Origin of the sequence: Legionella santicrucis (assembly GCF_001468135.1) — a bacterium.
Classification (GTDB): domain Bacteria; phylum Pseudomonadota; class Gammaproteobacteria; order Legionellales; family Legionellaceae; genus Legionella; species Legionella santicrucis.
In genome coordinates, this window is record NZ_LNYU01000009.1 from 123920 (window position 1) to 224214 (window position 100295).

Sequence of the window (100295 nt, forward strand, 5' to 3'; positions counted from 1 at the left end):
TGCGCCAGACAGTAGTCAAGTAGAGTCGGCCCAACATGCAGGTGCACCAGCAGGTGCCAGTGGCTCACCTCCACCGATTACAAAATAATACTAATAGTATATATGAGGAATGTTGAACATTATGCCCGAATTAACTGCTCCAAATAGCACAATCGTTAGTCATTCTGATGTTGTTAATGATAAGCTGAAAGATCAGCAAAATACAAAAGCTGATAGCGAACGGTTTATGCTCGAATTGTTTGCATTTTTACAAAAGAATAGTAATTTAGTTTTAAATCAACAATTCGATCAATTGCAAGCGCCATTACAAGCTGTTGCTCAAGATTGTGGTTATCAAGATCTTCCCGTGGCATTGAATTTTGCAAAAAATGCTCGTGGACAAACTGCGCTCGTGAAAGCATTACAAGAGCAAGAATTTGGTTTGGCAAGTACTTTGCTCAAGTTTGGTGCACAATATGATGAACAAGCTGAAGCTGAATTTGATATCGCGATAGATAGCGAGCGTGGACAACAAGCATTAGCGGATCGTACTATTGGTTTCCCACCTTCTTATGTGCCCTCGGATGCGCAAAAACTGCACGTAGTTAAAGAATATGGTTTAGTCTTAGGTGTAGAAATGACCAGTAAGGATGGTACTCCATCTCAACGGGCACACATAGGTCCTGCCTATAGTTTGATGAAAGAATCGGTTGCTGATTACAGTAAATCTTGTACCAATCAACCGGCCAAAGATGACTTTAAACAAATTGCGAATGCATTTAACTTTACAAATAATGTATCTAAATTTTACGGCAGTAATCCTACTGGAATGCCTGAGGCAAGCAATGCACTTGCTAAGCGAATCCAAGCAGGAGAGGTCACAACAGTTCCTGTCAGTTGTAAAGGTCATGCTATGGGGTTGTCTTTTGCACCAGTGGAAGGTGATCCCAATAAAACTTATTTAGTATTTACCAATCGTGGTGAAGGCGCTGAAAAATCAGGCAAATTTGGAACACAAATCTACGAAGTAGATAAGCGTGATATCACTCCTGAGTTTATCAATAAAATGGCGAGTGGTCATTTCAAAGGACGCTCGCATGATGAAATAATGAGTAGCATTAAGCAGATCACTAAAGGAAAAGAACCCGTTTGCGAAATTCAACAACAGCCACAAAAATACGACAATTGTTCCGTTGCCAACTCTCGTTCTAATATCCATGGGTTACTTCTTTGTCAGGAGGCAAATCGCAAAGGTGGGTTTGATAAAGTGAACCAAGATGTGGTCAAGGAGCGTTATAAAGATTTTACTGATGATATGAAAAGTAAAAAGGTTCAAGAATTGGCTAAAGCTATTACAAAAGATCCTGATAATCCGGATTTAAAAGCTTTAGCACAAGGCTACGTAGATAAACCAGGTAGTAAATTTAAACATCATTTAGAGGAGGTAATGTCTGAGAAGCCATCCATCAGCATGAAATCTCCATAATTGGGTTGAATTACGGAAACGTGGTAAAAGCGAATTGAAGGCGTAATGGAGTTAAGTTTAAGCTAATAATACCAAGTGCCCATTGAAGATGTTGAAGAAGACAGGCCTTACTCGCTTTAAATCATCAGCCAGCGCCTGGGGAAAACCAGAAATCTCTTCGTTGTGGCAAGCGGACGATACACTTATTCATCTCCTCAACAGTAAATCAACTCCAAGAAGCCAAAGAAATTTGGCCATCGGCTGCAACACAGCTTCTTTGCGTCTCAAATTCGCCACATAACTCGTTTTTGCGTAACGAGTAGTGTTGAAGATACCTATTTTTATCATTATGGTTTATAATTGAACATGTTAGGGTATGTAATTTAAACAAATTAGAGATTCTATTATGAATGGTAATTTGAATGAAATTTTGGAAGAGATGAGGAAAAACCAGGAGCTGCATCCTGAGCCTCCAAACAAGTTAAAAGTTCTGTTTAAACTTTTACCTTTTTCTAATTCATTTTTGAATGTTATAGATAAAACAGCTCTTGCAACTTCAAATCTCGTCGCAGTGAGTGCAAACTCTATGCAGGTGGCAATGAACAGTTTGAAGTCAGCAAAAGTACTTCAGGGGCTTTCTATTGGATTTGCCGCTTTGGATGTTATATTCGTTCCTATCACTGCTCTTTTATATTTTGATAAGCATGATCCGGTTTACTTTACATTGTCAAACGCAACAAAATTTGCTTACAGTGCCGCAATTCTTTCATTACTTACGTTAAGTGTTTTTTTCCCTCCTGTAGCATTTGTTACTGCTGGCCTCGGTTTGGCAGGTGCAGGTGTATCATTAGTTAATCACTTTTACAAGGCGAAAAGAGTTCCTAAACAATTACAAGCTGCTACTGAAGAAATTGAGAAATTGGATAAAGAGTTAGCAAAAATAGCTGAACAAGCTGAAGAGCTAGCCAAAGCTCCTGAGCCAAATCAACAAAAAGTAGAAGCGTTGCACAAACAGTTTAAGGCGAAACAGCATGACAAGCAGGAAATGTTAAATTATAAACAATCCTTAACCATTCAAAATGAAAAGTTAAATCAAAAGCGCGGAAGATTTGATAAGCTATTCGGGCTCGCTGTTTCAGCGATTGCATTGGCGGGAATATTAACTTCTATAGCATTCCCTGCAGTTGGATTGTTAGTCCTTGCTGGCGCTGGCGCATCTGCTGCAACTTACATGGCTGGAAGATTTATTTACGAAGTGACACATAGAAAGAGCTCTAAAACTAGCAAACTTGAGCAAGAATCTCACTCACCGGGCTCTGTAGTACAGATTAACCAAATAATGAAACCGGAGAATACTCTAGATGCACTTAAGCATCAACAACAAGAGGACAAGGAGCTTAACAAGAAGCAAGAGAAGGCTATAGAAATTATAAATAAAATAAAAAAATCAGAAAGTAAAGATTCTATGCAGGCTGCTTCGATTGATTTAATGTGTGCAATAGGCAAAAACATTAAGGAAGGAAAATATGAAAAAAAAGACATTAAGGCTTTTTTAGAAGAAATCCCTGGGTTTAAAGAGATACAGCCTAGTTTAAAAGAGGTAATTGACGATATTGCGAAGGGTAATATAAAGATCTCTGATGCTCAACTGGCAGATATTAAAGAGATTACTAAAGTCTCTGAATTTTTAGAAAAATACAGTCAAAAATCAGAACAAATGGAAAAACAAACAATATTATCGGCAGTTAAGTATATTGTCGATCCCACCACACCAGAGGTAAAACCACAACCTAAGCTCCCATCCTGAAAGCCTAATTGTTCTAAATAAAGTCATTAAAAAATATCTATGTCAGGGGTATTCTTTATAATATCAAATTTATTTCTTATCATTTTTTCTTTCTCGGCCAAATGAGCATTTATTTTATGAGGCAAACCGTTTGATGCTAGCGAATTTCTGAAAAATTCTTTAACGGCATCAAAATCGTCATTATTACTAAAATAAAAATCGTGTACTTTTTTATTAGAGTCAATATATAAGTATAGCCAAGTGCTTTTTATGCTCGTTTTAATTTTTTCAATAGTCAAACTAGATGTTAGATCTTGATTATTTAAAAAACTTTGCCCGTTTTTTTTATTAAAATGATGTTTAAGCTGGTGAAAATCATTTTCACTAATAATTAAATTACGTTCCTTTGCCAGTTCCTGTAAGTTGGAAAAAGTTAAAAAATAATTCTTATCCCAAAATAGCAATAAAGGGGACAAATACCGTGCCCATTGTTTGTTTTTGTGATACCAAAATAAACTATATATATCTTCCAATAGATCAAGAAACGTATAACCAAACATTAATTTTCCTTATTATTTTTTGGTTAATCAAAGTGATAAGTATTTATTATAATTGGGTCGATAGGGGATAATTCTTCAATATGAGGAACCGCCACTCTCTAATCAGCCTATCAACTAATAAGGATTGGAGATCCCACGTAAAAACTCACTCATTTCAATAGGCTCTTGACCAATCTTTAATGAATGACGAACGTAATTTGCTGCTTTTAATATATTTTCTAAATTGTATTTTTTGAGTTGAATTGAATGTAAATAGGCAACAAAAAACTCTGTTTTTAAATTTCCTATTCCCCTTCCCATTCCTGCAAGCGTGACATCAATAAAACGCACCCCAGCACTTATAGCTGCTAATGCATTGGCTTGGGCTAAACCAAGATTATCATGAGCATGAAATCCAAAAGAGATTGTGGGGTAGGAGTTCATATATCTATCATAAAGTGATTTAACTTGTAGGGGCAATAAACTGCCATTAGAGTCAGCAAAGTAAATAATATCTGGCTTGTATTCATTGATTTGTTTCATTACTTCATCAAGCTCATTCTCTTTATAGCAAGAAGTATGAGTCAAATTAATTGCAACATTCATATTTGCATTTCTAGCCATTTTTATTTTAGACAGGGCTGATTCAAGTTCACCTTTTGGAATACAGATTCTTAATAAATCAATGCCATATTGTTTTAATTCTATTAAATCGTTTTGAGTTACATTATTGGGATAAATCATTACGGCTATTTTTGCTTGTTTAATTAATGACCTACAAAGAAATAAATATTCTTTAGCACACCATCCCGCTCTTCCTATCTCTATGGGTACTAAAGAGCCATTGCGATAGCCAATTTCTATGTATTCGATACCAGAGTCATCAAGAGGTTGAAGAATTTCTTTTAATTCAGTGTCTGTAAAATTAAAATTTGTTCTATGCCCCCCGTCCCTTAATGAGGTATCTAAAAGTATTATAGGCTCACTCATAAATAATTCCACGTGCAAAGTATTGCTCTTTAATAATTATAGTCAAAATAGCAACACTTTAATAAAAATAGGGGTGGTGTTGGTGAAGCAACGAAAAATTCGGTGAATAGATATAGCTGATGTTCGGTAATGGAGTCAACTTAAGTATGTGCCGCCTGGATTAAACACAGTCGTAATACAGGAGTTATTGTTGGTATTCTTTTGCGCCCGCAATAATTAATTTATACACCCGTTCACTAATAATACCTTGCTCAAATTTTGCTTTAGCATCCCAAGTCATGAGCTGACCTTTTTGACGAACTAGTTTACGCGTGGCGGATGTGACCTCGTTAGGATCGCCTTCAAGTAAAACATCACGAACTTCTTCGTCAAATACTAAATATTCTCTTAAGGCAACCCTCTTGTCATCTACAGTGGGCACTAATTTTTGCCATATACATAATCTTATCGTTTCTAAGATATCTATTGTTCTACCAAGACGTTCTTCACCAGAGAATGAAGTAACGAGTCGACGCATGGTTTCTGCAACTCCAGAAGTATGCAAGGTTGTATATACGGGATGTCCTGTGAGCGCTGCTTCTAGGGCAGCGCTGATCGTTTCCGCATCTCGACACTCACCAACCATGATTAAACGAGGCTTTCTACGTAATGCATTTCTTACGCCATCTGCAAAGCTTGGTAAGTGTCTTGGTATTTCGGACTGACTCACTACTGCAGATATGGTCTCGATTTCATCATAGACGAACTCAATTGGTGATTCATAGGTTAATACTTTGCGATGGGAATCTTCAGACTCAATTAACTGTCGAATAATCGATGCTAATAATGTTGATTTACCTGAACCTGTCGCGCCAGTAATAAATACAATTCCTTCTTGAGGTGCAATTGCTTGAAGAACATTATCTGGTAGATGCATCGTTTCTAATCTTGGCGGCGTTGTGGGAATAGTTCTCAACGTGATTTGAATTGCATCATGTCCCTCCACCAGACAGGCTGTTCCATTCACCCGATAACGGTATCTAACGCCACGATTAGGACGAAATTCATAGTGTGTATCTATATCTTTACCAGAAAGGAGCTGTGTTGTTGCATTAGGTCCATAAATGGCATTAATTAAATCACCAAGCTCCGTATTTGATAAACGCCGATTAGTAATACGGAATAGTTTACCATAAACCTCCGCATAAATAGGTTCACCCGTTTGAATAGTAATGTCTGAAGCATTTAAACGTTCAGTATGTTCCAACATTCGATCCATGAATAATGGAGTAAAACGAGTAGGCTCATCAGGCATTAAATGAATATTGTTACTCATATGTTTTCATTAATGAATGTTATTGTTGTCATTTACCGGGGCAATCATAGGTTGCCACGATTTATCTGTTATTATAATTTTAGACCGACTTGCCAATTTTTCCATATTTTTGAAATGTTCTAGAGCATTTTCGTCTTTAGAAACAGCTGCTCGCCATTGCTCACTATTTACATTAAGAGCCGGTAATGCCGTTATTCTTAATACTCTATCATCAATATGGATTTCTGATGCATCGCCTGTTACTCCTAAGTCAGTATGAGAAACATATGGGGGAGAGACCATATTCATTGCTAATAATTTCCTATATAAGATCATGCCACCAAAATCTTCTTTAATTCTTGCTATGTTTTCCTCAAGGATAGTATTAGCCTGATCAACTCCTTGCCTCCAGCCCTTAGCAGCATAAATACACCATATTTTCTTTTCGACTTTTGTTTTAGGAAGTAGGGTATAGTTAGGATATTCTGGTTTTACATAGTCCAGCCATAAATACTGGCGCCAAGTAGGGGGAGTGGTTACAAAATGTGCCTGTTTTGCAACTTTATAAGTACGATCAGAAATACGAATCGTTTGGGTATCTGCAAGATTCAGTGTATTTCTTCCTTCCAATAAAACTGGAGGTAAAATGTTATGCTCTAATGTTAGGGAATTAAAATCATAAATAGCGTCAAGTCTTCGAGATTGTCTAATAAGGTGTTCATCAATAACTTTCGCTCTCCACGCTAAGCCTCCTTGCGCTCCAAGACTTAATGCAGTTTCTTTGATAGCCATTTGGCGAAATTTACCTTTGAGCTTCTTGTTTCTCTGGTTTTTATTGACATTAGCCATGGCTTGTATACCAGCCAATGAGCCAGTATCACCCATGTATTTTGAAGAGGTGCACGCCAGCAACAGGGCAGATAATACAACTGTTATACTACGAATAAATTTTGCCATAGCGTAATTCAACTACTTGACTGTTAGGGTAAACGTGAATATCTGCTTTTTTACCAGCTTGGTAATCAATATCACGCAAAATTTCAGCTAAACTCTGATCTTTTATATTTATACTAATTAAAACAGGAATCGATGGTGCCTTTCCTAATACGCGAAATCTGTAATGAGCCGATTTGGAAATACGAGCAGTAAGTTCTTCTATTGGGCCTGACCAGTCTACGCTCGCTCTAGCTTGTAGATTATAGGCATTGGGAATGGTCAAAGTATTGTCTTTATGAGGCGGCATGATCACCTTTTCGACACGTGCCATTTCGTGCATGGAATCACTTACAGATACCGCAGCTTCTGCTAACTTAATTGTGGCATCATCACTAGGATTATTGACAGGTGGCTTTTTAAAAAGCATACCTGTTGTCTTGCATCCTACAAGCAGGACAGAGGCAATAAACAGCATGAGAAGCTTATTGTTCATTCAATTCTTTAAATGTTTGGAAATCTTCGTTTGATTGAAACAGGAGCCAGCCTCCTTGTCAAGCCTATCGAGGGTGAATTATATGAATTTAAATAGAAACTATTTTAAAACTCATTATAGGAACAGTTTCATAACACGAAATGAGGTTTAGAATTATTTGTAGGGAAACAATACAAAATTTATAATTTTTCAAATAATCCGTAAGCTACTTGTCCTGCTTGCTTCATTTTAACTGGTCGCCAGTAATGTTCATCTAGATGAATTGCAACGGCTGATTCCAAATAAACAAGACCCCCGGTTTTTATAATCTGGCTATGAGTGATGTCTGCAATACACTGAGGTAGATAATTTTTCGCAAAAGGTGGGTCAAGAAAAATAAGATCAAATTCTTCTTGGCTCTGATTCAGATAAGATAATGCGTCCGCTTTTAAAAGCTTGAGCTTAGGGCTGTTGAATGTACTAATAATTTTTTGCAGATTTGTAAATGCCTTGAGTGATTGCTCTAGAAAAACAACACGTCCCGCTCCTCTTGAAAATGCTTCTAGACCTAAAGCCCCGCTGCCTGCAAAAGCATCCAGGCAGCGCGCTTCTTGAATATCGTGCATTAACCAGTTAAATAAAGTTTCGCGCACTCTATCTGGCGTAGGACGCAATCCTTCTTCATCAGGGAAGTACAGCTTTTTACCCCTATAAAGCCCACCAATAATGCGTACACTCTGTTTCATGATTGTCCTACAGTGATGAGTAAAAATTTATCAGGATTAACTTGTTTTTCAAATGCATCTTTTACTTGCTCACTAGTGACTGAATTAATATGAGCTGTGTAATTATCCAGAAAATCGTCTGGCAGGTGGTAAAAAGCCATACGTAATAAGATGTTGGCAATACTGCGATTTCCGGATAAAGAAAGTGGAAAACTGCCAATGAGGTACTGTTTAGCAGCCTCCATTTCTTCACGACTAGGGCCATCATTGATGTAGGCATCTAAAGTTTTTTGAATAATATCCAATGAATTTTTAGTTTGTTGATTTTTGGTAGAGTAACTGATGAGAAACGGTCCTATTCCTGGCATAGGTATAAATTGACTGTCAATACCATAGGTTAAACCGCGCTTTTCTCTGATTTCAATAGCGAGTCGAGAAACCAAAAGCCCCCCTCCTAAAATATAATTTCCTACTATGAGAGGAAAATAATTCGGATTGTGGTAATCAATGCCGATTTGACCAAGTCTGATGATTGTTTGTGATGATGGAAATGGGATATTGATTGCTTGAGCCTGAGTCAATTGTTGTGCTTTAGGGATTGCTGGAGCTGGTTGACCTTTGGGAAGTTCTTGAGTCAATTGATCTGCGAGTTGATGAGCAGTTTGACTTGTAATGGCGCCTACCATGACTAAAACAGCATTATTTCCTACATAATAACGTTTATAAAAATCAATAACTTGGTTTTTATTGATTGCTTTAACCGTTTCAGCTGTACCATTGACAGAGTGTGCATAGGGGTGTTGTTGATATAGTGCTTTGAAAAAATTAAGATTTGCTACCTCTTCTGGTGATTCTTGGCGTTGTTCAATGGCGAGCAATTGTTGTTTTTTTTCTCTGATGAAGGCTTCATCAGGAAAGTCTGGATGATTGATAATCTGAGTAAAGGTTTTACTGGCTTGTATTAGCTGATCTTTGCTGACCAGGGTTTTAAGATGTAAAACAACCATATCTCTATTAATTTCAACATGGTATTGAGCGCCGGTATCTGCCAAGGTTTCAGCAAGGGCAGTTGCTTCTTGGCCTGAGTTTCCTTGATTTATCATCTGGCTCGTCAATGCAGCTATACCATATTGAGGGCCATCATTTGCAGATCCTGCAGCAAAAGCTAAGCTGATATCCAACATAGGTACTTCCATGGCCTGGTAAAAAACCACTTGAACTCCATTTTGAGTTTTCCACTTTTCTGTTTTAAATGTATTCGCTGTCACTGTATGCGACAAACCAATCATTAATGCCATAAGGCATGTGCTAAAAATTCTCATTGTGTGACCTTGTGTTTTTGAGGTTCTAATATTGCAATTGTTTTATTTTTTTCTTGGAAATAATGTTGTGCGGTTTGCTGGATTTGTTCTGGAGTAACCGCTTCAATTGCTTTGGTATATTCTCCTGCTTTTTGCCAACCTAGACCAATTGTTTCTAAAAGACCTATTTCTGAGGCTTGCCCGAAAATTGAATCTTTTTCAAACGTTTTTTGCGCGATAATTTGATTTTTAATTCTTTGTAATTCTTCCTGATTCACTGGCTTTTTCTTCAAATCATCCAACTCACTAAGAAATGCTTTTTGTAAGTCGCTTACTTTGTAGTTTTGACTTGGAGTACCATAAATAATGAATTGAGTTTGATATCTTGTATAAGGGTTATAATAGGTATCTGCTCCTGCAGCAATATGATTGCCACGAATTAAGTTTTTAGCAAAGCGAGAACTTTCGCCCGCATCCAATATTCCAGCAATTATTTCTAATGCATAAGGTTCATATGTGTTATGGGTTGTGCTTACACTTGGAACAGAATAGCCGAGCATTAGCAAAGGTAATTGTGCTGATGCTTGAACATGAACACTTTTTTTACCCAACATAGGGGGTTCTTTTTGTACTTTTCGTTCAGGAATAGCTTTTCGAGGCAATGCACCAAAATAATTTTCAGCTAAAATACGAACTTGTTCTGGATTGACATCACCCACCACAACTAAAGTAGCGTTATTAGGAGCATAGTATTTTTTGTACCATTCTCTTAGATCTTCAATGTTCATTTGTTTCAGATCACTCATCCAACCTATAACAGGGTGATGATATGGAGCACTGAAATGAGCAGTTGCAAGAAAACGCTCGAAGGCTAAGGCTTGAGGATTATCATCAGTACGCATGCGTCGTTCTTCTTGGATTACTTTAATTTCTTTAGCAAATTCATTTGTATCAAGAGATAAATGATTCATACGATCCGCTTCTAACTCAAAGCTAGTAGCTAGTTTCGATGCGTCTATTTTTTCAAAAAAAGCAGTATAATCATTGTTGGTAAAGGCATTGGCTTGCCCCCCAATTGATGCAATTGTTTTGGAGAAGATACCTAAAGGGAATTTTTCTGTTCCTTTGAACATCATATGTTCTATAGCATGAGAAACACCTGTAATTCCACCGGGCTCATCAGCAGAACCTACTTTGTACCAAATCATTGACACAGCAATAGGGGCCCTGTGATCTTCTTTGACCAATATTTTTAATCCATTATTCAAGATAAACTCTTGAACTTGGCTAAAGGTCTGGCAAGATAGTACCATGAGTAGCGTAAAGAGTAATTTGCGCACAACTTAACCTCAAAGTAAAAAAGATGATAGAATTTCACATTTTTTAGGATTTGTACACTATATGATTAAATGGTTCAAACGCAGTCACACTCCTACTTCTTCAGAAGCTGATGAGTCCCAGCATAAAGAAGAGTTACTATCGCAAGCCCCTATGAAGGAGGTAAAACAAGAGCAAGAGCCTGTAAAAGAAGGATTTTTTGCTCGTTTTAGGAAAAGTTTAAGTAAAACGCGTCATCAGCTAGGTGATGGTATTGGTCGGTTATTGTTAGGAAAAAAAGAAATCAGCCAGGATTTGCTGGATGAGCTAGAAACTCTTTTAATCAGTGCTGATTTGGGTATAGAAACAACACAAGCGGTATTAAAGCAATTGACAGAAGGTTTGGCACGTAAGCAATTATCTGATGGTGATACGGTTTATGAGGCACTTAAATCTCATTTACAAGCGATTTTAAATCAAAAAAAACAATCGCTGACTTTAGAAACTCAAGATCATTCTCCTTTTGTTATTTTAATGGTTGGCGTGAATGGAGCCGGTAAAACAACTACAATAGGAAAATTAGCAAAGCAATTTCAACAGCAGGGCAAAAAAGTGATGTTAGCTGCTGGCGATACTTTTAGAGCTGCAGCAGTAGAACAATTACTCGTTTGGGGTGAGCGAAATGATATTCCTGTTATTGCCCAACATACAGGGGCTGATAGTGCTTCAGTTATTTTTGATGCCCTGCAAGCAGCTAAAGCACGAAAAATGGATGTATTAATTGCGGATACGGCGGGACGATTACATACCCAAAGCAATTTAATGGAAGAATTGAAAAAAGTAAAAAGGGTATTACAAAAACTTTGTCCTGATGCGCCTCATGAAACAATGTTGATATTGGATGCAACTATAGGGCAAAATGCATTAGTCCAAGCAAAGCAATTTAATGAAGCGATTGGATTAACGGGTGTTACCATGACCAAATTGGATGGAACAGCTAAAGGTGGAATTTTGTTTGCTATTGCTAATGAACTAGGGATTCCCTTTCGTTATATAGGGATTGGTGAAGGAATAGAAGATCTTCAACCCTTCGATGCTGCGCAATTTGTTGGTGCATTATTTAATGATCACATTTGACCAAGTCAGTAAACGTTACCCAGGCGGTTTTGAAGCTTTAAGCCACGTTAATTTTACCTTACAAAAAGGAGAGATGATTTTTCTCACTGGGCATTCAGGAGCAGGAAAAAGTACTTTACTTAAATTGATCGCTCTATTGGAAAGGCCAACTTCTGGCCAATTAACAATGAATGGCATACGATTGAATCATTTAAAAAAGCGCGATGTGGCTGCTCATCGCAGTCAATTAGGAATTACTTTTCAATCACCTTATTTACTGAATGATCGGACCGTTTTTGATAATGTAGCTTTGCCTTTGCAAATTCAAGGCATGACTTCTCCTATGATAGTCAAAAGAGTACACGCAGCACTAGATATGGTGGACCTACTTAGTAAGGAAAAAATGCTGCCTGTTCACTTGTCTGGTGGAGAGCAACAACGTGTGGGTATTGCCCGCGCTGTAGTTCATAAGCCTGCATTATTATTAGCTGATGAACCTACTGGAAATCTTGATCCCAAACTTTCAGCAGAAATTATGCTGATTTTTGAACAATTTAACCAAGTAGGAGTGAGTATTTTAATTGCTACCCATGATTTGGCATTAATCGCAGGAATGAAACATCGAATTGTGATGCTTAAAGGAGGCCGGATGTGTTAAAGCGAATGCGAACAATCCTTGCCTATCATTTGCAAGCAGCAATACAAAGTTTAAATTTATTATGTCGTAAACCGATAGCGACACTGATGACTTCCATTGTGATTGCTATTACCCTAGCTTTACCCGCTCTTTTTTGGATTATTTCTGATAACTTAGCCAATCTCACAGCAAATTGGCAACGTGGTGGCCATATTTCTCTTTATTTAAAACCAGGCTTATCTGAATCAGAACAACAAAATATAGTGCAGGAAGTACGTAAAACTGATGGAGTGGCTCAAGTTATTTTAAAATCTTCTGCAGAAGGACTGTCGGAGTTGACACGACAAGAAGGAATGCAGGATATTATGCGCTATCTCCCTCAAAACCCCCTGCCTGCAGTGATTGATGTGATACCTGATTTGGGAGCTAACTCACCTGCTAAATTGGACTTATTAGCACGACAGTTGCAAACAATAACCCAGGTCGATTATGCAAAAGTTGATATGGAGTGGATAAGCCGCTTGCATGCTCTTTTGAGTTTTGCTGCTACGTTTGCTAATTCATTACTCGCCTTATTGGCAATGGCTGTGGTTGTGATCGTTGGTACTACCCTACGTTTAGCGATTCATAGTCGACAAGAAGAAATTCAGGTTTTAAAGCTAATCGGGGCGCAAGATCCTTTTATCCTCAGGCCTTTTTTATATTCTGGAATCTGGTATGGGGCAATCGGAGCTACTTTTGCAATCTTTTTGGTTAATATTTTTATATTCAGTTTAGGTGCCGCTCTTAATCAATTGGCAGTCGTTTATCAAATGCACTATCCGCTAGCAGGGTTATCAATGCGTCAGATCTTGCTACTTGTTTTGTTTGCAATTATACTAGGGTGGATGGGGGCAAGATTATCTGTGAAGCGACAGTTAGCCTCCATAGAGCCTCAAATATGAGCTCTTTTATAACCTTGTTTTACAGCGAAATTTTAGAGGAAGAAGCATGAGCCAATATTTGCAACTTGCCGGAATAAATTTACCTGTGGGCAGTATTGATGCGTATATTCACAGGGTAAATCAAATTCCTATGTTATCTTTAGAGGAAGAGATTGCTTGTGCCGAGCGTTTTCATTCTGAAGGTGATTTAGAGGCCGCGAGACGCTTAGTGCTTGCTCATTTGCGTTATGTTGTTCGTGTCGCTCGTGGTTATTTAGGATATGGTCTCCCTTTGAATGATCTAATTCAAGAAGGTAATGTCGGTCTGATGAAGGCGGTAAAACGTTTTGACCCGAAGATGGGCGTGCGCCTTGTTTCTTTTGCAGTGCACTGGATTAAAGCAGAAATCCATGAGTTTGTTTTACGCAATTGGCGTATTGTTAAAATCGCTACAACTAAAGCACAGCGTAAGCTATTTTTTAATCTTCGCCAAATGAAAAATCGTCTAGGCTGGATGAGTCATGAAGAGGTGACTGCTGTAGCGAATGATCTAGGCGTAAGCCGTGAAGATGTACTGGTTATGGAACAACGCTTGAATGCGATGGATACACCTTATGATGCTCCAGATGCAGATGATCATGATGATTTTTATACAGCTCCTGAACGTTATTTATTTAATACAAATGACGATCCTTCTGTCTTGTTGGAAAAGGATAGTACAAGTGATCAAGGTCGTGAGCAGTTGATGTTTGCTTTAGAGCAATTAGATGAACGTAGTCAGGATATTTTACAGCAACGTTGGTTGTCAGAGGAAAAGTTGACCTTACATGATTTAGCTAAAAAATATGGTGTATCTGCTGAGCGCGTTCGACAATTAGAAAAGAATGCTATGAAAAAGCTTAAACAGTATATGGAAAATTAGATTTTTCAGTAATCCTTCCTTGCCTGGGTATAATAAAAAAACTGGGCAAGGGCTTTAATTTCTATTCTCTAAAAAATCACAAACGAGTCGTTCCACTCGGGTATCCACTAATACACTGATATGATTGGCCTCTGGAAGTAGGCATAATTTTGCATCAGGATACTTCTTACAGAACTCGATGGACTCTTTAGTACTAATCGTTTTATCAAGTTCTCCATGAATACATAAAAAAGGAATATGAGGTGTTTGGGAAATAAAATGGTTTAATCGTATCAGTTTCAGATCAAATTGTGCTTGTTGACGCATAACTTGTCTTAATTGAAGATATCCATGTCCACTAAGCTTAAATTTTTTTGCGATACGGTTTACAGGACTTCGCATTTGAGTTGGTGATGCAATTAGAATGGCACATTCTGGTTTATATTTTAATTGCCAATCAGAAAGTTGTCCTGACACATTTAATGTGTTAAGTAACATGGAGCCACCAAACGAATGTCCGATAACAGCATAAAACGGCCCATATTGATTGATCGTATCTCTCAAAATTGCCACTGCATCTGTCCAAGGTAACTGTAACCCTTTAGCTTCTCCATGAGCTGGAAAATCGAGGGCGTATACTTCATACCCTTGTTGATATAAGGAATCGATTAAACGAGCCATATAAGCTGCACGTGATATCCATCCATGAGCAATCAATACTTTTCTATTGTTTGTATCATTTTGAGGTGCAAAGCGATGCAATACATGATGACGAGGTAACTCTTGATGAATAACTTCAGTGCGTTTTCCCTCAATAAACTCACAAGCGCGTTTGGCAAAGTCTCTGTATGGCTTTTCCAAAGGAAAAAAGATAGGCGTAATAAAAGCCTGATAACATAATTGAGCATGTAATAAATCTCGCACATGGGTTAATGATGAAGTTATCATGATTAATTCCCCCGTTAGATTTTATTTTAAGTGTAGCCGAAAAAAAGGGGGGCTACTTATAATTTTTTCTAAACAAATATTCATTACTTTATCTTTGAACTTCAATTAATATAAACTACATTCTTTTTAAACTAAAAATACAGTTGAATTCATTCTGAGTAGCTAGTTATCGAACTTTTAAAATAATAGCCATTCTTATTATGAGCCCTATGATCCAATTATTTAGGTTTATTTACTTTGTCTTACTTCAGGGAGCTTGATATGCATACTTCAAATCATATTTATCGTGATGGGGACCAGGAACTTCTGGGTTTTTTAGCATATGATCGATCTATTGTTGGAACCCGACCTGCAGTATTAGTTGTCCACGATTGGTCTGGTCGTAACGAATTCGCCTGCGATAAGGCAAAAATGCTTGCGGAGATGGGCTATATTGGTTTTGCCGTAGATATGTATGGTCAAGGGAAACTCGGTACTACTGTAGAGGAAAAGCAAGCCTTAATGAATCCCTTAATGTCTCAACAATCTTTATTACGTCAGCGGATAAGGGCCGGATTAGCTGCTGTTCACTGTATCCCTAAAGTAGATAGTAAACAAGTTGCAATTATAGGTTTTTGTTTTGGTGGTTTATGTGCTCTTGAATTGGCACGTTCTGGGGCGGATCTTAAGGGCGTGGTGAGTTTTCATGGGCTATTACATCAACCAGGAACCCTTAAATCAGAGCCTATTAAAGCAAAAATTTTAGCCTTACATGGTTATGATGATCCTATGGTCCAGCCTGAACAGGTACACATATTTTGTAAAGAGATGACCGATGCCGATGTGGATTGGCAAATGCATATGTACGGACATGTTCAGCATGCATTTACTAATCCAAATGCGCATGATATTCAACTAGGCACTATTTATAATGAAGTTGCCGCACAACGTTCTTGGCAAGCCATGAGCAATTTTTTGCAAGAAATTTTTGCTAAATAATGTGAGTTCGATAGCAAAAGCATTTTATATCTTTTGCTGTCGCTCGACACGGGCCGCAGTGAATATTATTAAAAAATTATTATAATAGGGTCGATTGTCATGTAACAAAGAATTATAATCCGCAAAACAATTTTGCTTCTGTGTATTTCTGTAAGTCTTAATACTATTGATATGAATTATAGATATTGGAATATGTTGTGCTTCGTTTTATTCAAATAAACATTAAAAACCAATGAATTATAGACAATGACGCAATAAATAGGGGCAACCAATTTAAGTTTTTCATCCGGTTATAACACTATGCAATTGCATCATTTTTTTGAACGTTCCGTTGATCATTATGCGAGTAACATCGCTTTAATTTGTGATAATGCATTTATTTCCTATCAAGAATTAGAATGTCGTGCGAATCAATTGGCTCATTTCCTTTATGAGAAAAAAATAACCAAAGGGAGTATTGTAGGGATCCTATTAGAGCGATCCGTTGAATGCTATATTGCCATCTTAGCTATTTTAAAAACAGGGGCAGTGTATGTTCCTATTGAAACTGATTATCCAGATGAACGAATTAACTATATTTTCTCTGATCTTGCGTTTGATGCTGTTTTAACCACATCGCTGCAATTGACAAATAAAAATTTGGTTTGGCCTGTTTTTTATACGTTTGATACGCTTAGTGAGGAAATCTCGAAACAACCTACAACACGCTTAAGGCCTCATTGTGAACGAAGTGCTGATGATTTGTGCTATATCATTTATACCTCAGGCTCTACTGGAAAACCAAAAGGGGTAGAAATTACTCAACGCAGTATTTGTCATTACGTCCAGGTTGCTAGTGAACTCTATAATATGGACAGTAATGACCGTGTATATCAAGGTTTTTCTTTGGCTTTTGATGCTTCTTTAGAAGAGTTTTGGATGGCTTTTGCCAATGGGGCTACACTAATTGCATGTACTGCAAAGGAAGTACGCTCTGGATTGGGTTTAATTTCTTTTTTAGAACAACATAAGGTCAGTGTTTTTTCAACGGTACCTACTTTATTAGCTACATTAGAAGAACAAATACCAAGTTTACGGTTGTTAATTTTGGGTGGAGAAACTTGTTCCACAAGTTTAGTCAAACGATGGGGTAGAGAAGGATTACGGATTGTCAATACCTATGGCCCTACCGAAGCTACAATTATTGCTACTTATGCTGAATGTCATCCTGAAAAAGAAATTACCATAGGCAGGCCTTTACCAGGTTATGAAGTACTTATTGTCGATGAGCAATTACAAGAAGTAGAAGCAGGCGTAGAAGGGGAGCTATGTATTGCTGGAGTTGCTTTGGCGCGTGGTTATGTAAATCGGCCCGAGAATACAGCAGAAAAATTTGTGTTGAATCCCAAAAATAAAAATCAACGTTTGTACCGAACAGGTGATCTGGTTTCAAGAACAATTCATGGTGAGTTACGTTTTGCAGGGCGCGTAGATGATCAAGTTAAGTTGCGTGGATTTCGTATCGAATTAAACGAAATTGAAGCAGTCATTATGAGCTATGCTGGAATTAAACAAGCAGTGGTTTCTTTGCAAGTATTGGAGCAGCCCACTTTAGTTGCTTATTTAATTCTTGATAAAAGCTCTATATTTGACGCCAATAAACTTAAGGCTTTTTTACGATCTTGTCTGCCTGATTATATGATTCCATCAATAATCGAAATTTTAGAAACTTTTCCTGTTTTGGCAAGCGGCAAAATAAATAGAAAAGAGTTGCCCAAACCTGTACAACAGAAAACTGAAAAATTAAAAAATATACCTACTTCTACACTCGCCAAAGAAATCGCACGAGTCTGGGAAGAAGCATTAAACTGTTCAAACATTTCAATGGATGATGATTTTTTCTATGATTTAGGTGGCCATTCGCTCTATGCAGCTAAAGCCATTTCTAATTTGCGCAAAATATCTGCTTTACAAAATATATCAATTCTGGATTTATATAAGAATCCTACAATTAGACAGTTAGAACAAAAGTTTAATGATATGAAGATTCATTCGGACTCTCATAAGGAACAGATAGTTAAGGAAAAGTACAATGCTCCAACATGGAAATATTATTTGTGTGGTTTGGGACAGGTATTTGGTTGTTTCTTGCAATACGGTTTAGGAACTTTGCAATTATTAGCAGTGATCATGTGTTATAGCTGGGTAAGTTCTAAATATTCAATTATCTCAAAAGAGTCAGAGCTTATATTTTTCGCTTTATTTTTATCGATGCCATTTATTTCTTTATTTATAACAATAGGATTGAAATGGCTATTGTTAGGGCAAGTAAAACCGGGAAAATATCCCTTATGGGGGTGGTTCTATTTCCGTTGGTGGTTGATTCGACGACTGCAACATAATTTGTTCCTACCTAAATTTTTGGTCGGCTCTTCTTTGATTAATATCTATTATCGATTATTAGGCGCTAAAATAGGAAAAAATTGTTATATAGGGTCCATGTATGTGGGGACTCCTGATTTGTTCCACGTAGGAGAGAATACTTCTATAGGCACTGACAGTAAATTAAATGGTTATATTGTCGAAGATGGTTGGTTAAAAATAGGAACCATAACCATAGGTGATCATTGCTACGTAGGTCCGCGTTCGGTAATTGGGATCAATACAACAATAGAAAGTGATGCCATTCTGGATGAAATGTCGATGCTGCCTGATCAGAGCACACTCTCGAAAAAGACTTATTTTTCAGGTTCTCCTGCAATATCTAGCGCTCTTCCTGCTGATCATATTACCCAACGAAAAGTGAAGATTACAGAGTCAACTATGATGAAAAATATCCTTTTTGGCCTTCTTCATTATCTAGGCATAGTCTTTGCCATCTTGGTGTATTATTTGTGCCTCATCCCGTCAATTTCATTAATTAGCTATTATTATGATCAAGGGCATTATTTTACCACTATATTTTTTGCCATCCCTTTAGGGAGTATATTATTTTTAAGCTCTTATTATCTTTGTACCCTAATTTGTAAGAAGATTATTTTGCATAAAGTAAAACCTGGCCATTATCCCTTAAAAAGTTTGTATTATCTCCGCTATTGGACATTTATGAAAATTTTTGATGTCAATGAAATACACATTCTGGCGGACTCTTTGTATCTTCCTATTCTTTTGCGGTTGCTTGGAGCAAAATTAGGTAAAAAGGTGGAAATGGGCGAAGCGCCTCATCTTATACCGGATCTTCTTACCATTAAAGATGGGGGTTTTACCGCCAGTTCGGTTGCCCTGGCTTGGCCTAATGTCTACAATGATTTTATTTCTTTTGCTCCAGTGTCTATTGGACATGAAGCATTTGTGGGTAATGTAAGCTTATTACCTGCTGGCCAATCAATTGGTGATGGTGCACTGTTAGGATGTCTTTCTGTGACCCCTCCTGGTGAGCAAGCAAAAGAACCCTATTCTTCCTGGTTAGGCTCCCCTGCTGTTTTTTTGCCCCGGCGGGAAACAGCGGTTGGATTTTCTGATGAAGAGAGATTTAATCCTCCTCTCAAGCTTTATTGCCTACGTTTATTTGTTGAGTTTATAAGAATTATTTTACCAACAACATTTTCACTAATCATTTTGTTTAATTTATTGTATGTTATAGATTATATGCTTATTGCTCACTCCTGGTTTGTTACAGCGCTTGTATTACCTCCTGCCGAGTTATTTTTTACGGCCAGCCTGATCAGTCTATTAATTGCTTTGAAGTGGATAATGCTGGGTAAATTGAAGCCTCTAACGAAACCTTTGTGGGATCCTTTTATTTGGAAAAATGATGTGATTGAATATTCGTATAGCTACTTTATTAACCCACATTTTACTGAAAAAGTGCTAGGGACTCCTTTTGCGCTTTGTGTAGAACGTTGTTTTGGAACTAAAGTAGGCAAGCGAATTTATATTGGTACGGAAGGATTTGCAGAGTTTGATTTAATTACTATTGGTGATGATGTATGTATTAATGACGGGGCAAGAATACAGACCCATCTTTATGAAGATCGAGTATTTAAAGTCTCTCATTTAACAATTAACTCTGGATGTAATGTAGGGGCTGACTCCATCATTCTTTATAATACACTGATGGAAGAAAATTCTACATTAGGAAGTCTTTCTTTATTAATGAAAGGAGAGCGTTTACCTCAAAATACCCATTGGGCTGGAATTCCTGCGCAATCAGCTGTACATAGTTTCCCATATCAGCAAGTTAAGGTACATCCTGTTGTAAAAGAGATAGAAGAAACAACCCCAGAATTAGTGTAGATACTTAATTCAGCTATCTATTAAGTTCTAGACAAGGTGCAAGAAAAGAGAAGTTTAGTTTTAGTACATGACGGACCGAGCTTGCAACGATGTATCGAATTTAGTGGGTGGCGCTATAGAATGTAGCTTTTGAAGAAGAGTCCTTTAGTAATTAAGTCAATGTTCTGGGAGCTGGGGCGTTAACACTGTTCTTTTAATGAATTTTTATGATTCAATAGACTTTTTTCTCATAATGAAGCACCATAAAGATATCAATTGAGTTTACGGGAGTAAAATCTGGCATTAAGGACAATGAACTTTATTATATTACTAAAACAAAAATTTTCTCATTTAATCAATTGCTTCCGATTTGAAGTTTTGTTGATTTTTTTTATTTATTCAGGCACTAGCTTAGCTGAGTTTTCTTCTCACTATAACTTGGCTTTCTATTATGGTTCTCATCCGCCTTTGGCAAAATTAAGGCTCTTTAAAAATGTTGTGATTGAGCCAAGTAGTGGTTTAGATCCCCATCTCCTTGAAATGGGGGGTAGAAACGTTTATGCCTACGCCTCACTCGGTGAAGCGATAAGTTTGAATCAGTATGAAAAGCCTATTGATAAAAGTTGGGTCATTGCAAAAAACAAAAATTGGCAGTCTTTGGTTCTAGATCAGTCAAATCCTGCCTGGCAGGCGTTTTTTATTAATCAAATAATTACCCCTCTTTGGGAAAAGGGATATCGAGGATTTTTTCTAGATACGCTTGATTCTTATCGAATAGCATCAGAAGAGCCCCAAAAAATGAAAAAGCAACAAGAAGGAATTATCACTACCATTCGAGCAATAAAATCCAAGTATCCCAACGTTAGGCTTATAGTAAATCGTGGTTTTGAAGTGTTACCGGAAATTAAATCGCTAGTAGATGAGGTTGTTGCGGAATCTTTATTTAATGGCTGGGATAACTTAACAAAAAAATATTTTCAGGTTCCTGAAAAGAGCAGAGAAAATCTATTAAAAGAGCTTGAAGTAGTTAAGAAAATGGGTATCCCGGTTACCGTTGTCGATTATCTGCCTCCTAAAGAAGCTGATAAAGCAAAGGATGCTGCAAAGAGAATTGCTGATTTGGGATTTAATCCTTGGATTACTGACGGTGCTCTTAACCAGATTTATTTATTTGATTTTGAGCCACTACCTCGCAAGATATTATTATTTTACCAAGGAGCACCTGGAAATATTGATGAAAAGATCGGTTCTGATCTCTCTTTTGCCGTAAGTATGCCTCTTAATTATATGGGGTATGTAACTGAGCTACATAATATTGCTGATCCCTTACCTAATAATCTTTCAGCAAAAGATTATGCCGGCATTGTAGTTGCTCCCGGAGGGATTTTAACTGGCAGACAGATGGAGCTGACTAATTGGTATAAGAATTTGATGATGAAAAAAATACCCATAGTGATTTTGAATAGTTTCGGTTTTCAAACCAAAGATCAAAATATAAAAATGTTCGGTTTATCTGTAATGGAAACCTACAATCCTATGCCAGCTAGTGGGATAAAAATTATTTATAAGGCTCCTATGATGGGTTATGAAATTGAACCTTTAGTTACTGGAGACGATTTTGTATCGCTGCGTGTTTTAAAAGGGAATAGTCTTCTCAGGGCCGAAGACGATATGGGCAACATTTTTGATGTAGCTGCTATTACTCCGTGGGGTGGTTATTATTTAACCAATAACATGTTGCTACAAAATATTGGCGATTATTTTCTTTGGACTATTGATCCATTGAAATTCTTTAGCCAAGCATTGAAGCTTCCCACACGACCAATCCCGGATCTTACTTCTGAAAATGGCAATCGATTAATGATGATACATATTGACGGTGATGGCTTTGCTAACCGGGGTGAATGGTATAATGCTCCTTATACAGGGGAAATATTGAGTAAAGAATTTTTAAAACATTACGTCATACCCACAACTGTCTCCATTATTCAAGGAGAGATCGCACCCAATGGGCTTCATCCTCAATTATCAGCAGAGTTAGAAAAAATTGCGCGAAAAATTTTTGCTCTTCCTAATGTTGAAATAGCAAGCCACACATACAGTCACCCATTTATTTGGTCTAAAGCGGAGCAATATACAGGAACGAAGCCTAATCCCTATACGATAAAAATTCCTAATTATAAATTTAATGTATATACAGAGGTTGTGGGCTCAGTCGAATACATCAATAAAAATTTGTCTCCACCAGGGAAAAAATGTAAAGTTTTTCTATGGTCAGGAGAGGGAGATGTACCCGAAAAAGCATTAGAATATACTTATCAATTAGGCTTAGCTAATTTAAATCCAGGAAAGTTAATTACAAAATCAAAAAACTCTCTAACACGAGTATCCGCTTTAGGTCTTTTTGAGGGACCTTATTTCCAAGTATTTGCACCTATAGGAAATGATAATGAAACAATTTCCCTGAATACAAAATTTTATTCTTTAATTAATATTATTCATGCACTGAAGCTTACTGACAGTCCACGTCGCCTAAAGCCAATTGATATTTATTTCCATTTTTATACTCTCCAAAGACCAGCAGGCATTAAAGCGTTACATGAAATTTATAATTGGGCTCTGTCTACTCCGGTTATGAATATCTATGTTTCTGATTATTTTAATAAAATACAAGATTTCCAAAGTCTAATGATTGCAAAAATGGAAGACGGTTGGTCTTTTATTACTGGTGATTCGTTAAGAGAAATACGCATCCCTAAGTCAATGGGCTATCCCGATCTTACAGGCAGTACTAATGTAATAGGGTATAGCTCTTATAATGACGATCGCTACATTCATTTAGGACCTGGTGGACAATCCTTTATCCGTTTTTCTTCTCAACCACCTACGCTCCCTTATTTGGTTGATTCTACAGCTAGGGTTACTCGCTTTGCGAGAAAGAAAAATGAAATTGATTTCACATTAGAGGGATATTTGCCACCAAAATTTACTTTTGCAAATGTGAGCAATTGCTCATTATGGGATGGAAAAAAAATCGTGTCTCCTAAATCCCAAAAAGAGGATCAAAAACGCTATGAATTTACCGAAAGGTTGAGATATGAACTCTCCGTTCGATGCCAATAAACAAAAAAAACCTTTTAGTTGGTGGCAAATGCTGCTTTTCATATTATTGTTTATTGGTTTTTTGATTTTTCTTTTTCCACAAAAATTGTTTATGAACACTCTGCTCAAAACAGATAAGCCAAGTGCTGTATCTATAAGTTATTTGCAAAATGCAGTAAAAAATAATCCGACGGATGCTGATTTAAGGGTAAGTCTTGCGCAACAACAATTCCAACTAGGGCAGGTTGAAGAGGCTAAAAAAACAATTACCCCTTATATTAATGATAGGCCTAACAGCAATTTTGAATGGCGTATCCTCTGGCTATATTATAAAATTCTCACTGTAGAAGCTTTTCAGTTAAAAGAACACAATCCCCAGCGTAAAGAAAAAGAGGCGCTTTTAAGGTCACTACAAAATGTTCTAATCCATTCTCCATTGTTGACTTCGAAAGAGTTGCTTGAGCTTGCAGACAGTGCCCTTGCTTTTGATCGACCAGATTTAGCCGATCTTATTTATCAAAAAATCAATCTACAAGGTGAAAATCAATCGGTGGCTTTCTATGCCAAGGCAGGAAAGGTGGCATTATATGTTAAAAACTACCAGGGAAGTGCTAATTATTTTCTTATGGCGATGAAAAAAAGCACATCTTTAGATAAAAAGAGACTCTATTATACAAAAGCATTAGATAGTTTAAGAGCAGGAGGAACAGAAAGTAAGGCTTTAGAATTTGCCCAAAAAAACATTGATGGATTAGAAAAAGATAAAAATACCTTAATGTACCTGGCTAAATTGGCCCTTGGGGCTGGACAGCAAAAAGTTGCAGAGCAATATATTAATCAGCTTTTGCAACTCAAGTATCGAGGTACGGCAGAATGAGTTGGAATAAATACCATACATTCATTTTGTTTCATTTTCTTTTTTCTTCAGTTGAGACTTACAGCTCTGTTTCTGCAGAAAAAGTTAGATCCATCGATTCTAAAGAGTTATTTGAATTTGTGCTTCCTCAAAAAGCGGATAGTGAGCAAAACTGTGTGCAGATGATTAAATATGAGAAAGAAATTTATGAGTTAGCCTATACTGTTTATCTACAAAGCGGAAATGTCCCAAAAGCGTATGCAGTTGCCATGTCGGCAGTAAAGCAAGTGCCTCAAAATAAATTGTGGCGAGAGCGGCTTGCACAAGTCGCGATATGGAATCAGGAGCCTAATATTGCTTTGGATCAGTATGTATACTTATGGAAAAATTTTAATGATAAAAATGCAGCACTTAAAGGAAAAGATCTGGCAAGAAAGCTTCATGCAGATAAGATATTATCGGAATTTCTTTTAGCCGATATAAAAGAAGGTAATGCATCAGAAGCCAATTGGAATGAATACATTAATGTCCTGTTTCACTTGGGGGAAGTCTCTAATCTTGTAGATATTATTGAAAAAAATAAAAACACGATACCAAAAACCATGTATTTAGATACACTTGCTACAGTCTACAGAATAACAGACGAACCCGAGCAAGACATACAAATACTAAAAAAATTGAGCGCTTTGATAGGCATGCGTCCAGAGATTGCTATGAAAATGGCACAATTTTATGTTAATCAGGGAAATATTTCTGATGCAGAGCGAGTGATGACTCAGGCACGGAAAAATCAGTTTCCTAAAAACTCAAAATTTTGGGATGCCTATAGACATATTTTTTTCCTAGGTAATAAACCTCAGGACGAATTATATGCGAGCCAACAACTCTTAAAGGATAAAAAATCAGATAGTAACACCTTATCCATCCTTATTGACATTACCAGAAAAAGTAACCCGAATTTAGCGTATCAATATGCCAAACAAGCAATTACTCGATATCCTAACAAGTATTATTTTGCTTCAGAGTTTTTTTCTTTAATGAATAAAGAGCAGAGCATCGATTTTCCAAAATATGAATCACGATTACCGCCATCTATTCTTAATTTACTACGATACGAAGGTGCTTTTTGGAATGCGAAAGTTACCTATGAAAAGCAATTTGGAAATGAAAATTCCATTTTGCAAACTTATTTAGAAGCCATGCACTATCTTCCAAGAGATCCGGATCTATTCGCTGATTTTTTATATTTCTTAATTGAAACGAATAATGTGGTGCTTCTTAAGCATGCTTTGCCTTTATGGCAACAAAAATTGCCTGAGACCCGAGAGTTATGGGGACCTTATGCACAAGCTTACGCTCGGTTTGATAACCGATTGATGACTCAAGCTATTCTAAATTTATTTTATGATGAGTTTAAACAGTATGAAAATAATCCTTATTGGCTTATTTTATTTAAAGATGTTCTAGAAAATGCTTTTTATGACACCCAATCGGCACAAGTCAGTATCTATGCATGGCCAATCTATTTGAATTTACTTAAAAATCAAAAAGAACCTCCAATTTACATTCAATTAATTGATTATACTAAATTGTCAATGTTGAATGCTTTTGGTGATCCTACTGCAGTAGCATTATCCATGCTGGAAAAATATGAAAATGAAGATGTTGAATTATTGATGCTAACCTGGGCTTTAGGACATAATAATATTGCTTTAGCAGAAGCAATTTATGAACATTATAAAGCAAAAAAAATAGAGCCTCCTTTATGGACACGCTTAACTATTGCTCTTGCTCGAAACGATCATACGGCAATGCGCAATATATTACGGGATAGAAAAGCAATTATTTCTTACAGAGATCGTACAAGAGCCGCAACTGAGATTGATGCATTACCTTATGCGCAAACATCTGCATATTCGGCATTAAAACAACACAGAAAAGATCAAGACTTATACGATAATTTTTTTACTCCTTTAATGCTTAATAACTCAGATAATTTATACATTGGCCAAGAATATTATCAGTATGGAAATGTGGTAGGACCAAGAACGAATGTTTCCTATACCTATTTTTACATGCCTAGCCTAAGTTTAACCCCATATAATTCAATATGGCTTACTCGTAATTTGCCTGGTGGAAATACCGTTTCAGTGGATCAAAATAATAATATAAGTACAACTACTAATCAGGTATTGAGAACAGTTCCTAGCAAGGATGAACGAGCTGGAGTAAAAATAAAGACGAAGCAGCGACGAGGGTATTTAGATTTAGATTTAGGTTATCGTGATAATTTGACTTCTTTTTTTACAGCTAAAATAACCAGAACCTATACCGCCCTAAGCAATTTGGAATTAACCACCACAATAGGCTATCATCAACCTGCCGATGATACTGCAGGTATGTTAGTTGGTGGAGCAAAAAACAATGTGAATCTGGATTTTTATTATCGCCTTTTCAAGCAAGATTTTATTTCAGGAAATTTAAGACAAAACTTTTTTTATACACAGGATGGACAGTACCTTGCGAAGGGAACTCAATTTACCCTACGCCATGAGCATAAATTCTGGAGTTCTTATCCCGATTGGACCATAGCTCCTTATGGAGTTGTTACTAATTATTACAATAAAACCACCCAATTACTCAGGGGGAGCATCCTTACACTGGTTCCAGAGAATGTTATACCTAATGTGAATTTTCTCATTCCAGCTAATTTTACTGAATATGGTTTGACTTTTTCATTTGGTCAAAATTATTTGGATGAGTATACTCATCGGTGGCGGCCTTTTGCTGCGGCTACTATTTCTCGAAGTTCTGTAGTTGGACTTGGAAAATTATATAATCTGGGTATAGCAGGTATGGTTTTTGGTCGCGATCATTTGGTAATTTATTATGAGTGGGGATCGAATCAAGGGCAAGGAATTCAAGTGTCGCAATTAGCAAAAATTAGTTATCAAATATATCTTTAGGCATTTTGCTTTATGAAATTCATTGAGGCTGTATTGTTTGGTTGTATGTTAAAAGTGACTTATTAGAGAAGGAGTCAGAATGAAATATGGATTGAAAATTTTAGCCCTCATGAGTTTAATCATCATGGTTGGGTGTACAAAAATTAACTCTACGCAAGTTGTGCCGGTGAATGCTAATGCTCGATGGGGGATTGCGGTATTTGCTAATAATACCGAAGTGCCACAAGCGGGTTACCGGGCGATGAATATCACTGCAGGCGTACTTCGCTCAAAGGGCGTGCGCGCTTTAGTGTTCTATCCCTCTAATGCAAATTGTAATAAATTAATTGTTTGTCCTAATGCTACTCCTTCAGTCAATGCAATTTTAAGTTGGGCAAGAGAGAGGCATTTACATTATGTAGTTATGGGGGCAGTGAATGAATGGGACTATAAAGTAGGGTTGGATGGTGAACCAATAGCGGGAGTTTCATTGCAGATATTCAGTGTTGCCACTGGAGAAATGATTTGGAGTTCCGTGGGTAGTAAAATGGGTACTAGTCGCTCAGGATTAGCTGTAATAGCACAGCGCTTAATTGATAATATGCTTTTTAGCTTAAAGATCTCTTGATGAATATAAAGCCATTATTAAAACCATTATTAAAGCAATTATGGACTTGGCGAAAGCACAGTATATGGATGTGGGGGGAGGCCATTGGTATTACCCTCCTCATTTTAGGATTGTGTTCTATAACGAATCCAAGTAACCCTTTGTTTGTTAGGGAGATTTTCCCATGGCCATGGATTGCTTCAGTAATAATTGCATTTCAATATGGCTTTGGTCCAAGTTTGTTGTCAGTTGGTGTAATCGCTATATATGCAAATAAGCAACTTATAGCAGGGGATATGTCACTTACTGATTTTCAATCTTATTTGCTCAGTGGAGTATTCTTAACTCTAATCTGCACTTTATTTAGCTCAAGTTGGGTAAGAAGAATACAAAATACGGATGTACTGCAAGCTTATAGTGATGAGCGTTTAAAGAGTTTGTCGCGTTCTTACTATATGTTGCGGCTCTCTTCAGATTACCTTGAACAAAACATTATTTCTAAGCCTATGACATTACGATTAGCATTTAGAGAATTACAAAAGTTGAATTTAAATGCAGATACACTGTTATCCCCCGACGTAGCTTATTCTTTTTTGCAGCTTATTTCGCAATTTTGCCAAGTCAATGTGGGTGGAATTTTTTTATATCAAAATGCATGGTTAAATCCTGAGCCTTTTGTAGAAATTGGTTTAGTAGGTGAATTAGTGACACATGATCCGCTTATCAAGAGATGTATTGAATCGGGAGAAATTTCTTTTGTAAGTATTAATCAAATCGAAGAGGCAAGTGACTGTATTTATTTGGTAGTAGTGCCCTTGCTTACTAGTAATAATGGACTTATAGGTATACTCGTGATTAAAGAAATTCCTTTTTGGAATTTAAACGACGAGACGCTAAGAATATTGAGTATCTTGGCTCACTATTTCAGTCATGAAGTGATTGTTTCTTCTGAGGTTACTGATTTTTTACATAATTATCCTGATTGTTCTGTCGATTTTGCAAAACAATTAATAAGATTAATCCCATTGAAAGAAAATTTAGAGATTGATAGTGCACTTGTTGCGGTGATGGTTTCGAAAAAATTAAGACCCCATAATGTTATCTATAATTTAAAAAACCAGCATCGAATTCTTGACTCATTTTGGTCTTTAGAGTTGGGCGAATATGATGTATTAATTACTCTAATGCCTTTTACTTCTCCAGCAGGAATTCATGGCTATATAACAAGAATTAAAAATTATTTGCATATGGACTTAGGTTTATCGGTTAATAATGAGGAAATAATAATACGTTCGATGCAGCTTTACGCAGAAACTCCTTTTTATGTGATGCAGTATTTCTTAAATTTTATCAATGGAGAGGATAGTGGCTAATCAGATGGATTCATTACCTGGATTGTTCGCTGCTCTTTTTCGGCAAAGTCCAACTACAGATTTGATTCTGAATGTATTTTTTCTGAATTTAGGAATAAGTCTATTAATTACCTTTTTATTAGTAAATCTGATTCAGTTAGATCTCGTCAAAAGAAAAAAAGAATTTTCATTTTTATTAATATGTATTGGAACTTTTATTCCATTTCTAGGAAATATTGTAGTTATTATTGCTATTTTTCTGCTTAAAAAATTTGGTGAAGATTTTCAACCTCACATAATTAATTTATATCCTCAAGTTGAATATGCGCGAAAAAATCCTGTTGAAGTAGTGGCACATGGAACAAGTTGGGCTGATGTCAGGTTGCATTCTTCAAATTACTCGACCGAAGAGCGCAATAAAGCGCTTTACAGTGTCAGTAAAGGATTACCGAGAGATACGAATCGTATTTATAGCTCTTTAGTATCTGATGATTTAGAAGAATTGCGTATTTGCGCTTTTTCCATGTTAGAGAACCAACAAAATTATTTGCAAAAAAAAATTAATCAATTTGTAAAAAAATCTGAAGAAACTGCGAATTCTCAAAGAGTAGCCTTTTTAGCCAAGCAGCTCGCTTTATTATATTGGGAATTGGTGTATCGTAACTTGGCTGATCAGGAATTTCGCGCCATCTTATTGGAACAAAGTAATTTTTACGCCAATACTGCATTAAAATCACTACCGGAAGATACGACTTTGTTAATCTTATTAGCAAGGATCAATATGGAAAATAGGCAATTGAAAGAAGGGCTTCACTATTTGTCGAGGGCTTCAGAATTGAATGCTCCAAAAAGTAAAATTTATCCTTATTTAGCAGAGCTAGCATACAAAAAAAAGGAATATAATACAGTGAAAGAATCTTTATGTACGGATATTTCGTTTCGGTATATTTTAAAAATTAATAAAGTCGTTGAATTTTGGTGCAAAAAATGAGCACTTATTTAGCAAAACAGGCTAATGAAGTTGATATCGCGTTACTCCTTGAGAGTTCTTATCCATTTATTTTGGGAGGAGTTTCCACATGGGTACATCAGATTATAGAAAACTTTCCTCAATATACATTTGCTCTGATATTTTTAGGAGGTTCTCCTGAGAATTATCAAGAGGGAATTCGTTATGACATTCCCAAAAATGTCACTCATTTTCAAGTCCATTATCTTTTTGATGAGGATGAGCCGCCTTCGCCCAAAAAAAGGTTAGTTGGAAATGAAAAAGGATTTGTATTGCTGAGACAAATGCATGAGCTATTTAAATGCCCAACAGCTGAAAACTTAAATCAGATTGCTGATATCAGTGATATTCTGAATGATCCTTCTGGGGTTGATTATAAGCAATTTTTATACAGTAAACTAAGTTGGAATTTTATTGAAGAGGAATATACGGAGCGGTGTGAAGATTCTTCGTTTATTGATTATTTTTGGACAGTAAAAAATATTCATAAACCTTTATGGAAGTTAATCCATGTGCTTACCAATTTTCCTAAAGTTAAAGCAGTGCATTCTATCTCGACAGGATATGCTGGGTTACTTGGTTTTTTTATTCATCGACATTTCAACTATCCTCTTATTTTAACGGAGCATGGTATTTATACTAAAGAGCGTAAAATTGATATTTTTTTAAGCCAAATTTTTCATGACGATCCTGATCGGGCGTTAACTGAAACAAGTTATTTGCGAAATTTATGGGATCGTTATTTTAAGACATTGGCACAGCTAACTTATCATGTGGCTGATCCTATACTTAGTTTATTTAGTCATGCACGGCAAATACAGATAGATGATGGTGCTGATCCCAAGAAAACACTCATTATACCTAATGGAATTAATATTGATCGATTTAGGAAATTAAGACGGCCTTTGGAGGAAAAACTTACAGCGATCTGCTTTGTTGGTCGTATAGTACCTATGAAAGATGTTAAGGGATTTATTAGGGCAGTCCCTAATCTACATAATGCAATGCCGGATTTAAAGGTTTGGATTGTTGGTTCAACAGATCAGGATCCACTATATGCTCAAGAATGTGTTGAATTAGTCGAAAATACATTGCTACATGATGTTATCGAATTTTTCCCCCATCAAAGAATGGAAGATGTTTTACCAAAAATCAAGATCTTAGTCTTACCTGCTATTAGAGAAAGTATGCCATATGTTCTCTTGGAAAGTTTTGCTGCTGGGGTGCCTGTAGTGGCTACTGATGTTGGGGCATGTAAAGAAATGGTATTGGGCATGAACGAAGAAGATATTGCTTTAGGTCCCGCTGGGAAAATAGTGAGGGTCTCAGATACGAAAGACTTAGAAGTTGCAATTCTTGAAGTATTAAATAACCCTGAATTATGGAATGCAATGAGTGAGTCCGCGATTAATCGTGTAGAAACATACTATAATGAAACGGTTATGATTGCAAAATATCAGGAAATCTACGAAAGCACGATGAATAAAGGATAGCACCTAAATGGCGGGGATTGGATTCTCTTTACGAAAAATTTTAAATCACGAAAGTATCACACGAACAATAGCTGCTTATACGGTCGCAGGAGTTATTGGCGGTGGGCCATGGTTGATCTCAATTCTAGGTATTATTTCTCTGTCACTTATTATTGCTAGAATACCAGCACAGCACGAGGCAATTACTCAATTTCAAATATCGATTACTTATTTAATTGCCGGAAGTTTAATTTTTAGTAGTTCTGCTGGAAACAGTTTTTCTCGTTATGCGGCCGATCAATTATTTTTAAATAGATCCACCTATCTTATTTCTAACTTGAATGGATTAATGCTCATTATTTCCTTAAGTGCCGGCATTTTTTCATTCTTTTTTGTGTTACTTTTTTTTTCGCAACAAGATATTGCTTATCGGCTATTATTAATGGGAAGTTTTGTTGTTCTGTCAAATATTTGGGCTGTAATTACACTTCTCACCGCAGTAAAAGATTATTCAATTATTCTCAAGGCGTTTTTATTGAGTTACTCGATTGTCGTTCTTTTGGCGTATTGGTTACGTAACTACGGTCTTGATGCTTTTATGTTCAGTTTTTTAGTGGGGCAAACTGTTTTATTACTTAATTTACTCATCGTCCTTTACAAAGAATATCCTACCAATTCAATTATTGATTTTCATTTTATGAAAAAAAACAGTATGTATAAGCTATTAATTTTTAACGGCTTATTTTTCAATTTAGGAGTATGGGTAGATAAATTTATATTTTGGTATAATGATAGCACTAGTTATGCGGTTATTGGTCCTTTTAGAGCCTCATTAATTTACGATCTGCCAATCTTTATTGCTTATCTTTGTTTGTTACCAGGTATGGCCGTTTTTCTTTTACTGATAGAGACCAATTTCGCTGATTATTATCTTCGTTTTAATGAGGCCATACGTAGTGGGAAATCCTTGTCTTATATAAAGATTGCAGGTAACCAAGTAGCTACTTATGCTTTCGAGCTCATCTATTCCATAGTTAAAATTCAAGCATTAGTCATTATTCTTATGTTGCAGTTTGGTGAAAAAATTTTGGCTTTTTTAAATATTTCTCTTCTTTACTACAATCTGCTTTATGTTGCAGTGATAGGTACAAGTTTACAAATTTTTCTCCTGGCTATTGTTGATATTTTATACTATATGGATAGAAGATGGTATGTATTTGTGATTTCCATTAGCTATTTTGTTTTAAATTTAGTGTTTACCTTAATTTCTGTATCTTTGGGACCTTTTTATTACGGATATGGATTTACTGGTTCTTTAGCTTGTGTCTGTGTATTAGGAATGTATTTTTTAAATGAGGGATTTAACGATCTTGAATATAAAGTGATCATGCTAAGAGGATAATATGGATACTTATCTTGTTACAGGAGGAGCTGGATTTATTGGCTCACATCTATGTGATCAATTAGTGAAATATTCCAAGGTTTATGTCTTAGATAACCTTTCTACTGGTTGCAAAGAGAATCTTCCTAAAGAGGTTGTTTTTATTGAAGGCGATATCTGCGACTACAAGCTAGTTAATGAACTGATGGCACAGGTAGATGGATGTTTTCATCTTGCCGCGCTGGTTTCAGTGCCTTTATGCAATGAAGATATCCTGAAAGCCCATGAAGTTAATTTAACTGCTACGGTGAACATTTTAAAGATCGCGAGTGAATTATCTAGCTTTTCTAAATCGTTTCCTATTGTATTTGCTTCTTCTTGTGCAGTATATGGCAATAGTTCGCATTTTCCAATTAAAGAAGATGATCCTTTGCTTCCTATATCTATTTATGCAAATACGAAACTTTCCAGTGAATATTATGGTCGATTTATCAGTGAAATATCTAAGCTGCCTTTTACTGCTTTGCGTTTATTTAATGTATATGGGGCAAGACAAAAATTAGATAGTCCTTATTCAGGTGTCATTTCAATCTTTTTAAATAACTTATTGAATGATAAGCCTTGCGCTTTTTATGGTTCTGGTGAGCAATCAAGAGATTTTGTTTATGTAGATGATGTTATTTTATTTTTTATTAAAGCGATGAAAACTTCTAGGCATACTGCCCGAATCTATAATGTATGTACTGGGAAAAATATTAAAATAAAGACAATCGCTAGTTTATTAAGTCAAGAGCTGAAAAAAGAATTAGTCACCATATATAAACCTCCAAAATTTGGGGATGTGGAGTACTCATTAGGAGATCCATTTTTAGCAGGAGAAGAGCTTAGTCTTTTTGCGAAAACTTCGGTTGAATCTGGATTGAAGAGTCTAGTAAAAACAATTACTGAGAGATCTTAAATGAAGATAACCTACTTAGGCCATGCGGGATTTTACGTTGAATCTGAATCATCAGTCATCATCATGGACCCTTGGCTTTCACGTTATGGTGCATTTGATTCAGCATGGTTTCAGTTTCCCAAAAATAGTCATATGATTGAATATGTTTTAAATCATTTTGACTCAACGCATAAGGATAAATATATTTACGTCAGCCATGAACATAAGGATCATTTTGATATTGAATTTTTAAAAATGATAAAAAAAAGGAATTTTAAATTTATTTTGGCTAATTTTCATCGTTCTATCGTTAAAGAACAACTGGAAGCGGTTAATTATCAATGTGATGGAATTATTTCTTTAAATTATGAAGAAGAGTTTACACTAAAAGATGGTAACCTGAGGTTATTTGTTCTTGATGCAGAGCTTGATTGTGATTCTGCGATTCTTGTTCAAGCGGATTCAAAGAGTTTTTTAAATATAAATGATTGTAAGTTACATGAAAAATTAGAAAAAATTGTAAGACTGCATGGAAAAATAGACGTTTTTGCAGCTCAATTTTCTGGAGCTATATGGCATCCTGTTTGCTATGACATGCCTTTAAAAGATTATCAAAGAGTCTCTCTGAAAAAGAGAATGAATAAATTTTCCATTGTTGCAAGAGCGATAGAAACCGTAAATCCAACGTTTTACATCCCCTCTGCTGGTCCGCCATGCTTTCTCGACCCTATGTTAGCGCATATTAATTTTGAAAAAATTAATATTTTCCCCAAAGCGCCTGAGTATCTCAGGTATTTGGACAAGCACTGTAAAGCAACCGATACTATATGGCCTGAAATTATGCCAGGAGATATTTTAGATGTAAATTTAGGGAAATTTATTCATTTAGACGAAAATAGGGTGGAAGAACAGCAGTATGAAAGTTACATAAAATCCTATGCTAATGAATATAAAGACTATTTCCAACTAAGAGAAACAGAGAATAAAAAAGTTAATCCTCAAGCCGTGTTTGTCGATTTAAAACGAGATCTTGAGGAAAAAATGAAGAATGTAAATTTAGTGAATGTTAAGGTTCATGCTATTTTATATTGGGGGATCAGTGATTATTCGGACATAATGTATCGCATTGATTTAACTAATAAAACAATTACTACAACAAAAGAAATTTTAGATCCCAATAATTATTGGAAAATTGAAGCTCCTGCTTGGCAAGTCAACAAAGTTTTAATAAAAGAGATGAATTGGCCTGATTTTGTACTCACTTTTAGAGTGAAGCTGAAAAGAAATCCGGATCTCTATGATGTTGTCACACACGGATTTGTGGCTTTAGATGCGATTGAAATCGGACGGTTTTGTGACTTAGTTGAGCGCTTTCATGCGAATAATAAGGATCGAATTGTAGTAGAATTTGAAGGGAAACGTTATTCGATATTACGTTGGTGTCCTCATTTAGGAGGAGATCTCAGTTCAGGTTGGTTAGATAGTCAAGGGTGTTGGGTATGTCCAAGACATCAATGGCATTTTGATCTACGCAATAGCGGGCAGTGTATAACAAGTACAGAGACTATTGATGCGATTTGCTTGGACGATCAGAACATTAACCAAGAAAAAGAGAAAAAATTAAAGTGATAACGCACATTTTTCATCAAAGAAGAAAAAAATTGTCAACACGCCCTAATTGAGCGTTATGCCCAAGTAATAATGTTCATGAGATTGAGTTTTTATTCTCAATCTCTATAGCGAATAATTATCAATCAAGCGAATATCACCAATTCGGACTGCTGCATATCGACGACCTTGATGTTCTTCAACATACGCTACAACAATATTTTTTTGGGTTAATTCTTCAATGATTTGCGCGCATGATTTGTCTTTTTGTTGAAACAAGGTGGCAAATTCCTCAGCTATAGTTTTTTGCTCTTTGCTAAGGCGATTATTGCGCGAACTAAAGGCCAAGCCACTGGATTCACGTAGGGTTGGGCATACTTTTATTTCTATATCCAGAAAGAATGCTTTAGTCATTCCTTGAATCAATTGATATTGCTGATAATCTTTTTCACCAAAATAAGCTTTATGCGGCTTGACAAGATTAAATAATTTAATGACAACCGTTAAAACACCGTTAAAATGTCCAGGGCGATGCTTACCTTCCATTAATTGGCACAGTTGTTTTTCATGCACTTGATAATTATATTCATCTACATACATTGCTTTGTCGTCTGGAAGAATACAAAAATCTACACCCGAATCCTCCATCATCTTCAGATCTGTTTCCAAAGTGCGTGGATACAATTTAAAATCTTCAGCTTGATTAAATTGTGTTGGATTAACAAATAAACTGGAAACAGTGTAGTGATTTTCTTTTTGGCTTGCTAAAAATAAAGATGCATGTCCTGCATGCAAATTACCCATGGTAGGTGCAAAACCTATGGTTAATTCAGTGGATAAGGTTTTACGAAAAGCTATCCATTCTTCAAGGTTATGAAAAATTTGCATCATGATGTTCCTAATTATGTGAGTTTGATACAATAAATAGATTCTATTTTATTGTATCAAACTGATTATTCTGAATGGTCCCCATACAAAATGCCGTGCATTTTTATGGATAACTCACAGACATTAAAATGCATGTTCAGATGCTGGGAAACTAACCTGTCGAACTTGCTGTGCATAAGCATTTAACGCATTCAGTAGCATTTCTTTACCTTGTACGTATCTTTTGACAAACTTGGGATTAAAATCAGTTTGTAAGCCCAACATATCATGCCAAACAAGAACTTGACCATCAGTATCAGAACCGGCTCCAATGCCAATAGTGGGTATGCGCAATGATTGAGTAATTTCTTGAGCTAATGGTTGAGGAACGCACTCAATTACAAGAGCAAAACAGCCAGCAGCTTCTAAACGAAGTGCCTGTTGAATCAGCGTTTCTGCTTGATCTGGATTTCTTCCCTGTACTTTATAGCCGCCTAATTGGTGAATGGATTGAGGCGTCAAACCAATGTGGCCCATAACAGGAACACCCGCATTGACTAGATAAGAAATGGTTTGACATGTATCTGCATCAGCACCCTCGATTTTTACAGCATGTGCTCCTGAGCGTAATAGGCTTTTCACATTTTCTACAGTTTGAGCTAATGAAGTTTTATGACTTAAAAAGGGGAGGTCGCTAATTAAAAATTGTTGTTTTAAACCACGTGCTACGGCTTGAGTATGAAGCACCATCATCTCTATGGTCGCCATAATGGTTGTGTCGTGGCCATGTACTACCATGGCTACTGAATCCCCAACAAGAACACAATCTACGTTAGATTCAGAGACAATACAGGCAGAAGGATAATCATAACAAGTGACCATGACGATTTTTTGTTGTTCTTCTTTTTTACGTTTGAAATCATGAATTTTCATTGATGCTACTCCTTAATTAAGAAACTGGAGTATGCATGATTTGGGAAAGCTAAATGTACTACAGGTACCTGTCGCATGGATCAAGTCCTCCAAAAGTTAAAAATTTTAAAGTCGCTGCCAATAGGTCAACGCATTACCTATCATAGTTCAAATTTTGGGAGTTGAGAAGTAGCGTTAAATAAGAGGTCTATTTTGTTACTTTATCATTCTGAGGTATTATTCCTCTTTCAGGTAACAAGCATCTGGACTCTGTTGACAAGTCGTCTTCTAAGATACGACGTCCCGCGGCTTGTCCGCGGGACGTCGGGAGTCAAATTGTCAATAGACCCTATCGTTGCGAAATAAACTACGTCATGTAAACAGGTTTTTTATGCAAATCATTGAAAAATTAGCTATTCCTGGCGAGCATCTCCTCTCGTTGCAAGGTATTATTGGTAAGTTAGAAACAGTTTTGACTGTTCCTGATCAAAATGATAGTACGTTTATTGCTTTTTTAGGACATCCACACTCCCTGCAGGGTGGTACGATGAACAATAAAGTTGTTACTACTTTGGCGCGTGTCTTTAAAGAACTAGGTATTCCGTCATTGCGTTTTAATTTTAGAGGGGTGGGACAGTCTGAAGGATCTTATGATGCAGGACAAGGTGAAAGTGAGGATATGCTTGCTTTGGTTCGTGACTTGCAAAAAGAGTGCACGGAAAAGAAATTAATTTTTGCGGGTTTTTCTTTTGGATCTTATGTTGTCTATCGGGCAGCAGCACAAGCCAATGCAGATTTATTAATCACAATAGCTCCACCAATACATCATTATAATTATCATGAATTTAATCCGGTACCTTTTCCCTGGGTTATTGTTCAAGGCGATGAAGATGAGGTCGTTCCTCCTGCGTTAGTTTTTGATTTTGCAGCACAGTTACATCCCGAGATTCCAGTAATTCGTTTTGCCAATACAAGTCATTTTTTTCATGGAAAATTGATAGAACTCAAAACAAAGCTGATTGAATATATAACTTCTCAGGTTGTTCTATAATGACGTTAATAACTCAATATGAAGCAGCGGTTGCTCGTGACGAAATTGACGATGATTCTTTACAAAGAGACATATTGCAGCATTTTCAGCGGCTTGCTGAGGAAATAAAAAAATCAAACTCCTCATGGTTTTATCCTTTGATCAAATCTCGAATCAAGGGGATATATCTTTATGGTCCTGTTGGAGTGGGCAAAACTTATTTGGTTGATCTTTTTTATGAGTTTCTTGAGGAAAAAAGAAAAGCACGTTTTCATTTCCATCATTTTATGCAACAAGTTGATGCACAATTAAGACTATTACAGGGACAAAAAAATCCGCTACTTCAGATTGCTAAAAAACTTGCCAAAAAAACTCGGATACTCTGTTTCGATGAGTTTATGGTTCATGATGTGGCTTACGCCATGATTTTGGCTGAATTACTTAAGGCTTTAGTTGCTCATGGTGTTGTCTTAGTAATTTCATCAAATATACCCCCAGATGATTTGTATCGCGATGGTGTTCATCGTAAACGATTTTTACCTGCCATCGCTGCTATTAAAGAAAATTGTGACGTTCTTTGTTTGAATGAACAAAGGGATTATCGAGTTGGACGTGCGCCATTATTAGATGCCTATTTATGTCCACTAAATCAGCAAACAAGCGAGGCGATGGAAAAACAATTTGTGTTACTAAATAGTGAGTTTCAAGAGCATGGCATTATTACGATCCAAAAACGTGCAATTCCTTATCTGAAATGTGGGGTAAAATCAATTTGGTTCGCTTTTGATATTTTGTGTAATCTTCCGCGTAGCCAATTAGATTATTTAGAGTTGGCAGATAAATTTGACACTATTTTTGTAAGTGATGTACCTGTTTTAACCGTAAATCATACATTACAAGCTATTATGTTCATTCATTTTATTGATGTGATGTATGATCGTGGCATTAATATTATTATATCTGCTGAAGTTACTGCCGAACAGTTATATGTTGAAGGTGAAATGATAGAAACCTTTAAACGAACTTTGAGTCGTTTGTTGGAAATGCAGTCTGTAGATTATTTGGCACGCCATCCGAAACGAGAGTTACAAGAGTTGGTTTCGGATGATTCTGAATCGTAATATGGCTCAGTCGTAGTCTGAATTGGTGCTAAGCGATTATTATTTTTACATCAACGACAACAGTATGAGCAAAAAATTTACGTTTTGAAGTCAAAAATATATCACTTTTTCCTTAACTGAGAATGATTCTCGATTCCATTTGTGCTAAAATCAATATATTTCGTTATTTGCTTGTTCGCACATGGTAAAAATTACAGAGCTAGTCCAAGGTGATAAAGTACGATTAACAAGTTTTGGCACAACAGATATGCAGTATCGACGTAGACTCTTATCTTTAGGTGTAACGTGTGGTACTGAGTTTTCAGTTGTTCGTATTGCTCCTTTAGGTTGTCCTATACAAATTGAAGTCAGAGGAACGGCTTTAACTTTGCGTAAAGAAGAGGCGAATCAATTAGTTTTGGAGTATGTATGACTCATGTGTTACTCGTTGGTAATCCTAATTGTGGTAAGACCACTTTATTTAATGCATTAACTGGAGATAATCAACGTATAGGAAATTGGCCTGGTGTTACTGTTGAAAAGAAAACCGGTGAGTTTTTACTCGATGAGCAAAATATAAAAATAACTGATTTGCCTGGGGTGTATTCATTAGTCGCTAATGCTGATGGAGTCAGTCAGGATGAGCGAATTGCAGCACAAGCAGTTGTTTCTATGCACGCGGATTGTATTATCAATGTGATCGATGCCAGCCATCTTGAGCGACACTTATATTTAACCAGTCAAATTCTAGAATTAGGTACGCCCGTAATCCTTGCACTCAACATGATGGATATTGCTCAGCAACGAGGCATAACTATAGATATCAATGCATTGTCTCAACGATTAGGTTGTCCTGTAGTCGCAATTCAAGCACATAAAATGGTAGGTATTCCTTTACTCAAGCAGGCTCTGACGCAATTACCGCAAGTTATTAAGCCTTGGACTCTTCCTTTGCCCGAACCAATACAAGAAACATTAAACGCATTGGAAAACCAGTTAATTAATGAGGGCTATAGCCAGTCACTTGCTTATTATCAAGCACGTAGGATTGCAGAAGGTGACGTATTGCTCTTGGGACAGGCTTTATCTAAGAATATAGCTTCTTTGAATCCAGAAGAAGCTAATTTAGATATCTTATTAGCTGATGCGCGATATCAAAAAATACACGAAATTGTCATCTCAGTTCAGAAAAAACGTAGTGATGCCAGCGAGCATTTTACTGCAAAAGTCGATAGAGTTGTATTAAATCGCTTTTTGGCGCTTCCTATATTTTTTGCCATGATGTATTTGATGTTCTTATTTGCAATCAATATTGGGGGTGCATTTCAGGATTTTTTTGATATTAGTACAGATACTCTATTTGTACAGGGAACTGCTTGGCTATTAGAGCAAATTCATGCTCCAAATTGGTTAATTGCCTTATTAGCCAATGGCGTGGGAAAAGGAATTAATACAACACTGACCTTTATTCCTGTTATTGCCGCAATGTTTTTCTTTTTATCATTACTTGAAACCTCAGGATATATGGCAAGGGCTGCTTTTGTTGTGGATAAGGCGATGCGTGCGCTGGGGTTACCCGGTAAATCTTTTGTGCCGATGATTGTGGGGTTTGGCTGTAACGTACCAGCCATTATGGCTGCGCGTACATTAGATTCAGAACGTGATAGATTATTAACCGTAATGATGAGCCCATTTATGTCATGCAGTGCTCGCCTGGCCATTTATGCGGTATTTGTTGCCGCATTTTTCCCTTCTGGCGGTCAAAATATTGTCTTTTCTTTATATATTATTGGCATCCTAATGGCTGTATTAACTGGATTCATATTGCGAAAATCCACTTTAAAAGGGCATGCATCGCCATTAATTTTGGAGCTTCCTGCTTATCATAAACCAGCATTGAACCGTTTATTTAAAGAAACATTAATGCGTTTGCGTTTTTTTGTGCTGCGCGCAGGAAAATTAATTTTACCTGTTTGTGTTCTTTTAGGAGGGTTAAATGCGATTACCCTTGATGGAGGTATTAATTCAGGTGAGGCAAGCACACAATCGTTATTGTCTTTAATGGGACAATGGATTACTCCTTTTTTTGCTCCTATGGGTATTCATCAAGATAATTGGCCTGCAACGGTAGGGCTGTTAACTGGGATGCTGGCCAAAGAGGTAGTAGTAGGTACTTTGAACTCACTTTATGCTCAAGTAGGTCATGTAGGTGAGATAGCTGCGGCACATTTTGATCTTTGGGCCGGTATTAAAGCGGCTTTTGGGTCTATTCCAGAGAATTTATCACAATTAGGCTCTGCATTAGCAAACCCTGTATTAGCAAGTGCGGCAGATAGCCCAGTATCTCAATCAGTATATGGAATTATGGCTCAGCGTTTTGATGGACAAATCGGCGCCTTTGCTTATTTACTTTTTGTTCTTCTTTATATTCCTTGTGTGTCTACTATGGCTGTAATTAGGCAAGAAGCAAATAGAAAGTTAATGTGGGTTTCAGTCATTTGGTCTTTTGTCGTTGCTTATATGGCTGCAGTTTTATTTTATCAAACAGCGAAATGGATTCAGTCTTCAGAATTAAGTATTTCTTGGATTATTGGAGCTTTGTTTGCGCTGTTTTTTATTATCGTCATATCTATTTTTAAAAAGCGAAGTATGAGGAGAGCTAATGCTGCTGCAAATACGTGATTATATTCGCCGAAAAGGTGTAGTCAGTACGCAACAATTAATTAGAGAATTTCATTTGGACTTCCAAGCATTGCAACCTATGCTTAATCTATGGATCGGTAAAGGCGTGATCCGTAAGTGTCAGGAACAGATCCAATGCAAAAGTACTTGCTTTAAATGTCGTGCTCAAGATCTCGAATATTACCAATACCTTTCATAAACTTTTCAACTAAGAAAAAAGATTGTTTATGATCATTTTTACAGTTTTTTTACTTATGCGACTTTAACTTGCGTGCCCCTTGGCGAAATTTGAGCTAATATAGTCTTATAGCTTGATTTTTATGTGACAAATAAATGGCTGATAGCACTGATACTTCTGAAACTCCAACGATTGGCATCGATATTGGTGCGCGTCGATTAGAAATGGAGGCTGATTTAAATGATCCGGTAGTTCTAGTTGAGAGAGTTTATCAAATTTGGTGGCGTTGGGCGGATTTTCAGTTATATATTGTGTCCCCGTTTATTGATATTGTTTCACCCCCTGCGATTATAAAGCCTGAGCTAATTCCAGGTACAGATGAATATGAATTCGTATATCCTATTCATGATTCTGGATCAAAGCTAGCTACTTCAAAAAGCGTCGAAATGTATAATGCAGGCATGTCTATGCATAAACTCTATATGACTATAGAAAAAATGATTTACATTTTGGTTGAGCGTTTGAAAAAAGAAGGTGTTGCTACAGATACAGAAGTTCAAGTATCTTTTGGCGGACATTTGCTGCCACAAAGAAAGGCCTTTGAATCCATTATTAACCTAGCTTACAATGTGGTAGTCACCAACTTTGATCCTGGTGAGTGGGGCGAGCGTTATTTACAAATTGTGAAACAAAATGCAGATAAGTATGGTTACCCTCCGGAGTCACCGCGTGATACTTATAAACAACCGCATAAATCAAGTCCTTCATCTCCTAAGAGATAAGAGTTCTTATATTTTATACTTCAATGCAGGTTGAGACTTTAACTCAACTACCCCATTATTTTTTGTGGCGTTCTGCTATTTCAAAAATATTTTCCCTTCGAAATGGAAAATGTCTTGCTCTGCAAAACCTAATCGGTGCAAAAGATTTTAATAAAAAATTGTCCAAAATGCGGATACTGTTTACTTTTATTCAAATTCCATAGAGACTTAATCTTGCGTGATAAAAACAGAGTGCTATACTCGCATTTGTACTATATTTAATAACTTTCTCTAAATTAAGGAAGAAACCTACAGTGAATAAAAAAAGACCCGTTAATCTAGATTTGGTGAGTTTTAAATACCCCCCAATGGCAATTGCTTCTATATTGCATCGGATTTCAGGGGTAGTTTTATTTTTATTATTGCCCATTATGTTATTTATTTTGGGGCAATCAGTACAATCAGAAGAATCGTTTTTTCACGTGAAAAATTTATTATCTCAATCATGTTATAAAATGGTGGTTTGGGCATTTGGTACGGCCATGATTTATCATCTGCTTGCAGGGATACGGCACCTTTTGATGGATATAGGATTTGGTGAGCATCTTCATGCTGGCCGGAATTCGGCAGTTTTCGTCATTGCTCTTACCGTTCTTTTGACAATTTTTCTAGGAATCTGGATATGGTAACTAATGTCACTAGTTTGACAGGTAATGGGTTAAAAGATTGGTTAATCCAACGAGTAACGGCAGTTTATTTTGCTGTGTACACTATTTTTATAATCGGTTTTTTGTTATCTCATCCTGAATTGAGTTTTGCTCAATGGCATGCTCTGTTTTCTAATATAGTGGTTCAGATCGCATCCATAATTGCCTTATTTGCTCTTTCTTTGCATGCTTGGGTAGGTATTTGGACTGTAACCACAGATTATATGAAATGTACTGTTCTGCGTGTATCAGTACAAATGATAGTTGTTTTATGGCTCCTTAGTCAATTTATCTGGGGCTTAATGATCCTTTGGGGGCGGTAGCATGGCAATTGCACGTAATGAATTTGATGCAGTAATTATAGGTGCAGGTGGGGCTGGAATGCGTGCTTCACTGCAAATGGCTAATTCGGGTTTAAAAGTTGCACTCTTATCTAAAGTATTTCCAACCCGCTCACATACTGTTTCAGCGCAAGGTGGTATTACATGTGCATTAGGAAATGCACATGATGATGATTGGCGTTGGCATATGTATGATACCGTAAAAGGGGCGGACTACATTGGTGACCAAGATTCAATTGAATATCTCTGTAAGACAGGCCCTGAAGCTGTCTATGAATTGGAGCATATGGGTTTGCCTTTCTCTCGCATGGATAATGGTAGAATTTATCAACGCCAGTTTGGAGGACAATCAAAAAACTTTGGTGGTGACCAAGCAGCCCGTACTTGCGCTGCAGCGGATAGAACAGGACATGCTTTACTTCATACTCTTTATCAACAAAATTTAAAAGCCAAAGCATCCATTTTTAGCGAGTGGTATGCCCTTGATTTAGTTAAAGATACTCATGGGCGTATTTCTGGTGTAACTGCAATGTGTATTGAAACAGGTGAAGTAGTCTTTTTTCAAGCACGAGTATGTATTTTGGCCACTGGCGGAGCTGGCCGTATTTATCAATCGACTACGAATGCTTTTATTAATACAGGTGATGGGTATGGTATGGCATTAAGAGCCGGCATTCCATTACAAGACATGGAAATGTGGCAATTTCATCCTACAGGAATTGCTGGAGCAGGTGTTTTGGTAACGGAAGGGTGTCGCGGTGAAGGTGGTTATTTAATTAACAAAGATGGCGAGCGTTTTATGGAGCGTTACGCACCTCGAGTTAAAGATTTGGCTTCCCGAGATGTTGTAGCACGTTCTATGGCTTTAGAAATACGGGCAGGGAAAGGATTTGATCCTAAGGGTATTGATCATGTTAAATTAAAATTAGATCATTTAGGTGCAGATCTTATTAAGTCTCGTTTGCCCGGAATTCGTGAGTTATCGCTTAAGTTCGCGGGTGTTGATCCGATTGTTGAGCCTATTCCTGTCGTCCCTACTTGTCATTATAGTATGGGTGGTATCCCTACCAATATGCATGGACAAGTTATTACTAAAACCAAAGGTAAAGAACATGTAGTAGAGGGTTTGTATGCCGTAGGTGAGTGTGCTTGTGTATCAGTACATGGAGCGAATCGTCTAGGTGGTAATTCCTTGCTTGATTTGGTTGTATTTGGGCGAGCAGCGGGCTTACATGTTGAAGAATTATGGCAATCAAACCACTTGCCTGATGCGGCCTATATTAGTGATGATGATCTTGCTCCGTCTTTAGAACGATATAACCGATGGAACAACTCAAAAGAGGGTGAAAGTCCTGCAGTAATTCATGATGAAATGCAGCGTGTGATGCAAGAAGATTTTGGTGTGTTCCGTACGGGCGAGGTTATGGCTTCTGGATTAAAACGCCTTCAAGCTTTACGTGAGCGTTTGGCTCATGCCAAATTAGCGGATAAAAGCAAAGTATTTAATACTGAGCGAGTGAGTGCATTGGAGTTGGATAATTTAATGGCAACTGCATATGCTACGGCGCAATCTGCTATGGTACGCACTGAAAGTCGTGGTGCACATAGTCGAGAAGATTATCCAAATAGAGACGATAAAAACTGGATTAAACATACACTTTATTTTGAGGAAGGTGAGACGATTGATTTTCGACCAGTTAATGCATCACCTAAGCATGTCGAGCCTTTTATGCCCAAAGAACGTGTTTATTAAAGAGGATACATTACATGGCAGATAGTAGAAAATTGACCTTATCAATATATCGCTATAATCCAGAGGTGGATGCTAAGCCATATATGAAAGATTATGAGCTGGACATTCCAGCCAAAAGCGATCCTATGCTACTTACGTTACTTGAGCGTTTGAAGGCAGAACAGGATCCTTCCATTACTTACAGACGATCCTGTCGTGAAGGAGTATGTGGTTCTGATGGTATGAACATTAATGGGACTAATGGCTTAGCATGTATTACTCATATCTCTCAATTACAGACAGATAAAGTAGTGATTCGTCCTTTACCTGGGTTTCCAGTGATTAGAGATTTAGCTGTTGATATGTCCCAATTTTATCAACAATATGAACGTATAGAACCGTATTTACAAAATGATGAGGTTGCTCCTGCACGAGAACGATTACAATCTCCAGAGGAACGAGCGCAACTTGATGGATTATATGAATGTATTCTATGTGCCTGCTGTACTAGTTCATGCCCTTCATTTTGGTGGAATCCGGAAAAATTTGTGGGGCCTGCAGGTTTATTACAGGCAAGGCGATTTTTAGCAGATAGTCGAGATACAGCGACAGCACATCGTTTGGATAAATTGCAGGATCCTTTTAGTGTATTTCGTTGCCGTAGCATTATGAACTGTACGAATGTTTGTCCTAAGGGACTCAATCCGACAAAGGCGATTGGAGAGATTCGTATACAGATGTTAAAACAAGAAACTTAAATATATTGTTTTATTTTTTTGGGTGCCTGGTAAAGAATCATTAAACCTATATTGAAATTGAACTGGATGTTCCATTTCAAAATAACTCGCATCTCGAGCATAAGAGTTATTGCCCTAGGTTTCTGACTCGAGACTAGGATAAGGACGAATCCCTGCTTGCAGGGATAGCCGTTTTATCCACCTGGATGAGTGGAATAGCTAATTTTAATGGTGGTAGTGATCAATACCCCTTTGGAGAGAGAAAATGAGCAGTTCCAATCTGCAAAATGAATGGGCATCTTCCTATTTATCTGGTGGAAGCATGGCTTATATTGATAGTCTTTATGAGGATTATCTTGCTGATCCTAACTCGGTTTCGGCTGATTGGCGAGCAGTATTTAGTGCTTTACCTAAAGTGAACAATACTGAAAAAGAGCTTTCCCATAGAGATGTTCGCGAATATTTTTTGCAGAATGCAGATAAAAAAGTAATCCCCGTCGTTCAATCAACGGACAATCAACAATTCCGGATTGCCGACTTAATTAATGCATATCGCTCAATGGGGCATCATGCTGCCAGATTAGATCCACTGGAAATGGCGGAGCGTTTGCCCGTTCCAGCATTGGAGCTGGACTATCATCATTTGTCTGATGTCGATAAAAGCCGAAAGTTTTTTGCAGGAACAAAATTTAATGGACCTGAAATGGCATTGGGTGAAATATATCAAGCGCTGCGAGAAACTTACTGTGGCAGTATTGGTATTGAATACATGCATATTTCTGATACTAAAGAAACCGAATGGTTGCAACAACGAATGGAGTCTGTGCGAGGGCGTCCAACCTTAGATACGCCAAAAAAAATCGAAATCCTAAAAGATCTTATTGCAGCGGATGGATTGGAACGTTATTTGGGTACGCGTTATGTAGGACAAAAACGCTTTTCGCTTGAGGGTGGAGACTCTTTAATTCCTATGATGAAGGAAATTATTCAATGTGCCGGAAGAGATAATGTAAAAGAAGTGATTATTGGTATGGCACATCGAGGACGCTTAAATGTTCTTGTGAATGTATTGGGTAAAGAGCCTAACGCCCTTTTTCAAGAATTTGAAGGAAAAATCAAATCGGAACGAACTGGAGATGTAAAATATCATTTGGGTTTTTCATCTGATATAAAAACAAATTCAGGCTCTGTGGTTCATTTAGCACTTGCATTTAATCCCTCGCATTTGGAAATCATTGGCCCAGTAGTTGAAGGATCTGTACGTGCTCGCCAAAGACGACGCAATGATCTAGACAAAAAAGAAAAAGTAGTGCCCATCGTTATTCATGGAGATGCTGCATTTGCTGGTCAAGGTGTCGTGATGGAAACATTTAATTTTTCTCAATCTAGAGGATATTGTACTGGAGGTACAGTTCATATCGTTATTAACAACCAAATAGGTTTTACAACCAGCAATCCTTTAGACGCGCGCTCGACTTTATACTGTACTGATGTTGCTAAAATGGTTCAAGCACCTGTAATTCACGTAAACGGTGATGATCCCGAAGCAGTAGTATTCGCCACCCAGTTGGCATTTGATTTTAGGATGAAGTTCAAACGCGATGTTGTTATTGATCTCGTATGTTATAGAAGACATGGGCATAATGAAGCTGATGAACCTGCAGTAACGCAACCTTCGATGTATAAAAAAATTAAATCAATGCGTCCTTTACGAGAAATCTATGCAGATCACCTCATTAAAGAAGATCTGTTAAGCAGCAAAGATGTTGAAAAATTAATAGATACGTATCGTGATAGTTTAGATAAAGGTAAAGCAGTTGTAGATTTGGTACATGGTGACTATGAAGGCAAATACGCGATGGATTGGACACCTTACATTGATGCAAAATGGACCGACAAAGCCGATACCACAATTTCTAAAACCAATCTACAAAAATTGGTGAAACAATTAAATGAACTACCTAAAGGTTTTACATTACATCCAGTGGTTCAGCGTTTATTAAATGAACGTGATAAAATGACTGCAGGCGAGTTACCCATGAACTGGGGATATGCTGAAACTATGGCATATGCAAGCCTAGTGCAAGAAGGTTACGGTGTCCGCTTATCAGGTCAAGATTCTGGAAGGGGAACATTTGCTCACCGTCATGCTATATTACATGATGTTGAAACTGGCGAGACGTGTATTCCTTTGGAACATGTAACAAATGAACTTAGCCGTCCTTTTTCTGTAATTGATTCTGTACTGTCCGAAGAGGCTGTTCTGGCTTTTGAATATGGATATTCTTCTTCCGATCCTAATTTCTTAGTATTGTGGGAAGCCCAGTTCGGTGACTTTGCAAATGGTGCTCAGGTAGTTATTGATCAATTCATTAGTTCAGGTGAACAAAAGTGGGGGCGTTTATGTGGTTTGGTCATGTTATTACCCCACGGATATGAAGGCCAAGGGCCAGAGCATTCGTCAGCTCGTTTGGAGCGATATATGCAACTTTGCGCACAGCACAATATACAGGTATGTACCCCAACAACTCCAGCACAGATTTTTCATTTATTACGAAGGCAAGTAATTCGCAATTTCCGAAAGCCTTTAATTGTGATGACACCAAAGAGTTTATTGCGCCATAAATTAGCGGTTTCTCCGTTAGAGGATTTATTTAAAGGAAAATTCCATACTATTATTCCCGAAATTGATGATTTAAATGCAAAAAAAGTTACTCGAATAGTGCTTTGTTGTGGAAAAGTCTATTATGACCTATTACAAATGCGTCGCGATAAGAAGTTGAATCATGTTGCTTTGGTGCGCGTAGAGCAATTGTACCCATTTCCTAAGAAAGCACTTATTGCTGAGATCAAGAAATATCCTCAAGCAAAAGAAGTATTTTGGTGTCAAGAAGAACCACAAAATCAGGGAATTTGGTATTCTTCTCAACATAATATAAGAGATTGCTTGCATGCTGATCAAGCATTGCATTATGCAGGTAGAGAGTCTGCTGCAGCACCAGCTGTAGGAAGTCCAGCTTTGCATGCTGCGCAACAGCAGTCTTTAGTTGAGCAAGCTTTATTGGGGTAAATTTGTATTTATCGTAGCCAGAGTTACGGTATTAACCGCCTCCTGGCTACAAATTTGTTAATGAATCTAGGGCCTATTTACAATTTGCTAGCTTGGGTCAAAATTTCTTGTTTTTGAGGTAATGAAGCTTAGCATGCATGAAATGTGCGAGTAGCATGGTTTAGAAAATCAAGGTATTTTGGTCAAGAAAGCCGAATTGTAAATAAACTCTAATAAAATAAGAAGGTATAACCATGTCGATTGAAGTCAAAGTCCCTGTTTTGCCTGAGTCAGTAGCTGATGCAACAGTAGCTGCTTGGCATAAAAAAGTGGGTGATAAAGTTTCCCGTGATGAAAATTTGTTGGATCTAGAAACAGACAAAGTCGTTCTTGAAGTTCCAGCTCCTGTTGATGGAATATTAAGTGAAATAATGTTTCAAGAAGGAGACACAGTACATTCTGGACAATTGCTCGCAAAAATTAAAGAAGGCGATGCAGCTGAAACTAAAGAAGAAAAGAAGACTGAATCCAAAGAGGAAAAAAAGACTGAGCAGGCTGATTCCACGAAAGAAAAGGTTAGCGCCAAAGAAGATAAATCAACAAGCCCAGTAGTAAGGCGGATGATGGCAGAACATGATCTTCAGCCAGGGCAAATCCAAGGCAGCGGTAAAGATGGTCGAATTACTAAAGAAGACGTTCTTTCTTATATAGAATCGAGCAGAGAGAAGTCATCAAAACCCGCAGAAAGCAAAAAAGAACAAACAACACAAGCACAGATGGGCTTACGTGAAGAGCGCCGTGTCCCAATGACGCGATTACGAGCAAAAATTGCAGAACGCTTATTAGCAGCACAACATAACGCCGCTATGCTGACTACTTTCAATGAGGTCAATTTAAAAGCAGTGATGGACTTGCGTGCTCAATATAAAGATAGTTTTGAGAAAAAGCATGGCGTAAAACTTGGGTTTATGTCTTTTTTCACTAAAGCTGTTGTTGAGTCTTTAAAGCGTTTTCCTGCAGTAAATGCTTCTATAGATGGTCAAGATGTGGTGTATCATGGTTTTTATGATATAGGTATTGCAGTATCTACGGATAGAGGGCTAGTTGTGCCTGTAATTCGTGATGCAGATCAAATGAGTATGGCTGATATTGAGCTTGCAATTAATGACTCTGCAACAAAAGCCAGACAAGGCAAATTAGCTATGGAAGATATGCAAGGCGGTACATTTACTATTACTAATGGCGGAGTGTTTGGTTCTTTATTGGCTACTCCAATTATTAACCCCCCACAAACAGGTATTTTGGGAATGCATAAGATAGAAGAAAGGCCTGTGGTGGAAAAAGGACAAATTGTAATTCGTCCTATGATGTATGTGGCTCTCTCTTACGATCATCGTTTAATAGATGGTAAAGATTCAGTCCAATTTCTGGTGAGTGTGAAAGAGCTATTGGAAGATCCTGCTCGTCTTTTACTTAATGTTTAAGTTTCATTTACACTTATGTGCCGATGAATTTTGCTTTTTTTTAGAAAGGTAATTGCAATGAATTTACATGAATACCAAGCCAAACAATTGTTTGCAAAATATAATTTACCAGTTCCAAATGGTCAAGTTGCCTATAATGTTGATGATGCACTACAAGTAGCTTCTCAATTATCGACAAATCGTTGGGTTGTTAAGGCACAAGTTCATGCTGGAGGAAGAGGGAAAGCAGGCGGAGTCAAAGTAGTAGCCAATAAAGATGAATTAGCTGCTGCAGTGAAATCTTTATTAGGAACTCGTTTGGTAACCTACCAAACTGATGCACAGGGTCAACCTGTTAATGCGGTTCTCATTGAAGAAACTTGTGATATAGGAAGAGAATTATATCTTGGTGCAGTTGTAGATCGCGCTACTCGCCGAGTAGTAATCATGGCTTCTACAGAAGGTGGGGTTGAGATTGAAAAGGTTGCAGAAAAAACACCTGAGAAAATTTTCAAAATAATTGTAGATCCACTAGTGGGTGTGATGCCTTTTCAATGCCGTGAAGCAGGATTTAAATTAGGTTTGCAAGATGATCAGATCAAGCAGTTTACCCATTTAATGATGGGATTAGGCAAAATGTTTGTTGAGTGCGATTTGAGCTTATTGGAAATAAACCCACTCGTAATAAGTCAATCAGGACAATTAATTTGTTTGGATGGAAAAATTAATATTGATGGTAACGCACTGTATCGCCAACCTCAATTAAAGAGTTTGCGTGATGCATCACAGGAAGACGAACGAGAAAATCGTGCGAGTGACTGGGAATTAAATTATATTCCACTTGATGGCACTATTGGTTGTATGGTTAACGGAGCAGGCCTTGCTATGGCGACTATGGATGTGATTAAGCTCCATGGAGGCGATCCAGCAAACTTCCTAGATGTTGGGGGTGGTGCTACTAAGGAGAGAGTGAGCGAAGCACTAAAAATTATTATATCTGATGAAAAAGTCAAAGGTATTTTAGTTAATATCTTTGGTGGTATTGTCCGTTGTGATCTCATCGCTGATGGTATTCTTGCTGCAGTGAAAGAAGTTGATGTGAAAATTCCTGTAGTTGTGCGTCTTGAGGGTAATAATGCACAACTTGGTGCTGATATTTTAAATAAAAGTGATTTAAATGTAATTGCTGCAACCAGTTTAACTGATGCTGCAAAGAAAATTGTTGCGGCTGTTGCTTAATTACTAATTTATAACTATTCATCAAAAGTTTTCAAAATCTTGAGGAAAAGTTAAATTTGAGCATAGATGGAATAAATAGAGTTTTTTTGTTCTGAATGTGTCAGATAGAGCTTTTCAATGAACTGCGGTGAATAGTTATACTAATTTTCGAGGTTAACAATGAGTGTATTAGTTAATAAACAGACTAAAGTACTGTGTCAAGGTTTTACTGGAAAGCAAGGAACTTATCATTCGGAACAGGCAATTGCTTATGGTACGCAAATGGTTGGTGGCGTAACACCAGGTAAAGGTGGCCAGATGCATTTAGGCTTGCCAGTATTTAATACAATGCGAGAAGCAGTTCAAGAAACAAAAGCAGAGGCGAGTGTGATTTATGTACCAGCCCCATTTTGTAAAGATTCAATTTTAGAAGCTGCGGACGCTGGGATTCAATTAATCGTTTGTATTACTGAAGGTGTCCCTGTATTAGATATGTTGCAAGTAAAAGTATATTTGGAAAATAATACTCAGGCGCGGCTAATTGGCCCGAATTGTCCAGGTATCATTACTCCAGGAGAATGCAAAATTGGCATTATGCCAGGCTCAATCCATTTACCCGGAAAAGTTGGAATTGTCTCTCGCTCTGGTACATTAACCTATGAAGCTGTAAAACAAACTACAGATAAAGGTTTTGGGCAAAGTACTTGTATTGGTATTGGAGGGGATCCAATTCCTGGTACCAATTTCATTGATGCTCTAGCTTTATTTGAGCAAGATTCACAAACACAAGCAATTATTATGGTCGGTGAAATTGGCGGGTCAGCAGAAGAAGAGGCGGCTGAATACATTAAGTCACATGTGAGCAAGCCGGTAGTTTCTTATATTGCAGGAGTCACCGCTCCTGCGGGTAAACGCATGGGGCATGCTGGTGCAATTATTTCAGGCGGTAAAGGAACAGCAGCTGAAAAATATGCTGCCTTAGAAGCAGCCGGTGTACGAACAGTACGTTCTCCAGCTGATTTAGGGGATGCAGTAGCAGAAGTAACTGGCTGGAAATAGATAAGGAAATAGCCTGGACGAGTAAATGATGTCTAGGCTATTTATTGAGAATCAAAAAATCAGGTATATGTATACCTGCCTACGTTAAGTGGTATTTCATGACAAATTTTCGAAGCATTGCGGATATCAGACGTGAATATGGTGAGTTGAATTTAAGCGAAGAATTACTTCCTGATGATCCCATAGTGCAATTTACGCAATGGTTTGAAGATGTTCTAAAGAATGAGAAAAATGATCCTACGGCCATGGTTTTATCTACAGTAGATGATAAGGGCTATCCCGATTCTAGAGTTGTCTTGTTAAAAAGTTTGAATGAAGGTAATTTTGTTTTTTATACTAACTATCAAAGCGCAAAAGCAGCACAAATCAAAATGAATCCTTATGCGGCACTTAATTTTTATTGGCCGCAAATGGCACGACAGGTTAGAGTCCGGGGGCAGGTAAAACAAGTTGAGGAAACGCAATCTGATCTTTATTTTTTATCCAGGCCAATTAAAAGCCAATTTAGCGCGATTGTCTCACCACAAAGCCATGAGATTAAAGATAGGCAATCATTAGAAAATGCTTTAAATGAATTGATAGAAAAGCATGGACAACAACCTATCGTGCGCCCAGATTATTGGGGAGGATATATGATTATTCCTGACCAAATAGAGTTTTGGCAGGGAAGAGATAATCGGCTACATGATCGAATTCAGTATTTTCGGCAAGATGAGCAATGGAAATATCATCGTTTAGCACCATGATGGCAAAATTTGCCGGCAAAAAGTAAATTTACATCACATCTTTATTTTTAATCTCCCTTTTTGTTCTTCTTCTAATTTTTTTGTTTTTTTAAGAGACAAAAAAAGTTGGCCCAGAAATTGCTTCTATAATTATAGAAATATAAAAATAACTATTATTTCTTAGCAAAATAAAAAATTGTCAAAAATTAGTAAATGTTTTGAATTGGTAAAGAAGCGTTAATTTAAAGTCGTAAAATTGTTTTAAATGTAGAAATTATTGACAGTATTAAATAAGCATACTGAATACATAAATAGAGGGTACAATCATGAACGACATAACAGCCTTACTACCACATATTAAATTACGTTTTAACATTGAGCATCCAAGTTATGAAGACAGTTACGCATTTGGATACGAATGCGCTCTTGCGGACATAGCCGAAGAAGATAATCCTTTTCTTATAGGTAGTCAACAAGCAGAGCATTGGTTAGAAGGATGGTGGGATGCAATGGAAGGAGAGCAACCACTTTTTGAGTTAAACTCTCAAGCACCGGAAGTGCCTTCAGTAATCAATGAAATTGCTGCAAATGACCAAGTGTATTGCCATAAACATAGTTTTTTATCACTGGTTATTGAAATTAGTGGCGCTATAGCAGCTTCTGCATTAGTTGGATACCAATTATTTGAGTTGGTAGCCTAATTTTAGAGGAATCGAGACTATAGTCTAAAAAACATAACTCTCGCCTATTTATGTAGTGTTGCTCATTAGTCCAATTTCTCTTCTCCCAATAGGGAGAAGGAAATATCATCTTAAAAAATGAGTAGGTCTGTTTTTTTAGAATTGTAGAGATGGAATTATTTTTTGAATAATTTTAATACAATTGAGCGCATACGAGTAATTTCAGAAGGATTAAATTCTTTATATATTTCACTGCCTATATTGAGGCATACAGTGACATTGTCACCAAGCCCTTTAAGTAAATCCACCCCAGATAACTTGAGTAGCTTAATTTCTTCAGCTATTTCAGAAGCCCACGAATTAAGATAACTTATTTCAGTAAACACGGGCAAAAAAATCTGACCATTTTCTTGCAAAAATAGCACTTTTGGTTCGTTTTCAGTGCCTTGTTCAATTGGAATGATAAAGTTAGCTTTAATAAACTCAAGATAAGCCTTATTCGCCTCCTTCGTATTTCCTGCTGAAAGAAGAGCCTCTTTTATTGCAAGATTAAGAGCATTCATTTTAAGCCTTAAAAAAAATTAAATAAGCACTATTATTATAACCTTATTCTTTATGTAGCGTAACACTTAGTATATAACTAGATAGTAGGAAGGGGTTCCTACAAAAGAAATCAAACCATGTGTTGAAATAAATGACAACAACAGTATAATGTGATCCTTGCTTTGCAAATTTTTTGCTCATTTTTGTATAAATATTGGGGCTTATTGATATTTATACTACAGTCGATGTTTTCAGCATTAGTAGAAAATATAAATGGCCCTGGTACGGGGCTTTGCTTTTTGATATACCAATGCGGTTAGTAACCCTTCGATGAAACAAAGCGAATTAGAATTTTTATTAAAATAGAGAATTTATGAACAAAATGCATGAATCTAGAGTAGAAATTTATAACCGTAAGAGTTATCTAGGATTTGCTTGGTTAGTTTGGGGATTAGCTGCTGCTTTTTATTTCTCAGATTATATGGCTCGTGTGGCCCCTGGGGTAATGCACCGATACTTGCAAATTGATTTTGGAATTAATGAAGCAGGTTTCGGCATATTAACTGCTTCGTTTTATGTGCCCTATATTTTGATGCAAATCCCTGTAGGACTTACTGTAGATCGTTTAAGTATCCGTTGGTTACTTACTGTGATGTCCTTAGTCACTGCTTTTGGTTGCTGTGTTTTTGGTTTAGCAGGAAGCCTATTTATGGGCTCAATTGGTAGAATGCTTATAGGTTTTAGTGCTGCGTTTGCTTTTGTATGTTCGCTGCGATTGGCTACATCTTGGTTTCCTCCGACAATGCTAGGTTTACTAGCCGGTTTAACCCAAGCATTAGGAATGTTAGGTGCTGCAGCAGGAGAAGCCCCTGTTTCCTTTTTAGTGAGTAACGTAGGATGGCGTCATAGCATGCTGATTATTGCCTTCCTATTTATTGCTCTTGCTGCCTTGCTCTATCAATTTGTACAAGATAAACCAGGGGAGCATCGAAGTGAGGTGCGTTCTACAAATCAATTAAGTATCTTGCAGAGTTTAAAAATCGTATTATCTTGCAGACAAACTTGGTATAACGCGCTCTATGCAGGATTTTTATTTGGTCCAACAGCTGTTATTGGTGAGGCAATTGGCCCTGCTTATTTGCAATTTGGTAGAGGATTGGGTATGCATGCAGCTGCTTTCGCTACAGGATTAATTTTTATAGGCTGGGGAATTAGTGGTCCTTTATCAGGCTGGCTCTCCGATAAAATAGGACGTCGCAAGCCACTTATGATTCTTTCAGCGATATTCGGTATCATTTTCACAAGTTTATATGTATATAGTCCAACTTTAAGTCAAAATTCAGCTTATTTACTGTTCTTTGCTTTTGGTGTTACTAACACAGGTGTTGCGATTGCGTATGCGGTTTCTACTGAAATACATGATAGAAATGTTATTGGAACTTCAATCGCATTTACCAATATGATTTCAATATTTGTTGGTGCTTTATTACAACCTTTAGTCGGACGTTTAGTGGATATGGTGTCAGGGGCTCGTGCTTATAATGTTGAGACTCTGTTATTGTCAGATTTTCAGGCGGGTTTGAAAATATTGCCATTTTGTTCTTTGATTGCATTAATACTGGCTTTTATGGTTAAGGAAACTTATTGTAAATCAATAAAACATACTTAATCTTGTTTATTCATTGCCGCAAAATTACTAGGACTGTTTTTTTATAACCGTATCGCACTCCTATGTTATTTGCTGTTATACTTCGTACTGCAGTTTTGTTGTAGCGAATTAATAACATGGAGAACAGAATGAAAAAATTTGCAGGATTAGTGATTATCCTGGCCGTTCTAATTCTAGGCGGATATTATGGCATGGGTGTTCTTACTGAAAAGTCCATTAGAAAGACTATTGAAGTAATCGATCAATCAAACGGTTTATATGCTGATATTGAACAATACCACAGAGGGTTGTTTGATTCTGAGGCTAAAATTAAATGGCGTTTACATATTCCTGAGCGTGTTGTAACCGATGCTAATGGACAAACCCAAACTCTTCCTGCTCAAGATTATAGAACAGAGATGCCATTAACAATTCACCACGGTCCAGTTATTGTTGCTAATAGTCATATACGTTTTGGATTAGGATATGCAGAAGCAGTTTTCCCATTCCCACCACAATATAACGATCAGTTTAATGCACAATTCACACAAGACTCAATAAAACCACAATTGGATTTAAGTATATTTGTTAATTACCTTAATGAAAGCACTGTCGACTTTAAAGTTCCTACGTTTAAATTACTTGCAAAAGATGGTTCTGGTAATTTTGAATGGTTAGGGATGGATTCTAGTACAACCATGACTTCGGGAGTGACGAAAGTTAAGGGTAATGTTGTTTTAGATGGATTGAATGCAATTAAAGACGATACCAAAATTACTTTAAGCAAGGTGACTAGTGATTATGATTTGCACGAAACACCAGCCGGGTTGTATTTGGGTGATGCAAATTTTAGTTTGCCAATTTTTGATGTTTTTGTGAAAGATCAAAAAATGTTTGAGATTAATGGTCTTGTCATCAAATCAGATAGCGATATTGAGCAACACCTTTTTAATACGCATTTTAATGTTAGCTTAAAATCCATGTTAGCCAACGGTCAAAATTATGGTCCAGGAGATTTAGAAGTTGCATTAAGAAATCTTGATGCTGATGTATTAGCTAAAATCAATGCGCAAACACGGGCTATGCAAAATGGTGATGAGGTGCAACGCCAACAAGCAATGCTCGCTTTGTTACCTGAATTACCGAAATTATTTAGTAAGGGTGCGGAGTTTGAAATATCTCAACTCAGCTTCAAAATTCCTCAAGGACAGATTGAAGGAAACCTTTATATTACTTTGCCTAAAGGAGAGAATTCTAATCCTTTTGAATTAATGCAAAAAGTTCAAGGTAAAGCTAAATTACAAGTTCCTGCTGAAGCAGTAAAAGAAATTATGAAACAGTCAATAATACAGCAGCTAGCTAAAGAGCCTGATTTACAACAAGCCTTAGTGCAACAATTACAGGCGAATCAAAGTGCTAATCAAACTGCAGGCAAAACCAATCAGCCAGCACTAACTCCTGAACAACTAGCTGATATGCAGACTGAAAAACAATTAAATGCATTACAGCAATCTGGTTTAATTATTGTTCAAGGTACAGATTACATCATCGAAGTCTCTTTAGAGCAGGGTAAATTTATAATTAATGGCAAGCCTTATGATCCTTCAATGATGAAGTTCTAGAGGAAAAATTTTAAGGTGTAGTTTGCAAAAGCGGTCTACACCTAATTAGAACTTTTTGAACTTGTAATGAATATTGATTATTGATTTTTAATGCGGATTTGTTAGTTGGCCCTTGTTTCAAGTGGCTTGATTCGGTAATATACTTTTTTTAAAAAGAGGAGCTAATAATAATGACAACAATCAGTAATGAAGTAGTGGATAACACCGCTTCTCTGGCTGAAAGCGTAACTCTTTCAGTGCAAAAATACTTTTCAGAACTTAAAGGAACTGATCCTGTTGACTTATACCAGTTTGTACTCGAAGAAATTGAGACCCCGTTATTTCGTGCCGTTATGGAGCATTGCAAGTATAATCAATCTAGAGCTGCAATAATGCTAGGTATTAGTCGAGGAACATTGAGAACTAAATTGCGCCGTTATTTTGATGATAAGTATGTAGGCACACGTGATTAGTTTAAATTTCATAAGGAGCTAATAAGCTCCTTTTTTTAATCCATAGTATTTGTGTTAAGTGAAGGCGTTCACTTAGCAAATTAAGCATGCACAAACTTTACAGATCCTAAAGAACACCAATTATTCCAGAAACCACAACTTCTTACCGTTTTTAAACCTTCTGCTTTAACGGTGGGTGCTGTTTTTCAAAAACCTAGGGTTGGTGTGGTGATGCCGAAGCTTAATCTCATTTATGTTGTCTATATTAACGTGAGTTTCGTATAAGAACACGTGGTTTTACTTCAAATCGTTCGAGATGAAAATTGGATCCAAATAGTTTTTTTAGCCTAAACAGACGTTAAGTAACTGTATAAATACAGCAGAAAATGTAATGAGAATTATGTATTTATTTTGTAGCCATTTTTCAAAGAGGATGGGACGCCAAGGAGGTTTGTAGCCTGTTTCCCAGGCTACAGGCTATGCTTTATTCAGCAAACATAGAACTTACGGATTCTTCTATATTGACCCGTTTAATGGCTTGTGCAAGCATTTCGGATAAACTAACAACACGAATTTTTTCGCATTTACGTGCCTCAGCTGATAAAGGGATGGTATCAGTTACTACTATTTCATCAAGACAAGAGTTTTTAATATTATTTATTGCATGCCCAGATAATACAGGATGAGTAATATATGCTCTTACACTATGGGCGCCATTTTTTTTGAGCTCATGAGCGGCTGAGCAAAGAGTACCAGCAGTATCTACAATATCATCAACAATAATGCAGCTTTTATTAGTAGGATCACCAATAATATGCATTACTTCAGATTTATTAGGGCCGCTACGCCGCTTATCAATAATGCATAATTCCGCATGATCAAGTCGCTTCGCTACAGCTCTAGCTCTAACAACCCCACCTACATCGGGGGAAATTATCATTATGTTTTTTAAATTTTGCTTTGTGATGTCGTCAAGAAGTATGGGCGTGGCATAGACGTTATCAACGGGCATATAGAAAAAGCCCTGGATTTGATCCGCATGTAAGTCAACTGTAAGAACTCGGCAAATCCCTACGGATGCCATCATGTCAGCAACAACCTTTGCTGTAATAGGGACACGAGCGGATCGAACACGTCTATCTTGTCGAGCATAGCCAAAATAAGGAACTACCGCTGTAATACGAGCAGCAGATGATCTTCTTAATGCATCTGCCATAGTTAATAGTTCCATTAAATTATTATTTGACGGGGCGCAAGTGGATTGAATTATAAAAACATCTTTGCCACGGACATTTTCTAAAATTTCAATCATGGTTTCTCCATCACTAAAAGTACCAACTGTAGCTTGACCAATAGGTATTTTTAAATGAGAAGAAATTTGTTGTGCTAACTCCGGATTCGCATTTCCGGAAAAAATCATCATTGTGGACATGTGTATAAAGCCTTCGATCTAGGTTAATCATTTAACTTAAACACATAGCAGAAGACAGCCAAAAAGATATTATTATTATTTGAGCATTACAAGAACGCATCCTTCCAGGTTATCTTCTGCTGTCTGTTTACTTGAATCAACAAGAAAGTGGCAGGGGTGCTAGGATTCGAACCTAGGTATGCAGGGATCAAAACCCTGTGCCTTACCGCTTGGCGACACCCCTAAAATTTGTAGATTCTTAAATACTCCGTGCATTAACTACGTTCATCCCTACAAATGTGTTGCGTATTTTGCAGTGGTTTTTGAAACATGTCAACTTTGAAAGCAATAATTTTTTGTATTTTTTAAATAAACTAGGAATTGACATTAAAGCAAGAATAACATATAGGATGAGCCTTTGATAGGGCTCATCAAGCAGATATTGCTGGAAAATTTATACAGTCCAATTTTGAATGACCATTTTAACCATTACCCCATTTCCTTGTAGATGAATCATACTTGGAAGATCAGTGCCTTTGACGGAGGTGTATTTAGCGAAATTAATTGTATATCCACTTTGTTTTAATTGGGTTAAATGGTTATATTGATCTCGATGTTCTGCTGCAACTGAACCAGGAGCAGGTAATCCTCTTACCCAATAATAAAGATTGTTTACAGGTAATCTAATCCCAGTTTGTTGGGCAAGTAGCTCGTCAGCATTGTGAGATGTAATTTTTTTTGGCCCATCTTGGAAGGTAACTGTATTCCCTTTTTTGTCGATGAGTACTGTTCCGCCTCCTAAAGGACCCATTAAACGAATTTGATAGGTATTAGGGCCATTTTGCACCCAGTTCATAGTAGCTGACCATCCCTTAGATTTGCTTTTAGCGGCCATTGCACCACGAATTTCCCACGATGAAATTGTTTCGGTTTTTTCTTTACGTTGTTCTACGGGTATGACTTTATTTTCAGGCAATTCGGCTGCTGGTCGAGGAGGGGCACAAGCGGTTAAAAGACAAACAGGAATGATTGCTAGCTTTATTAAATTATTCATTGATCACCTCAAGTCCTTTTTTGTAGTTTTTCAATTAACAATACGCTAGACTGTTGTGATATGCAATTAGTCTTAACCATAATGAAATTAAAAGCAATTTATCCTGGCACATTTGATCCTGTTACTAATGGACATGTTGATATTATCAGTCGAGCAGCTAAAATTTTCCCTGAAATTGTTGTGGGTGTAGCAAGCAATAAGGCAAAACGTCCCTTTTTACCCATGGAGACAAGAATCAATCTGCTGCAAGAGTCTCTGGCACATTTACCAGGAGTTTCCGTTCTAGGTTTTGAGAACTTATTAATTGATTTTGTATTAGAGCAAAACGCGGGGATTATTTTGCGAGGTTTAAGAGCGGTATCTGATTTTGAATATGAATTTCAATTGGCTGGAATGAATAGAAAATTATCAAAAAAAATAGAAACTATCTTTTTAACCCCATCAGAAAATTTAATGTTTATTTCTTCTACTTTGGTGCGAGAAATCGCATTTTTAGATGGAGATATTTCTCAGTTTGTTCCTTCTTGTGTTGTTAGAGAGTTAAAAAAGAGACAAAATGAAAATCAAACTACGAAAAATTCATAAGAGTATTTGCCTTGTACTTTGCGCTAATTTATTTTATGCCAATACGAATAGTTTTGCAGAGCAATATAATGCAAAACCTCCTGGGTATGCGGTCGCAAGTGCTCATCCATTAGCTACCAATGCAGGGCTGGAAATTTTAGCTCATGGAGGGAATGCCTTTGACGCTGCGGTAGCTGTATCAGCAGTGTTGGGTGTTGTTGAACCTTATCATTCTGGTTTGGGTGGTGGAGGATTTTGGCTATTGCATCAAGAAGATCAACATAAAAATATTTTTATCGATGCTCGTGAAACAGCACCTATGGCTGCCAAACAGGATATGTATTTGGCACCAGATGGTAGTGTGGTACCGGGTTTATCGCTAAATGGGGGATTAGCAGCAGCAATTCCTGGAGAACCTGCCGCTTTAGCATATATTGCAAAAAATTATGGGCGATTACCTTTGGAGAAAACTCTTGCCCCTGCTATTAGATTGGCAGAAAACGGTTTTCCAGTGGATAAACAGCTTTATACTTTCTTGAAGAATGAAGATAGATTTAGGCAAATTAAAAAATACCCGGCTACTGCAGCAATTTTTCTAAAAGATGGGCGACCTTATTTAATCGGCGATCGCTTAGTACAAAAGGACTTGGCGAAGACATTAAAGTTAATTGCTAAAAAGGGAGAACAGGGTTTTTATACGGGGGAAGTAGCAGAAAAATTAGTCAAAGGTGTCAATGGTGCAGGCGGGATTTGGACCTTGGCTGATTTAGCTCAGTATCGGATTAAGGTAAGAGAACCTTTAATAGGAGCCTACCATAATATGCTTATTATCACGGCTCCCCCACCTTCAGCAGGCGGCATTGCTTTATTAACAATGCTGAATATATTGTCTCACTATCCTCTTGCTTCATTTTCTAAAGTGCAATGGATACATTATCTGGTCGAATCTATGCGGCTTGCTTATTGGCAAAGGGAGCAATTTTTAGGAGATCCTGATTTTGTGAGTATGCCTGTAGAGAAGTTAATTTCTGCAGAAAATGGTAAGCAATTAAGTACCTTAATTTCCCCAGATAAAGCTACTGCAAGTTCGGTTTTACAAGGACAATCAAAAAAAACTACAACTAAATCCCCGGGCTCTACAAGTACAACACATATCTCGATTATTGACGCCGAAGGGAATCGTGTTGCCGCAACGATGACCATAAATTATATTTTTGGCTCTAGCGTTGTCGCTGAAGGAACTGGTGTTTTGTTGAATGATGAAATGGATGATTTTTCAAGCAAAGTCGGTGAAGAAAATGTTTTTGGTATTGTTGGGGCTGATAAAAACTCTATTGAACCTGGCAAAAGACCCTTATCAAGCATGACGCCTACATTTCTCGAGTTACCGGGACGAGTTGCGATTTTAGGCACTCCAGGAGGTAGTCGTATCCCTACGATGATATTAATTGCATCTTTGGTGTTTAAAGATGCGTATGGCGCAATCAGTATGGTTTCTGCTATGCGTTTCCATCATCAGTATTTACCTGATATTTTGCAGTTTGAACCGGATACATTTCCACCAACAATTCAAGAAGCTTTAACAGCAATGGGATATCGCCTGATGCCATTAGGACAATATTATGGTGATATGCAAGCAATTACGTGGGATAAGCAAAGCAATGTATTAACTGCTACATCTGATCCACGAAATATAGGCTTGGCCGCATCAATTGTGAATCAACAAAGAGGATATGGGGTAGGGTATTAATGATATTTCAGGAGTCCTATTATTTCCAACAGCAAAGGGATGTTGCATCGAAGCGAAGAGCCTCTGGGTATGCGGGATAACTATGCCTTTTAACTTAATGGCAGTGCATACTATAGTGTATTACTTTCTCCAACCAACTCTTTAATTGCAATGAAAGTTTGTTTAATCAACTCTTCTTTATTTCCTAAAGTAAATTGAGAAGCATCAATTGGTTTGCCTATATGAATTTCTGCTTTTTGCTTTAAATGAATATTAAAGCTTCGGGCGGGTAGAATATTATTTGCTCCACGGATTCCTATAGGAATAATTGTAGCTTTAGATTGAATCGCCGTAATAAAGCCTCCTTTTTTAAAATGGCCAAGTTGTCCATCTTTAGAGCGAGTGCCTTCAGGAGCAATCCACATGACAACTCCACTTTCCATGAGCTGCTGGGCAAAAGCTAAATCCTTAATAGCCTGGTATTTATTTTTTCTGTCTATAAAAGGAAACTCTGCTGCTGCCATTGCCTTACCCATTAAGGGAATTTTTGCGAGCTCTTTTTTTGAAAGCATCCGAATGGAGTGATTTGGAAAGGCCTTAAAAGCAAGTGGGATATCATAGGCGCTCGAATGATTACACATAATAATGGTCGCTTTTCCTGCTTGTGGCTGAATATTTAAGGGATTAATGACTTTATATTCAACTTGCACTTCATTTAATAATTGATCAACCCAATGGTGTAGTGCCTTGTCAGTCCACGAGCGGTTTAAAGTACTAAGAAAATACTTAGAGATACAGCGAATACTAGTTACTGCCGTATAAAACATTAAAGCGCAAATAACCCAGGCAGTTCTAAATTGATTTATTTTCATTATCGTTGGGATAAAGTAAGTTAGCGCTAATATAACGTAAGTTGAATGGATTGCCCAGAACGTTTTTTAGTATTATAAAAAACCTACTCGACTATGGTGAATGAAGTCTAATTTTTCTTGTTAGAGTCCTCATTTTTGGCATTTAGGACAAAAAGTAGAGTTACGCCCTCCAAGAATAACTGATTCGATTGGATGTTGGCATTGCATACACGGCTGATTTTTTCGGCCATATACTTTAAGTGAGATGCTAAAATAACCGGGTTTGCCATCGAAAGCATAAAAATCTTTTAAAGTAGTGCCTCCGCACGCGATGGCCTGTTGAAGTACTTCTTTAATGTGCGCAGCTAAGTTGAGATGAGCTTCTTCGGAAAGCATTTTTGTGGGGGTGCACGGATGAATTTTAGCTAAAAAAAGACTTTCTGTAGCATAGATATTACCTACGCCCACAACAATTTTATTATCCATAATGAATGATTTAATCGGTTTATTTTTATTTTTTCCTTTTTGAAATAAATAATGACCATTAAATTCTTCTGAAAGCGGTTCTTTGCCTAAATGAGCAAGAAGAGGGTGTTCATATGGATTTTTATCAATATAAAGAAATAGGCCGAATCGTCTAGGATCATAAAATCGTAAGAGAAGATTATTGTCTAGCGCTACGGTAATATGATCGTGTTTTTGAGGAGTGCTACTGCTTCCGGCCATTCTTAAGTGTCCTGACATTCCTAGATGAATGAGAAGATAGCCTTGGGTCAGGTGGATCAATATATATTTTGCTCTACGGGTAACCGTAATAATTTTTTTACCAATACACCATTCATTTAAGTGATTAGGAACAGGTATCCTCAGCCTTGGATTATGAACGCTAATTCTGCTAATTGTTTGTCCTTCCAGATGGAGTTTAATTCCTTCTTTTGTGGTTTCAACCTCGGGTAGTTCTGGCATTATTTTTTGTCATTGTGTTCAATAATTCTTCCTTCGCTTTTTTTGACTACATCTGTGGTCGTTTTAGTGTTTGAAAAGAGAATTTGTCTTATTGTCGCTATTACCCACAGAGTGCCGCCGATGATAATGCCCCAAATTAAAACATACGAGAACATGAATAACAGGCCTAAGAACAATGCAATTGCCATCCCTGCTATAACGAAAGGAACTAGAGCCTCAAAAATTTTTGCAAATGGGAATTTCTCATTCATATCATTATTCCTAATCTTAATTATTATAATTATCGGCTACTTAATGAAATGTTGCAACGTAAAGCGTAAAATTGTGTTATTCTTAGTATCATATACAATATTCAAGGATGTATTGGAATTATTGAGATTCACTAAGGAAATTTCTTAATTTGCATGTTTGCATTTGAAGCGGAGTAATTATGGTTTTTGGTTATTTGAACCTGTCTTTTTGGGGATATGTGATTGCGACATTGATTTTGACGCAAATCACTATCGCAGCAGTAACGTTATACCTTCACCGAAATCAAACACATCGAGCTCTGACTTTGCATCCTATTGTCAGTCATTTTTTTCGTTGTTGGCTATGGTTAACTACTGGGATGGTTACGGCAGATTGGGTTGCTATTCATCGTAAACACCATGCATCAGCTGATGTAGAAGGTGATCCCCATAGTCCTGTAGTTTTTGGTATTAAAAAGGTCTTTTGGGAGGGCGCTGAACTTTATCGATCGGCTCGTAAGAATAGAGAAATGGTTGCCAAATACTCTCATGGTACGCCTAAGGATTGGGTAGAGCGAAATATTTATTCTCGTTATTCTGCCAGAGGAATTTGGCTCATGTTTTTCGTCGACTTATTTTTATTTGGTGTGCCTGGAATTACCATTTGGGCAATTCAAATGATGTGGATACCTTTTTTTGCTGCTGGAGTCATCAATGGAATTGGGCATCATTGGGGTTATAGGAACTTTGAATGTCCTGATGCGGCAAGAAATATTTTTCCTTGGGGATTTTGGATCGGTGGGGAAGAGTTGCATAACAACCATCATACTTTTGCTTCTTCAGCAAAATTCTCCGTTAAATGGTGGGAGTTTGATATAGGTTGGATGTATATTCGCATTCTTTCCTTTTTAGGTTTGGCTAAAGTGAAAAAATTGCCACCTAAGCTTGCTATGGATGCAGGTAAATTACAGGTCGATTTAGATACAGTGAAAGCAGTGGTTTCTAATCGATTCCAAGTGATGTCAAATTATTATAAAGGCGTGATTAGACCAATACTTCAACAAGAAAAAAGCAGTGGTGTTGAAAGTAAAGAAGATAAAAAGCTATTTTCTCGTGCAGGAAGCCTTTTGAGGCGTGAAAATTGCTTGTTGACTACGAAAGCAAAAATTCGTTTATCAAATTTGCTTGAAGCTCGTGAACAATTGCGTGTTGTTTATGCCTACAAGCAGTCTTTACAAAGCATTTGGCTAAAAACAGCGTCTACTCAAAAAGAGTTAGTTGAAGCCTTGCAGCAATGGTGTCGGCAGGCAGAAGAGTCTGGCCTTGAAGTTTTAAGACAATTTGCGCAACAAATAAAAGGATATGTGCCTGTTTATTACAAGTAATTATTTGACCACTTTTCTTACCCATCATTTTAATGGTTTAAAGATGATGGGTTTTTAGTTCAAATTTTCTATAGTACTATTTTATTATCGCAATAACAGGGAGTTGTTTATGATGAAAGGCGTAGCAATAGTAACTGGAGGAACAGGGGGTATCGGTACAGCTATTTGTCAGCGATTGGCTTCCGACTTCCAGGTGGTGGCATGTTATTTTAAGCATGGGAAACATGAAGAAGCAAAACAATGGCAAGACGAGCAAAAAAAGCTAGGTTTTGATATTGATATCGTTTATGGAGACATCGCTCAATTCGCAGATTGTGAAAAATTAATTTCCCTCGTCATGGAACGTTATGAGCGTATTGATGTACTAGTAAATAATGCGGGCATTACCCATGATTGCAGTTTGCGCAAAATGACTCCAGAAAACTGGCATAGCGTGATTGAGGCTAATTTAACGAGTGTATTTAATATAACTCGCAATGTTATTCCAATAATGATTGATAGAGGTGTTGGTCGTATTGTAAGTATTTCTTCCATTAATGGAAGAAAGGGTCAATTTGGTCAATGTAATTATGCTTCTACTAAATCTGCTTTATATGGTTTTAGTAAAAGCCTTGCGCTGGAAGTAGCAGGTAAAGGGATAACTGTGAATACGATTTCTCCGGGTTATATAGAAACTCCCATGCTTTCTTCTTTAAAAGAAGAGGTACTTAATTCAATAATATCAAGCATCCCTGTTGGACGTTTGGGTCAGCCTAAAGAAATTGCGGATGCTGTCGCTTTTCTAGTGTCTCCAGATAGTGGTTTTATCACGGGAGCTAACTTGGACATTAATGGTGGCCAGTATATGTAAGAGATAATATCCTGGTTTTTAAAGTCAGGATATTCTTAATCACTTTTAGTCTGTCTTTTTTTAAAGAATAGAGAATTGTATGCACAAAAATAATATGGCGTTGATTACTGGCGGTACTGGTGATATTGGTACTGCGATAGCTCAAGAATTAGATGCATTATATAAGCATGTTTTTGCTCTTGATTTAGTTTCTGAAGAACAAGGTCAAACATGGGAAAATGAATTAAAGGAACAAGGATATAAAAATATTCATTTTCGCCATATGGATGTAACGGATTATGAGCAATGTGGCAAGGTTATTTCTTCGATTATTAAAGACTATGGCAATATTGATGTGTTGATTAATAATGCAGGAATTACTCGAGACGCCGTATTTACCAAAATGACAAAAGAGCAATGGGATGAAGTGCTTACTGTTAATCTTGATGGAATGTTTCATGTAACTCGTCATGTAGTTGAAAACATGAGACAAAACGAATATGGCCGAATTGTTAACGTTTCTTCTGTAAATGCACAAAAAGGCCAATTTTCACAAGCGAATTATGCTGCATCAAAGGCAGGTGTTTATGGGTTTACAAAAAGCTTAGCGCAAGAGTTAATGAGTAAAAATATTACTGTGAATAGTCTTTCCCCTGGCTATGTAGATACTCGATTGATGAAGGGGATTAGGCCTGACATCCTCGAAGCAATCATTGACCAAATTCCTGCAAAACGGTTAGCCCAAACTCAGGAAATCGCCTGGGCAGTTGAGTTTTTGATTAGCGAAAGAAGCCGATATATAACTGGGGCTAATTTGAGTATCAATGGCGGTCTTCATATGTATTAGAATTTCAGTATTTATGAATGAATTTAACTAAAATCTTTTCGCTATATCATGAGAGAATAATGACTCGTTTAATAAAAAAATATAAGAATCGTCGGCTTTATGATACTGAGACTAGTCAGTATATAACTCTAGAAGAGTTACAACATTATGTTGTAGATAATGTATCGTTTAAAGTAGAAGATTCTCTAACAGGAAAAGATTTAACTAACTCTATTTTATTGCAGATTATTGTTGAGATGGAGGCAGGTCCTACTCAATTTTTATCTCCTGAGATTTTACGACAAATCATCTCTTTGGCGAATCATCCTATGCAGGCCTCTTTAAAAGAGATGATGGAGCAAATGTTTCAAGTAATGGAAAAGCCATTACAAAATAATCCTTATGTCCAGGCAACTGAAACCTGGAATCAACAGATGCAGAAAATGATGCAGCAATGGCAAAGCTTATTTAAAGGTTAATTCTCACGCCATTCTTTTTTATGTTGCATTGCAAAAAAAATAGCTCTAACCCATTGACAAATTTATAACATATAGACTAATATAAAATTGTGCATTGCAACATATTGGAGAATATCATGTATCAACAAAACTTTGAAAAATGGACTGAAATAGCTAAGAAAATTCAAGAGCCTTTTCAAGCTATGACTGAATTAAATGTTAAAACGCTACAAGGCATTAATTACCTAAAACCTGAAGAAATCGCAAGTATCAAAAAGCCAGAAGAATTATTAGAGAAACATATTAATCTGGCTGTTGAAAATGGGCACAAAACTTTGGATTACCTCCAAAAATCGTTTCAAATTATTGAGAAAGCGATGTTAGGTTTTGTCCAAGAAGCCAAAAAAACGGCTGCTGAAACAAAACATTAATGCACTATGTGTCTTGAAAAGCAGCTCAACTAATTCAGTTTGAGCTGCTGCCATTCTTCCAGTATATCACTATAATCCAAATACTCCTGTTTTCGAATAAATTACAGTAAACCCAGTTTCGGGTATTTTCATCAAAAATGTACCAAATATGCTTTTTATTATGTCGCACCTACGTTAATTTAGTAGATTCAAGCGCTTTTTCTGGGTTAAAATGCATAAAGTTATCTCATCTTTAGGTAATCTCTCAATAGGTTTGGAGAAAAGAAATAGCCTATATTCTGTGGTTGTACGCAAAATCTAGGAATTTTACTCTATGCCCTGTCTCCTTGAGGAGATACATTACAGGATACTTGAGTAGTTACCTCTTTATCGGCTACCTTCATTAGGGAGGAGGGAATTACTAAAATAGGGGCAATGATTGATTATTTTTCGTTATTTAGCCAAAGAAGTGTTGATCACTTTGATTTCGCTAACATCCATACTCGTGTTAATTTTTTTGAGTAACCAGCTGATTCAATATCTTAATCGAGCAGCCTCTGGTAGTATTCCAGGTGTTATCATCATGAAGTTGATGATGCTGGAATTGCCTACTTTGCTTTGTTTACTTATCCCTTTAGGTTTTTACATCGCAATGTTACTTGCTTATGGTCGTTTGTATGCTGAAAGTGAGATGACCGTATTACGTGCGTGTGGTTATGGCCCAAATAAATTGTTAAAACATAGTATTATTATGGCAACGGTAGTTGCTTTTATCGTAGCTATAGTGATGATTTGGGGGAGCCCTTTAATTTATATTGAGCGTGCTAAATTATTACGCTCTACTGGAATACAGACCCTCGTGCAAACCATTATGCCGGGACGTTTTCATGCCATTAATGAAGGTAAAGAGGTATTCTATGTACAATCGATGAGTCGAGATCATAGTAAAGCTGAACAAGTATTTCTTGCAAAACGAACTAAAGTGGACGATAAAACACGTTGGGATGTATTATGGGCGGATCAAGCTTTTGCAGAAACTGATCCAAAAACAGGCGAGGATTATATCATTCTGCAAAATGGTAAGGAGTATCAGGGAGTTCCTGGCCATGCTGATTATCAAATTGCTGAATTTGGACAGTATAAAGCACGATTACCACATCCTGTAGTAAAGATATCTGAAGATTTTCGTACCATAAGCACCGCTAATTTATTTCCATTCAATAATACAGATCGTGCTAAAGCAGCTGAGTTACAATGGCGTTTTTCTGTACCCATCATGGTATTTGCTTTGACTTTGATCGCAGTTCCTTTAAGTCGTATTAATCCTCGATCAGGTAAGTTCGCCAAGTTATTACCTGCAATTATTATTTATATTGTATATGCTAACTTATTATTCATTGCACGAGATGCTATGGTGTCTGGGAAAATGCCGCAATGGTTAGGTTTATGGTGGGTACATCTGTGTATCATTGCATTTGGATTATTGCTGATCTGGCGTAATCAGGCAAAACTGGCATGACTATGAAAATATTAGATCGTTATATCGCGAAAACAGTTCTTGGATCTATTGGCCTAGTTACTTTAATGCTAATTGGTCTCCAAATTTTCATTTTATTTGTTGATCAGATAAGTGATTTGGGACGAGTTGATTATGGGATCGTGCAAGCTACTTTTTTTGTGATGTTACAAATGCCTTATCAAGTTTATTTATTTTTTCCCATGGCAAGCCTTCTTGGTACTTTAATTGGTCTAGGGATCTTAGCCAATCATAGTGAATTAGTCATTATGCGTGCTTCAGGTATGTCCATAGGTCAGATCACTTGGGCAGTATTAAAGGCATCCGTATTACTTATTGTATTTGTTACAGTTTTAGGCGAGACCTTAGTCCCATACTTATCTCATTATGCCAATGATTATAAAACAGCCGCGATTAGTGCTGGTCAAACTTTGCGGACTTCAAAAGGGTTTTGGCTGCGTTATAACAATGATTTTATTTCAGTGGGCGTAGTGCGTTCCAATAATATATTGAATGACATTTATCAATTTCGCTTTGATAATCAGCACCATTTAAAAATGTCGCGTTTTATTCGTGAGGTCCGACATACGCCAACCGGATGGGTAGCCTATGATGTGCAACAAACAGAGTTTAGTGGCGATCAAACGAAAGCACAGACTTTTGCTTCATTTCCTTGGGATGTTTCGGTAAAACCTAAGATTCTGACCATTAGCAGTATTGATCCTGACGAAATGAACTTACGTGAATTGAATCGATACATAAGAGAGCAAAAACTGAATCATCAAAATGTACATAATTATCAGTTTGCTTTTTTACAACGGCTTATTCAACCATTTACAACTATGGTTATGATGATTCTTTCCATCCCATTTATTTTTGGGCCTTTACGCTCAACTACTATGGGGTCGAAGTTATTGGTTGGTGCTGCGGTAGGGTTTAGTTTTCATATTTTAAATCGCTTTTTTGGCCCGCTAAGTACCGTATTTCAATTGCCACCGGAATTATCGGCATTGGGACCTACTGTTATTTTTGCATTATTGGGACTGTATCTCATGAGAAGAGTAAGGTAGCGATAATTAAGCAAGCATTCCGAAGTAACAATATTTGTTCTAAATTTTTACCTTGTAGCAGGGCTCTTTAATAGATTTTCTGCTGTTGCAGGGGATGATGTTCTTGCAAATATTTAGAAACCTAACCACCTTCCGCCAAAACGGAAGGTCCAGGAGCAACAAATTAAAGATTGAGAGTATTTTGCGGCTCTTCATTCACTTGAGTAAGTTCAGGTTGTAGCGATATTTTACCGAGCTCAACTAAAACAGTGTCGATCAATTTTGAACGTTCTTCAATTTTAGTGACAAATGTTGTGCTGTGGCTTAGGCTTTTTAAAAGAAAATGTACTCTTTCTGCACTTTCTATAGAAATTCCAATCGCCTCTTCTAATTCATGGGGACTTTTTTTAGCTAATATATTGATAAGTTTCTGTATGTCATACGTGCCATTATTTAAATCTTCTTTAAATTGATCTAATAACTTCCCTTTCTTGATTAGGTTCGTTCGTTCGTCTATGGTCAGCCCTGCAAGATCGGTAAGTCCTTGCAGCATCCAACGATTTTTAGTGAGTTCTTCGGTTTTTGTTTTTCTTGATTGTGCCAAATTACTCTGGTGGGCTTCACATAATTCACGCAGTTTTATCATTAAGGCCTCACTCTTGAATTGCAATTGCACCATTGCAGGATAAGCTTTTTGTTTTTCCACAAAAAACTCATTTAAAGTGACGATCTCTGCTTTTTGTTTTTGCGCAGTATCAGAATCATCCAATGTTTTTGCGAGTTTATCGAGAAGCCGTAAATGGTGTTGTGCCTCTTTTGTCTGCGCGTCAAACATTGTTACCTCCATCTGATTGAGGGAGACTCTTATAGTGCTTATCAATGCTTTAGTTAAGAATTGATTTACCTTTTGTAATCGATCCTTTAATCCATCAACGTCGGACAGATTAAGGGAGTCTTCTGATGTCCCGTGTTTTCTTATCTTTTCTTGACGTAACTGCTCCACTTCAGCAAGTCGCTCATGAAAACTAGAAATCATTTCTTTTACAGCAGTCAGATTTTTAGGTTTTTCTTCTTCAAGTAGGCCAATCTCTTCTGCTACCTTAACGACATAGGCATCATATAATTTGTTATGAATGGTTCGTAGTTGTTCTTCTAATTTTTCGACCTCAGTAAAGTCAATTTTTCCAACTCCAGTATGCATCTGAACCCTTTTATTGCGCAGTACTTTTACTTCTTCTTGTAGCGTATTAAAATAAGATAGTTCCTTCTTAATGCTGGTCACATCATCAAGTTTTGCAGTATCTAGGGCTGTAATTCGTTGAGCCATGCTTGATATACGCGTTTCATAATGTACCTTTGCTTGTTCACTATTAGCGAGCATGGGGGTAATAATCTTACGTTGTAAGGGCGCCAAATCATCGCACACTTCTTGTTTCGTTTGTTGAATTTTCTCCCTTAAGTCTTTGCTTAATGAGGGTATGTTTTTATCTGAAGGAATACTTTCGAGTGCTTTTAAAGCCTCAGTGAGTTGTTGTTTTTCCAAAGCATTTTGGCATTTCATTAATGGTGAAAGTTGACGTTGCAGCGCTATTTTCTTTTCAATAAGTGGTCTTAGGTTATCTATTTCTATTTTCGCTGCTTTTGCTGCATCTGATTTAAAGTGAGACCATTCTTTATCTGAGGGAAAATTTGCTAAAGCATGTTGCATCATGTCCATATTATTTAATCTAAGCGCAATATGACATTCTTGTAATGCAGGAATCACTTTTTCATTAAGAAAATTTTTTCGTTCCAATGATATTTTTTGATCATCTTTTCCTGAAAAGTAGTGGAGTATTTTATCTAAAAATCCACCTCTAATGGGTAAATGAGATTGTTCTACCATTTTAAGTCGTAATGATTGTAGTGTTTCATTTATGTTTTTATGAATTTCTTTATCTTCTGGTTGAACAGCATTTATTATTTCCATCACTTTTGCGTTTTGCGTTTTAAAAATAGGTGCAGCAGCAAAGCCAACTTCATGGTTCGGTACAAAATCAGGATTTTTTACCGCAACAAAACTAACAATATACCTGTCCATCCCAGTAGGCGTTTTACCATCAAGGATTACTTTAGTCGGAACTAAGGCTATATTTTCGGGTAAATAAAAAAGTTCATCCCTAGAATCAGACTCATGATTTCCAATCTGTTTTGCTGAAAGTAACTTGTCTGGATCATTGATTTCAAAGATTGTATTTGAATCAAATATTGGTTCTGAAGTCTTTGTTTTGGCAGAAACCTCATCTAACTTAATTTGCATAAATGCATGGCTAGAAAGAGCCGTAAAGAGATAGTTTTCCGTATTTGCAATTATGGTATTGGCTTGTTTAATCAATTGTTGTTGAAATTCTTCGGGAATATTTAAGCCGCGGAACAGGATTTGCGGTGAAGGCTCCTGGCTCTTTGTATCCACCAATGCTTTACTCGTTAGTGGAGTTAATAATGAAGCAATCAATACTTCTTTAAAGGTTGAGTTTTCATCTTTATTTTGGGCAATTGTATTGACCCGGGTGGAGTACCAGTTATTATTTTGCATGAGATTAATTAAATCAAGCTTGATCTGATTTTTCTCTCTGCTGTCTTTTTTTCTAATGGTTTTTTCCCAGGTATCTCCAAGTTTTTTTGCTGGTTCATTGAGATCAGTTGGATGAAATTCAGTATCTTTTTCATGCTGCATTAACTGATCAATATTATTGATATCGGTATCATTTAACAATGAACCTACAATAGCCATATCGCATTTGGTCAATAATTCACGAAAAAATGGTTCTTCGAGTCGTTGGCCATTTAAAAGAACATGATCGTCTCGAATCACATCAGGATTCGCCATGATTTGTTGGATAATACGTGCAGCAGCAATTTCGTCACTATTAGATATTCTTTTTGCTTTCTCTGGATCTGACTGTAATGTTTCTTTAATTACACCCATAACTACTTTTGAGCGAGCTTGTTGGATGGCATCTAAACAAGATGTAGGATTCTGTTCACAGGTTTTGGCAAAATCAGTTGGAAATACATAAGGAGATGGTTCTAAATAAGTTTTATAACCAGGGAAAGATTTCTGTATCTCAGGAATGACGAAATATTCCTTGATGGTTACGAATCGTTCATTTTCTTTCAGTCGGTAATTAGAATCTACACGTTGGATGTTCTTAGAATTTGGAACGTTCCCTTCTTCGATAACGTATTTGTCGCCATTATAGGGATTTTCATACGGTCCACCTCTGCTGGGATCTTCTTTGGCTTCAGGATTAAATTGAGGGACAACTGCTCCGGTGGCCAAGAAAAATTCTCGATGCGTTTTAAGAACGACCTCGGCTCCTCGTGCGCCTACAGAATTTTTAAGCGTATTATAGGCACGTTCCACGACGACTTCTTGAGGTGCTTTGACTCTCATTAAATCAACCATGTGGCCTTGATGGATTAAGATATGTGCTGGGGTACCATCCCAATTATGGGGTTTGTCTAGAATAATCGCGGCATAGTGATCTACTTCGTTTTGATCTTTAAAGATTTTGCCGATAAGCTTATTCTCTTCAACGCATTTTCTGAATGCTTGTTCACTTTTCTCATGATATTCCTCATAAAAATTTCTCTTATACTTAGAATCATATCCTGAGCGTTCATCATCTCTTCCTACCACAAAGAATGCTTGGGCGATGAGAATTTTTTTGAGTTCTTCTGGTGTGACATCGGCTAAAGTCTGACCATTTTTTGCTGTTCCTAGTTTTTCTCCTCTGAATTTTGCTTTACGTGCTTCCTCGACCATTACTTCAGCACAAGCCATGGTGCGTACCGTATGTGCAAGGCCGTGAGTTCCTCGATCAGGCCCTTCATTGGGCTTGAGTCGCTCTCCGTTGGGATTTTTGGGATCTACTAATGGCCCAGGATAATCATGCCTTAAATATTCTTTATGGACATAATTTACAACACTACGAACATCATCATCATTTTCCAATAAAGCACTGCCTAAAGCTGACTCAGAAACTACTTGTGGTACAGTAGATTGTATGGGAATCTCTTTAATAGTAGTGGTTTTTCCGGTTGTCGCCTGTCTTAACGCAGTTGCATTGTTTTGCACATCGCCAGCTGGAAATTCATTAGCAACAGCCTGTAACCAACCGGTAATTTCACCATAGCCATTCCCAGCGAGTTCATTTTGCATTTCTTGAGTGATGCTCTGACCTAAATTTTCTAAAGTTGGAGGATTATCACCTGTTAATACCGTATGCGCCCTTACTCCTGCAGAAGCAACCCAATAGCCGCATAAGCCCATGTTTAATCCAGCACCATTGGGAATCACAGAAAGGGTAGTGTCTTGAGGGAGCTTTCTAGATAGAATGTTTTTATACCCTTTTCCTGAATCTTCACCCAGTGGGTCAAAAAGATAGTATTGATTGCCTTGGCCTTTAATTAACATGATCCAGTGGCCAGATTCTTGTGTTGGACTCACAGCAGTTAATATAGGCATAAATCCTTGTTGGTCCAATACATCTATTCGTATGCTAGGATTTCCATTGTAAATGATACCGCTGGTAATATTTCGTCCCATACGTTCAAAAATGGCACGCATACCATCTTGAGTTAATTCTACCCCTTTTACATATTCAGGCATTTAGATTTTCCTCAAAAAATATTTGTATTGTCAATTGAACCCTCTATCTATGCCATTAGTCATTAGGCTAAGATAAAAGGTATCCTCATAAATGATTTAAAATTCTATGGGTTATAATTAACGTGAGTTCGACCTAAAAGAAATGGAGATTCGTTTTATACGCTCAACAAACCAGTTTTAAATAAAAATAATTCGATATAAAAAATAATATTGCTTTTATATCGAACTTACATTAATTAACAATCCACATGGACTCTTTTAATTATAAACCGAATATTATTAAGCCAACGTTAAGTTGGCTGAAAATCAATCTATTTGGTTTCTTTAAAGGAAACCCTCTTCACAAGTTCTCTGTGGATTGAGTAGGGAGCATCCTAAAACAGCCTTTTTCAGGAGTTATAGGATTAAATAGTCAAAATCCAAAGATGGTTCGTCGGGTATTTCTTGTTGCATGAATGTCTTACGGAGCTCATCTGAAACAGTATCGATTAATTTTGTACGTTCTTTAATTTTAGCGACAAATGTTGTATTGCGGCTTAGGTGTTTTAAAAGCTCCTGGAGTTTCTCCGCATCTTCAGTAGAGAGTCCAACCGCTTCTTCTAATTCAGCTGTACTTTTCTTGGCTAAGTGATTGATCAACTCCTTTATATCATACTTATCATTATTTAAATCTTTTTTAAATCGATCTAATTTTTTTCCTTTCTTAGCTAAAGTCACTCGTTCGTCTGTGGTTAGACCTATGAAGTCAGTAAATCCTTGAAACATCCAACGATTTTTAGTGAGTTCTTCAGTTCTTTTTCTTGAGTTTGTCTGGTGCGCTTCACATAACTCACGTAATTGGATCATTAAAGCTTCACTCTTGAATTGCAATTGCACCATTGCAGGGTACGCTTTTTGTTTCTCCATAAAAAATTCGTTTAATTTCACGATCTCAATTTTTTGTTCTTGCGCTGTTTTAGAGTTATCCAGCGTTTTTGCAAGCTTATCGAGGATTTGTAAATGTTGCTGAGCCTCTCTTTCTTGCTCGTCAAACGTTATTGTCTCCATTTGATTGAGAGAAACTCTAATATTACTTATTAATATCTTAATTAAGCGTTGATTCACCTGTTGCAATCGATCATTTAATCCATCGGTAGCTGAAAGATTAAGAGGATCATCTTTGAATGTTTCTTGTTTTTTTATCTTTTCTTGATGTAATTGTTTCACTTCAGCGAGTTGGCCATAAAATCTTGAGATGATTCTTTTCACATCAGCCAGATTTTTAGGTTTTTCTTGTTCAAGTAAGTCAATCTCTTTTGTTACTTGCACTACATAGGCATCATATAGTTTGTTATGAAGTATGCGTAGTTGTTCTTCTAATTTTTCGATATCAGCAAAATCAACTCTTTCGGCTTCGGAATGCAATAGAGTTTTTTCATGACGCAGCAATTTTATTTCCTCTTGTAGGTCGTTAAAATGAGATATTTCTCTCTTAACGCTAGCTAAGTCGGATAGTTTTACCTTGTCTTGAACTGCAATTTTCTTCGTTATGCTCATTACAAGTACTTCATAACGTTTTCTCACTTGCTCGGCATTAGTGAGTGCGGGTATCGTGGCTGCATTTGACATCGGAGCTAAGTTTTCAATTAGCTCTTGTTTTGTACCTTGAATCTGCTCTTTTATATTGTTGCTTATCAATGGAATATTGCTCATATCATTATCTGAGGGAATGCTTTCGAGTGCTTTTAATGCTTCAGTGATTTGTTGTTTTTCCAGTGCATCTCGGCATTTCATCAAAGGAAGAAGTTGGCTTTGGAGCACTATTTTCTTTCCAATAAGTGGTCTTAGGTTATCCATTTCAATTTTAGCTGCTTTTGCTGCATCTGATTTAAAGAGAGACCATTCTTTATCTGAGGGAAATTTCGTTAAAGCACGTTGTATCATGTCCACATTATTTAATCGAAGCGCAATATGACATTCTTGTAGTGCAGGAATCACTTTTTCATTAAGAAAGCTTTTTCGTTCCAATGATATTTTTTGATCATCTTTTCTTGAAAAATAGTGAAGAATTTTATCTAAAAATCCACCTCGAATGGGTAAATGAGATTGCTCTACCATTTTAAGCCGTAGTGATTTTAAAGTTTCATTTAAGTTTCCCTGGGCTTCTGTGTTTACACTATCTATTACTTTCGCTACTTTCGTGCTTTGTATTTTTATAAAAGACTCAAAAGCAAAACCGCGCCCATGTCGTGGAGAAAAATCGGGGCTTTGTACCGCAACACAGGTGAAAATATGACGATCACTTCCGGTAGTCGTTTGGCCATCAAGAGTAAGTTTGATCGGAATTAAAGCTATATCTTCAGGCAAATATATGGAATATTCACTTTCAGAGCCTTCTACGTGAGTTCCTACTTGTTTAGGCTGTAGCAACCCATCGGGATCAGATATTTCAAAGATGGTGTTTGAAGCAAACATATCCCTAGGAACAGCAATATTTGTGGATGTGCTTGCATTTGTTTTGGCTGAGATATGGCTGTAATCATTTAACTTAATTTGTTTAAAAGTTTCTGCAGAAGAATCTGTAAAGAGATGTTCTGTAGTATTAGCCATGATCTTATGAGTTTGATGGATTAAGTTATTTTTAAATTCTTCTGACAGATTTAATCCGCGAAACAGTGTTTTTGGCGGTGGGGAAGTATTTGTATCCACCAATGATTTTCTCGTTAGGGGAGTCATTAACGCAGTAATCAGCACCTCTTTGAATGTTGAGTCTTTATCTCTGTTTTGGGCAATGGCATTAACACGGCTGTAGTACCAAGCATCATTTTGCATTAAAAAAACTAAATCAGTTTCGATCTGGAGTATTCCTCCACCTTTTCTGATGGTATTTTCCCAGGTTTCTCCAAGTTTTTTTGCTGGTTCGTTGGGATCAGTTGGATGAAATTCAGTATCTATCTCATGTTTCATTAACTGGTCGATATTTTTTATATCCGTGCTATTTAACAGTGAACCTACAATGGCCATATCGCATTTGGCTAATAAATCACGGAAAAATTGTTCTTCGAGACGTTGACCATTTAAAAGAACGTGGTCATTATGAATTACATCAGGATTAGCAAGGATTTGTTGGATAATGCGTGTTGCTGCAATTTCATCAACATTAGCGTTTCTCCTTGCTGATTTATTACTAAATTGAATTGCTCCCTTTATAGGTGAAATTTTTGATTGATGATTAGCTGCTTGTAATTGCCCTAAACAAAAATCGACATCATTTTCACATTGTGCTCTTTCATCGGAGTTTGTATGTTGCAAGTATGCATATTCACTCAGTTCTGGCATTCCTCTTTGGAGTTTTTTACCGTAACCAGGGAATTTACACTGCACTTCATCAAGTTTGAGGTATTCATCTACGCGCATCCAGCGTTCGTTTTCTTGTAACTCATACGACGTAGGGAAAAATGCTAATGTGCCTTGAGTTTCTCCCTTTCTAGGTTTGTTGCGGATTGGCTGGCCATCTTCGCCAATGACATATCGCCCCAGGCCTCCATTTCCGAATTTAAATTTTTCTTTTTCCTGTAATTTGTATGAGGGCGGGAAAAATTTTATTTTACCTTTTATTTCTCCTTCTTTTGGTGTTTCTCTAATTGGATTGCCATTTTTATCAATAACATAACGAAATTCGTTAGTACTCGTTACCAAATGTGGTTCAGGGTTGTTACAGTCAAAAGAGCTAACCATTTCATAGGTTGCATCGAAAAATTTTCTTTGTTTTGTAAAAACAGCCTCAGCTCCTATGGTTCCAATCCAAGGTTGAAGTGATTTAAAATAATTTTCTAAATAAGATTCTGCAGGTTGTTTTACCCTCATGAGATCAACCATATGACCTTTGTTGACCAAAACATGTGCTGGAGAGTTTTCCCACTTATGATCTTTATCTTCAATAACATTAGCATAAAAGTCGATATCGTTTTGATCGTTGAAGACATGTGGAATTAAAAGGGACTCATTTTCTCTTACATATTTTAAAAATGCATCTCTACTTTGTTCATGGTATCGCGCATAATTATTTGCCGATTCTTCATCATCTCGTCCAGTAACAAAAAATGCTTGGGCAATCATGATTTTTTTTAATTCATCAGGGGTAACATCAGCTATAGTCCGATGGTCCTTGAAGGTTCTTAAAGTTTCTCCTCTGAATTTTGCTTTACGTGCTTCTTCAACCATTACTTCTGCATAGGCCATTGTTCGTAGCGTATGAGCGAGACCATGAACAGGCCTGTTTACAATTTTGTCCCCGTTTCTTCCCATTTGTGCGGGTGTTGCCTCTACTGTGCCGGTGTATTTTTTTCCTAAATAATTATTAAACGCATATTTCACCGCATTTCTTACAGTGCTATCGGAGTACAATGAAAAACCATTCCAAGGAGGGAGATATGGTCCTTTGCTTGCAGTAGGTTTGGAGGTTAATTCTGGTACACTTTCCTTTTCAGTAATAATTGATTGAGGAAGACCCTTGAGATGTAGCTCTTTTTCAGTAGAATGTCTTAAATCAGTTGCATCGTTTTGAGCTTCACCTGCTGGAAGGGCATTGGCAATCGCTCGTAACCAACCAGTAATTTCACCATAGCCATCCCCATCGAGTTCCTGTTGCATTTCCTTAGTGATGACTTGGCCTAGATTTTCCAGAGTTGGGGGATTATCACCGGCTAATGCCGTATGTGCCCTTACTCCTGCAGACGCAACCCAATAGCCACATAAGCCCATGTTGAATCCAGTGCTATTGAGAATCACAGAAAGTGTAGCGTCTTGGGGGAGCTTTCTAGATAGGATGTTTTTATATCCTTTTCCCGAACTTTCACCCAGAGGGTCAAAAAGATAGTATTGATTGCCTTGGCCTTTAATTAACATGATCCAGTGGCCAGATTCTTGTGCTGGACTCACGCCTGTTAATATGGGCATAAATCCTTGCTGATTCAGTACATCTACTCGTATGTCAGGATTTCCATTGTAAATGATACCGCTGGTAATATCTCGTCCTATGCGTTCAAAAATAGCACGCATACCATCTTGGGTTAATTCTACCCCTTTTACATACTTAGGCATATTGCTCTCTCTGTGATACTGCTTTAAGAATAGCGTTTGCAATCGTGCGGCATATTAACACAGTGTGTAAAAATATTATAATAATTTTGAGTTGATTGAGTTTTAAGTGGACAAATTTTAAGTTGATTTGAGTTTTATCTCTATTTATTAAGCAGTTATGAAAAGACTTTTAATGTTTCGCTTGCGAATTTCTACGGATTAGTCGCAGAAATTCGCAGGCAGTTAGGGAGGTTAATTAAAGATCGAGGATATTTTGTTGAGGTGTTTCTTTCTCAACTTGAGTAAGTTCAGGTTGTATGGATATTTTACCGAGCTCAACTAAAACCGCGTCGATCAATTTTGAACGTTCTTTAATTTTAGCGACAAATGTTGTGCTGTGGCTTAGGCTTGTTAAAAGCGCATGTACTCTCTCAGCATTTTCCGTAGAGAGTCCAATCGCCTCTTCTAATTCATCGGGACTTTTCTTGGCTAATTTATTGATAAGTTTCTGTAGATCATACTTATCATTATTTAAATCATCTTTAAACTGCTCCAATACTTTTCCTTTCTTAGCTAGAGTAACCCGTTCGTCCGTAGTTAAGTGTATGAAATCAGTAAACCCTTGAAACATCCAACGATTTTTAGTGAGTTCTTCAGTTTTTGTTTTTCTTGATTTTGCCAAATTATTTTGGTGGGCCTCACATAACTCACGCAGTGTTATCATTAAAGCTTCACTCTTGAATTGCAATTGCGCCATTGCAGGATAAGCTTTTTGTTTCTCCACAAAAAATTCATTTAATTTCACGATATCTGCTTTTTGTTTTTGCGCTGCATCAGAATCATCTAATGTTTTTGCGAGCCTATCGAGGAGTTGAAAATTGTGTTGTGCTTCTTTTGTCTGTTCATCAAATGTTTTTACCTCTATTTGATTTAAAGAAGTCCTCATTGTATTGATCATCGCTTTTACTAAAAATTGATTAAGCGTTTGTAATTGATCTTTTAATTTATCAATATCGGACAGATCCAGTGGGTCTTTTGATGCGCCATGTTTTCTTATCTTTTCTTGACGCAATTGCTCTACTTCGGCAAGCCGCTCATTAAAATTAGAAATCATTTCTTTCACAGCGGTCAGATTTTTAGGTTTTTCTTCTTCAAGTAGGTTAATCTCTTCTGCTGTCTCGATGATATAGGCATCATATAACTTGTTATGAATGGTTCGTAGTTGTTCTTCTAATTTTTCGATATCAGCAAAATCAAGGGTATCGGTCTCAGAATATAGTCGAACTTTTTCATTGCGTAACAATTTTATTTCTTCTTGTAGGGCATTAAAATGAGATAGTTCCTTTTTAATGCGAGTCACATTATCGAGTTCTGCTTTATCTAGAGCGGTAATTCGCTGAGTCGTGCTCGTTATCAGTGCTTCATAACGCTTTCTTACTTGCTCTGGATTAGTGAGTACGGGAGTAATGACAGCACGTTGTAAAGGCTCTAAATTTTCGATTAATGCTTGTTTTGCGCCTTGGATTTGATCTTTTAAGTGGTTACTAATGGACGTTACTTGGCTCATTTCTTTATCTGACGGAATACTGTTAAGTGCTTGTAACGCAGCAATAATGTCTTTTTTCGCCAAAGCACTCTCACACTGGGTCAAAGCGGTGAACGTTTGCTCAAGTAGTAATTTTCTTTCAACCATTTGCTTAATGGCAGTCATTTGTATTTTTACTTGCCTAGCTTCTGGGGTATTAAAATCTGCCCATTGTTCGTCTTTGGGAATAGTGGCAAGTGCCTTACTGAGGTTGTTCCCTTCCAAGAGCGCATTAAGGCAATTTTCCACTGATGGACTTACTTGTTCATTAAGGAACGCTTTATACCTACCGCTAATGGATGATTGCACCTGTCTACTGATTCGCATCTGTAAATAAAATATTTGTTCTAAATCAGGGGCTTCGTGAGATTTTTCAACAATACTTTTGATTTCTGCTAACGGAGTTGTTTGCATTCTTAGAAGAGTTTCAACCGCGTAACCACTTTCGTGTCGTAGAGAAAAATCAGGGCTTTTTATCGTTGTAAAAGTGATAATATATCGATCCATTCCTTTAGAATTTTTACCATCAAGAGTTACTTTAGTAGGAATTAAGGCGACATCATCAGGTAAATAAAATGAAAATTCATCTTCGGTTCCGGGTATATGAGTGCCAACTTGTTTTGCTTGCAGTAAGCGATCAGGATCATTGATTTCAAAGATGGTATTTGAGTCAAATGTTGTTCTTGGAACCTCAATATTCGTAGAGTTACTTGCATTTGTTCTGGCAGATATGTTACTTAAGTCATTTAACTTAATTTGCATAAAATCTTGCGCAGACAAATCAGTAAAGAGATGTTTTGTCGAATTCGCAATGATAGTATTGGCCTGATTAATCAGTTTATTTTGATAGTCTTCTGAAAAATTTAAGCCGCGGAACAATGTTTGTGGTGAAGAAGCTCTACCGTAAGTATCCACTAATGATTTACTGGTTAATGGAGTCAGTAATGCAGTAATCACTACTTCTTTAAATGTTGATCCTTTATCTCTATTTTGGGCAATTGCATTGACGCGAGTATAGTACCAACCGTCATTTTGCATGAGATAAACTAAATCATGCTTGATCTGATTTCTATATCTGCTGTCTTTTTGTCTAATTACTGTATCCCAAGTTTCTCCAAGTTTCTTTGCAGGATCTTTCGGATCGGTTGGATGAAATTCAGTATCATTCTCATGTTGCATTAAACGATCGATATTATTGATATCGGTATCATTTAGCATAGATCCTACAATGGCCATGTCACATTTAGCTAACAAGTCACGGAAAAAGTGCTCTTCCAATTTTTGGCCATTTAAAAATACATGATCGTCTTGAATTACATCAGGATTAGCCATGATTTGGTGGATAATCCGTGCAGCGGCAATTTCATCTACATTGGGTTGTCTTCTTGTTTTACTTGCAGAAGATTGCAACGCTTCTTTAATCGCATCCATTTTTACTTGTTGGCGAGCTTCTTTGATAGCTCCTAGACATACTGAGGGGTTCTCCTCACATGTTCTTGCAAAAGCAGTTGCAGGATTTTCTGCTAATTGTATGTTATAACCAGGAAATTTTTCTTGTATTTCAGGAAGGCTATAATATTCTTTTATAGTTATGGGGCGCTCGTCTTCTGTCATGGGACTTTTCGATTTTGTCATTCGAATGTCACTCATAGAATTTAGATCTTTGCCCTTTTGTATTACATATTTTTCACCACTATAAGGATTTTCATAAGCCCCCCCTTCTTTAAATAATTTCTTAGCCTCCTCAGAGTGGATATTATTTTCCTCAATGGTAGTATGTTCTTTTATCGTTACAAAACGCTCATTATCCTTGAGTTGATAATACGGAGATACGCGCCGTGCCTCCCCTAAAGTTTTGGGGGTCTTACCTTTTTCTATAACGTATTTTTGAGAAACCATATTCTCATAAGGTTCTTCTGCTTTGAGATTCTCTTTTGCTTGAGGATTAAATGCGGGAACTGCGGATCCGGTAGCCAAGAAAAGTTGTCGATGAGTTCTGAGAACGACTTCGGCTCCTAGAGAACCTACTGAACTTTTAAGTGTATTGTAGGCGCGTTCTACTACTACTTCGGGAGGTGATTTGACTCTCATTAAATCCACCAGATGCCCTTGGTGGATTAAGATATGCGCAGGGGTCCCATCCCAATTATGGGGATTGTCACGAAGAATCTCAGCATAACGCTCTACTTCTTCTTGATCTTTGAAGATATTGCCAATCAGCTTATTCTCTTCAACGTATTTCCTGAACGCTGCTTCACTTTTCTCATGATATTCATCATAGAAATCTCGATCAAGTGTTTTATCATATCCGGAGCGCTCATCATCTCTTCCTACCACAAAGAATGCTTGGGCGATGAGGATTTTTTTCAGCTCTTCAGAAGTAACATCGGCCAATGTCCGTCCATCTTGTGCTGTTTCTAGTTCCTCTTCTCTGAATTTTGCTTTACGTGCTTCTTCGACCATCACTTCAGCACAAGCCATGGTTCGTACTGTATGTGCAAGGCCATGAGTTGTTCGATCAGGCCCTTCGTTTGGGTCTAATCGTCCTTCTTTGGGATCTTTAGGATTTTTTAATGGTCCAGGATAGGGGTGTCTTAAATATTCATTATGGACGTAATTTACAACATTGCGAACATCGAGGTCATTTTCCAATAAAGTGCTGTTTAGAATAGACGTAGAAACTGTTTGTGATGCAGTAGGTTGTGTAGGGATTTCTTTAGGTGTTGCCGTTTTCCCAGTTAAAATAAAAGTAGGGATTTCTATGTGTAATTCTTTTTCTGTAGCATGTCTTAGCGCGGTTGCCTCGGTTTGTGCGCCTCCATCTACGGGGAATTCGTTGGCAACAGCCCGTAACCAACCCGTAATTTCACCATAGCCATTCCCAGCGAGTTCGTTTTGCATTTCCTGAGTAATGGTTTGGCCTAAATTTTCTAGAGTTGGAGGATTATCACCTGTTAATGCCGTATATGCTCTTACTCCTGCAGAAGCAACCCAATAGCCGCATAAGCCCATGTTGAATCCAGCGTCATTTGGGATCACAGAAAGTGTCGCGTCTTGAGGGAGCTTTCTAGATAGGATGTTTTTATACCCTTTTCCCGAACCTTCACCCAGTGGGTCAAAAAGATAGTATTGATTGCCTTGGCCTTTAATGAGCATAATCCAGTGGCCAGATTCCTGTGTTGGACTCACGCCTGTCAATATGGGCATAAATCCTTGCTGGTTCAATACATCTACTCGTATGTCAGGATTGCCATTGTAAATGATCCCGCTGGTAATATCTCGTCCCATGCGTTCAAAAATAGCACGCATACCATCTTGAGTTAATTCTACCTCTTTTACGTATTTTGGCATTTTGCCCTCTCTAAAATAAATATTACTTTAATTATAATCTTTGGATTAAATATTATCACTATGGTCAAACATTATAATTAAGAAACTTTAAGAAAATATTAAGAGCTAAAAAATATGTGGGTCTACCATATAGAGTATTACTTGGCAGGGTTTAACTATTAACCATTACTATAGTTTTGATAAATTATTACACGCACACGGCTTTCAAGGTATAAGATCCTAAATTGGTGACTTGGGCTTTGGTACCAGGATCTGCGGTAAATGGGATTTGTTGCATATTGTAAATAGTCCACACCATAAAATCACCTTGTCTAAATGTGGTGCCGTTGAATACGCCTTTTCCACTCATTATATTGATTGTGACATTGTTTTTTGTGTTTGAAGCAGCATGGATTTCACATAGCATTGCGATTCTAGTATTTGAATTGGTTAAAACAGTCGGTTTATTAGGCTCAAGCGTTATTTCAATAGGAGTCGAAATTGCAGAAAAAAGGGAACTGCTCATTAAGGTCAAGATAAGAAATAACAATTTATTTGCTAACTGATACATAACGGTCCTATTTATGTACACTAAATGATTACCATTATTGTGTAAAAAGGTTCATTTAAAAAGAATAATATAATGCAATAAAAAACTTTTTTAAACCCAGTAGCATCCTATTTTGAGCTATGCTTACTGAGTATAGAAAATTTTGATTTAGTAGCAGTGAATTAACCTAATATTGTGGCCTCAATTAGGGAGAGCAGCAAAAGATGAGCTATTTCAATGTAAAAGACCCAATATGTGAGACTAAAAACTGCGCGACGCAAATAAAGATGGAGCTTATTCCTCGAACAGTTGATCTTGGTGGGTTTCAAGTAGGGCGAGTATTACCATCAAAAGAAAAAAGGACAGTGGGGCCATTCGTTTTTTGGGATCAGGCTGGTCCTAATGAACTTCTTTCAGGTAAAGGATTAGATGTACGGCCTCATCCCCATATTGGTTTATCAACGATGACCTATTTATTTTCTGGCAGGCTGGAGCATAGAGACACACTTGGGAGTCATCAAATTATTGCTTCTGGTGATGTGAATTTGATGACTGCTGGAAGAGGGATTGCTCATTCAGAGCGCACACCACATCAAGATCGTTTTTATCCTCATCCCTTTTTTGGTATTCAATGTTGGTTGGCTCTACCACTTACCAAAGAAGAAATAAACCCCTCATTTACACATTATGATAAAAGTGTTATTCCTACTGATAATGACAGTAAAAATATGAGCTTGCGCATAGTTGCAGGCGAATGGGGCGGGATAAAATCGCCTGTTTTCACGTTTAATGATGCTCTTTTTGTGGAGTGTAAGCTTAAGGCAAATGCCGCATTGATCATTCCTAAGACGATTGAGGAACGGGCTATTTATATTTTGAGCGGTGAAATCGTCATTGATAATAATTCATATCATTGCGCCAAAATGCTTATTCTCAAAACAGGTACTGAAATTAAAGTAACTGCTGTCGATGATACTCATATTATTATTCTTGGGGGAGCTGCACTTGAAACACGACGCTACGTATGGTGGAATTTTGTGGCCAGTTCTAAAGAGCGAATTGAGCAGGCTAAGTTGGATTGGAAAACTGGAAAATTTGGAAAAATACCTGGAGATGAAGAGGAATTCATTCCTTTACCTGAATAAATGAGCTTTATGAGGTAGTCCTGAGTTGAGTTATAAAATTGGATAATATAAAAGGATCTTAAAAATGGGTAAATTAACTCAAGAAACACAATACTTAGAAGATGGAAGCATCAAAACTAAACTAACGGGTTATAATCTTCTGAATAACTCTCGGTTAAACAAGGGGACTGCATTTACAAATAGTGAAAGAGAGCTATTTGCGTTACACGGTTTATTACCACCCCAAGTGAGTACATTGGAAGAACAGCAAAAAAGACGTCATGCAGGATTGATCGAACTACCTACTTCCCTAGAGAAATATAGTTTTTTGCGTGATCTTCAAGATAATAACGAAACATTGTTTTACTCCTTAATTGTCCACAATATTGAAGAAATGTTACCTATTGTTTATACCCCAACTGTTGGAGAGGGTTGTCAAAAGTTCAGTGAGATTTTTCGTAAAGCGCGGGGGCTTTTTCTGAGTTATCCTAATAAAGATTTAATCGAACAAATTATCTCTCATCCACGTTATGATTTAATTAAATGCATCGTCGTAAGCGATGGTGAGCGTATTCTTGGTCTTGGAGATCAGGGGGCTGGTGGTATGGGAATTCCCATTGGTAAAATGGCACTTTATACAGCATTGGCTGGTATTCCCCCACAATATTGTTTACCAATTCTTTTGGATGTAGGAACAGATAATGAAGAAAGATTAGCGGATCCTCTTTACGTAGGATGGAAGCACCATCGTATTCGTGGGTCTGAATATGATGAGTTTGTTGATACTTTTGTTTCGGCTGTTAAGCGTCGTTGGCCGAATGTGCTTTTGCAGTGGGAGGATTTTGCGGGAGCAAACGCGGCTCGTTTGCTGGAGCGTTATCGTAATCAACTTTGTACTTTTAATGATGATATCCAGGGTACTGCTGCGATGGCAACAGGTACTCTTCTTTCAGCGATCAATGTGACAGGGATTCCGTTAAAAGATCAGAAAATCGTTTTTCTTGGTTTTGGAGGAACAGGTCATGGTATTGCTCAGTTGATTCATGCAGCCTTAAAAGATGAGGGTTTGAGTGATCAAGAAGCGAGCAAGCGTATCTATGCTGTGGACAGGTATGGATTACTTGTGGAAGGAGGAAAGGGATTAAGCCCGGATCAAGAGTTTTTTGCGCGCAAGCGTTCTGAGATAGAGGAATGGCAGGTTAGTAACCCAATGGAAATAGATTTGCTTGAGGTTGTCCGCAATGTAAAACCTACAGCACTAATAGGTGTTTCAACTCAGAAAGGAGCTTTTACTGAGGAAGTAGTCCGAACTATGGCGAAATATACGGAACGTCCTGTGATTTTTCCGCTTTCCAACCCCACATGGCATAGTGAAGCAGTGCCACAAGATCTATTTAATTGGACGGATGGTCGTGCGTTAGTAGGAACTGGAAGCCCTTTCGAACCTGTAACATTTAATGAAAAAAAGTTTCTTATTGATCAAACAAATAACTCATATATTTTTCCAGGTTTAGCTTTAGGTATTATTTCTTCTCGAGCAAAGAGAGTCTCTGATGGAATGATTAAGGCGGCTGCACTTGCTCTTGCAGCTTGTTCACCTGCTAGGAAGAATAAGACGGCAAATCTGTTACCTCCCTTAGCGAGCCTTCGTGCAATCAGTCTTGATGTTGCAAGGGCTGTTGGGAAGCAGGCAATATTGGAAGGTCTTGCTGGTATTAATGAATCTGATTTAGAAAAGCAGCTCAAAGCGAATATTTGGGAGCCAATTTATAAACTGTACACGCTCGCAGAGTAAGGTTTTAGTCTCTCTGAATCCCCTATCTCCTATCCCGTAAAAAGAAGATGACTAGTCTGGTCGGGGTAGGGATGTAGGAACAAGGATAGATTTCTTATTTAATAACCAAGTAAGTTTCTTATCCGATCAGTGTAATCTTTCAGTGGTGTTTGTAGGATAAAATTTTTCAGTGGTGTTTCAATTTTAAAATATAAAATATTGGCTAAAAACCCATAACAACACGCATCCAAAGAGTGAATTTTTTCACCAAATAGATAAAGGTTATTCTCTAAAAGTAAAATAATTGATTGTAAATCATCAATGCCAGATTGGTATATTTCCTCTTTGGAATATCTCCCTATACCCTGATAATGATATTTTTCAATATTGTATTTCCTTACTGTTTCAAGTGTTGATTCTGATAACTCAGCAAGTTGGGTTAAAAATGCAGCTTTGAATAAAGGCCAAAATTGCTCATCTTGCCAGCGCGAATAAGACATAACCCAATACAAATGATTATCTAACATTCTAGTGATTAAAAAATGAGTGTTTTTTTGTTTTTTTGTTAAATTTTTATCTAAATTAATATATTTTTGGGAAAGATAATTAAGAATAACATTACTATCAGTAATAATTGTTCCATTATCTTCCATATAAGGTAATTGTTGCCTCGGTGCATTTTTGGTATTAATGAGGTGCTCGTGTTGATAGTCTATTTCAGTTAACCTAAGAAAAGTATCGACTTTTAGACCAAAAGGATTATTGTCAGGGATACCAAAAAGTTCGGGATAAGAATATAAAATAATCATTGAAAGTCTCCGTAGATAGTGTCTTGATTTCTGTATACAACAGCTGTATTGAACGTATGATTTAAAACCATAGTTTTCAGTTGAATTCTTAAACTTTGCTCCCTGTATGATGCCTCTTTAATTTCCTATTTTGTTATCCTGAAATGGGTGTTGCAAATCCAATTCCTTTATGAGTCATCCCAATTATAGTCTATTAAACGGAGCATTGTACTTGGGCATAAAATCTGTATTTTTCAATTAAATCTACTTGAGTTTTTTCTGAATGGTTCATTTCTTAATATTTGGTTAATAATTTCTCAGTATTATGTCAGTTAATTTCTTGTGTGATTTTGACAGACTAAATAATCTTGAGGGGGTAGGTTGATGACTATTTCGTTAAGTACAACAAGCCAAGAATTAATTTCCAAGTTGAACAAGATCGATAAGCGTTTTACTCAAACATTTCAACAAAAAACAGCAATTGATAGAACTTCTTTATTGAAGTGGCTTGAACAATCACACTCAGTCACAGGGAATGATGATGCATTTTTTTTAATTGCATCGTTACAGACCTCATTGTTAAAAGATCTAAATGACTCATTAAATAATTCTTTAACGAAAAAAGAAAAGTCTAAAAAAAATAGTACACTCTCAAAAGCTAAGTTAGGACTACTCGCCCTTGCAGGAACCATTTATTTTGGTTGTGAAGGTTTTGATGGTGTTACCGCGATTATGGGGATGTTCTCCTTTGTTCCTACTCTCGCATTTTTTGTAGCAGGGACGTTATTTTCAATACTCTCCATAATTGTATTTTATAGTTTTGATTTAGTTGAAATTTCTAAAAATTTAGGAATCAAATCTTCTGATGCTCCAAAGTTACTTGATGTTTTGCTGGACGAGTTTAAACAAATAAAATTAATTCGTGCGCGTCTTTCAAAATCGACTCATAAAACGTTGCAAGAGCTTGAACAAGATCTTGCGATTGCAAAAATGTTGTTAAAAAGACATGAAGACTTAAATGAGGCACGATCTCAACTGAAGTTAGCATTAGAAAATCCTTACCTAAAGGCTGGGAAAATGATAACTGCAGGGCTTGCAGGAATTATTTTTTTTAGTGGCGGTTTTTTTGCGGGCCAAGCTGTTGCTTTGACTATTGCAGGTGCATTTATTCCTATGGTGGCAGCCACAGCTTGGCCAATTGTTGCTGTGGGTGTGGTTGTAGGTTTAGCTGCATTCAGTATTTACTGGTTTGTTGAGCGCCCAGGAATTGAAAATCTGATTCGTCGTTGGAAAGGATTGGATAAGGAAAAAATGGATCAATTATGCAAATCCAATATTGTGGATCGAGAGACAGAAAAATTGCAAAATTTAATTCAAGAAATCGAAGAAAAGATCGAATTGAATCATATTAACACAAATACTCAAGCACAAGTTCAAACACTAGTAGAAGAGGTCTCTCGTTTGAAGCAACAATTAGCGCAGAAAACGCCTCAAAAAATGCAGCTTCATATTGATCAAGCTGGGAATGATGAGCTTATCATGGATAAACAACACATGGGAATTAAGGAATTGAATCCTGTGAAAGAAGAACATTCATCACCACATGCCCAATATTCTCTTTTTAAATTAAAAGACATTAAACCTGCTACAGAGTTTATGACCCCTGAAAAGAGACATACCCCATAAAACTTTTTAAAGGTTTTATGGGGCTCTGTTGACTATTGATCTCTCACTGTCTCGCTCCATATTTTATATCTGATGGACTTCATAAAATTTAAAAAATGCTTTTGATCCATTATCTACTTAGATCGTTCGGGCTGAGTAATCACTTGATCTGCAGTGTTTCAATTTTGTGAGGGTTTTCTCAGGCTTTATACACGATGTCTCAGTTTTTATTCCTCATTATCCTCTTGACCAGTCCATTTTATCTATTCTTAATGAATTTAATTATTTTCGAATATTTACAAATTTTCGAAAATAATTAATACTATGTTCAGTTTTTAAATGAAGCATAATAAAAATGATACGAATTCGTGAAAAACAATCAAAAGCAAGCACTGTTTTAGAAAAAATTCGCCAGGATCTTGTGAGTGGTTATTATAGCCCTGGCCAAAAGCTACAAATGGAGCAGTTAAAAGCAAGATATAATGTAGGATACAGTCCTTTAAGAGAGGCATTGTCTCGATTAGTTGCTAATGGATTCGTTAATCTAGAAGAATTATGTGGTTTTTCTGTTCCTCTTCTATCTCTAGAAGAGTTATATGATCTTTATGCTATTAGAATGGATCTTGAAACTCGCGCTTTAGAATTATCGATGGACCATGGAGATGCATCTTGGGAAGCCGAAGTTATTTCTTGCTGGTACCGCTATGCTAAATATATTGATTCCCAGTCCGACCAATCCTTGGATCCTATAGAATGGAACGAATTCCAAAAAGAATTTACTTTTACTTTAATCCAAGCATGCCAATCTCCTTGGTTACTTAAAATTCAAGACATGTTGTATGACCATTCTGCGCGCTATCGTTTTTTATGTATAGGATTTCATCACGATAATAAAAAAGTACTGGCAGAGTTTAAGCAAGAAAATGAAGACTTAGTTGCTGCTATTTTAGCGAGAAATAAGGAAAAAGCCGTTGCGATCTCTAGAATTGGCTGGCAAAGATCGCTTGAGATTATGGCGGATCGTTTGAGGACAAAACTTATGGAGCAAATCGATGACCAAAAATAAGAAAAATTATCTCCTTATTCCATCGGTGCCTACACCTAATGGTCGCTTACATTTGGGACATATTGGTGGCCCTTTTTTAAGTGTTGATATTCTTGCAAGATATCTGCGTGCTTGTGGACACCGTGCTTGGATAATTTGTGGTACCGATAGCTATGAATCTTATGCAGCGGGAAAAGCTGAAGAAGAGAATAAAGATCCAGAAGAAATAGGCCATCACTATCATGCATTAATCGCAGAAGATCTAAAGTTAATGAATATTCAAATAGATCAATTCATTAATCCGCTGGCTGCACAATGGAGTTTTTCTTATCAAGAATGGCATCAGAAGATCTTTCAACAATTGTTAAATAATAAAGTAACATCTGTATTAGAGGAAAATATGCCGTGGGATGAAGAAAACAAACGTTTTCTGACCGGCTATTGGCTTAGTGGAAACTGTCCTGTTTGTTTCAAAAAAACCACAAGTTATTTTTGCGAAAATTGTGGTGCACATTTTCGTCCAGAAGAAATAATTCGAGAGAATAATACGAGACAAAAAGCGGTAGAAAATATTTTTTTACACCTTCCTCATCAAGTAGAGCTATGCTCCAAAGGAGTAAATCAATATATAGAAACTATATTCCAAAACTACCAAGTTCAGCAAAATAATTTATTTCGTTTAACTACTCATTGTGATTGGGGATTATCTGATCCTAGCCATCCGGATAGAACCTTATTTAGTTATGGTTTTATATTTGCTTATTTTTTGATGTTTGGGGAAATTGCCGGGAAGTTAATGGACATCAATAAAAACGCATTTGCAAATGATTCAGAGGTGATTACTATTTCTAGTTTTGGCATTGATAATGCCTTGCCATTTTTAAGCAGTGCATTGGGAATTAGTCGGGGATGTCCTCAATATAAGCCTTTTGATTATTACCTCGTTAATTATTTTTACTATCTTGAGGGCAGCAAATTTTCAACAAGCCGGCAACATATGATTGGAGTGGACGAAGCAATCTATAGAAAAAAACTCTCTAGTGATATTATTCGGTTTTATCTTGCTTCTTTAGATGTTCGTAATCAAACAGGTAATTTTGTGCTCAATGATTTTGTTTCTTATTACAATAAAACAATAGATTGGATCGAAACATTAATCATTCAAGGAGTGGGGAGCTTGGCTGATGTGAAAGCCTACGGTTGTGATCAACCTTTAAAAACGCAACTTTATGAGTTATTCGCTATTCAAGCACATTCATTACAACCGAATTGCTTTTTACCCCATATTGCAGTTCATTCTATTGATGATTGGCTCGCCTTAGGTAAAGGTTTGAGCCAGAAATCAGGTAATTATTTTTGGTGGTTAAAAGGATTGGCTCTGTTGATTTATCCTTACATGCCAGAGTTAGGAGAAACTCTTTGGGTTATTTTAGGGTATGACGGTTTACCAGTAATGAGTGATTTTTTTATTCCACCAACACGTCCTTTACAAAAATTAAAACTGAGTATAAAGCGCATTGATCAAGAGTTTGGAGTATTCAAGGAGGAAGTCCATTGTGAACCAAATGCATCATAATGAAATTTCCGATTTACTGGGTGTGGGTATCGGTCCATTTAATTTAAGTGTTGCCGCGTTACTGTCCTCAGCGGAAGCGATTTCTAGTGTTTTTTTTGATCAAAATGAAGAGTTTGTCTGGCATCCAGGAATGCTTTTTTCTCATGCAGAAATCCAAGTCAGTTATTTAAATGATCTGGTTACACTGGCTGATCCTACTAATTCTTATTCATTTATTGCTTATCTGGCTAAACATAAAAGATTATATCGTTTTATTAATGCACAATTTAAAAATGTATTAAGAATGGAGTTTAGTCACTATTTAAATTGGGTAAGTCGTTCGTTGCCTAATTTATTTTTCAAAGAAGAAGTCGAAGATATTTGTTTTAATCAATCGCATTTCGTAATGAGCACGAGCCGAAGAACGATTAGAGGTAAGCATCTTTTATTGGGTAATGGGTTACAGGCAAAACTCCCTAATTGTGTAAAGGATTATATGGGTAAAAATGTAATACACAATAAAGATTTTTTATTAAAACCAATCCATTGGCAGGGTAAAAGGGTTGCTATTATTGGTGGTGGACAAAGTGGTGCTGAAATAGTACATCATATTTTATCTCAAGAAGATCGGCTACCATCGGAATTGAATTGGATTTCAAGGCGGTGTCAATTGTTACCCATGGATACTTCTTCATTTGTAAATGAATATTTTACACCCAATTATATGGAGTATTTCTTTCATCTACCTGAGCAAGAAAAAACGCTTTTATTGCAGGAGCAACAACTCGCCAGTGATGGCATTTCTTTTCACTTATTAAAAGCGATTTATCAAAAACTTTATAGTTTAGAATTTTTAGAAAATAAGGGGCGATTTTTTAATTTTTTACCTCGGCATGAATTAATCCATATGAATAGGGATGCCGATTGGTATCAGTTATTGTTGTGCGATCTTACTACCACGAAAAGAAAATTTATTCCCGCAGATATTGTTATCCTCTGCACTGGCTATCAATGGGATTTTCCTTCTTACCTTTCTTCCTTGGCCGACAAAATACCTTTAAATAATGGAAGATTTTGTGTTAATCAGGATTTTTCTATTTTATGGGATGGTCCAAGAAAAAATCGTATTTACGTGCAAAATGCCGCTGTTCAGTCGCATGGAATTGCTGAACCCAATTTAAGTGTTATGGCATGGCGAAGTGCAAAAATTATTAATAGCATCGCACAATTACCCATTTATGATCTAGAAAATGAGAGCACTGTATTAGATTGGAACCGAGAGTTATTTCATAACCAGGAGGAGCAAAAATATGTCTCAATGGCTTGATGCAAAGATGAGCAAGGAGGATTTCGCCCCTTTTTTTTCAGATCCTGAGAACATAGCTCCTGGGGTCAATGTATATCCTATTAATTTCACATTATCTCGAGCAACCCCTCCTTTTCATACTACTTATTTTCATGTGTTAAGTCAGTGTGAAACCCCATTGGACTCCCATCAGGAAGAGGAAATTTGGATCGTTTTACAAGGATGCGGTATTTTAAATTATGAAGGATCGTGTCATTACATTAGCGCACAAGATATTTTTTATTTTGCTGCGTTTAAAAAACATCGAGTAAGAAATCCTATCGATGAATTACTTCTAATTTGCTCTATTTATTGGTAGGCGCGCAAATAATATTTTTGCTAAAAACAATAGGACTGTTTCATGAACCAATATAGGATTAGAGGATTACAATCTAATGACAAAGAGTGCTGGTTAACTTTATGGAAAGAGTATTTAAAATTTTATCATATATCGTTACCCCATGAAGTGACTGATAATACATGGCATAGGTTGCTCTCAGATGATGAACATCTAAGGGGTATTGTTTGCTGTAATGTTCAAGATGTTCCTGTAGGATTTCTTACGTTTATTCTTCATTTAAGTACATGGAGTATCGCTCCAGAATGTTATGTACATGACTTATACATTAACCCCGCACATAGGAGAGCAGGTGTGGCAAAAATGCTTATGGATGAATTAAAACACATGGGTAAGTTTCAAAAATGGAGTAGGATTTATTGGTTAACTCAGATTAACAATGATGTAGCGCAAAATCTTTACAATAAAATCGGAACGAGTGAACCTTGGATTGTGTATGTGATGTCTGATTCATCTACAGCTATTTAAGATCAGTATTAAGAAATGTTTCACTAGTTGACGTATTCAAAGACAAAATCGATGCGTTTCTAACTCTGTACTGGACAAAAATCGCTATGAAACTATATTCATCTGCTTTATGCACCGATGCAAAGGCAATGATTTTTTTCAATTCGGATCATGCTAGTATTTCGTATTAGGAAATCAACAAAATTATGTTGATGAACTTGGACTTTTGTTTACAACATAATGATAGAATGTTAATTTTTAAACTCCATATTATTGAGTAAACTAATATGAAAATAAAAATTAATTGCCCTATCGTCCTAGCTTTAGTATGTTCCGCTGCATTTTGCAAATTCACCGCAATCAAAATTAAATATTCAATCAGCACCTTCTTCCTCTGAAAAAGCACGATTTCAGTAATAAATTTTGCAAATCATGTCTGAGAAAATTCATCGGGTTTATATTTTAAACTCATTACAATGTGATGAAACGGTGGGTGGATCCAACTAATGTACATGAAAATATTATTTATATTTACCTTGTCTTTCTATTTGATTTTAGTATCGAGCGGTTTGAAAGCCCACGGTTTTGTTGGTCAAAGATTTTTCCCTGCTACTGTCACAATGGATGATCCAATCGCTGGGAATGATTTTAATTTTATATTTTTTAGAATAGAAGCTCTTAATGACGATGGTAATAAAGTTTGGACTTCAAATCCTCAATTTGCCTACGATAAAATTTTAATCAAAAATCTACAGGGAACAATTACTGGAAGCTATCTTCATATACAAAATCCAGAACGCATGCCAGCTCAAAATGGATTTGATGACTTGGCAGTTAGTTTATTATATCAAATGATCACAATTCCTGATTATGAATCGGTTCTTTCTATAGGGCTTGATACCAACATTGTTGGAACAGGAAATACCGGTGTGGATGCTGATTCTTTTACTACGTATTCGCCCTCAATCATTGTAGGACAAGGACTTGGTTTTTTACCAGAAAGTTTAAATTTGTTTAGATCGTTTGCTTTTTATACATTTGGAAGCCCGAATTATACAACTCGAGATCATCGTGCTGTCAGTGTAGATTATGACTTTGTTGTAATGTATAGTTTGCCTTATATGCAAAATTTTGTGAAATCGCTCAATACGCCTTTCATTATGAATCATTTTATGCCCATTGTTGAATTTCCTATGAATACATGCTTAGTGAGTGCTTGCGCACATCTTACAACAGGAACTATCAATCCAGGTTTTATCAGCGTATGGAAGTATGGTCAAGTTAGTGTTGAGTCATCTATCCCAATCAATAAAAATTCGGGGACTCAAGTTGGTTTTGCTATTCAAGTATTTTTATACATTGACGACATTTTTTCTCCAAATAGCTCTATAAATAGATCAATTTTTAGTTAGTTATTGAATTAATAAGGAAATAATTATGAATAGTTTAAAGAAATTAACTACAGTAATATTAATCTTGGGTTGTGTTCTTAGCCAAGCATTGTGGGCTCATGCAATGCCAAAGAATCAATCTCCTGGTGCTGGGGCTGAATTAACCCAAAGTCCTCCTGTTGTTAGTATCACCTTTAATGCACAAATAGAGCCAAAGTTTAGTAAATTAATAGTTACCGACCGTAATAAAAAACAAGTCAGTATCGGTTATGGAACAGTAGACCCAAATCACTACATATTAACCACTAAATTAAAATCTTTAAATAAAGGTCGCTATGTTGTAAGTTGGCATGTAATCGCTCATGATGGTCATGAAACGAGAGGCAGCTATTCTTTTACAATTCAATGAAATAAATTGGACTATAGTTCAGAATTATGAAAGCAATTCTAATCCAGAAATGCGCGTGAAATACGAAAAATCGAAATGCTTAATCAAAACCAAGGTCTTATAAAACCCATTTACATAGAATAATATTTTAGGGAAATAAAAAGCAACTCATTAAAAAGCCAAAGGAAATTTCTCATCCAATGGACTTATCACCTACTTCCTTTTTAAAGAATTAATCACTACTATAAAAATAAAATAGTTCTATTATTTGATCGAATGCAAGTTTGATTTTATAAAAAAAGAATAAGGATGCCTTATTATGTATAATATCATTAAACCGGCACTATTTAATGCTCAATTAATTAGAAGCTTAGGATGTACTACCTATCAAGGAGCTGAAATAGGAGAATGCCTTGCAATAGCGAATCAAATAGAACCTGGCAATAAAGAAAGTTGGTATACTCATTGGATTGCTTTTGCTGATAATAACTATAATCTTGCTGAAGCCTATCGTAACCAGGGACTTTATTTTGACGCAAAATTGGCTTTTTTACGAGCCTGTACTTATTATCGCACTGCATTTTTTTTCTTAGAGGATGAGCCTACAGACTCTCGAATTGAACATGCATTGCAATACAGCAT

78 protein-coding genes, 1 tRNA gene and 1 pseudogene are annotated in these 100295 nt (G+C 36.8%); 57 read left to right on the forward strand and 23 right to left on the reverse strand.

Annotated elements, in window-relative coordinates; genetic code table 11:
* Window positions 1-121: 121 nt before the first annotated feature.
* Both ankD and Lsan_RS02490 read left to right on the forward strand, forming a co-directional pair.
* On the forward strand, window positions 122-1465 hold the full coding sequence (gene ankD, locus Lsan_RS02485; RefSeq protein WP_058512955.1) for a Dot/Icm T4SS effector AnkD/LegA15: 1344 nt from the start codon (window positions 122-124) through the stop codon (window positions 1463-1465).
* A gap of 385 nt (window positions 1466-1850) precedes the next feature.
* A complete protein-coding gene (locus Lsan_RS02490) occupies window positions 1851-3251 on the forward strand; it encodes a hypothetical protein (protein WP_058512956.1) in 1401 nt (466 codons plus the stop codon).
* A gap of 26 nt (window positions 3252-3277) precedes the next feature.
* Here Lsan_RS02490 and Lsan_RS02495 read toward each other — a convergent pair whose 3' ends face one another.
* From Lsan_RS02495 to Lsan_RS02530, 8 genes are all read right to left on the reverse strand, one after another.
* Window positions 3278-3790 carry an IS6 family transposase gene (locus Lsan_RS02495; protein WP_058512957.1) on the reverse strand — a complete coding sequence of 171 codons (513 nt, stop codon included), beginning with the start codon at window positions 3788-3790 and terminating at the stop codon, window positions 3278-3280.
* 114 nt (window positions 3791-3904) lie between these two features.
* Window positions 3905-4759 (reverse strand): beta/alpha barrel domain-containing protein, encoded by an 855-nt coding sequence (locus Lsan_RS02500; protein ID WP_058512958.1) that lies wholly within the window; start codon window positions 4757-4759, stop codon window positions 3905-3907.
* A 184-nt stretch (window positions 4760-4943) separates the two neighbouring features.
* Window positions 4944-6074, reverse strand: coding sequence for a Dot/Icm type IV secretion system ATPase DotB (dotB, locus tag Lsan_RS02505; RefSeq protein WP_058512959.1), 1131 nt, complete (start codon window positions 6072-6074; stop codon window positions 4944-4946).
* Between the two features lie 9 nt (window positions 6075-6083).
* Window positions 6084-7010 (reverse strand): type IV secretion system DotC family protein, encoded by a 927-nt coding sequence (locus Lsan_RS02510; RefSeq protein WP_058512960.1) that lies wholly within the window; start codon window positions 7008-7010, stop codon window positions 6084-6086.
* The gene (gene dotD / locus Lsan_RS02515) at window positions 6991-7482 is read right to left on the reverse strand and encodes a type IVB secretion system lipoprotein DotD (protein WP_058512961.1); all 492 of its coding nucleotides are present in this window, start codon (window positions 7480-7482) and stop codon (window positions 6991-6993) included. Before dotD ends, Lsan_RS02510 begins: the two co-directional genes overlap by 20 nt.
* A gap of 179 nt (window positions 7483-7661) precedes the next feature.
* The gene (rsmD, locus tag Lsan_RS02520; RefSeq protein WP_058512962.1) at window positions 7662-8207 is read right to left on the reverse strand and encodes a 16S rRNA (guanine(966)-N(2))-methyltransferase RsmD; all 546 of its coding nucleotides are present in this window, start codon (window positions 8205-8207) and stop codon (window positions 7662-7664) included.
* Window positions 8204-9508 carry a M16 family metallopeptidase gene (locus tag Lsan_RS02525; RefSeq protein ID WP_058512963.1) on the reverse strand — a complete coding sequence of 435 codons (1305 nt, stop codon included), beginning with the start codon at window positions 9506-9508 and terminating at the stop codon, window positions 8204-8206. Before Lsan_RS02525 ends, rsmD begins: the two co-directional genes overlap by 4 nt.
* A complete protein-coding gene (locus Lsan_RS02530) occupies window positions 9505-10800 on the reverse strand; it encodes a M16 family metallopeptidase (RefSeq protein WP_420324279.1) in 1296 nt (431 codons plus the stop codon). Before Lsan_RS02530 ends, Lsan_RS02525 begins: the two co-directional genes overlap by 4 nt.
* Before the next feature lie 88 nt (window positions 10801-10888).
* On the opposite strand from Lsan_RS02530, the gene ftsY reads away from it, so the two are divergent.
* From ftsY to rpoH, 4 genes are read left to right on the forward strand one after another with little or no spacing between them, the layout of a single operon-like run.
* Window positions 10889-11941: a signal recognition particle-docking protein FtsY gene (gene ftsY / locus Lsan_RS02535; protein WP_058512965.1), complete on the forward strand. Its 1053-nt coding sequence runs from the start codon at window positions 10889-10891 to the stop codon at window positions 11939-11941.
* Window positions 11928-12578, forward strand: coding sequence for a cell division ATP-binding protein FtsE (ftsE, locus tag Lsan_RS02540; RefSeq protein WP_058512966.1), 651 nt, complete (start codon window positions 11928-11930; stop codon window positions 12576-12578). The genes ftsY and ftsE overlap by 14 nt, the downstream gene beginning before the upstream one ends.
* Window positions 12572-13501 (forward strand): permease-like cell division protein FtsX, encoded by a 930-nt coding sequence (ftsX, locus tag Lsan_RS02545; protein WP_058512967.1) that lies wholly within the window; start codon window positions 12572-12574, stop codon window positions 13499-13501. The genes ftsE and ftsX overlap by 7 nt, the downstream gene beginning before the upstream one ends.
* A 46-nt stretch (window positions 13502-13547) precedes the next feature.
* Window positions 13548-14402, forward strand: a complete 855-nt coding sequence (gene rpoH, locus Lsan_RS02550; protein WP_058512968.1) for an RNA polymerase sigma factor RpoH — start codon at window positions 13548-13550, stop codon at window positions 14400-14402.
* A 54-nt stretch (window positions 14403-14456) separates the two neighbouring features.
* Here the strand turns inward: rpoH and Lsan_RS02555 are convergent, their stop codons facing one another.
* Complete coding sequence (locus Lsan_RS02555; RefSeq protein WP_058512969.1) at window positions 14457-15329, reverse strand: alpha/beta hydrolase; 873 nt, start codon at window positions 15327-15329, stop codon at window positions 14457-14459.
* Window positions 15330-15590: 261 nt separating this feature from the next.
* On the opposite strand from Lsan_RS02555, the gene Lsan_RS02560 reads away from it, so the two are divergent.
* The 12 genes from Lsan_RS02560 (at window position 15591) to Lsan_RS02615 (ending at window position 35851) form a co-directional block, all read left to right on the forward strand.
* Window positions 15591-16307, forward strand: a complete 717-nt coding sequence (locus Lsan_RS02560) for a dienelactone hydrolase family protein (protein ID WP_058512970.1) — start codon at window positions 15591-15593, stop codon at window positions 16305-16307.
* Between the two features lie 300 nt (window positions 16308-16607).
* Window positions 16608-20582, forward strand: coding sequence for a Pls/PosA family non-ribosomal peptide synthetase (locus Lsan_RS02565; protein WP_083505068.1), 3975 nt, complete (start codon window positions 16608-16610; stop codon window positions 20580-20582).
* A gap of 291 nt (window positions 20583-20873) precedes the next feature.
* Window positions 20874-23684 (forward strand): bifunctional glycoside hydrolase/polysaccharide deacetylase family protein, encoded by a 2811-nt coding sequence (locus tag Lsan_RS02570; RefSeq protein ID WP_058512971.1) that lies wholly within the window; start codon window positions 20874-20876, stop codon window positions 23682-23684.
* Entirely contained in the window at window positions 23659-24540 is an 882-nt protein-coding gene (locus tag Lsan_RS02575) for a tetratricopeptide repeat protein (protein ID WP_058512972.1), read from the forward strand. Before Lsan_RS02570 ends, Lsan_RS02575 begins: the two co-directional genes overlap by 26 nt.
* A complete protein-coding gene (locus Lsan_RS02580) occupies window positions 24537-27485 on the forward strand; it encodes a tetratricopeptide repeat protein (RefSeq protein WP_058512973.1) in 2949 nt (982 codons plus the stop codon). Before Lsan_RS02575 ends, Lsan_RS02580 begins: the two co-directional genes overlap by 4 nt.
* A gap of 79 nt (window positions 27486-27564) precedes the next feature.
* Window positions 27565-28092: a hypothetical protein gene (locus Lsan_RS02585; protein WP_058512974.1), complete on the forward strand. Its 528-nt coding sequence runs from the start codon at window positions 27565-27567 to the stop codon at window positions 28090-28092.
* Complete coding sequence (locus Lsan_RS02590; RefSeq protein ID WP_058512975.1) at window positions 28092-29444, forward strand: PelD GGDEF domain-containing protein; 1353 nt, start codon at window positions 28092-28094, stop codon at window positions 29442-29444. The genes Lsan_RS02585 and Lsan_RS02590 overlap by 1 nt, the downstream gene beginning before the upstream one ends.
* Complete coding sequence (locus Lsan_RS02595; RefSeq protein WP_058512976.1) at window positions 29437-30414, forward strand: tetratricopeptide repeat protein; 978 nt, start codon at window positions 29437-29439, stop codon at window positions 30412-30414. The genes Lsan_RS02590 and Lsan_RS02595 overlap by 8 nt, the downstream gene beginning before the upstream one ends.
* Complete coding sequence (pelF, locus tag Lsan_RS02600) at window positions 30411-31925, forward strand: GT4 family glycosyltransferase PelF (RefSeq protein WP_058512977.1); 1515 nt, start codon at window positions 30411-30413, stop codon at window positions 31923-31925. Before Lsan_RS02595 ends, pelF begins: the two co-directional genes overlap by 4 nt.
* 7 nt (window positions 31926-31932) lie before the next feature.
* A complete protein-coding gene (gene pelG / locus Lsan_RS02605) occupies window positions 31933-33306 on the forward strand; it encodes an exopolysaccharide Pel transporter PelG (RefSeq protein ID WP_058512978.1) in 1374 nt (457 codons plus the stop codon).
* Between the two features lies 1 nt (window position 33307).
* Window positions 33308-34243 (forward strand): NAD-dependent epimerase/dehydratase family protein, encoded by a 936-nt coding sequence (locus Lsan_RS02610; protein WP_058512979.1) that lies wholly within the window; start codon window positions 33308-33310, stop codon window positions 34241-34243.
* Window positions 34244-35851: a Rieske 2Fe-2S domain-containing protein gene (locus Lsan_RS02615; protein WP_058512980.1), complete on the forward strand. Its 1608-nt coding sequence runs from the start codon at window positions 34244-34246 to the stop codon at window positions 35849-35851. It abuts the gene before it with no gap.
* Window positions 35852-35956: 105 nt separating this feature from the next.
* On the opposite strand, the gene panC is transcribed toward Lsan_RS02615, so the two are convergent.
* Window positions 35957-36718, reverse strand: coding sequence for a pantoate--beta-alanine ligase (panC, locus tag Lsan_RS02620; RefSeq protein WP_058512981.1), 762 nt, complete (start codon window positions 36716-36718; stop codon window positions 35957-35959).
* Window positions 36719-36841: 123 nt separating this feature from the next.
* A complete protein-coding gene (gene panB, locus Lsan_RS02625; RefSeq protein ID WP_058512982.1) occupies window positions 36842-37630 on the reverse strand; it encodes a 3-methyl-2-oxobutanoate hydroxymethyltransferase in 789 nt (262 codons plus the stop codon).
* Window positions 37631-38000: 370 nt separating this feature from the next.
* On the opposite strand from panB, the gene Lsan_RS02630 reads away from it, so the two are divergent.
* The 16 genes from Lsan_RS02630 to Lsan_RS02710 all read left to right on the forward strand — a co-directional run bounded on the left by Lsan_RS02630 (window position 38001) and on the right by Lsan_RS02710 (window position 55092).
* Complete coding sequence (locus Lsan_RS02630) at window positions 38001-38660, forward strand: alpha/beta hydrolase (protein ID WP_058512983.1); 660 nt, start codon at window positions 38001-38003, stop codon at window positions 38658-38660.
* Window positions 38660-39760 (forward strand): cell division protein ZapE, encoded by a 1101-nt coding sequence (zapE, locus tag Lsan_RS02635; RefSeq protein ID WP_058512984.1) that lies wholly within the window; start codon window positions 38660-38662, stop codon window positions 39758-39760. Before Lsan_RS02630 ends, zapE begins: the two co-directional genes overlap by 1 nt.
* A 181-nt stretch (window positions 39761-39941) precedes the next feature.
* On the forward strand, window positions 39942-40172 hold the full coding sequence (locus tag Lsan_RS02640; protein WP_058512985.1) for a FeoA family protein: 231 nt from the start codon (window positions 39942-39944) through the stop codon (window positions 40170-40172).
* Window positions 40169-42421 (forward strand): Fe(2+) transporter permease subunit FeoB, encoded by a 2253-nt coding sequence (gene feoB / locus Lsan_RS02645; RefSeq protein WP_058512986.1) that lies wholly within the window; start codon window positions 40169-40171, stop codon window positions 42419-42421. Before Lsan_RS02640 ends, feoB begins: the two co-directional genes overlap by 4 nt.
* Window positions 42402-42620 (forward strand): FeoC-like transcriptional regulator, encoded by a 219-nt coding sequence (locus Lsan_RS02650; protein ID WP_058512987.1) that lies wholly within the window; start codon window positions 42402-42404, stop codon window positions 42618-42620. The genes feoB and Lsan_RS02650 overlap by 20 nt, the downstream gene beginning before the upstream one ends.
* Window positions 42621-42754: 134 nt before the next feature.
* Window positions 42755-43381: a hypothetical protein gene (locus tag Lsan_RS02655; protein ID WP_058512988.1), complete on the forward strand. Its 627-nt coding sequence runs from the start codon at window positions 42755-42757 to the stop codon at window positions 43379-43381.
* 293 nt (window positions 43382-43674) lie between these two features.
* Entirely contained in the window at window positions 43675-44049 is a 375-nt protein-coding gene (gene sdhC, locus Lsan_RS02665) for a succinate dehydrogenase, cytochrome b556 subunit (protein ID WP_058512990.1), read from the forward strand.
* Window positions 44043-44390, forward strand: a complete 348-nt coding sequence (gene sdhD, locus Lsan_RS02670) for a succinate dehydrogenase, hydrophobic membrane anchor protein (protein WP_058512991.1) — start codon at window positions 44043-44045, stop codon at window positions 44388-44390. Before sdhC ends, sdhD begins: the two co-directional genes overlap by 7 nt.
* A gap of 1 nt (window position 44391) precedes the next feature.
* The gene (gene sdhA, locus Lsan_RS02675; RefSeq protein WP_058512992.1) at window positions 44392-46161 is read left to right on the forward strand and encodes a succinate dehydrogenase flavoprotein subunit; all 1770 of its coding nucleotides are present in this window, start codon (window positions 44392-44394) and stop codon (window positions 46159-46161) included.
* Window positions 46162-46175: 14 nt separating this feature from the next.
* Window positions 46176-46898 carry a succinate dehydrogenase iron-sulfur subunit gene (locus Lsan_RS02680; protein WP_058512993.1) on the forward strand — a complete coding sequence of 241 codons (723 nt, stop codon included), beginning with the start codon at window positions 46176-46178 and terminating at the stop codon, window positions 46896-46898.
* A gap of 244 nt (window positions 46899-47142) precedes the next feature.
* Complete coding sequence (locus tag Lsan_RS02685) at window positions 47143-49947, forward strand: 2-oxoglutarate dehydrogenase E1 component (protein WP_058512994.1); 2805 nt, start codon at window positions 47143-47145, stop codon at window positions 49945-49947.
* A 233-nt stretch (window positions 49948-50180) separates the two neighbouring features.
* Window positions 50181-51410: a 2-oxoglutarate dehydrogenase complex dihydrolipoyllysine-residue succinyltransferase gene (odhB, locus tag Lsan_RS02690; protein ID WP_058512995.1), complete on the forward strand. Its 1230-nt coding sequence runs from the start codon at window positions 50181-50183 to the stop codon at window positions 51408-51410.
* Window positions 51411-51467: 57 nt separating this feature from the next.
* Entirely contained in the window at window positions 51468-52628 is a 1161-nt protein-coding gene (sucC, locus tag Lsan_RS02695) for an ADP-forming succinate--CoA ligase subunit beta (RefSeq protein ID WP_058512996.1), read from the forward strand.
* A 159-nt stretch (window positions 52629-52787) separates the two neighbouring features.
* Window positions 52788-53666, forward strand: a complete 879-nt coding sequence (gene sucD, locus Lsan_RS02700; protein ID WP_003633201.1) for a succinate--CoA ligase subunit alpha — start codon at window positions 52788-52790, stop codon at window positions 53664-53666.
* A gap of 98 nt (window positions 53667-53764) precedes the next feature.
* Window positions 53765-54412: a pyridoxamine 5'-phosphate oxidase gene (gene pdxH / locus Lsan_RS02705; protein WP_058512997.1), complete on the forward strand. Its 648-nt coding sequence runs from the start codon at window positions 53765-53767 to the stop codon at window positions 54410-54412.
* Window positions 54413-54717: 305 nt separating this feature from the next.
* The gene (locus Lsan_RS02710) at window positions 54718-55092 is read left to right on the forward strand and encodes a hypothetical protein (protein WP_058512998.1); all 375 of its coding nucleotides are present in this window, start codon (window positions 54718-54720) and stop codon (window positions 55090-55092) included.
* 155 nt (window positions 55093-55247) lie between these two features.
* On the opposite strand, the gene Lsan_RS02715 is transcribed toward Lsan_RS02710, so the two are convergent.
* Window positions 55248-55634, reverse strand: a complete 387-nt coding sequence (locus Lsan_RS02715) for an SseB family protein (protein WP_058512999.1) — start codon at window positions 55632-55634, stop codon at window positions 55248-55250.
* Window positions 55635-55987: 353 nt separating this feature from the next.
* Between Lsan_RS02715 and Lsan_RS02720 the strand changes: the two genes are divergently transcribed.
* The 3 genes from Lsan_RS02720 to Lsan_RS02730 all read left to right on the forward strand — a co-directional run bounded on the left by Lsan_RS02720 (window position 55988) and on the right by Lsan_RS02730 (window position 59336).
* A complete protein-coding gene (locus Lsan_RS02720; RefSeq protein ID WP_058513000.1) occupies window positions 55988-57283 on the forward strand; it encodes an MFS transporter in 1296 nt (431 codons plus the stop codon).
* 128 nt (window positions 57284-57411) lie between these two features.
* Window positions 57412-58884 carry a YdgA family protein gene (locus tag Lsan_RS02725; RefSeq protein WP_058513001.1) on the forward strand — a complete coding sequence of 491 codons (1473 nt, stop codon included), beginning with the start codon at window positions 57412-57414 and terminating at the stop codon, window positions 58882-58884.
* Window positions 58885-59054: 170 nt separating this feature from the next.
* The gene (locus Lsan_RS02730; RefSeq protein WP_003633193.1) at window positions 59055-59336 is read left to right on the forward strand and encodes a helix-turn-helix domain-containing protein; all 282 of its coding nucleotides are present in this window, start codon (window positions 59055-59057) and stop codon (window positions 59334-59336) included.
* A 463-nt stretch (window positions 59337-59799) separates the two neighbouring features.
* Here the strand turns inward: Lsan_RS02730 and Lsan_RS02735 are convergent, their stop codons facing one another.
* The 3 genes from Lsan_RS02735 to lolB form a co-directional block, all read right to left on the reverse strand.
* Window positions 59800-60747, reverse strand: coding sequence for a ribose-phosphate pyrophosphokinase (locus Lsan_RS02735; RefSeq protein ID WP_058513002.1), 948 nt, complete (start codon window positions 60745-60747; stop codon window positions 59800-59802).
* Between the two features lie 148 nt (window positions 60748-60895).
* Window positions 60896-60970: transfer RNA gene (locus tag Lsan_RS02740), tRNA-Gln, on the reverse strand.
* Between the two features lie 210 nt (window positions 60971-61180).
* Window positions 61181-61780 carry a lipoprotein insertase outer membrane protein LolB gene (lolB, locus tag Lsan_RS02745; RefSeq protein ID WP_058513003.1) on the reverse strand — a complete coding sequence of 200 codons (600 nt, stop codon included), beginning with the start codon at window positions 61778-61780 and terminating at the stop codon, window positions 61181-61183.
* A gap of 60 nt (window positions 61781-61840) precedes the next feature.
* Between lolB and coaD the strand changes: the two genes are divergently transcribed.
* Together coaD and ggt are read left to right on the forward strand one after the other, a co-directional pair.
* Window positions 61841-62365: a pantetheine-phosphate adenylyltransferase gene (gene coaD, locus Lsan_RS02750; RefSeq protein WP_058513004.1), complete on the forward strand. Its 525-nt coding sequence runs from the start codon at window positions 61841-61843 to the stop codon at window positions 62363-62365.
* A complete protein-coding gene (gene ggt, locus Lsan_RS02755; protein WP_058513005.1) occupies window positions 62337-64094 on the forward strand; it encodes a gamma-glutamyltransferase in 1758 nt (585 codons plus the stop codon). The genes coaD and ggt overlap by 29 nt, the downstream gene beginning before the upstream one ends.
* Before the next feature lie 110 nt (window positions 64095-64204).
* Here the strand turns inward: ggt and Lsan_RS02760 are convergent, their stop codons facing one another.
* The 3 genes from Lsan_RS02760 to Lsan_RS02770 form a co-directional block, all read right to left on the reverse strand.
* On the reverse strand, window positions 64205-64945 hold the full coding sequence (locus tag Lsan_RS02760; RefSeq protein ID WP_058513006.1) for a lysophospholipid acyltransferase family protein: 741 nt from the start codon (window positions 64943-64945) through the stop codon (window positions 64205-64207).
* Between the two features lie 129 nt (window positions 64946-65074).
* The gene (mutM, locus tag Lsan_RS02765) at window positions 65075-65890 is read right to left on the reverse strand and encodes a bifunctional DNA-formamidopyrimidine glycosylase/DNA-(apurinic or apyrimidinic site) lyase (RefSeq protein ID WP_058513007.1); all 816 of its coding nucleotides are present in this window, start codon (window positions 65888-65890) and stop codon (window positions 65075-65077) included.
* Window positions 65890-66141: a hypothetical protein gene (locus Lsan_RS02770; protein WP_058513008.1), complete on the reverse strand. Its 252-nt coding sequence runs from the start codon at window positions 66139-66141 to the stop codon at window positions 65890-65892. Before Lsan_RS02770 ends, mutM begins: the two co-directional genes overlap by 1 nt.
* Before the next feature lie 179 nt (window positions 66142-66320).
* On the opposite strand from Lsan_RS02770, the gene Lsan_RS02775 reads away from it, so the two are divergent.
* The 7 genes from Lsan_RS02775 to lptG all read left to right on the forward strand — a co-directional run bounded on the left by Lsan_RS02775 (window position 66321) and on the right by lptG (window position 72614).
* Entirely contained in the window at window positions 66321-67505 is a 1185-nt protein-coding gene (locus Lsan_RS02775) for a DesA family fatty acid desaturase (protein ID WP_058513009.1), read from the forward strand.
* Window positions 67506-67614: 109 nt separating this feature from the next.
* Window positions 67615-68355, forward strand: a complete 741-nt coding sequence (phbB, locus tag Lsan_RS02780) for an acetoacetyl-CoA reductase (protein WP_058513010.1) — start codon at window positions 67615-67617, stop codon at window positions 68353-68355.
* Window positions 68356-68434: 79 nt separating this feature from the next.
* The gene (phbB, locus tag Lsan_RS02785; protein WP_058513011.1) at window positions 68435-69181 is read left to right on the forward strand and encodes an acetoacetyl-CoA reductase; all 747 of its coding nucleotides are present in this window, start codon (window positions 68435-68437) and stop codon (window positions 69179-69181) included.
* A 59-nt stretch (window positions 69182-69240) separates the two neighbouring features.
* Window positions 69241-69639 (forward strand): polyhydroxyalkanoate synthesis regulator DNA-binding domain-containing protein, encoded by a 399-nt coding sequence (locus tag Lsan_RS02790; RefSeq protein ID WP_058513012.1) that lies wholly within the window; start codon window positions 69241-69243, stop codon window positions 69637-69639.
* A gap of 116 nt (window positions 69640-69755) precedes the next feature.
* Window positions 69756-70049, forward strand: coding sequence for a phasin family protein (locus tag Lsan_RS02795; protein ID WP_058513013.1), 294 nt, complete (start codon window positions 69756-69758; stop codon window positions 70047-70049).
* 418 nt (window positions 70050-70467) lie between these two features.
* A complete protein-coding gene (gene lptF, locus Lsan_RS02800; protein WP_058513014.1) occupies window positions 70468-71547 on the forward strand; it encodes an LPS export ABC transporter permease LptF in 1080 nt (359 codons plus the stop codon).
* A complete protein-coding gene (gene lptG, locus Lsan_RS02805) occupies window positions 71544-72614 on the forward strand; it encodes an LPS export ABC transporter permease LptG (RefSeq protein ID WP_058513015.1) in 1071 nt (356 codons plus the stop codon). The genes lptF and lptG overlap by 4 nt, the downstream gene beginning before the upstream one ends.
* Window positions 72615-72777: 163 nt before the next feature.
* On the opposite strand, the gene Lsan_RS02810 is transcribed toward lptG, so the two are convergent.
* The 4 genes from Lsan_RS02810 to Lsan_RS02825 all read right to left on the reverse strand — a co-directional run bounded on the left by Lsan_RS02810 (window position 72778) and on the right by Lsan_RS02825 (window position 87794).
* A complete protein-coding gene (locus Lsan_RS02810; protein WP_058513016.1) occupies window positions 72778-77247 on the reverse strand; it encodes a SidE phosphodiesterase domain-containing protein in 4470 nt (1489 codons plus the stop codon).
* Window positions 77248-77643: 396 nt separating this feature from the next.
* Complete coding sequence (locus tag Lsan_RS02815) at window positions 77644-82329, reverse strand: SidE phosphodiesterase domain-containing protein (RefSeq protein ID WP_058513017.1); 4686 nt, start codon at window positions 82327-82329, stop codon at window positions 77644-77646.
* Window positions 82330-82564: 235 nt separating this feature from the next.
* Window positions 82565-87244 (reverse strand): SidE phosphodiesterase domain-containing protein, encoded by a 4680-nt coding sequence (locus Lsan_RS02820; RefSeq protein WP_058513018.1) that lies wholly within the window; start codon window positions 87242-87244, stop codon window positions 82565-82567.
* A gap of 187 nt (window positions 87245-87431) precedes the next feature.
* Window positions 87432-87794, reverse strand: coding sequence for a hypothetical protein (locus tag Lsan_RS02825; RefSeq protein WP_058513019.1), 363 nt, complete (start codon window positions 87792-87794; stop codon window positions 87432-87434).
* A 203-nt stretch (window positions 87795-87997) separates the two neighbouring features.
* On the opposite strand from Lsan_RS02825, the gene Lsan_RS02830 reads away from it, so the two are divergent.
* Both Lsan_RS02830 and Lsan_RS02835 read left to right on the forward strand, forming a co-directional pair.
* Complete coding sequence (locus Lsan_RS02830) at window positions 87998-88918, forward strand: pirin family protein (protein WP_058513020.1); 921 nt, start codon at window positions 87998-88000, stop codon at window positions 88916-88918.
* Between the two features lie 64 nt (window positions 88919-88982).
* The gene (locus Lsan_RS02835) at window positions 88983-90692 is read left to right on the forward strand and encodes an NAD-dependent malic enzyme (protein WP_058513021.1); all 1710 of its coding nucleotides are present in this window, start codon (window positions 88983-88985) and stop codon (window positions 90690-90692) included.
* A gap of 98 nt (window positions 90693-90790) precedes the next feature.
* Here Lsan_RS02835 and Lsan_RS02840 read toward each other — a convergent pair whose 3' ends face one another.
* Complete coding sequence (locus tag Lsan_RS02840) at window positions 90791-91480, reverse strand: glutathione S-transferase family protein (protein ID WP_058513022.1); 690 nt, start codon at window positions 91478-91480, stop codon at window positions 90791-90793.
* A gap of 363 nt (window positions 91481-91843) precedes the next feature.
* Between Lsan_RS02840 and Lsan_RS02845 the strand changes: the two genes are divergently transcribed.
* The 9 genes and pseudogenes from Lsan_RS02845 to Lsan_RS22810 form a co-directional block, all read left to right on the forward strand.
* Window positions 91844-93145, forward strand: coding sequence for a hypothetical protein (locus Lsan_RS02845; protein ID WP_058513023.1), 1302 nt, complete (start codon window positions 91844-91846; stop codon window positions 93143-93145).
* Between the two features lie 334 nt (window positions 93146-93479).
* Complete coding sequence (locus tag Lsan_RS02850; RefSeq protein WP_237762012.1) at window positions 93480-94190, forward strand: GntR family transcriptional regulator; 711 nt, start codon at window positions 93480-93482, stop codon at window positions 94188-94190.
* On the forward strand, window positions 94177-95745 hold the full coding sequence (locus Lsan_RS02855) for a methionine--tRNA ligase (RefSeq protein ID WP_058513024.1): 1569 nt from the start codon (window positions 94177-94179) through the stop codon (window positions 95743-95745). Before Lsan_RS02850 ends, Lsan_RS02855 begins: the two co-directional genes overlap by 14 nt.
* Complete coding sequence (locus Lsan_RS02860) at window positions 95735-97051, forward strand: lysine N(6)-hydroxylase/L-ornithine N(5)-oxygenase family protein (protein WP_058513025.1); 1317 nt, start codon at window positions 95735-95737, stop codon at window positions 97049-97051. The genes Lsan_RS02855 and Lsan_RS02860 overlap by 11 nt, the downstream gene beginning before the upstream one ends.
* The gene (locus Lsan_RS02865; protein ID WP_083505070.1) at window positions 97035-97388 is read left to right on the forward strand and encodes a cupin domain-containing protein; all 354 of its coding nucleotides are present in this window, start codon (window positions 97035-97037) and stop codon (window positions 97386-97388) included. The genes Lsan_RS02860 and Lsan_RS02865 overlap by 17 nt, the downstream gene beginning before the upstream one ends.
* 42 nt (window positions 97389-97430) lie before the next feature.
* Entirely contained in the window at window positions 97431-97895 is a 465-nt protein-coding gene (locus Lsan_RS02870) for a GNAT family N-acetyltransferase (RefSeq protein WP_058513026.1), read from the forward strand.
* A gap of 491 nt (window positions 97896-98386) precedes the next feature.
* Complete coding sequence (locus Lsan_RS02875; protein ID WP_237762013.1) at window positions 98387-99286, forward strand: hypothetical protein; 900 nt, start codon at window positions 98387-98389, stop codon at window positions 99284-99286.
* 25 nt (window positions 99287-99311) lie between these two features.
* The gene (locus Lsan_RS02880) at window positions 99312-99674 is read left to right on the forward strand and encodes a copper resistance CopC family protein (protein ID WP_058513028.1); all 363 of its coding nucleotides are present in this window, start codon (window positions 99312-99314) and stop codon (window positions 99672-99674) included.
* 298 nt (window positions 99675-99972) lie between these two features.
* Window positions 99973-100295 (forward strand): annotated as a pseudogene (locus Lsan_RS22810) (alpha/beta hydrolase family protein); the annotation flags it as partial.

Coding starts and splice junctions, on each gene's coding strand:
- Lsan_RS02855 (WP_058513024.1), top strand. CDS start 94,177: ATGACCAAAAATAAGAAAAATTATCTCCTTATTCCATCGGTGCCTACA.
- feoB (WP_058512986.1), top strand. CDS start 40,169: ATGACTCATGTGTTACTCGTTGGTAATCCTAATTGTGGTAAGACCACT.
- odhB (WP_058512995.1), top strand. CDS start 50,181: ATGTCGATTGAAGTCAAAGTCCCTGTTTTGCCTGAGTCAGTAGCTGAT.
- Lsan_RS02720 (WP_058513000.1), top strand. CDS start 55,988: ATGAACAAAATGCATGAATCTAGAGTAGAAATTTATAACCGTAAGAGT.
- ftsY (WP_058512965.1), top strand. CDS start 10,889: ATGATTAAATGGTTCAAACGCAGTCACACTCCTACTTCTTCAGAAGCT.
- Lsan_RS02875 (WP_237762013.1), top strand. CDS start 98,387: ATGAAAATATTATTTATATTTACCTTGTCTTTCTATTTGATTTTAGTA.
- phbB (WP_058513010.1), top strand. CDS start 67,615: ATGATGAAAGGCGTAGCAATAGTAACTGGAGGAACAGGGGGTATCGGT.
- Lsan_RS02585 (WP_058512974.1), top strand. CDS start 27,565: ATGAAATATGGATTGAAAATTTTAGCCCTCATGAGTTTAATCATCATG.
- Lsan_RS02725 (WP_058513001.1), top strand. CDS start 57,412: ATGAAAAAATTTGCAGGATTAGTGATTATCCTGGCCGTTCTAATTCTA.
- Lsan_RS02810 (WP_058513016.1), bottom strand. CDS start 77,247: ATGCCTGAATATGTAAAAGGGGTAGAATTAACTCAAGATGGTATGCGT.
- Lsan_RS02640 (WP_058512985.1), top strand. CDS start 39,942: ATGGTAAAAATTACAGAGCTAGTCCAAGGTGATAAAGTACGATTAACA.
- lptG (WP_058513015.1), top strand. CDS start 71,544: ATGACTATGAAAATATTAGATCGTTATATCGCGAAAACAGTTCTTGGA.
- rsmD (WP_058512962.1), bottom strand. CDS start 8,207: ATGAAACAGAGTGTACGCATTATTGGTGGGCTTTATAGGGGTAAAAAG.
- Lsan_RS02525 (WP_058512963.1), bottom strand. CDS start 9,508: ATGAGAATTTTTAGCACATGCCTTATGGCATTAATGATTGGTTTGTCG.
- Lsan_RS02530 (WP_420324279.1), bottom strand. CDS start 10,800: ATGGTACTATCTTGCCAGACCTTTAGCCAAGTTCAAGAGTTTATCTTG.
- Lsan_RS02865 (WP_083505070.1), top strand. CDS start 97,035: ATGTCTCAATGGCTTGATGCAAAGATGAGCAAGGAGGATTTCGCCCCT.
- lolB (WP_058513003.1), bottom strand. CDS start 61,780: ATGAATAATTTAATAAAGCTAGCAATCATTCCTGTTTGTCTTTTAACC.
- Lsan_RS02510 (WP_058512960.1), bottom strand. CDS start 7,010: ATGGCAAAATTTATTCGTAGTATAACAGTTGTATTATCTGCCCTGTTG.
- Lsan_RS02655 (WP_058512988.1), top strand. CDS start 42,755: ATGGCTGATAGCACTGATACTTCTGAAACTCCAACGATTGGCATCGAT.
- dotB (WP_058512959.1), bottom strand. CDS start 6,074: ATGAGTAACAATATTCATTTAATGCCTGATGAGCCTACTCGTTTTACT.
- panC (WP_058512981.1), bottom strand. CDS start 36,718: ATGCAAATTTTTCATAACCTTGAAGAATGGATAGCTTTTCGTAAAACC.
- Lsan_RS02860 (WP_058513025.1), top strand. CDS start 95,735: ATGCATCATAATGAAATTTCCGATTTACTGGGTGTGGGTATCGGTCCA.
- Lsan_RS02565 (WP_083505068.1), top strand. CDS start 16,608: ATGCAATTGCATCATTTTTTTGAACGTTCCGTTGATCATTATGCGAGT.
- Lsan_RS02590 (WP_058512975.1), top strand. CDS start 28,092: ATGAATATAAAGCCATTATTAAAACCATTATTAAAGCAATTATGGACT.
- pelG (WP_058512978.1), top strand. CDS start 31,933: ATGGCGGGGATTGGATTCTCTTTACGAAAAATTTTAAATCACGAAAGT.
- Lsan_RS02775 (WP_058513009.1), top strand. CDS start 66,321: ATGGTTTTTGGTTATTTGAACCTGTCTTTTTGGGGATATGTGATTGCG.
- Lsan_RS02835 (WP_058513021.1), top strand. CDS start 88,983: ATGGGTAAATTAACTCAAGAAACACAATACTTAGAAGATGGAAGCATC.
- Lsan_RS02555 (WP_058512969.1), bottom strand. CDS start 15,329: ATGATAACTTCATCATTAACCCATGTGCGAGATTTATTACATGCTCAA.
- rpoH (WP_058512968.1), top strand. CDS start 13,548: ATGAGCCAATATTTGCAACTTGCCGGAATAAATTTACCTGTGGGCAGT.
- ankD (WP_058512955.1), top strand. CDS start 122: ATGCCCGAATTAACTGCTCCAAATAGCACAATCGTTAGTCATTCTGAT.
- Lsan_RS02580 (WP_058512973.1), top strand. CDS start 24,537: ATGAGTTGGAATAAATACCATACATTCATTTTGTTTCATTTTCTTTTT.
- Lsan_RS02490 (WP_058512956.1), top strand. CDS start 1,851: ATGAATGGTAATTTGAATGAAATTTTGGAAGAGATGAGGAAAAACCAG.
- Lsan_RS02760 (WP_058513006.1), bottom strand. CDS start 64,945: ATGAAAATAAATCAATTTAGAACTGCCTGGGTTATTTGCGCTTTAATG.
- Lsan_RS02495 (WP_058512957.1), bottom strand. CDS start 3,790: ATGTTTGGTTATACGTTTCTTGATCTATTGGAAGATATATATAGTTTA.
- Lsan_RS02845 (WP_058513023.1), top strand. CDS start 91,844: ATGACTATTTCGTTAAGTACAACAAGCCAAGAATTAATTTCCAAGTTG.
- Lsan_RS02770 (WP_058513008.1), bottom strand. CDS start 66,141: ATGAATGAGAAATTCCCATTTGCAAAAATTTTTGAGGCTCTAGTTCCT.
- Lsan_RS02680 (WP_058512993.1), top strand. CDS start 46,176: ATGGCAGATAGTAGAAAATTGACCTTATCAATATATCGCTATAATCCA.
- Lsan_RS02820 (WP_058513018.1), bottom strand. CDS start 87,244: ATGCCAAAATACGTAAAAGAGGTAGAATTAACTCAAGATGGTATGCGT.
- Lsan_RS02570 (WP_058512971.1), top strand. CDS start 20,874: ATGAACTTTATTATATTACTAAAACAAAAATTTTCTCATTTAATCAAT.
- Lsan_RS02735 (WP_058513002.1), bottom strand. CDS start 60,747: ATGTCCACAATGATGATTTTTTCCGGAAATGCGAATCCGGAGTTAGCA.
- dotD (WP_058512961.1), bottom strand. CDS start 7,482: ATGAACAATAAGCTTCTCATGCTGTTTATTGCCTCTGTCCTGCTTGTA.
- mutM (WP_058513007.1), bottom strand. CDS start 65,890: ATGCCAGAACTACCCGAGGTTGAAACCACAAAAGAAGGAATTAAACTC.
- Lsan_RS02830 (WP_058513020.1), top strand. CDS start 87,998: ATGAGCTATTTCAATGTAAAAGACCCAATATGTGAGACTAAAAACTGC.
- sucD (WP_003633201.1), top strand. CDS start 52,788: ATGAGTGTATTAGTTAATAAACAGACTAAAGTACTGTGTCAAGGTTTT.
- Lsan_RS02500 (WP_058512958.1), bottom strand. CDS start 4,759: ATGAGTGAGCCTATAATACTTTTAGATACCTCATTAAGGGACGGGGGG.
- panB (WP_058512982.1), bottom strand. CDS start 37,630: ATGAAAATTCATGATTTCAAACGTAAAAAAGAAGAACAACAAAAAATC.
- Lsan_RS02715 (WP_058512999.1), bottom strand. CDS start 55,634: ATGAATGCTCTTAATCTTGCAATAAAAGAGGCTCTTCTTTCAGCAGGA.
- sdhA (WP_058512992.1), top strand. CDS start 44,392: ATGGCAATTGCACGTAATGAATTTGATGCAGTAATTATAGGTGCAGGT.
- Lsan_RS02610 (WP_058512979.1), top strand. CDS start 33,308: ATGGATACTTATCTTGTTACAGGAGGAGCTGGATTTATTGGCTCACAT.
- zapE (WP_058512984.1), top strand. CDS start 38,660: ATGACGTTAATAACTCAATATGAAGCAGCGGTTGCTCGTGACGAAATT.
- sucC (WP_058512996.1), top strand. CDS start 51,468: ATGAATTTACATGAATACCAAGCCAAACAATTGTTTGCAAAATATAAT.
- Lsan_RS02560 (WP_058512970.1), top strand. CDS start 15,591: ATGCATACTTCAAATCATATTTATCGTGATGGGGACCAGGAACTTCTG.
- pdxH (WP_058512997.1), top strand. CDS start 53,765: ATGACAAATTTTCGAAGCATTGCGGATATCAGACGTGAATATGGTGAG.
- Lsan_RS02815 (WP_058513017.1), bottom strand. CDS start 82,329: ATGCCTAAGTATGTAAAAGGGGTAGAATTAACCCAAGATGGTATGCGT.
- Lsan_RS02730 (WP_003633193.1), top strand. CDS start 59,055: ATGACAACAATCAGTAATGAAGTAGTGGATAACACCGCTTCTCTGGCT.
- coaD (WP_058513004.1), top strand. CDS start 61,841: ATGCAATTAGTCTTAACCATAATGAAATTAAAAGCAATTTATCCTGGC.
- Lsan_RS02795 (WP_058513013.1), top strand. CDS start 69,756: ATGTATCAACAAAACTTTGAAAAATGGACTGAAATAGCTAAGAAAATT.
- Lsan_RS02850 (WP_237762012.1), top strand. CDS start 93,480: ATGATACGAATTCGTGAAAAACAATCAAAAGCAAGCACTGTTTTAGAA.
- phbB (WP_058513011.1), top strand. CDS start 68,435: ATGCACAAAAATAATATGGCGTTGATTACTGGCGGTACTGGTGATATT.
- Lsan_RS02575 (WP_058512972.1), top strand. CDS start 23,659: ATGAACTCTCCGTTCGATGCCAATAAACAAAAAAAACCTTTTAGTTGG.
- Lsan_RS02870 (WP_058513026.1), top strand. CDS start 97,431: ATGAACCAATATAGGATTAGAGGATTACAATCTAATGACAAAGAGTGC.
- Lsan_RS02880 (WP_058513028.1), top strand. CDS start 99,312: ATGAATAGTTTAAAGAAATTAACTACAGTAATATTAATCTTGGGTTGT.
- Lsan_RS02825 (WP_058513019.1), bottom strand. CDS start 87,794: ATGTATCAGTTAGCAAATAAATTGTTATTTCTTATCTTGACCTTAATG.
- Lsan_RS02650 (WP_058512987.1), top strand. CDS start 42,402: ATGCTGCTGCAAATACGTGATTATATTCGCCGAAAAGGTGTAGTCAGT.
- sdhD (WP_058512991.1), top strand. CDS start 44,043: ATGGTAACTAATGTCACTAGTTTGACAGGTAATGGGTTAAAAGATTGG.
- ftsE (WP_058512966.1), top strand. CDS start 11,928: ATGATCACATTTGACCAAGTCAGTAAACGTTACCCAGGCGGTTTTGAA.
- ggt (WP_058513005.1), top strand. CDS start 62,337: ATGAAAATCAAACTACGAAAAATTCATAAGAGTATTTGCCTTGTACTT.
- pelF (WP_058512977.1), top strand. CDS start 30,411: ATGAGCACTTATTTAGCAAAACAGGCTAATGAAGTTGATATCGCGTTA.
- Lsan_RS02710 (WP_058512998.1), top strand. CDS start 54,718: ATGAACGACATAACAGCCTTACTACCACATATTAAATTACGTTTTAAC.
- Lsan_RS02840 (WP_058513022.1), bottom strand. CDS start 91,480: ATGATTATTTTATATTCTTATCCCGAACTTTTTGGTATCCCTGACAAT.
- Lsan_RS02790 (WP_058513012.1), top strand. CDS start 69,241: ATGACTCGTTTAATAAAAAAATATAAGAATCGTCGGCTTTATGATACT.
- Lsan_RS02630 (WP_058512983.1), top strand. CDS start 38,001: ATGCAAATCATTGAAAAATTAGCTATTCCTGGCGAGCATCTCCTCTCG.
- Lsan_RS02685 (WP_058512994.1), top strand. CDS start 47,143: ATGAGCAGTTCCAATCTGCAAAATGAATGGGCATCTTCCTATTTATCT.
- Lsan_RS02615 (WP_058512980.1), top strand. CDS start 34,244: ATGAAGATAACCTACTTAGGCCATGCGGGATTTTACGTTGAATCTGAA.